This is a genomic window from Eubacterium sp. AM05-23 (assembly GCF_003477535.1).
In the GTDB taxonomy this organism is placed as follows: Bacteria; Bacillota; Clostridia; order Eubacteriales; family Eubacteriaceae; genus Eubacterium; species Eubacterium maltosivorans.
In genome coordinates this window covers 7,811-121,572 of the sequence record NZ_QUDF01000006.1, presented here as the reverse complement: position 1 = coordinate 121,572, position 113,762 = coordinate 7,811, and the positions used below count along the sequence as shown (strand labels likewise).

Below are 113,762 nucleotides of genomic sequence, written 5' to 3'. Positions count from 1 at the left end.
ACTTGTGGACGCCAGAGGAGAAACCAAACCGATTGTAGCTTTTGTTTTTGGCCCGCTGGGGATTCTCGGTATGCTTCGGGGACACGACTATATGTTTATGGATTTGATAATGTACCCCGAAAAAGTACACAAGGCGCTCAGAACCATTACAGATACACTCAAAGAATATTGTAAAGCATTAATCGAAGCCGGAGCAGACGCGATTATGTTTGACACCCTTTTCTCCTCAAAAACCATCATGCGCAAGGAGATGTGGGATGATTTTGAAGGGCCGTATATCGAAGAACTGGCTCAGCTGGTACACGATGCAGGCAAGATGGTAATGATCCACAATTGTGGTGACGGCATTTATTTCGATGTTCAGATCAAGCGGATGCACCCTGAGTTGATCTCCTTCCTGTATTTACCGGATGACTGCGAAAGTATGGAAGAGCTCAAAGAAAAATATGGGCACCAGACTACGCTGCTGGGCCATATTGACCCGGGAGAGCTGATGGTCACCAGCAAGGAAGATCTGATTAAACAATGTAAAGAACAGATTGACGCTTATAAAAAGGACGGGGGCTTTGTATTGGCCACCGGCTGTGAATATCCGGCTCAGATGGATTTTGAGCATGCGAAAACAATGGTTGAAGTTGCAAAGACATATGGTAAATATGAATAAAATTGAAAGCGGGCATTATGCCCGCTTTTTTATTGAAAGTAAAGATATTCAATTAAAGCAACAGAGTGGCATAATGAAAATCAAATTTTTTGAACTTAATATTGAATTTCTCAAAAAAATTGTTTATAATATAAAAAAAACAAGTAAGTAAAATGATTCATAATTCAACAAAGTGGGTTGAAACGAGTGCCTGGTGGAGCAGATGCACTCATTTTGATAGAGAGATTGGATACCCAATGAAAAGCGGCGGCCCAGGGGCAGTCGTTTTTTATTTCCGGGAATGAAATCAAAAAAATTTGTATTTTTGTATTAAATAAAAGTATGATAAATAATAAACGCTTGCAAACGATCCGTTGAGAGTATATAATGATTTATAGGGAAAATTAAAATTAAGGGAGAGAAATCATATGAAAGAACTCAATCCTAAAGAGATTGGCCAACGGATTCGAAAGCAACGTACATTTTTAAATATGTCACGTGATGAGCTGGCCCGTAAAATTGGAATTACGCCAACCTTTTTGGCAGATATTGAACTCGGAACAAAGGGCTTTTCGCTGAAGAGCCTGAACCGGTTCTGCGATGTTTTGAAAATGTCTTCGGATGCTATTTTGTACGGCCCAAAAGAATACAAAGGCGTCAAATATACAGAGCTTCTGGAGCTTTTAGAACGCTGTTCGCCTGAGAAGGCCAAGTTCGCTCAGGAAATTTTAACGATCTATCTTCTGAGCCACGACCCAGTTGAATAAGAACGTGCCGGCGTAACGGATTACGCCGGTTTTTTTATTTTTTTGTTCCAGAAAGAATGTAGAAAGCCGCGGTATCGACAGTTATGTCAACATTGAAAGCAGAAGAAAAAATCTGGCTTTCGGACTGCGCATCTCTGAGGCCGGTCGAAACCTTTCGGACTGCTTGTCCGGAATGCCGGCCGTTGATGGTTTCTTTGCTTTCGCTATGGGCAATCATAAAACGGCCGCCGGATTTTAGACAGGCTGACAGCCGGCCACAAAAAAGTGATTTATTCTCAAAATGCGGATAAGCGCTGTAAGCTATGGCAAAATCAAAGCCGTCAGATTCAAAGCCATAGAAGTCAGCAGCCTGGAAATGGACTCGCGTGTCAGGATATTTTTTACTCGCTACAGAAAGCATCTGCTTTGAAAGATCGATGGCGACGATCTTTTGGGGATTTGTCTCCAGCAGACGGGGGATCAATACGCCTGTTCCAGTGGCGATATCCAGAATCCGGCTGTTTTCAGGCAGCTGGGCAAGGGTAATGATGGCGTCGATTTTTTTCGCGTCATGATGACACATGTTATCCCAGTTTTCCGCGAGATTGTCAAAATAATTTTTTGTTGCTTCGGTATTCATAAAGGCCCTACACTTTCATGAGTCCAGGGCTGGAAATAACCCTGCTTTTTTCCAGTACAATGACCAGAACCGGAACAATAAGAATCTGAAGGATAATTCCCGGAAGCCCTGTGACAAATGCGCCTGTCAGAAAGATCTGGAGACCATAGGCCTTGCCCGCCACACCGTAAAAGATGGCTGAGGCGAGACCAGAGACTACGCGTCCGCCAAGCATGGCGGCAATAAGTGAAAGATAGATATTTTGTCGGAATTTTCGGTACAGAAGGCCAGATAAGGCTCCGTAGGCGGCCAATTCAAAAACCATGGCGGTACCGGTGGGAAAGAGCGGCGGCATGCCAGTCACAACAGAGGAAAGAAGCGGTGTGACAACCCCACAGATCAGGCCAAAAGGCCAGCCGAAGCACAGGCCGCACAGCAGCACAGGAATGTGCATGGGAAGAAAAACAGGACCGGCGCCGATAAGGTGAAAAACCTGGGGAAGGATGAGTCCAAGTGCAATGCAGAGGGCTGTGCCGACAAGATTTTTAGTTTGTGAGTGGTTCATGATATTACCTCCTGAAAAACAAAAAACCGGCAAAATAGAGATTTCCTTCAGGAAATCACCACCTTACCGGTTTGTTGTCCACTTTATTTGATTTGTTTTCATTCTATTATAAAAATGAAAAGAATGCAAGTGAAAAATAAAAAAACACAGCTTGACAATTAACGGACAATCCTGTATGATTTAAGTAAATGGATTACATGTATATACAAGACTGGATGAACCAGTCTGAACATAGCGGAAAGCTCTGTGGAGTTTTCCGTTTTTTGTTTTTTGAAGCAGGCATTCTGGAGAATGATGTGATTCATAAATCTATGGTAGCGTTTGACGCGCGCGTTTATACAGAACCATTAAAACTGGAGGAAAAAATGAATCAAGAATTGTGGAAAAAAGCAGTGGCGTTTCACGGACATGCCTGTCCGGGACTGGCCATTGGCGTTAAAGCGAGTGAGGCAGCTGTTTTAAAGCTTGGGATCGGCCAGTCTGAAGACGAGGAAATTGTCTGTGTAACGGAGAACGACGCCTGCGGCGTCGATGCGGTTCAGGCTATTCTCAGCTGCACGATAGGAAAAGGGAATCTTTTGTACCGCGGAACTGGAAAGCAGGCCTTTTCGTTTTTTAACCGGACAACCGGGGAAAAGGTACGGATGTGTATGAAGCCTAAAAACCATGAAATGGACAGGGAAGCTTACATGTACTATCTTCTGGATGCTCCGGTGGAGAAAATTTTTGAGTTTTCGGTACCGGACTTCGATTTGCCGGAAAAAGCCCGTATTTTCAGCACTATTTACTGTGACATCTGCGGAGAGGGCGCACCAGAGCATAAAATGCATTTGCAGGAAGGCAAAAAAGTCTGTGAGGACTGCTTTAAGCCTTACAACAGAGGCTGGTAGAGAGGGGGAAAGTAATGAAAATGAAAAAGAGACTGGGACAGGCGGTACTTGGTGTACTGCTGGCGGTAATGCTTTTAGCGGGATGCAGCGGCGGAAACGCCGGGACCGGCGACGCGGAGGCCACACGGGAAATTACCGACGCGGCAGGGCGCGTGGTGACCATTCCCTCCGAGGTGAAAAAGGTGGCGCCCCTCGGTGTGGGCGCACTGCGTTATATTTTGTATGACGGCGGCGTGAACCAGCTGGCGGGCGTGGAGCAGAACGATCTGGACGTGCCAGTAACCAAGGCGGCCAGCTACGCTTATCAGGAAGAGCTTAAAAAGCTGCCAGTCATTGGAGACAGCGGAACACCTTACGAGGAAGAGCTCATGAAAGCTGCACCGGATGTGATCATTACCTCCAACGACGGCAAGGCTGCTGACGATCTGCAGAATAAAACCGGAATACCGGTTGTGACCATGCCGATTACCGATAAAGTTTTTGACGACGAGATTTACAATGCTCTGAATTTGGTGGGCGACGTTCTGGGAAAACAGGAGCGCAGCCAGGAGGTTGTGGACTATATGAAATCGGTGGCAGAGGAATTGAAGAGCCGTACAGAAAATATCCCGAAGGATAAAATACCGACAGCCTACTGCGGCGCTGTGTCCTTCAAGGGCGCGCACGGCATTGAGGGGACTGAGGCGGGTTATCCGCCGTTTTCGGCGCTCGGCATTACAAACGTAGCAGATGAAACCGGCAAAAAGGGCGCTTTTGACGTCGACCTTGAGCAGATTCTCAAGTGGAACTCGGATTATCTGTTTTTAGACGCGGGTAATCTTAAGCTGGTTAATGACGATTACGCGGTGAGACCGGATTTTTACAATGAGCTGAAGGCAGTGCAGGACAAAAAGGTGTATTCTCAGGTGGCCTACCGCTTTAACGGAACAAATACCGAGCTGGCTCTGGCCAACGCCTATTATGTGGGAACAGTGGTTTATCCAGAAGCCTTTGCGGATGTGGACATTACGAAAAAAACCGATGAAATCACAGAAAAAATGCTGGGTGTACCCTACAGCCAGAAGCTAAAGGATGCAGGCCTTAACTTCAGGCAAATTACACTGGGAGAATAATTGAAATGACCGGAGCGGAGAAAACAGAGCTTAAGGATTATCAGGCGCTTAAAAAAAAGAATATTATGGTTTTAGTGATTCTGGGCCTTATTCTGGCGCTGGCGATGCTGTTTTCATTGAGAGCGGGCTCCTCGGAGTTAAGCATGGGTGATATTCTAAAAGCCATTGGCGGACAGTCGACAAAGCAGAATAACATGGTTATGTGGAACATCCGTCTGCCGCGTATTATGACAGCCGTGCTTAGTGGAGTAGGCCTCGGTGTAACCGGAGCGGTGCTTCAGGGGATACTTAAGAACCCTCTGGCAGATACCACCACCCTGGGAATTTCCCAGGGCGCGGGTTTTGGGGCGGCCTTCGCCATTATTGTTTTGGGCGCCGGCGTGCAGGGGAGCAGTGCAGCTAACATGAGCTTTAACAATCCCTATCTTATCACTATCTGCGCCTTTGGAGGAAGCATTAGCGCTTCGGTTATGATTCTGGTGCTCTCACGCTTCCGGAGAATTACGCCAGAAGCTATGGTGCTCTGCGGCGTAGCGCTTAGCGCCATGTTTACCGGAGCGACGACACTGCTCCAGTATTTTGCCGACGATGTCCAGCTGGCCTCAGTGGTTTTCTGGACCTTTGGCGATCTGGGGCGCACAGGATGGAAGGAAGTGCGGATTATTGCAGTGGTGGTAGTCATCACACTGGTCTATTTTCTGTTCAACAGATGGCATTACAACGCCATGGAGAGCGGGGAACAGACAGCCGCCAGCCTTGGCGTCAACGTGGCGCGGTCCAGGATTATCAATATGCTGGTCTGTGCCCTGACCGCTGCGGTGATCGTGTCTTTTATCGGGATCATCAATTTTATCGGGCTGGTCGCGCCACATATTATGCGGCGGTTTTTGGGCAATAATTACTGCTGGCTGCTGCCGGCTTCCGCCATGGCCGGGGCAGTGCTGCTGCTTCTGGGCGATGTGCTGGCAAGGGTGATTATCGCGCCGGTCATTTTGCCCATCGGCGCCATCACTTCATTCCTCGGCGCACCGCTGTTTCTGTATCTTTTATTTAAGGGAGGCGCAAAGCGATGATACAGGTCAGGGATCTTGTTTTTGGTTATAATGCCAGCCAAAAAATTATTGATCAAATTTCATTTGATGTTGAGGACGGGCACTGCATTGCTATTCTCGGCAATAACGGAGCGGGAAAGAGCACGATGTTGAAATGTCTGAACCGTATCCTCTCGCCGGGCAAAGGGGTGGTGCATGTTGACGGGATGGAAATCACAGCCATGAAACAAGGGGAGATTGCCAGGCATATGGCCTTTGTAGCGCAGAAGAATGACAATAACCGTATCACTGTTTTTGAGGCAGTGATGCTGGGACGGATTCCCTTCATCAAATGGGGGGTCACCCCAGAGGATGAGGAGATCGTATCCAGTGTGATCAGCCAGATGCACCTTGAAAAATTTGCGGTTCGATATCTGGGTGAACTGAGCGGCGGGGAGCTTCAAAAAGTGATGATTGCCCGGGCGCTGGCCCAGGAGCCTAAAGTTCTGCTCCTCGATGAGCCGACCAGCAGCCTGGATTTAAAAAACCAGCTGGAAGTGCTGGGGCTGGTACGGAAAATCTGCCATTCCAGAAATATTGCGGTCATCATCGTTATTCATGATCTGAACATGGCGCTGAGATACTGTGACCGCTTCCTGTTTTTAAAAGACGGCAATGTCCACGCCTACGGCGGGCAAGAGGTCATGACCTGCGAATGTATCGGTGAGGTCTACCAGATGCCGGTGTGTATCGGTACCATTAACGGCTATAAAATGGTGGTGCCGGAATAAAGCTTGTATCATCCCATATGGGATTTTATATAGAAGCCACCGCGCCGAAACACCAATATTTTCTCCAGAGTCCTCTCAAATCCTTCTAGAAATACGGCGCGGCGGCAATTTAAGAGTACGTTTTCAAAAAACTGGTTTTACCTGTATATACTTGTTGACACCAAGTGCTTTTCATGATATATTAACCGTGCAAATCAATTAATCGAAATAACCGAGCCATGAAGGTTCGTTTTGCGCTGAAAGCGCGGACGAATTTCATGGTTTTTTTGTTGCTTTTTTATAGAGCGGAACGGGGGAGAGCAGGTATTGGAGTACGCTTAAGAAACAATCTAATTTATTTTTTAAAAAAAATGCTGCAGTTTGTGCTGGTAATATTTTTACTGTCATTGATTGTGTTTTACATGGCCCGGTTATCGCCGGGAGATCCGCTTCGGGCATATTATGGCGAGAGTGTTGAGCGCATGAGCGCTGAGCAGCAGGAAAAGGCCAGGGAAAAGCTGGGGTTGAATGAGCCGATCTGGGTTCAGTATGGCATCTGGGTTGGGGAGGCCTTTCACGGAGATTTTGGCATATCCTTCAAGTACAAGCAGGATGTCATGGGCGTCATTGAGGGGGTCTGGGCAAACACGCTGATTTTGGGAGGATTGTCCTATATTCTGACCTTTGCGTTTGCGCTGGTACTGGGCGTTTTCTGTTCCACCCACGAGGACTCGCCCATAGACCGGGTTATCTGCAAAGTTGGGACGATTACCAATTGTATCCCCTCTTTTTGGGTGGCGCTGGTTCTCATCCTGGTATTTAGTATTAATTTGGAGCTTCTGCCCTCCAGCGGGGCTTACGCCATGGGTCAGGCAGACAATGCCGCGAGCCGGGCCGCCCACCTGATTTTACCGTTGGCTGTTATGATCCTGGGGCATCTCTGGTATTACACCTATATGGTGCGAAACCGGATGCTGGAGGAGCTGCGTAAGGATTACGTGCTGCTGTGCAAGACAAAGGGAATGACCTGGCGGCAGATTGTATGGCGGCACTGCCTGCGCAACATCATGCCGACTTTCATCAGTATTATGGCTATCTCAGTACCTCATATTATCGGAGGGACCTACGTGGTCGAAAAGGTCTTTTCCTACCCGGGACTGGGGACGCTGAGCTTTGAAAGCGCGAAATACCACGACTACAACATGCTTATGGTGCTCTGCCTGCTGACCGGCATCGTGGTGGTATTTTCAAATATGGTCGCTCAGATTATTAATGATAAGATTGATCCGCGCATGAAGCACGAAAGGGGTGAGCTTTTGTGAAAAACGAAGCCTTTGAGCTGGTTGGACCAGACTACAGACCCATGGAGAAGACGGACATAACTCTGGCCAGAGGGCGTCTGAAGCGATTGAAGGGTGTTCCCTTTGCGGCGGCGGGCCTGCTGGCTGTCATTGTGCTGGGATGCGTGTTCTGTGAGGCGGTTATGAACCATGATCCGACCTATATGGATCTGGCAAACCGTGCAGCGCCGCCAGACAGCCGGTTTTATTTTGGAACAGATATGATGGGCCGGGATATTTTTTCCATGATCTGGTACGGCGGCCGCATTTCCCTGTTCATTGGCCTGGCGGCGACGGCACTTTCAACGCTGATCGCTGTTGTTTACGGCAGCATCAGCGGCCTTTCAAGTGAGTGGGTCGACGATGGCATGATGCGTCTTACGGAGATTATTCTGAGCATTCCGTCCATCCTGATCGTCATCTTTATCCAGGCTATCATCGGTCAGACAGGCCCTTTGACCATCGCTTTTGTCATTGGCGTAACCAGCTGGATGAACATTTCAAAAATTGTGCGCAGCGAGGTCAGGCAGATCCGCAACGCGGATTATATCCTGGCGGCAAAAACGATGGATGGCGATTTTTTCTACATTCTGAGGCGGCATCTGCTGCCAAATTTTGTATCGTCCATTATGTTTATGGTGGTGACAAACATCGGCGCTGCGATCGGGACAGAAGCAACGCTGAGCTTTTTGGGCATCGGCCTTCCCGTTGAGATTATTTCCTGGGGGAGTATGCTCTCGAACGCCGACCAGGCACTTTTGTCAAACGACTGGTGGATTATTCTGATACCAGGGCTTTTTCTGGTGGTGACACTGGTCTGTATTACGGATATCGGAAATTATATCCGTAAGCGCAATAACCGCGGTATGCGGGAAATTTAGTTTAAAACAGCGAAGGCTGTTATAAAAGTAAAAGGAGAAAGAAATGAAAAAAGTGAAAAAGCTGCTGGCGCTGGGTGTTGCCCTGGTGCTCACAGCAACAGTATTTGCAGGCTGCGGTAATAAGACAGCCGGCAAAGACGCAAAGGATGACAACACACTGGTGTATGGCAGCCAGGATTATACAGCGATCAATCCGGCACTGTATGAGCATGGCGAAATCAATCTGCTTTTGTTCGCTGGGCTGACAGCTCACGATGAAAATGACAAGGTGGTTCCGGGAATGGCAGAGAGCTGGGATTGGAACGCCGCTGATAACACCTACACCTTCCACATCCGGGATGGTATTACCTGGCAGGATGGTGAGAAATTCACTGCCAATGACGTCAAGTTTACACTGGAAGCAATTATGAATCCAGACAACGCGTCAGAAATCGCCTCAAACTATGAGGATATCACGAAAATTGAAGTGCCGGATGACCAGACTGTCAAAATTTCTCTCAAAGCGCCCAATGTTGCGATGCTGGACTATCTGACCATTGGTATTCTGCCGGCACACCTGCTGGAGGGCAAGGACCTGGCCACAGATGATTTTAACCGCAATCCCATTGGCACCGGCCCTTATAAGCTGGTATCCTGGGATGAAGGCCAGAGCATTACTATGGAAAAATTTGATAACTACTATGCAGGCGCGCCCAAAATCGACAAGGTTATCTTCAAAATTGTCGAGGATACCAAGGCCCGCGCCATGCAGCTGAAATCCGGCGAGCTGGATATGGCGCAGGTGCCGCCGAATGACGCCAGGCAGTTTGAGGGCAATGATGAATTTAAAATTTATGATATGAAGACAGCCGACTACCGGGGGATTCTGTATAATTTTAACAATGATCTGTTTAAAAACAACCGCGAGCTGCCAAACGCGCTGAGCTATGCCATTGACCGCCAGTCCACCATTGATTCCGTACTGCTTGGAGAAGGACAGCTGGCTTACTCTCCGCTTCAGGCAGGGCCTTATAACAACCCGGATATCGAGAAATTTGATTATAACCCGGCCAAAGCCCAGGAAATGCTGGAGGCCGCCGGATGGAAAAAAGGCAGCGACGGCGTCTATGAGAAGAACGGTACCCGTCTGGCCTTTAAAATTAATATTGCAGAGGGCGACCAGGTGCGTGTGGATATCGCCAATGTCGCGGCACAAAATCTGAAAGATATCGGGGTGGACGCAACGGTTTCCGTCAATGCTGAAACTGACTGGGCAGGCCAGGAAACTTATCTTATCGGCTGGGGAAGCCCCTTTGACCCGGACGATCACACCTACAAGGTTTTCGGAACAGACAAGGGCTCAAACTACAGTGGATACTCTAATCCCAAGGTGGACGAGCTGCTCCAGAAGGCCCGCGAAACCGATAATGACGCGCAGAGAATGGAATACTACAAGGCTTTCCAGGAAGAGCTGACAAAGGATATGCCTTATACTTTCATCGCCTATGTGGATGCTATCTATGTGGCTAAGGCCAATATTCAGGGGATTACCCCGGATACCATTTTAGGCCATCATGGCGTCGGTATTTTCTGGAATATCGCTGACTGGACTTTAAATTAAGCTGAAATTGGAGAATTGAGGACACTTGAAAAAACCTCAGTTCTCCTTTCTGCATTTTCATTAAGGAGAATACACGATGACAACATTACTGGAGATTAAAAATCTGTCTGTCAATATCGCAACAGATCAGGGCGATGTTCACGCAGTGCGGGACGTGAGCCTGTCACTGAAGCCTGGGGAAACCCTGGCCATTGTGGGAGAATCGGGCTGTGGAAAGTCTGTGTTCTGCAAAAGTATTCTGGGGATTCTGCCGGCAAGAGCAAGGGTAGCCGGCGGTGAAATTCTTTTTAAAGGCAGGGATCTCGCAGGGCTTTCAGAGAAAGAGCTGGAAGCGGTTCGGGGAAAGGAAATCTCCATGATTTTCCAGGATCCTGTATCCTCCTTAAACCCGACCATGTCCATTGGCAGCCAGATTGTGGAGGCGGTAAAAGCGCACCAGAAGGTGGACAGGGCAGAGGCGAGAGCGCTGGCAGTTTCGCTGATGAAGCAGGTGGGCATCGACGCGGCGGAAAAACGCTTTGGCCAGTACCCCCATCATTTTTCCGGCGGCATGCTTCAGAGAAGTGTCATTGCCATGGCACTTGCCTGTGGCCCGGATGTTCTGATTGCCGATGAGCCGACAACCGCGCTGGATGTGACCATCCAGTCTCAGATACTGGAGCTGCTTAAGAAAATTCAAAAACGGACAGGCGTGGCAATCCTGTTTATCACCCATGATCTGGGGGTGGTGGCCAGAATGGCAGACCGGGTAGCCGTGATGTATGCCGGCAAGCTGGCAGAACTGGGAACCACAGATGATATTTTTTATGATCCACGCCATCCGTACACCTGGGGGCTGCTGTCATCGCTGCCCTCCACCGATAGTGATGAGGAAACCCTGAACCCCATTCCCGGTACGCCTCCGGATTTGATCAACCCGCCAAAAGGCGATGCCTTTGCGCCGCGAAACCCCTATGCGCTGGCCATTGACTATGAGGAAGCGCCTCCGATGTTTAAAATATCCGATACACACTATGCGGCAACCTGGCTGCTGGACCCGCGGGCGCCGAGAATCGAACCGCCTGTGCGGGTGGAAAATGGCCGGGTCATCAAGCGACAGGAGGTCTTTTGATGAATGAGAATAAGCTGATTGAAATCCGGGACCTTAAAAAATATTACAGACTGGACAAGCACACTGCCGTTAAGGCAGTGGACGGCGTTTCTTTTGATATTTACAAAGGTGAAATTTTTGGCCTGGTTGGTGAGAGCGGCTCAGGAAAATCGACGACAGGTAAAGCGCTGGTGCACCTTTTTGAACCCACCGGCGGCTCCGTCTGTTTTGATGGATTGGAAATTTCGGATAAATCCGTCTACAGGAAAAACCGCAGGCGTATCACTGGAGAGATGCAGATGATTTTTCAGGACGCGGCGTCAGCCGTCAATACCCGTATGACCATTGGTGAGATCATTGCCGAGCCCTTCAGGATACGCAGCAGAAAGGCAGGAAAAAGAGAGCTTCGGGAAAAAGCGGCTGAACTCATGGCACTCACAGGCCTCAGCAGCAGTGTGATGGACCGCTATCCCTCCGAATTTTCCGGCGGTCAGCTTCAGCGGGCCTGCATCGCCCGGGCGCTGGCCTTAAATCCAAAACTGATCATCGCTGACGAGCCCATCGCCTCTCTCGATGTCTCCATTCAGGCACAGATTGTGAACCTTTTTAAAAAGCTGCAGGAGGAATGCGGCCTGACCTGTCTGTTTATAGCCCATGATCTGGCAATGGTGCGCTACATCAGTGACCGTATCGGCGTAATGCACCGCGGCAGGCTGGTGGAGCTGGCGCCTGGAAAAGAGCTGTTCAGCCATCCGGTACATCCCTATACCCAAAGCCTGATCGAGGCTATTCCAGTTCCGGACCCAAGAGCGACGCAAGCCCACAGTCAAACGAGGTACCAGCCTGAGAGGGGTGAGGGAAAGGCGGTATGGCGTGAGGTGTCGCCAGGACACTTTGTTTTTATGGCCGAGTAAGAGGAATAATAAAACCAGCTGGTCAGACCATTGATTTTTGCAGCGTTTAGGGGTACACTATGGGTAATAATTGATCCAGAAAGAAGGAATTACCATGAATATTGTATTGTTAGAATCCCTGGCAGTTGACGACGAAACGCTGGAAGCGCTGGTAAAGCCCCTGACAGACGCGGGCCACAGCTTTAAGGCCTATGAGCGAAACGACGATCCGCAGATTCTGATCGAGGAGGCAAAGGATGCTGACATTCTGATGCTTGCCAATATGCCGCTGAAGGGAGAGGTGATCGAAGCCTGTGACCATCTTAAATATATCGATGTTGCCTTTACTGGGGTAGACCATGTGGATCTGGAAGCCGCCAGAAAAAAGGGAGTGGCAGTCAGCAACGCATCGGGCTATTCTAATGAGTCGGTGGCTGAGCTGGCCATCGAAATGATGCTTTCCCTGTTACGCAATGTCCCTCAGATGGATGCCCGCGCCCGCGACGGGAAAACTAAGGACGGTCTGGTGGGCAGCGAGCTCAAAGGAAAAACGGTTGGAATTATCGGTACAGGAGCTATTGGAAGCCGCACCGCCGAACTGTGCCGTGCATTCGGCTGCCGGGTTATTGCCTACAATGGTTTTGGCAGCGGCAAAAACAAGCCGGATTACATCACATATATGCCTTTAAAGGAAATGCTTGAGCAGTCTGACATTGTCACGCTGCATTGCCCGCTGACAGATCAGTCGCGGGGGATGATCAACGCTGAGACCATCGCTTACATGAAGCCTACCGCTTATCTGATCAATGCCGCCAGAGGCCCGGTTGTTGATTCACAGGCACTGGCCGATGCGCTGAACAATGATAAAATCGCCGGAGCCGGCATCGACGTTCTGGAAATGGAACCGCCATTCCCGGCAGAGCATCCGCTGCTTAAGGCAAAACACACCATCATTACGCCGCACATCGCCTTTGCCAGCAAGGAGTCCATGAAAATCCGGGCGGATATTGTTTTCAAGAATATTGAAACCTGGATGGCAGGAGAACAGCAGAATATTATACTGTAAGAATAAAAAAACCGAGCCGCTGTTTTGCGGTTCGGTGTTTTTTTATCCGGGCATGAGCTGCTTATGCCGGAATCGCCAGTAGAGGAGCCCGGTAATATCGGCCAGAAACCAACCGATAGGGATGGCCCACCAGATGCCCAGGAGGCCGACGGCGGGAACCGGCGCCAGAAGGTAAGCCAGCGCGACTCGTGTGCCGAGAGAAATCACAGTCAGCACTACGGAAATGCCAGGACGGCCGATACCCCGGTAAAGGCCGTAGAGCAGGAAAAGACAGCCGATACCGCAGTAGCAGGCCCCTTCGACTTTTAAATAGACGGTGCCGATGGCGATGATTTCCGTCTCCTCTGGTCTCACAAAAATCAGCATCAGGGAGCTGCCGAAAAAGAAGACAATAACAGAGATAAGGATGCAGAACACAAGCGCTGTCAATATTGCACAGCGGATTCCCTTCTGAATACGGTCAGCCTTTCCCGCGCCGTAATTCTGGGCGATATAGGTTGAGAAGGCATTGCCGAAGTCCTGCACTGGCATGTAGGCAAAGGAGTCGATCTTTACCGCCGCGGCAAAAGCCGCCATAACAGACACGCCGAAGCTGTTGACCAGCCCCTGAATCATGAGAATGCCAAAGTTCATGATGGACTGCTGGACACAGGTCAGCAGGGAATACTGTACAACGTCCTGTACAATGGCCTGGTTAAACCGGAGATGCGTACGTTTCAGCCGAAGCACCGGGATTTTCAGAAAACTGTAAATACCAATGGAAACGGCCGAGACCCCCTGGGCCGTTATGGTCGCCAGCGCCGCTCCGGAGACCCCCATATTAAAGCGCAGGATCAGAACAAGATCAAGAATAATGTTTAAAATTGCCGAGACAGCCAGAAAGACCAGCGGCACCACGGAGTTGCCAATACCCCTTAGCAGAGAGGCAAAGTAATTATAGATAAAGGTAAAACCAATACCGCCGAAGATAATGAGCAGATAGGACCGGGTGTATTCCAGGATAGAGGCGGGGATCTGCAGTACCCGCAGCAAAGGGTCGATGAAGGCAAAGGCCAGAGTGTTGATAACAAGGGTAACCCCCGCAATGAACACAAAGGCGATAAAAAAACTGGTTTTTAAATCATCCTCGCGTTTTGCGCCGTAGAGCATGGAAAAAACAACGCTGCTGCCCATACACAGTCCTAGGATAATGGAAGTTAAAAACACCATGAGAGTAAAGGAAGAGCCTACGGCCGCCAGTGGCCCCGCGCCGAGAAACTGGCCGACGATGAGGGTATCCGCCACATTATAAAGCTGCTGAAGCAGGTTGCCGAGAATCATGGGGCCGGCGAACAACAGCATTCCTTTTGTGACGCTTCCGGCAGTGAGGTCTCTTTGCATAACAATCTTATCCTTTCGATTCGAAATATAAAACTTACTATTTGTAAATATTATATTTCCTAAACAGCAAAAAGTCAAAGAAAATCTTACGGAAAGAAGGGGTTGCCTTTTGTTATGAAACGCGGTAAGATTAAATAAATATTTTGTGAGGGAGAACCATCATGTTTTTAAGCGGATTAGATGAAACAGATCAGCAGATTGTAAATCTGCTCATTAAGAACGCGCGGATGTCCTATTCGGATATCGGGGAAGCGGTCGGGCTGTCCCGGGTAGCGGTTAAGGCCAGGATCAGCGCCCTTGAAGACAGAGGAATTATAGAAGAGTATACGACCATTATCAACCCGCAGAAGATCAGCGGGGCCATCTCCTGTTATTTTGAACTGGAAATGGAGCCCGCTCGATTTGCAGAGGTGGTGAATATCCTGAATAAAAACGATCTGGTCACTCAGATTTATCAGGTATCGGGAAGGAGTAAGCTCCATGTCCACGCTGTGGCTGCAGGTAATGAGGAGATGGAAGAATTTTTAAACTGCGTGATTTATTCTCTGCCAGGCATCCGGGAGATGAGCTGTAATGTTATTTTATCACGTATTAAAGATATAAAGGGGCTGAGACTGTAGCCAAAGGCAGATACCTGTAACCGGGAATCTGCCTTTTTTTATTGACGGTAATCAGGTATAATTAAAAAAGATTAATGTAAAGGAGAAGCAATATGAAAAAAGGAGTGGTCTTTGTTCTGATGGCCGTGATGATGCTTGGGATACTCACAGCCTGTACGGCAAAAGATAATGGAAAAGCAGACGCGGGAAAGTCAACGCCGAGTGTGACGCCGACGCCTGCCCGCACGCCAGAGCCCATGCCCGGCATGCTGATTGGCAGCGGTGACGGATACAGTAATTTTGCTTCGGAGCTTTACTCTAAAAGCGCCGAAGCGGAGAAGGATAATTTTCTGATCTCTCCGGCATCAGCCTATTTCGCGCTGTCCATGGCGGCAAACGGCTCAGATGCTGAGACGCAGAAGGCTTTTGAGATAGTACTGGGTATGCCGGTAGACCAGATGAACGCTGCCTGTGAGCAGCTGCTCCCGAAGCTCAGGATGCGCTCGGAAGATGGGGGAAGACTGAATATTGCCAACGCTGTCTGGCTCAATGAGACTTTGGAGGTCGGGGATAATTTTATCAATACGGCCAAAGAAATTTATGAAGCGGAAATATTTGAAGCGGCGCTCAGTGAGTCCGCAGACGACGTGAACAGCTGGGTATCTGAGAAAACCAATGGAATGATTCCACAGATGTTGGATGAGGAGCCTGGAAGCGATATCGCCATGCTTTTGCTCAATGCCCTGTATTTTAACGGTGTCTGGGATACACCCTTTGATGAGAGTCTTACAGAGGACCGGATATTTTACAGAGAAGACGGAACAACTGTGGAGCTCCCCTTTATGAACAAGCATGAGGACAGGACGCAGTACATTAAAACAGAGAACGCCGAAGGGGTCAGGCTTTTCTACAATGATTACAGGCAGTCCTTCGTTGCGCTTCGGCCAACAGATGGAAAAAGTATTCATGAGTTTGCCGCGGCTTTTGAGAAGGACACGCTGAAAAATGCTCTGTCCGCGGCAGAAATGCGGGATGTGGATCTGTCCATGCCAAAATTTGAACAGGAGGATGAAATTGACATGAGTGACCTGCTCAGAGATATGGAGCTCGGGATAATTTTTGATCAAAACCAGGCAGATTTTTCTAAAATGGGAACAATGAATGGATATCCGTTATTTGTTTCAAAGGTTATTCAGAAATCTGCTGTCAGGGTAGATGAGCGAGGAACAGAGGCCGCCGTTGCTACAGAGGTGGAAATGGATACGGCAGCCCTGCCGATGGAAAACCAGAAGGGACCAGTAAAGCTGGTCTTGGACTCACCCTACGCCTACTTTATTATGGACAGTGAAAGTGGCATTCCACTTTTTATGGGCGTTATGGATGACCCTTCATGAACCAGGAACGCGCAGCTCTAATTTGGATAGTAGTTAATGACCATAAATTTGAGAAGGGTATCCAGCCGGTTGGTATAGGTATGGCCGATGGATGAATCAAAGACCAGAGAATCGCCCTCCTGCAAAGTGTAATCGCCGTTCTCAGTATCGAGGACAAGCTCGCCCTTGATGATGTAAATATATTCCTGAGCTTTTTCGGAATGTCCGATGGATTTGTTGGAAGCTCCAGGGTCCAGCTCGACATAGAACAGCTCAAAGTTACGCACGGGTGTAGTTTTATAATAGCAGTACACCCGGTAAGCATCGGTTTCGCCGGTCTGGGCCTTTGGCTCAGACCGGCGAACGACCGTTGCCTCTTTCTCGACGCCATCGATCAGTCTTGTGTAGGGAACTTTCAGACCGTTTGCGATTTTCCAGATGGTGTTGATGGTGGGATTGCTGTTCCCTTTTTCAATATCCGAAAGCATGGCCTTGCTGATGCCGGATTCTTTTGAGAGCTGGCCCAGGCTTAAATTCCGTTCATTCCGCAGCTCTCTCAGATTAAATGCAATGATTTTGCCTAATTCCATAAAATTCTCCTTTTTGACTTGACAAATATATCGAACGGTCGTAAAATATACAAAACGATCGGTTGATATATCGAACGAATGTAAGATATGATAATGTTATTGTATTCAATTTTCCGTACAAAATCAAGGATAAATAAAAGGAGGCGTTGGTTAATGAAGATGAAAGCGTTCAAGGCAGCCCTGCCATATACTATACCAATTTGTGTGGGATTTCTTTTTCTGGGAATGTCCTATGGGTTTCTCATGAGGAGCAAGGGCTTTTCCTTTATTTATCCAACCTTGATGAGCCTGTTTATCTTCGCAGGCTCCATGGAATTTGTCACGGTCAATCTGCTGCTGTCGGCCTTTAATCCAGTGTATACTTTTTTTCTGACGCTTATGGTAAATGCCCGGCACCTGTTTTACGGCATATCTATGCTTGAAAAATATAAAAACTGTGGCTGGAAAAAGTTATATCTGGTCTTTGGGATGTGTGATGAATCTTTTTCCATCAACTGCACAGTGGCGCCGCCGCCAGGCATTGACCGCGGGTGGTTTATGTTCTTTGTAACGCTGCTTAACCATATTTACTGGGTATCGGGTGCGCTGCTGGGAAGTCTTTTGGGATATATCATTCACTTTAATACCAAGGGGATTGAGTTTGTCATGACAGCGCTGTTTGTAGTCATGCTCATCAACCAGTGGGAGGAAACCAGCGATCATCGGCCTGTCCTTATCGGAATCGGCTGTTCTCTGGCCTGTCTGTTTTTATTCGGAAGTCAGAATTTTATGCTGCCAGCAATGGGGGCTATTATCCTCTGCTTTTCATTAAACCGGGAGCTCAGGAAAAGAGGGAAGGAGGTTCTTCGATGATGACAACAACACAAAGCATAATCACCATTTTGATCGTGGTGTTTGGCACGATATTAACCCGCGCTGTGCCGTTTTTCGTTTTCCCTGATGGTAAAACGCCGCCGGCTTATATCCGGTATCTCGGGACCGTACTACCCTACGCGGTCATCGGGCTGCTTGTTGTCTACTGTCTAAAGGATTCCTTCAGCGGGAGTTTTCACGGTCTTCCAGAGCTCATCGCGATTCTCTGCATTGCTGTAATTCATAAATGGAAGAAGAATACTCTTCTGAGCATAGGTGCAGGTACGGCGATCTATATGATGCTGGTACAGGTTTTGTTTTAATCTCCCTTCACAGCGTGGAGACGGTAGATTATATGGTTACATCCCTCTAAAATCTCTGCTGTCATACGCGATACAGCGCTTCTGTCTTCTTGGGTGTAAGCGTTTTTAGATTTTGCGGATACCTCCGGGCTAAGATTTTGTTTTTATATTTATGCATTATAGCATCTGCGGGATATTGCACAATGAAATTTGTCTTTTGGGCTTCAGCTTTGTTCCAGCGTTGAAAAGAAAAAGCTTTTATGGGATAATGAACCATAAACTTTGCGAGAGGAAGAGGGCATGAAGGAAACCAAAGAAGCGGATATTATCCGGGGTGGGGACGCGGTTCAGATTGTGAGAAAAACCCTTGGACTGGTGGATGAGCGGCTGGTGAATCATGGAGAGCGGGTCGGCTATATGCTGTATCAGATGCTCAGGGACAGTGAACGCTACAGCGAAGAGGAAGCGCTTGAAATTTTCAATCTCGGTGTTTTTCATGACATCGGCGCGTATAAAACCGATGAAATTGACAAAATGGTCAAGTTTGAGGCAGACAACGTCTGGGAGCACTCAATTTACGGCTACCTGTTTTTAAAATATCTGTCGCCGCTGAAGGAACAAGCAGAGGCGATTCTGTTCCATCATCTGAATTATGACCGCTATGATAAATTGGAAACTGATTTTAAGGATATTGCTCTGATGATCAAGCTGACAGACCGGGTGGATATCAGCATGCAAGGTCGCGGCGGAGTTTTTGATTTAGAGGAAATTACAGATGGGGCAGGCAGCCGGTTTGACTCAGAGCATGTGGATCTGTTTTTAAAGGCTAACGCGAAATATCAGATCATTGAGCACTTAAACAGCGGAGCCTATGAACAGGAAATAGAGGAGATTCAGAAAAAGCTGGTGCTGTCATCGGAAGATATCGATCTTTATCTCCAGATGCTGGCATATTCCATCGACTTCAGAAGTGAGTACACGGTTACCCATACGGTAACCACGGTGGGGATCAGTGTTGAAATTGCCAGTCTTCTGAACTATTCCGCCGAAGACAAGGAAAGAATTTATTACGGCGCACTGCTTCACGATGTGGGTAAAATTGCCATTCCCCTTGAAATACTGGAGTATCCTGGAAAACTGAGTCCACAGGCCATGAAGATTATGAAGACCCATGTGCAGATTTCGGAGGATATCCTGCGGGAAGCTGTAGCTGACGATATCTGTGAGATCGCAATACGACATCATGAAAAGCTGGATGGCTCTGGTTATCACAGAGGGCTGGCTGCAATGGAATTGACGGAAGGCCAGAGGATCGTGGCTATTGCCGATGTGCTCAGCGCTCTTCGGCAGCGCAGGAGCTATAAGGAGGCCTTCCCCAAGGAAAAGATCATCGAGGTATTAAAGGAACAGAGTGAAAAGGGTAAGCTCTGCCCGGCAATCTGCAAGCTGGTGATCGACCATTACGACGCCGTGATGGAAAACGCGGACAGCAGCTGTGAGGCTTTCTTAAGTGTATACGACAATCTGCTGCTTGAATATGAGCGTATCTACAATCTGATTAGTAAGCTATAAAAAACAGGAGGCGGACTTTTTCCGCCACCTGTTTTTTATTATGCCTGCGCCTTGAGCCAACCCTGGATTTCCTGAAGGAAGTCTTCACCGTAGCGCTCAAGCTTGGCCTTGCCTACGCCAGAAACCTCAAGGAATTCGCTGTTGTTTTTTGGCAGACGGCGGCACATATCGGTGAGGGCAGCGTTTGAAAAGACCACATAAGCCGGAACGTTCTGCTCCGCTGCGAGCCTGCCGCGCAGATTGCGCAGCCGGTCGAAAAGCCCGGGATTTTCCAAAGCTTCGGCGGACGCCTTCGTTTTGCCTCCTGTGGATTTTGGCGCAGGTTCTCTTTCCTTTGGCAGCTTCATTTCAATGCGCTCACCGCCGAAGAGCACATCGCGTGCCCGGGGCCCGAAGCGCATGACCGGGTACTCATCATCAGTGATGTGGATGAAGCCCTCCAGGGCCAGATAATGGATTATATCCCGGATGCGCTTTTCGCTGATGTCTGCCATGATATTATAGGTCGAGAGCTTATCAAAGCCAAGACCAAGAATACGCTGGTTTTTACTGCCGCGCAGGGTATCGACCACTACTTTAATGCCAAAGCGCTGTCCGGTGCGTTTGATACAGGACAGAATTTTTTGAGCCTCGATGGTGATGTCCAGAATTTCAAACTGCGTCTGGCAATTTCCGCAGTGGTCACAGCAGACGGGCGCGTCCTCGCCAAAATATTTCAGCATATAGCCTCTCAGGCAGTCGTTGGTATGGCAGTAGAAGGTCATGTCCTTCAGACGCTGGCGGTCACGCTGTTTCAGAAGCGCGTTCGTTTCGGGATCTCCACCTTCCCGGTCAGAGTTCTCAATAAAGAATTGCTGGGTCCGTACATCCTGTCCGCTGTACAGGAGGATACAGTCTGCGGGCTCGCCGTCGCGGCCGGCCCGGCCGGCCTCCTGATAATAGCTCTCCATATCCCCAGGCATATTGTAATGCACCACAAAGGAAACATTGGATTTATCAATACCCATGCCAAAGGCGTTTGTGGCTACCACAATGGGTTTTTTGTCAAAAATGAACAGATCCTGATTTTTTTTTCGCACCGCGTCGGGAAGCCCCGCGTGATAGCAGACTGCAGGGTAACCCGCCGCGCAGATTTTTTCGCAGACCTCCTCGACATTTTTGCGGGTCGCGCAGTAGATAATCCCACTTTTATCAGGGTGGTCAGCCAGAATCGCCAGAAGGGCATCCAGCTTTTTAGGTGGCTTCTGAACCTCAAAGTAGAGATTTTTCCGGTCAAAGCCAGTTACCAGCACCTCAGGCTCATTTAAATCCAGAAGCCCTACGATATCGCGGCGCACCTGCTCGGTTGCTGTCGCCGTAAAAGCTGAGAGGATAGGGCGGCTGTCCAGGCTTTTGACAAAACGGTCGATTTCGAGATAGGAGGGGCGGAAATCCTGCCCCCACTGGGATACGCAGTGAGCCTCGTCAACGGTGACCATTGCGATATCCTGCTCCCGGATAAAGCTTAGAAAGCCTTCAGCCAAAAGGCGTTCCGGGGCAATGTAAAGAATTTTGCACTGACCCTGGCGGATATCAAAGAGCACTTCCCGGTATTCTGCGCTGCTCAGAGAGCTGTTGATAAAGGCAGCCGGGACGCCGGATTGGGTAAGCGCCCCTACCTGATCCTTCATAAGGGAGATCAGTGGAGAGACCACCAGTGTTATACCGTCCATCAGCATGGCAGGCACCTGGAAGCAGATGGATTTTCCCGCGCCTGTGGGCATGACGCCCACCGCGTCCTGTCCAGACAGGATTGTGTCGATGAGAAATTCCTGCCCCTCCCGGAAGGTGTCATAGCCAAAGTATTGTTTTAAAACGGCGTGCTTGCTGCCTTGATCCATAAAGTTACCTCCAAACAAAAGTAATTTTATTATACCACAACCAAAAAATTTATTCCGTAATTTGCTTTTGGGTATATAATGATAAAAAGAAATTTTTATAGCAAGGAGAAAATAATGCTGAAAATTGCCGCTTTTGAAGTGCGAAGGGATGAAATAGAAGATTTTAAGAAAGCCGCAGAAAAATATAATGTTGAGCTGATTTTTACGGGTAAGCCCTTGAGTGTGGAGACCTTTGATTTTGCCAAAGGCTGCGGCGCAGTGACGAGCCTTGGGCATAGCCGCATCGACCGTGTGATCTTAAATCTTATGCGGGATGCGGGTATCCGTTTTTACTGTACCCGCACAGTGGGTTATAACCATATTAATCTTGAATATGCCAGGGAGCTGGGCATTCGAATCTGTAATGTCAGCTATCCGCCGACCGGGGTAGCGGAGTATACTGTTATGTTGATGCTTATGTCTCTGAGAAAGTATAAGCAGGCCATGTTCCGGGGAAACGTTAATGATTATTCGCTGGAAGGGCTGGAGGGCCGTGAACTCAAAAATATGACCGTAGGCGTTGTCGGGACCGGACGTATCGGCCGGACTGTCATTGAGATTCTGCAGGGCTTTGGCTGCCGGATTCTCGCCTATGACGCCTACCCAAACGGCTCCGTGGCCGATATGGCAAAATATGTAAAGCTGGATACCCTCTACGCCGAAAGTGATGTCATAACGCTGCACACGCCATTATTGGAGAGCACCTACCACATGATCAACAGGGAGAGCATTGCGAAAATGAAGGACGGCGTGGTGCTCATCAATTGCGCCAGGGGTTCTCTGATGGATGTAGGCGATGTGATCGACGGCATTGAAAAGCAGAAGTTTGGCGCTCTTGGATTAGATGTTATCGAGCATGAGGATGGTATTTACCATGTCAATCATACGGTGGATATTATCAGCAACCGGGATATGGCTTATATCCGCCAGTTCCCCCATGTCACCATGACCCAGCATATGGCCTTTTATACCGAGGAGGCTGTCCGCAGCATGGTTTACGGCGCGGTAAAAAATCTGAGAGACCTGAGTAAAACAGGAAGCAGCGCTTTTGAACTGTTTTAGCAGCAAGATCGAAGCACCCCGCTATAATGGGGTGCTTTCTTTGTGCCTGTTATTCAAATAAAAAAGCTCAATTATTCAGCGGGTTGTCCGTAAAATGAAGACAACCGCCAATCATTGGAAGATAAATGTAACAAATCGGTTTTAACCTTGTAAAACAGTTGTTTTTTAGGAAAAACTTTATTATAGCACATTGATTTTTAGGTTGGGTGGCGTTATGATGTGTCCATAAAGTAAATACATTTTTTGTAGAGGGGTTAAAATGCAAGAAAGAATCGAACACGATTCGATTGGAGCGCTTCCTGTTCCAGTCGATGCCTATTACGGTGTACAAACCTTAAGGGCAAAACAGAATTTTTACATCACCGGAAAGCAGCTCCACCCGGATCTGATTGTCAGTCTGGTGCAGGTCAAAAAAGCTGCGGCCATGACGAATTATGAAACCGGTGAGTTAAATAAAGAAGTCGCTGACGCGATCATCGCGGCGTGTAATGATGTGATTTCAGGAAAATACCATGATCAGTTCATCGTCGATCCTATTCAGGGAGGCGCGGGAACCTCCTCCAATATGAACGCCAACGAGGTGGTGGCGAATATTGCCATCGAAAAGCTTGGCGGCATAAAGGGCGATTACAGCATTGTCCACCCCAACGACCATGTGAACATGTCACAGTCGACCAATGACGTGTACCCGACTGCGGGTAAGATTACTGCACTTAAGCTTACTCAGAAGCTGCTGTTCCAGATGGAACGCCTGGGCGAGGCATTAAAGCAGAAATCCATTGAGTTCGACAATATTATTAAGGTAGGGCGTACCCAGCTTCAGGATGCGGTACCCATGCGTCTGGGTCAGGCTTTTAATGCTTACCGTTCCGCTATTGACCGGGATACCCTCCGGCTGAAGAAAACTCAGAATGAGCTTTGTATTGTGAACATGGGCGGTACAGCCATCGGTACAGCCATCAACGCCAACCCGGAATATTTGAAGCGGATTCCCGTGAACCTGAAAAAGACCACGAGCTTTAATATGGTGCTGGCTGCGGATTTGATCGACGCGACCCAGAACCTGGACGCCTTTGTGTCGGTTTCCGGCGCGTTAAAGGCAGCGGCAGTTACCCTGTCCAAAATGGCCAATGATTTCCGGCTGCTGTCCAGTGGCCCAAAAACTGGCTTTGCGGAGATTAATCTGCCGCCTAAACAGAACGGTTCATCTATTATGCCGGGTAAGATTAACCCGGTTATCCCAGAGGTTGTCTCTCAGGTGGCCTTCAATGTCATCGGCAATGACCTGACCATCACCATGGCGGCTGAAGCCGGACAGCTTGAGCTCAATGCCTTTGAGCCCGTGCTGTTTTATAATCTGTTTGAATCTATCGAAACCCTGACCAATGGGATTTCTACCTTTATCGATAACTGTATCACAGGGATTACCGCCAATGAAGACCGATGTGAGGAGTTGCTGGAACACAGCATTGTCACAGTTACAGCGCTTTGCCCATATATCGGTTATAAGGAAGCCTCCGACATTGCCAAGGAATCCATTTTGAGCGGCAAGCTGGTTTCTCAGATTGTCAGGGAAAAGGGACTGCTGAGCCAGGAAGAGCTGGAAACCATCCTTGACCCGTCGTTGATGACTGAGCCCATGGAGGAACAGCAGATTTCCTAAAAGAAAGACTCTGGCGCAGTTCGGAATTGCCTCTCTCATATGCAATTGCCAGCCGCGATAAAGCCTGTGCGATTGCATCGAGAGCGCCACTCGATTAAGACGCCGTTAAATGATAAATTTCATGAAGCTGCCTTCAGGCAGCTTTTTTAATTTGTACGTCTAAAGCTATGGTGATATAATAGACCCACACTAAAGCAGATTTTACAGGAGATTTTATGAAGCTTGTACTAGGAATTCTGGCCCATGTAGACGCCGGAAAAACGACCTTTTCAGAACAGCTGCTGTACCACACCCGGGCCATCAGAAAGCTTGGGCGTGTGGATCACCAGGACGCTTTTATGGACCATCACCCCATTGAACGTGAACGGGGCATTACCATTTTTTCGGATCAGGCAGTTTTTGAGATTGGGGGAGACACTTATTATCTGGTGGATACCCCGGGACATGTAGACTTTTCATCAGAAACCGAGCGGGCCATTCAGGTGATGGATGCGGCTGTGATCGTGGTATCCGGTGTAGAAGGAGTTCAGAGCCATACCGAAACGCTGTGGAAACTCTTGCGGCGATACGATGTGCCAACGTTGATTTTTATCAATAAAACAGACCGGGAAGGCGCAGATATTTCACGAGTCATGGAAGCGCTGAAAACAAAATGCAGTCCAGACTGCATTTTGTTTACCGGGCACTATGAGGATGCCCTCATGGACACAACTTTGGCAGAAGCTGTGGCGGAAAGGGATGAAGTCCTGCTCGAGGCCTATCTGGATGGGGGCTATCAATCAGAAATATGGCAGGGCGCTTTGAGCCGGATGTTTAAAAAGACAGAAATTTTTCCGGTTTTTGCAGGTTCGGCCTTAAACGATAAGGGAATTGGCGATTTTATCAAGGCCATGGCCGGTCTTTTCCATGAGGAGGAAAGCCAGGCTGAAAAGCCCTTCAGCGGACATGTTTATAAAATACTCCATGACAGTGCGGGCACCCGGCTAAGCTTTATCAAGGTGACTGCGGGAAAGCTGAAGGTCAAGGATGAGGTGCCGACCGGGAAGGACAGGGAAGGCAGGATGATCCGGCAAAAGATCAACGAAATCCGGATTTACAGCGGCGGGCGGTATACCACAGTGCCGGAAGCAGTGCCCGGGGATCTCTGTGCTGTGACAGGCCTCATTGCTACCCAGCCCGGCGACGGTATCGGGGAAAGGCTGTATCATGCGGGCTACACTACTGTGCCGCTGTTGACGGCCAGCGTCATCTATGATGAAGGCCTGAATGTAAGAACAGTGCTCGAGGCCTTTAAGGAGCTTGAGGACGAAGACCCCATGCTGGAGGTCGTCTGGAATGAAAGCCTTCAGGAGATGCATATCCATATCATGGGTGCGATTCAGCTGGAGGTGCTTGAGGCGATTGTCAGAGAACGCTTTGGTCTGGAAGTCCGCTTCGGAGACTGTGAGATTCTTTATAAGGAAACCATCGCGGCTCCGGTAACTGGCTACGGCCATTTTGAACCCCTGCGGCATTACGCAGAGGTACATCTCAGGCTGGAGCCCGCTGCGCCGGGCACAGGTATTACCTTTGACAGTGCATGCTCTGTGGATATTCTGGATACCAATTATCAGAATCTGATAAAGACCCATGTGTTTGAGCGTGAACACAGGGGTGTGCTGACCGGGTCGCCCATCACAGATATACGTATCGTTCTGGTCAATGGCCGGGCACATCTTAAACATACCGAGGGCGGCGATTTCAGGCAGGCGGTTTACCGGGCGATTCGCCAGGGCCTGGAGCAGGCAGAGTCCATTTTACTCGAGCCGGTCTACCGGTTTGAAATCGAGGTTCCCTCAGAGGCGATGGGGCGTGTCATGTCGGATATCCAGAAAATGGCCGGACGTCTTGAAGCACCCGAGCTCAAGGGCGACCAGACCCTGATTACCGGCTTTTGTCCGGTGGCCACGATGTTGAACTACAGTCAGGAAATTCTGTCCTTTACCAAAGGGCGGGGGATACTCAGAACATCCTTTTTCGGTTATGAGCCCTGTCATAACGCGGAGGAGGTTATCGAGCGCGCCGGTTATGATAAAAAGCATGATGTGGAAAATACCTCGGATTCGGTTTTTTGTTCTCATGGCGCAGGTTTTAACGTTCCCTGGGATCAGGTGGCGGAATATATTCATTGTAAGTAAAGGCGGTATAAAGAATGGAGCAGACGAAAATTTTAGTCGTTGAGGATGACCGGGAGATTAACAGCATGCTGTGTGAAATGCTGGATGAAAACGGCTATGCGGCAGAGGGTGCGTTTACAGGTATGGAGGGGTTGACCAGACTGAGAAACGGAGGATATGATCTGTTAATACTGGATTTGATGCTGCCCTATAAAAGCGGCGACGCAGTGCTGCAGGAGCTCAGGAGCTTTTCCAGCTTACCGGCCATTGTTATTTCAGCCAAGGATACCGTACAGAACAAGCTTGACCTTTTTCACCTGGGCGCGGACGACTATCTGACAAAACCCTTTGATCTGGACGAAGTGCTGGTACGGGTTGAGGCTGTCCTCAGACGATGTGGCAGCAGCGGAGTCCAGAGAGCCCCGGAAATTTTAAAAGCCGGAAATTTGGCTGTGGATACGGAGGCAAAGACAGCCAGCGTCAATGGCCGGGAGTTGGTACTGACGGCCAAGGAATACGGTATCTTAGAGCTTTTGACGCGCTATCCCCACAAGGTTTTTTCAAAGGCCAACCTTTTTGAAAGTATCTGGAACGAGGAATATGCCTGTGAGGATAATACCTTGAACGTGCATATGAGCAACCTCAGGAATAAGCTGAAGGCGGCAGACCCGGAGACAGAGTATATCAAAACGGTCTGGGGTATGGGGTACCGGATGAATTAATTTAAGGTTTTCTTTAGAACTGGGTTAAGAACTTCTTTATTCCTGCGGCGTAAAATGAAAGCATCAAGGAAAAGGAGACACTAAAATGGACGAAGTTGTATTAAAAGCGACGGATTTGTGTAAAAATTATGGGAGCTTTAAAGCCCTTGACCATTTGAGTCTGACCATTGAGAAGGGGAAAACCTATGGCTTGATCGGCAAGAACGGCGCAGGAAAGACAACCTTTATAAGACAGGTGTGCGGACTCTCCTACCCGTCTGGCGGGGAGCTGGCGCTCTTTGGTAAAAGCGACGAGAAAGGAATGCGCGAGGGAAGAAAGCGCATGGGCTGCCTGGTGGAGACGCCGGCGCTGTATCAGGGTATGACAGCAAAGCAAAATATGGAGGCACAGCGGATTCAGAGAGGAATCCCGGATAAGAAAGCCGCAGAGAGAACCCTGGAGCTGGTGGGGCTTACGGATACAGAGCGGAAAACGGTTAAGCATTTTTCTCTTGGGATGAAACAGCGGCTGGGGATTGCCATGGCCCTTATCAGCGATCCGGAATTTCTGATCCTCGACGAGCCCATCAACGGGCTGGACCCGGTGGGGATTGTGGAAATTCGCGAGCTTTTAAAACGGTTAAACACAGAGCGCGGCACCACACTGCTGATTTCAAGCCATATCCTCAGTGAGCTCTATCAGACGGTGGATCATTTTATTATTATCGACAGGGGGCATATCGTTGAATCGCTGACCCAGGAAGAACTGGATGAGCGCTGCCGCCGCCACATCGCCATTGAGGTGGATGATGCGGCCAGAGCTGCCGCGGTCATTGAGGAAGCCCTTCACACCGATAATTACAGGGTTATGCCTGACGGTACCATTAAGCTTTACGACCATCTGGAGGAGATACGCGCTGTATCAGCAGCTTTATCTCAGAGTGGGCTGCTTCTGACAGGCATCAGCGTCCGGGGTGACAGTCTGGAGGACTACTTTCTGCAAAGCATCGGAGGCCGGGAAAATGGGTAATCTGCTTCGGCTGGAATGGTACAAGCTCTGGAGGGATAAAACTTTTTACGCAGTGTTTGGCGTGACTGTGCTTCTGGGAATCTGTATCAGCTTTGACGGTCACAGTGTGACCGGGCTGCAGGTTATGGGAGCGTCGCTTCATACAGCTAATCTGCTGATTCTGCCAGTCTGTGTGTTTCCTGGGCTGTTCATCGGACGCGAGTTTGGCGAAGGCACTATTTATCACGGAATTGAGAGCGGCCACAGCCGGTTTCAGGTATTTCTGGCTAAATCAGTGGTATTTTTTATCGGGTGTGAGGTACTTATGATGGCCTTTCCGACTGCCAATGTGTTTTTTCACAGCCTGGCTTTTGGTTTTGGTAAAACCATGTCTGCTGAGATTGCCCTGTACCTGATAAAGGTGACCGGGATTGTGGTAGTGCTCAACGCAGCTTCAATGGCAACAGGCCTTCTTTTGGGTTTTTTATGCCGGGATGTCGCAAAGACTATTGGTATCAGCCTGTTTGTTTTTGGGATTTTGACTTTTGTTTTAAATCTTTACGGCGCAAAACTGAGTTTTTTGAGTTTCCTGATTCCCATGGCCGCTGAACGTCTGCTCATGACTGAGATTCTCCCAGCAGCGTCGCTGTGGTTAATTTTAGGATCAGGCGCAGTGTGGATTGCAGTGCTGGGGGCAGGAGCATTTTTCTGTTTTGCCAGACGTGCTCTGCAGTAGAGGTGTACCATGATTAACTTGATGAAGATGGAATGGTACAGGCTCAGGCACAGCAGGCTTTTCGGGGGACTGCTGTTGGGTATTTTTATTGCTGGATTGTTCATCAGCGCGTCCGAAACAGAGGGACAGGCTGTAGCAAGCGCTGCCGCCAAAGGAAATGGAGGTGTGCAGCTGATCCAGCAGATGATGTCAGAAGCGGTTCCGATGGGGTTTTTTGCTTCGATTTTTGGCGTTATTTATCTGGGACAGGGATTTGCAGAACGCACACCAAATCTTGCAGTTGAGAGCGGCTCCGGCAGGAATGCTGTTTTTTTGAGTAAAATACTGATTTACCTCATGGTTATTTCGCTGGCTATGATGGTTTACATATTGGCGGGCGTGATGGTCGCAGCTGTTACCCTGAACTTTACTGGGGGGCTTTCAAGATTTAATGGACTTCAAATAGCATTGGCTTTTTTTATGACAGGTTATGCAATGTGTGGAATGGCGCCGCTGTTTCTGGCAATATTCAGAGATGCGGCAAAAACAACACTGTTTTCAATTCTGGCGTTGATGCTGCACATTTTTCTGGCAGTATCCGGCAATGTATTAAAAGGAGTGCAGTGGTGTATGCCTTTAAATCAAATGCAGGCTTCAGAACCGGGGATGGCAGAGTGGCTGACAGCCATAGGGATCGATTTTGCTTTTCTGGTGATTCCTTCTTTCCTGGGCTGTCTGATTTTTTCAAAGCGTGAGTTGAAGTAGAGGAGATGACGAAATGCTTGCTTTAATCAAAATGGAGTTTTACCAGCTTGTCCGTAACAGGCTGTTTTATCTGATGGCTGGAATCAGTATTATTTTCGGGGCCTTGATGAGTTCGGGATATATTGGAGATACAAATCCCTTTGGTATCCCGATGGCAGATGGATTATCTGTATTTGGAGGAATGGTCTATGATTCCACCATGTGGCTCATTGTCATTGGGGCGATGAGCGCTCTGATGCTCGGGCAGAGCGCCTCGGATAAAACGCTGGCGCTGGCTGTATCCGCGGGGCACAGCCGCGCTTCAGTTTATTTTTGCAAGGCGCTTGTGTTTTTGCTGGCTGTCAATATTGTCATGTTTCTTTATCCTTTCGCGGGACTCATTGTCACTGGTGTGGCGCACGGGTTTGACAAAGGCATTATTACAGAGCCTTTTGCCCCGTATCTTCTCAGAGTTACCGGTATGGTTTTTCTGGCAAACTGCGCGGTTTTCAGCGTTTCAATCCTGTTAATGGCCGTTTTTCAGGACGCGGCCAAGACAACGGCCTGCGCAACGCTGGTCATTATTCTGGAGTCCTTTGGGATGATGTTTTTTCTGTCAAGGAGGATGTCGCCGCTTTGGCTTCCGCCTTATATGGCGAGGGCAGCAGTTTTCACACCTTTGAATATATCCCAGGTTATCCTGATTTTGACAGCCTGTCTTGGTTTTACGGCTTTACTCCTGGGCGCTGGATATTTTGTGTTCAGGAAGAGAGAGATAAAATAAAACAAAACAGAAAGCGTGGGGTCAATGTTTGGAATCATCGTGGTTTTAGCTGTGGCTGTGGCGGTATTAGCGGTTCGGACAGCGGTTATGCGGCGGGAGATAAGGCGTATGAGCCGCCAGCTGGAGGACTTATCCGCCGGACGGACTGAGAAGAAGATCAGTCTGACCTTAGTGGATGCCCGGCTAAACGAGCTGGCAGCTCAGATCAATGAGAATATGGAGCTTCAGAAGCAGCTGCGCATTGACACGCGAAAAAGAGAGCAGCGGCTAAAGGATTCCATCGCGGGTGTTTCCCATGATTTGCGGACACCATTGACAGCGATCATCGGTTACGTTCAGATGCTTGAGCGCAGCGGACTGAGCGGGGAGCAGCAGGAAAAAGCTGCAGTGATTTTAAAAAAAGCCGATGCCATGCGGGAGTTGGTTGAAAGCTTTTTTGAACTCTCTGTCATGGAATCGGGTCAGTCGGAGCTCTCAGAAGAACCGGTTAATTTTACCAATATAGTCTCAGAAGCGGTGGTGGATTTTATCCCGCGGTTTGAAGCGGCAGAGCTAAAACCCGATATTGACCTTGGAGGTAAAAGCCTGTATATGGCGGGGGACAGAACTGCTCTGCGACGCATTGTCCAGAACCTTTTGTCTAACGCCCTTAAATACACCGCAGGCAGGGTAAAGGTCATCCTCGAAGAAAGCGCTGGAAAAATAATCCTGACGGTTGTTAACGAGGTAAGGCCTGACACCTCTCCAGATATGGAAAGGCTTTTTGAGCGCTTTTACACAGCGGATGATTCCAGAAACAGCGGAAGTGCCGGACTGGGGCTGTACATTGTGAAATTGTTGGCGGAAAAAATGCAGGGTGCGGTGAGTGCCTCTCTTGAGAATAAAACACTGTCGATTTATGTTGTATTCCAAGAGGAAAAAAATAAACAGGCTTGAAGCGGTTGTCTTCAAGCCTGTTTGTTATATCTGCCCATAATACAGAATCTGGTTTCTGGCATAGTCAAAGTATTCATCCAGCAGCCGGTCGGTGTGGTCGTAGGCCTCATCAGTGATGGACTGGTTGAGCTGATGAATAAAGCCGACGGTGGTCTGTGTTTTCTTCGGGATAGCTGTGGGATGTGTCATTTTGTTGTAAACAGACGTGCTGATTACGCGTTCCCAGGAGGTGTTGTAGACAACGGTCAGCTGACTGTTGCCTGCGCTGGCGATAAAGCAGCTGTTGTACTGATGGGTTTTTTCAATATAGGACGCGTATTGGCGTTCATTCCGCAGGACCTGGGCCTCATCGCCGAGGCGCTCTAAGGCGGCAATATCAAAAATGGCTTCGCCGTTTTTGACTTTTTTGACAGCGCTGTGTTCAAACAGGATCATCATTTCCAGAATATCCACCATTTCACGGCTGGAGGTTTCCCGGATGGAGATGCCCCGGTTTTTATGATAGGTAATAAAACCCTCGTACTCCAGCTGTTTCAGAGCATAGCGCACCGGTGTGCGGCTCATGCCGAGCCCCTGGGACAGGGAGGCCTCGGATAAAATATCCCCTGGGATCAGCTCGCCGACCAGGATTTTTTCCTTGAGCTGTCTGTAGGCGTCTTCTTCTCTGTTTTGAATTTTCATAGTCCTTTTCTCCATTAACCGATTATTAACGTTAAATTAACGGGTTTGTGATATTTCATATCGAATACGAGTAGTATACTACAGGTGTCCGACACGGTAAGTTTGGTATTATCATATAATAATTACGGTAAAAAAACAAGTATTCAAGTCGATAAATATCTGAAAAGGAGAAAATGATGAAGACAATCACTTTCGCACATCTTTCCGATCTGCACATTCTAAAGGACTATGGCAACTCGATGTTTAAGGACATGGTAGGCCATATGGAAAAAAAGCCCTGCGAGGTTCTTGAAGGAATTGCCGGCTGGCTCAGGGATAACGCCGGAAAACTGGATTTTGTTCTTTTGACAGGCGATCTGGTTCATGAGGGTGGCGCAGATGAATACCGTTACCTGAAAATGCTTCTGGAAGAATATTTTGATGGCACGCCGGTCTGTCCGGTTCTTGGAAATCATGACAGGGTGGCAGCTTTCCACGAGGGCTATGAAAACAGAGAGCCAGACACAGAGCCTGTATGCTATGCAAGAGAATTTGACGGGCTCCAGCTCATCGTGCTGGACTCCAGCGTTGGCTGTGATGCCACGCATCATTCCGGGCGCTTTGACGAGGCGCAGTTTGTATTTCTCGAAAAGGCACTGGAAAAGAAGATGCCCCGCGGGCATATCGTCGCTTTTCACCACCCGGCCTTTGACGAGTGGGCAGACGAACGGGTCAGCGCCTTTGGTGTGGAAGGCTCCGAACGGCTTAAAGAGATTATCAGCGGAAAAAATGTCCTGGCGCTGCTGAGCGGACACACGCATGAAAATATCAATACCACCTTTTACGGCGTACCAGCCTATACAGCTGAGAGCACTGCTTTTGGTGTGGCTATCAATGAAAAGGGTATGTACATGACCCCGGCAGCAGGCTTTAATCTCTGCACGGTAACAGACCGTACGCTTCGGGTTGAGACCTTGTCTTATCCGCCGAATGACCAGCCTATTACAGAGCCTATCCCTCTGGAAGCGCTTGGACAGATGATGAAAAACGCGTAAGCGGCATAAAGAAAAGGAGCAATGCAATGAATAAATTTGTTAAGGGCATTTTAGGCGTTATTTTGTCGGCAGCGGTCGCAGGCACAACCCTGGCAGGCTGCAGCAGTACAGGTACTGGAGGAGCCGGAAGCGATTCAGCGGTCAACGCATCATCAGGAAAGCTTGATCCTGACAATCCCACCGAGATTACCTTTTATTCTTACAGCCTGGGATACCCAACCATGAAGTCTGGCATGGAGCATTTGATCAGCAGCTTTAATGAGACAGTCGGTAAGGAAAAGGGTGTTGTCGTTAAGGGCGTTGTGGACAACAACATGAGCCAGAACAGCGCGGATATCGCCGCGGGTATGGAGGTGGATATTGTTCAGCACGCTTTTGGAATGCTGGACGCTTCCCGGCTGAACCTTGGCTTTAAATCTTATGAAGAGCTGTTTCCTGCGGATGAGCTGGCAGAGCATACAGGTCAGATGATTCCAAATGCTCTGGAACTCGGGAAAATTGACGGGCAGATGTACGGGCTGGCCTTTACCTTCAGCACACCGATCCTCTACATCAACAAAGGGCTTTTTGAACAGGCGGGCCTGGATACAACAAATCTGCCAAAAACCTGGGATGACGTCTACAAAGCAGCGGTACAGATCAAGGAAAAAACCGGTAAAGATGGCTTTGGCCTCGCGCCGGATAATGGCTGGATCAGCGAGGGACTGATCTTTTCAAACGGGGGTGAGGTGTTGAACAGCGATAAAACCGAGGCGAAGTTTGACAGCCCGGAAGCTGTTGAGGCTTATGAAATGTGGAATAAGCTCTACAGCAGTGGCGCAGCGGTAAAAGGCAGCGACAAGGATGTCATGGATGCTTTTATGGCTGGCAACGTGGCCATGAATCTCCAGTCCACTTCCCTGCTCAGCGGTTACCAGAGCGCGGCAAAGGCCGGCGGCTGGGAGCTGTTAGGTGCAGAAATGCCGCAGTTTGGTGATAAAGCCTCTGTTCCGGTAAATTCCGGGAGTTGCCTGGCAGTCCGTTCAGATGATCCGACCAAGTCTGCAGCCGAATGGGAGTTTATCAAGTACGCTACCGGAAAGGAAGGATACACCATCATCACTTCTGAAATCGGCTATCTGCCGCTGAGAATGGATATTACCGAAGATCCGGCGTATCTCAAGGATTTTGTGGACGCGAACCCCATTGTCAAAACAAACCTGAAGCAGCTTGAAAGAATCAAACCGGTGACCATCTGGCCAGGAACTGGAGCAAAGGAAGAGTATCAGGTATTCCTTGACGCTACTGTCAAGTCCATCACTGAAGGCAATGTTCAGAATGTTTTATCGGACGCGGCTAAACAGATGAATGACCTTCTAAAGAACAATTAACAATAAGGTGATGAACAGATGAAAAATTTTTTAAAGCTTCCGGCCCAGGTTTATACTCTGGCGCCGGATATTGAAAGGGCAGGGGAACGGATAAAGCCAAGGTCGAAATTTAAGTTTAACTATAAACCCTGGCTGTTTCTGCTGCCCGCTCTTGTGCTCATTGCCTTCTGGCTCTACAGGCCTCTGGCTGAGACTGTCTACTACGCCTTTCATAGCTGGGGCATGGTGCCGGGAACCATGCCGAGGTTTGTAGGTATCTCCAATTTTACAAAGCTGCTGACCAGTAAGGATTTCTTTACCTCCATTAGAAACACCGTCTTTTATATCGTTGGCCTGCTGCCATTCTCGGTGATTATTCCGCTGTTTCTGGCGTCTGCCACCAACGACCTTCCGTCAAAAGCCAAGAATTTTTACCGCGCTCTGTTCTTTATTCCCATGATTATGGCGCCGGTTGCCACAGCCACCATCTGGCGCTGGCTGCTGAACCCCAGCAGCGGACTCATTAATCAGCTCATCGTGGGTCTGGGAATCAGTGATACCAACATCTCCTTTTTCCTGACAGAAGGCGTGGCGCGCATGACGATTCTGCTCATCACAGGCTGGAAAATGATTGGTTTCAGCACCTTGATGTTTTCGGCGGCACTGGCAGGGATTAACCGGGATTACTTTTGTTGAGGTAAGATAACGTAACCTTTTTTGCAGAGGGTGTTATCTTACCTCTTTTTGATGTATGTTAGATAGCATAACTCTTTACGTCGGCTCCAATCTGTCTGAAATAGGAGATACTTTCAGTAGGCTTGTCGCCTGTATCAACTCTGCCGACAAAGCTATAAAAGATTTCGATTTTGCGGGTGTTCGTTTCCTTATCCAGTTCGTGAATAAGAATGCGGTCAATAAATTCATGGACGTTTTCGTAGGTCAGTTCGGTAATGGCGGTGTATTTGCGTACCAGTGCGACAAACCTTTTCACGTCCGCGCTGCGCTCGGTGGCGTTGTCAATTTCCTGTGACAGTTCCGCAATCCTCCGGGTCAGCGTCTTTTTTTCTTCGTCATAGCCGGAAGTCAGAAAAGCAAATTGTTCATCTGAAAGTTTCCCTAAAGCGTTGTCCTCATAGAGCTTGCGGAACAAGATATTCAGCTCGCTAATCCGGCTCTGCGCCTTGTCAAGCTCTTTCCGTTGCTGCGTCAGCGTCTTTTGTACTGCCTTTGCGCTGCACTCGTTGGCGGTTTCGATAAACTCCTGTTCATGCTCTTTCACATAGGACAATACCCTTTGTAAATCGGCAAGGACAAGTTCTTTAAGGACGCTCTTTCGGATATAATGGGTAGTGCAAAGCTCGCCAGTCCTTATCCTGTTTCGATACTTGCCGCAAGTGTAGGCGTGTTTGCGTTCCAGTGTCCCGGCTCCCTGTTGCAGATACATTTTATAGCCGCAGTCCCCGCAAAAGAGAAGCCCCGAAAAAATGTCAATTTCATCAACCTTTGTAGGGCGGTGTTTGGTGGCAATCCGTTTCTGTGCAAGCTCAAAGGTTTCTTCATCAATCAAGGGTTCGTGTGTGTTGGGGAAGAAGTAACGCTTTTCCTCCGGGTTCTTCTTCGTCTTTTTCGATTTGTAAGATACCTTATAGCTCTTGCCTGTAATGGTATGCCCCAAATACTCTTTACGCGCCAGAATGTCATAGAGCGTCTTATCCGGCCAGTTGTAAATACAATTCGGGTGTGGGCGGGGGTGCCTGTGGCTTCCTGTGCGCCTGTACTGCAATTCTGCAACAGTCAATACCTCATGTTCCCGTAGCCAGTTCTGGATTTCGCAGATACGGTCGCCGCGCACATACATAGCGAAAATCTGTTTTACAATGTGCGCCGTTTCCGGGTCGGGCAATAGATGATTGCGGTCGTTGGGGTCAGCTATGTACCCATAAGGCACTTGCCCGTTGACGCGCTCGCCTTTCTGCGCCTTTGCCTGTTTGACAGCCCGGATTTTCTTTGAAGTGTCGCGGGCGTAAAACTCGTTGAACCAGTTCCGCAGAGGGGTAAACTCGTTATCTTCCCTTGCTGTGTCTACACCGTCGTTAATGGCAATGTAGCGCACTTCATATTCGGGAAAAACAATCTCTATCAGCTCCCCGGTTTTCAGATAATTACGTCCCAGACGGGAGAGGTCTTTTGTTATGACGGTCGCCACGTTCCCGGCTTCAACTTCGTGCAGCATGGCTTGAAGCCCCTCACGCTCAAAGCTCACGCCGGAAAATCCGTCGTCTACGAAAAAGCGCGTGTTGAAAAAGTGGTGTTCGTCAGCATACTTTTGTAAAATCATCTTTTGGTTCTGTATGCTCTCGCTTTCCCCGGCCTGCATATCTTCCTGGCTCAATCTGCAATATAAAGCGGTAATCTTGTCTGTCTGTAACATTTTGTCCTCCTTTCCGACGACAGACAAGCATGGCATTTGTACTGTCTATATTATACCACATACCGCTGCCTGTGTCATGTATAAAATGTGAAGAAACGCCCTATTTCCGGGCGTTTGCGGGGTTCAGTTCCATGTCTTTGCGAATGAGTTTTTTTATCTTTTTATCCAGTGTGTCCGTTGCGCGTTCACTTGCGGACGAACATACAAGGTAAGTAACTTTTCCTATTTTATGCTCCGTTGTGGTAACGGGCGTTTGGTTTTGCGTCAAAGAAAATCCCCCTTTCTTTCGCAAACATATAATACAGTCTATGAATAGCAGCAAGTCCACTATTCAATAAAACAAAGGCTTTAATCGGACGGTTATTAGCATAACCTCATGGGAATTTCACCCCGGCATGGTTCTCATGCAGCCCTACCCATTGCCTGCGACGCTCTTAACGCTCGGACTGTGGCTGTAAGGAAGTATCATTGTATATTCTGCGTGTCGTCGCCCGCAAGCCGCTACACTTGCTTTCCGGCGCGGTGTTGGTCGCTCGGCTGTCCGGGCGGGGATAACCTCACCCGGATAGCGTCATGGCGCACCCGCCGTATGGCTCGGCGCAAAAGGAACGTATCCGATTTGCCCTATGCTGCGCCGCCGTTATCTTGCGCCGCTTTCTTTGTCAAGGTTCAGAATGGCTTTGCTGCCGCGTCAGCAGCGGAACGGAAAAGGGGGAGAGAGAAAGCGTCCCGCCGCCGCTGCGGTTTATTCCTCTGCCTTAAAGGTGAGGACAGCCATCATCAGTTTTGCTTGCAGCCGTTCCCGAATGTCGTGGTCTACGCCGAAATAGACATTCCCGCGCTCGTCGTACAGCTTCCGCATGGAGAGGCGGGCTATGTAGCCGCTGAAATGCTGCAAGACAATCTTCATAGCGTCCGGGTCGCCCTTTGTCGCTACCACAATGACAGGATAGGGAACAAGGGCATTTTCCGGGTAGCCGGGTTCGTTACCATTCGTCCCATTCATCAGCATTTTCCTCCAGATATTTTCTTAATCTCTCAAAAGAGCTTGTCCGCCTGTACTGTATCGTGCTTCTCGACGTATTGAACAGTTCCGCAATCTCGGTATCGTTCATTCCCTCGAAGTAATACAGCAGTATGGCTTTGCGCTTTTCTTCCGGCAAAGTACGGATTGCTTCAAGAAGCAGCTTTGGCGTGATTTTCTTCCCGGCTTTCTCAAAGACGGTTTCAACAGTTTCCCGTTTGAAATATTCATCAAACGTATGAAGCTGTCGCGCTTCGTCTAAGGTCATGTCGGAAAAGGTCACTTCCTTTGCCCTGTGTCTGCGAAGCTCTCTATGAGTGTCGCACGCTTCATTGTGAAGTACCGTATTACAAAACTTCTGAAAAGCACACTGTTTGTAAAACTCCCTGCTGTTAGGTTCCACATTCTCACCTCCTTTCTCGTTGGAAAGTTGGTGGTGCTTCCCCCTTTTCGCGGGGCAATACGGCGGTTTTCAAAAACGCCGAAGATTTTTTGAAATTTCTTCAAAAAATTTTTTGAGCAGCAAAATGCGCCTGTCCGAAAAGCCCGGACAGGCGCATTGGTATTGTGAGTAGTATTTAGATGATTAGACAGTTCATATATACAAGCGTAATTTCCCCCGGTGGTGGTCGGGCTTTTTTTGATGTGTCAATGACCGTCGGATTTTGTCGATATGGTATGTGCTTCATGGCGGCTACCTCCTTTAGCCGCCGCTTTTAACAGTGATACCGCGTCATTTCTTGAGAAGATAAAAAGAAACGGCGGCTTTGATTTTTCAAAGCTGCTGCGGAAATCAAAGAACGACAAGCAACAGTTCTGATTTTGCTCCAATATGGTTATTGGGGGCACAAATTAAATCAAAAAAGAGCCGATAACAGCAGTATTTCAAACTGCATATTATCGGCTCTGCGTCTGTGCGTCTGGCTCTTTTAATTAAATTATTTTTGTTGTTTTTTGGCTTTATTATATGTATTAGCTAACTGTCCACAAGCTGCTTTAATCTCTCTACCATGAGAAACTCTCATGGTAACTTCAAGTCCTGTTTGCTCTAATTGATGTTTGAACGCAACCATTTCTTGTTTTTGTGGTGCTCTAATTTTTGAATTACTCGTCGGGTTGTATTGCAGCACGTTAATCATAACATTTTTGCCCTTAAACCATTTTGCAAGTTGCCTTATATCTGAGGAACGGTCATTTATACCTGGTAAAAGCAAATACGCAAATACCACTTTTCGATTATGCCTTTGTGAATAGGACAATGCTTGCTTAACAACATCTTCAATAGCGTACATGTGCATATGAGGAATGATACAGTTTCTCACAGCCTGTGTTGCTGCATGTAAAGATATTGTCAACTGAATTTTTAGATGTTCTTCGCGCAATTTTTTTAATTGATTAACTGGACCAACTGTTGATATGGTAATGCCGTCGGTTGGAAAGTTAAGTCCATTTCTATCTCGAAGAATATGGATTGCTGCAATCAAGTTGTCGTAATTGAATAAAGGTTCTCCCATTCCCATAAAAACGATACGATTTACTTTTTGACGTATCAATATGACCTGCTGCACAATTTCAGACGGTGTTAGATTACGAACGAAACCATTGCGTCCGGACTCACAAAAAATACAGCCAACAGAACAACCAACTTGCGTACTTACGCAAACAGTCCCACCATCTCGCCGTTTAATAAAAACCGTTTCGATATACCTGTTGTCTTTCAATTCATAAACATACTTTTCAGTATCGCTACTTTTATAGACTTTTTTTGTTGATATTGATAGATTTTTTTTGTGAAATGGCTGTTTATACAATTTCGCATATAAGGCTCTTGCTTTATCCTCTCCAATTACTTCCGACATTTCTTTGTAAGTAAATCCGTATGGGTCATTCAATATTTCCGTAGGTGTACTTTTAGGTAAGTGTTTCATTTAATATCCTTCCTTTTCAAAATTAAAAAGTTTGTTTTTCAGAGTTTTTGATTATGATTTCTAATTTTTCAACATCAACGATATGTGTTAATTTACATTTAGGGCAGAAAAGAGGAAAATTTCTTAATACCGTATTATAAAATACTTGAACCCTCGTCTTTCCGTTACAAATTGGACATTTTATCCAATATTTTTCAAGCATAATATTTCTCCTTTTGCGCAAAAAAATACAGGTCAATTCTCAACATGAGCATTGACCTGCATTTATACATATAACACTACAACAAAATTAAGGCATAGTTTTTATACTATGTCTATACATCGTTAGTTTTGTTGTATAGCATACGCAAAATAAGCATGACAAAAAAGCCCATATTGAAAATGGGAAAAATCTTTTTTAATTTCAATGCTTATCGAATACGCATGCTATGTAACATAAACATTTCCCCCCTTTTAATAATACTATACAAAAAAAGCGGCTAGTTGTCAACATATACATATGAATTATTTTAGTCAACTGATAGAACAGTGTAGACATATCCAAGAGGAAAGGTGAACAGTAAAATGTAATAGGGTGAATAATTATGGCAAAAAGACCAGTACCGAAATACGACTTCAAGGCTTTTGGGGCAGCGATAAAGGCGGCGCGGACAGGGCGCAAGGAGAGCCGCAAGAAAGTAAGCGACGAAATGTTTATCTCGCCGCGTTACCTTGCGAACATTGAGAACAAGGGGCAGCACCCAAGTTTACAGATTTTCTTTGAGCTTATGCTCCGCTACAATATATCCGTAGACCAGTTCCTTTTGGAAACGCCGCCGGAGAAGAACACGCAGCGGCGGCAGCTCGACGCGCTTCTTGACGGTATGAGCGATACAGGCATACGGATTGTGACCGCAACGGCAAAAGAGATTTCCGAAGTCGAAAAAGAGGGCGAATAGGAATGTCCGGCTTAAAACTGAACAGGATTTAGAAAGCGTTGCAATCTTTTTTGAATTGCAGCGTTTTTCTTTTGCGGAAGTTTGGCAAAATAGCTTTTTCTCCGTAGTAAGGGATAAGGGCATAAGGGATAAAAACATTCGTAGCAAGCATAGGAAGCGGGTACCCACTTCCGTATTTTCGCCCTCCCGCGCTGCGGCGCGTCGGTTGAAAATGGCTTGTTGGGAAGTGTCCCAAACCCTCGGAACGGAAAGGAAAGGAGCGAAGCAATGGACGGACGGAAAAGGACGGTGCAAATCAAATTCAGAGTGACGGAAGCGGAACGGGATTTAATACTGGAAAAAATGAAGCTCGTACCCACCCGGAACATGGCGGCGTATCTGCGGAAGATTGCCATTGACGGGTATATCATTCAGATAGACCACGCCGATATAAAGGCAATGACCGCAGAGATACAGAAAATCGGTGTCAACGTCAACCAGATAGCCCGCCGCGTGAACGCGGCGGGGAACGCATACCAAGAGGACATAGAGGAAATAAAGGGGGTGCTTGCGGAGATATGGCGGTTACAAAGATTAAGCCTGTTAAAAGCACCCTAAGCAAAGCCCTTGACTATATCGAAAACCCGGACAAGACGGACGGGAAAATGCTCATATCCTCTTTCGGCTGCTCCTATGAAACGGCAGACATTGAGTTCGGCTATACCCTCTCGCAAGCACTGGATAAGGGCAGCAATTTAGCCTTTCACTTGATACAGTCCTTTGCGCCGGGGGAAGTGGACTATGAGAAAGCCCACGAAATCGGGAAGCAGCTTGCCGACGCGGTGACAAAGGGGCAGCATGAATATGTTGTGACGACGCACATTGACAAGGGGCATATCCATAACCACGTCATTTTTTGCGCGGTGAATTTTGTAGACCATCACAAATACAATTCCAACAAAAGGAGCTATTACGGCATACGGAACATGAGCGACAAGCTGTGCCGGGAAAATGGCTTGTCCGTCGTCGTCCCCGGCAAGGGCAGCAAGGGAAAGAGCTATGCGGAGTACCAGGCAGAAAAGACGGGTACAAGTTGGAAAGGCAAGCTAAAGATTGCCGTTGACGCGCTTATCCCCCAAGTTTCCAGTTTTGAGGAATTGCTAACGCGGTTACAGGCGGCGGGCTATGAGATAAAGCCGGGGAAATATGTTTCATGCCGCGCCCCCGGACAGGAACGCTTCACCCGCCTAAAAACCCTCGGCGCAGACTATACAGAGGAAGCCATAAGGGAACGGATAGCGGGCAGACGGGCAAAGGCGGCGAAAGCCCCCAGAGAGCAGCGCGACGTTTCGCTGCTTATCGACATTGAGAACAGTATCAAGGCGGCGCAGAGTAAGGGCTATGAACAGTGGGCGAAAATCCACAATCTGAAACAGGCAGCTAAAACCATGAATTTCTTGACGGAACACAAGATTGAACAGTACGCGGATTTAGTCAGCCGGATTGAGGAAATGTCAGCGGAAAGCGGACAGGCGGCAGACGCATTGAAGAACGCGGAAAAGCGGCTTGCGGACATGGCGGTGCTTATCAAGAATGTTTCCACCTACCAAAAGACAAAGCCCGTCTATGACGCATACCGCAAGGCAAGGAACAGGGAGAAGTACCGCGCCGGACAGGAACAGGCGATTATCCTACATGAAGCCGCCGCAAGGTCGTTGAAAGCGGCGGGCATTGCAAAGCTCCCGAACCTTGCCGCGCTGCAATCGGAGTATGAAGCCCTCCAAGCGCAGAAAGAAGCCCTTTACGCCGACTATGGGAAGCTGAAAAAGAAAGTCCGGGAATATGATATTATCAAGCAGAACATTGACAGCATTTTACAGGCAGACAGGCAGCCGGAACGTGAAAAGGGAACAGAGCGCGGATAAGGATAGCAAAATCCCCGCCGCTGTGCTATGATAAGGCTATCAAATACAGACAGGAGCGTTGAAGCATGGAAAACCAGAAAATGCCGGAATATGAAACCATACGCGCCGCCGTTGCCGGGGAAAAATGGGCGGTGGAGAAAGTCGTGGAGTGCTACAAGGACGAAATCGACAGGCTATCGACGGTAGCGGTCAGACAGCCGGACGGAAGCACGAAACAGGAAATCAACGAAGATATGCGCCAGTCTATCACAAAGAAGCTGATAGAAGCCCTCCCGCAGTTCCCACTTGAAGAAATGGAAAAGGGAAATGTCAGATAGGCAAAAAAAGAACAGGACGCGGAAGCCGGTATATGACTTCCGCGCCCTGTCTTTTTATGGGTGCTGTTTTCGTGAATGTTACGCAGTAGAACGCCATTTTCGGGGATAAAGGTATAAAGTATCGCCTATCCGATTTTCACGCCCGGAAAGCCCTGTAAATCAAGGGATTTTCCGCGCCTACTGCGTAACAGGGGTGCGTCTTTTCCTCATGCGCTCGGCGGCTTGTCTGCGGGTGATACGCTTCCGGCAGACGGGGCAGTATTTGACACTGTTAGAGGTTGACGCAAAGAACGCGCCGCACTCGGTACATTTCTTCTTATCCCCTGTCTGGTAAAGCTCCGCATAGAGCAGCCTGTCGGCGGGAAGCACCGCAACCCGGAACCACTTGCAGAGAAGCGAATAGGAAATGAGCTGCGGACATACGCATTCGTCTCCGTCGTCCAGTAAGATACAGTTCCCGTTATCATAGTTGCAGCACGTCCGGCGCACAAGGGCGTTGACTTTCCGGCTCTGGGGCGGCGTCAGCCGCTTAACCCCGTTCATACTTCATCAGCGGCGTAAATGGGAAGCTCTGCAAATTCCGCTTCGGTCAAAGCGTCCACTTTGGAAAGGGTGCGCTTTGCAAGCTCCCGCATATCCGCGTCCATGTAGGGCAGCGCGGCGTTGACATTCTCAATCAAAGCCCGCTTGCCGCCCTCGTTGTAAATGCTCAAAAGGTTTGTTTCTTCAACAGTCAGTCTAATCATGCTCATACCTCCATATCGTGATTTTTTGTTTTTGCCGCCGCCTTTTTCGGGGCGGTCTTTGCCTTGTCTGCTTTAAGCTGCGCCCGGATAGAGGGGCGGGGCTTCCTTATCTCCCTGTCCCGGTTCTCCCCCTTGTCAATCAGCGCATACGTCCCATGTCTGCCCTCGATTTTGGAAAAGGAAAGAGTCTTATAGGGCAGCATGGAGAAAAGGCGGTCAGTGTCCTTTGTGGCTGCAAGCCGCATGAACGCCGGGGAAAGCTCTGCCATGAAATGGGTCTTGTTCGGGCTATTCGGCTCATAGTGCCGCTTCATTTCCCGCACAATGCGCCGCGCTTCCGTTTCAATCAGCCCGTCCCGCAAGGCTGTGATATGCGCCTTGAAGTCCCCCGGTGGAAGCTGCTCCCGGCTGCGCCGTTCTTCCTGTAAGAGTGATTGCAGCGCGTCCGGGTCGTCGGGTAGGGCTTCAAAGCGTTCAAACTTCCCAAGCTGCGGGTCTGGGTTGCCGTTGAAGAACCGTCCGGCGGGTATCTCCCTTTCCCCTCGCTCATAAATCAGCTTCACCGTATCGGCGGGCAGTTCCTTTTCCTTGACGCGCTCATAATGTTTAGCGTAGTCCAGTTCGTACAGATTGCCCTTAATTTTCCCGCGCTCCTTTCCCGTCAGCTCGATTGCATAGGCAAGGACGCGGTCGCTTGTCTGCTCCATGTAGAAACGCCATGTGTTGTGGGGCGCGGTGTCTTTGAGGAAAACGTCGCGCTCCCGGAAACAGTGCGTCCCGGACGGGCGGCAGAACCACAAAAGGGTCTTGTCCTCCCTGTTGGGGCTTGCCGCCGCCTTTGCGATAATCTCTTTGTCAATGTCTAAGTCGCTCTGGTAAAAGCCTGTGTTCTGCTTCATAATCGCTTCAAGGGAAGCGAACAAATCCACGTTTTCAAATTTACTCTGTTCCGGCATGGGTCAGCTCCTTTCCAAGTCCTGTGACTTCTGCTTTGCGTTTTTCTTCTGCGCCTTTTCCTTGTCGGCTCTAAGCTGCGCCCGGATAGAGGGCTTTTTTTCCGGCTTCGCTCCCTTGCCGCGCTCCTTGTCGGCTTTGACAGCGTTAGCCAGGTCAACAAGGGAAATCTGCTCGCCCGCCTTTACCTTTGCTTCCAGTTCGTCAACGGTGGGGGTGTTGTTGATGATACCGTCAATCATGTTTCCGTTCTGCTCTATGGTCTGCTCGGCGGTTTTCAAGGGATTGTCCCGCTGCGCCTGTTCTGCGGCAACGGCAAACGCCCGCGTCCCATTCCCCATAATCAGATACTTTCCGTCGTCCGACTGGTGGTGAAAGCCATATCCGGCGGCTTCTATCTGCTCCCGGCTCATAGCGGTTACATGGAAAGTCCCTCTCGGTGTTTTGACAGTTTCGCCCGTTTCCAAGTCGTCCGGGGTAAGCTGCTTCTGCTCCTGTAAAAACTCCGGCACTTCCCGGAAACCTACACTGTCAACGAAATGCGCCGCGTCCTGTCCGTCCTGATGAAGCACTACCACGTCCGAAACGGAAAGGCTGTGTCCCTTAAAATCTTTGGGGTGGTCGATATTGAAACGGGTGTAAATATCTTCAAGGGAAGTTTCCGGCGCAAGGGGCGCGGAATAGACAAGCTCATAGTTCGCCCTGTCAACCACATTTCCCGCCGCCTGCAGGCGGTCGTATGGCTCAAAGCGGAAATCCCTTGTTTCGTCCCCGCCTTTTATCTGGTAAATGGAAAAGGTGTCTTTGTCCTGTCCGGCGGTCTGCGCCGTTTCCTGTGCCTTTGCGTAAAGCTGCTTTACGTCGCCCTCGGTCAGCCCGCCGCTTTTGAGCTGCCCCATAAGCTCGCGGCATTTCTCCGGCGTTCCCGTATAAAGCACGTCGCCCATTTTCGCCCGCCCGTTCTCCTGTGTCACATAGGCTTGCAAGAGGTGGCTGTTTTCCGGGCTGTCGCCGTAAGGGTTCCGGCGCATCTTGTAAATCGTTTCCGGGGTAAAGGCTTCTTTCGGGGCTGCGCCCGCCTTTTCCTGTGCGCCGGATTTTCCCGGTGCGGCTGCTTCCGGCTTCTCTTTCCCGGCTGTATCTGCCTTTGCCGGGGCTTCCGGCTGCGGCTGTTCTTTCGGGGCTGCCTTTTCCTCTCTGGTGGGCTGCTCCTGTCCGGCGGTCTGCTCCTTGTCCTGTGCCTTTTGCAGCTCCGCAAGATTTTCGTCTATGGAATTGATAATCTCGGCGGCTGCGCTGCGTATCGTTTCAAGGGAGCTTTTCAGCTCGGACAGCTCCCGCCCGCTGCTCCACCCGGCGACATAGCCGAAAGAGTAGTCCGACGTGTCAAGCCCGTAATGTTGGCAGACAGTATAGGCGACGCTTTCCGCTTCGACTTCGCGGGTGCGGCGGTCAACGTGGGGCTGCTGCTCGTCCTTTGGCGCGTTGAGGTCAATGTCGTGCAGCTTCGCATGGGCGATTTCGTGAATGGCGGTCTTTAAGGTCTGTAATTCGCTCATGCCCTCGTTGATAGCAATGCGCTTGTCCTCCAAGTGGTAGTAGCCATGAGAGCCGCCCTCGATATTCTCAAAGGCGATAGGAACGGGGGAAGTCTTTTCAAGGGCTGCGAAAAAATCCTTGTAGCGGTCAACGTCGCCCGTCAGCTCGTCAACGGCAATATCCGGCAGCTCCTTTCCCTCGGTCTGGGAAACGTCAAAGACGGATACCACCTTGTAGGCGGGTATGGTGACTTCCTTTTCCTCGGTGACGGGCTTTCCATCCTTGCCGATTATGGGCTTCTGTGTGTGCGGGTCGATTTTCTGCATTTCCTGTTTGATTTTATAGGGCGACGGGGCAATGATTTTAATTCCCTTTTGCCCTTTCATCACGTTTCGCTCAAAGTTATTCTTCCAAGCGGAAAAGCCCGCCACAAGGGAAGCGTCCGGCTTCTGCATGGCGATAAGGACGGTGTTTCGGAAGCTGTAATTATGGAATTTTGACATGACTTTCAGATATTCCTTGTAACGCTCGCTGTCAAAGAGTTCCGCAATACCCTGTTCCAGACGGTCGGTAATCTCTTTTAATTTCTCGGCGGGCTTCTCGCTCGTCAGCACGATAGGGATAACCGGGCGCGGCTCCTGTGGCTGCTCTGCGGTCTGCGCGGTTCTCTGCCCCGGCGCGGCTGCGTCAAAATCTGCTTTTTCCGGGTCGGGGCGTGACCGCTGCGGGGGCTGCGGCGTTACCCGGTATTCCTGTGGAACGTCGCGCCCGTCGTACCATTCTGTAAAGGTGTTGCGGTTGTTGTAGATATAGCCCTTTTCGGTAAACATACCGTCGTCGTTAATGGAAGCGTCGCGCCCGTATTCCTCATACATGAAATACTTTTTCGCTTCTTCGGGCAGTTCGGGTTCTTCCAGTTCATCAACCAGATAACGCCCGTATTCTTCTTCATTGTGGACGGACGGATAAATCCAGTAGCAGTCAAGGTTTTGTGCAAGGTTGATGATGTCCTGTAAGCTGTCGGCATGGTCGCCGTATTCAATGGCTGCAATGAATTTCTCCCGGTCGTCGTCAAACTGCATTTCCAAGAGCTTCCCTAAATAGTTCAGCTCGTCGGGGTGGGAATACTCGCTTAAATGTTCCGCCAAGCCGGGGATAGGGGATTGAAATTCTGTGAAATGCCATTCCTCGTAATGCTTGAAGTCAATCCCGATACGGTCAAAGACTTCTTTCAGATGTTCGGCAGTCGTGGGGAACGTCACCCATTCGCCCGCGGGTCTGCCCTCGGTGTACTTCCCAAGATTGGAAAGATAGCCGCTTAAAATCGGTTCTGCCATTTGTTCGCTCCTTTCTTTTTCAATCATGCGGTGCATAAGCTCAAAATCCTCAATGCTCATGCTCCCGTCAAATACATAGGGGTTAAAATCCTCTCCGTCCCGGTAGGGCTTTTCGGAAAAGGGAAGCCCCGCTTCATGGGCGGCTGCCCTCGCTTCCTCGATAACCTCCGGGGGAAGCCTGTCGTCATGCGCCCCGATAAAACCGTCAATGTCGTTCATGCTGTTTTCGTAGTGGTAGCGCACTCCGGCGGTCAGCTCGTCAAGGCTCATGTCCTCGCCTAAATGCCCGCAGTAATAGCCGTTTAGGATAACGGCGGCGGGGTCGGTGCTTTTGATTTCCTCTAACCGGCTCCTGTCCTCCGGGTAGAGGGTGTCGTCCATATCAAGATGAAAATATTCCGCGTTCCATGAACGCCCCTGTTTCCAGAACGCCACCCATGCGATACCGTCCCTAAGCTCGTCTTGATAGTCCTTTACGGTGTCCCGTAAACTTGCCATAGTGAAAAACCTCCTTTCTTTGGGGCAGCGTCACAAGCTGCATTTTTGGGCTGCATGGTCTACTACGGGTACGCCCGCATTTCTGCCAAAGATTTCTCAAAAATTTTTAGAGGGTGAAGCCCTCCGCAAAAGAGGGTTTGGGAAACTTCCCAACAAGCAAAATCCCCGTCCGGCGCGTCAGCGTCGCAACGGGGATTTACGGAAGTGGGTACCCGCTTCCTATGCTTGCTATTCAAGTTTTTAGTTCTTCTGTACTTCGATACGGTAGTTGACGTATTTCCCGCCAGTGTCAGCCAGAACGATAGTTCCGTCATAGGTCTTGCCTGTTTTCGGGGAATAGAGCTTCTTCACATTCACTTTGCCGGATTTAAGGAGCGCGGCGGCAATCTTCGCGGAAAAAGCGGTCTTGCGTTCCTCGAAAAAGCGGTCATTCTTCCACATGACAAAGGCACATTCTTTGTTGCTGCAATAATAGTTTTTCTTCCCCTCATGGACGGGGGAACCGCAACGGGGGCATTTGCCGACAGAGGGCTTTTCCTCCCGGAACAAATCCTTTTTCCCGTCCAGTGCTGCGGCGTGTGTCTGCACAAGCTCCCGCGCCATAGCTTCAATGCCGGACAGAAATTCGCCGGGGTCTGCGGCTCCCTTTGCTATCTGCGTCAGATTGTTTTCCCATTCTGCGGTAAGCTGCGGGGAAGTGAGCATATCCGGCAAGACTGATATAAGGGCGGCTCCGTTCTGCGTGGGGATAAGCTGCTTCCCCTTGCGCTCTGCAAAGCCGCCCTTTACCAGTTTTTCAATGACGGCGGCGCGGGTGGCGGGAGTGCCAAGCCCCCGGCGTTCCGCGTCCGGGTCGGTGTCCCCGTTCCCGGCTCGCTCCATAGCAGAGAGAAGCGACGCTTCGCTGTGGGGCTTCGGCGGCGTTGTGGTATGCTCCGTTACTTTTGCGGCGGGGTTAGGAAAGTTCTGTCCCTCGGAAAGCTCCGGCAGCGTCACGCCCTCATTTTCCCCGTCCTCTGCTTCGGGCTTATCTTTCAGCGTCGCCCGGTATCTGCGTTCAAGCTCTTTCCAACCCTCCGCAAGTACGGTCTTTCCCCTTGCGGTGAAGTCTGTCCCGGCGCATGAGAAAACCGCCGTAACCGCTTCATAAATATGCGGCTCGGCGGTGGCAAAAAGCAGACGCGCCCCCGCAAGGGTAAGGATATTCTTCTCGCTTTCCGGCAGCGCGTCCGGGTCAGCCTTTGCAAGCTCCATAGTGGGAATGATTGCGTGGTGGTCTGATACTTTCTTGCTGTCTAATACCTTTGCAATCTCCGGCGTGAAGTCCGCGCCCGCCATAAAGGGGAGCTTTTCGCAAAGCAGCGCGATAATGTCCGCTGCGGTGCCGCCCATGTCGTCAGTAAGAAAGCTGCTGTCCGTCCTCGGATAAGTAAGGAGCCGCTTTTCATAAAGGGATTGTGCAAGGTCAAGGGTCTGCTTTGCGGTGTAACCGAAAATGCGGTTCGTTTCCCGCTGCAAAGAGGTAAGGTCAAAGAGCTTTGGCGGGGCTGCGGTTTTCTTCTCTCTGGTAAGGGAAACGCATACCGCCTTTCCCGCTTCGCAAGCCCCTTTCAGCGCGTCGGCTTCTGCCTTGTCCGAAATCCTTTCGCTTGCCGCGTCCGCGCCGGATAAATCAAGGCGAACATGATAATATTTTTCTTTCTGGAAATGGGAGATAGCCGCGTCCCGGTCGGTGAGCATTTTTAAGGTCGGGGTCTGGACGCGCCCCACGTTCAAGGTCTTTCCATACAGGCAGGAGAAAAGCCGGGTGGCGTTAATGCCGATAAGCCAGTCAGCCTTTGCGCGGCAGAGGGCGGACGCAAAGAGCGCGCCATAGTCCCGCCCGTCTTTGAGGGAAGCAAAGCCCGCCTTAATCGCCCCGTCCTCCATTGAAGAAATCCACAAGCGGCGCATGGGCTTCTTGCAGCCCGCCACTTCGTAGACAAAGCGGAAAATCAATTCACCCTCGCGCCCCGCGTCACACGCATTTACCACTTCGGAAACGTCGGCGCGGTGCATAAGCTCTTTAATGGTTTTGAATTGCTTCCCCTTGTCCGGGTCAACGGCGTACTGCCATTCCTCCGGCAGAATGGGTAAGCTGTCAAAACTCCATTTTTTATATTGCTCCCCGTAGGCGGCAGCTTCCGCAAGCTGTACCAAATGCCCGACGCACCATGAAATGAGGTAGCCGCCGCCCTCGATATACCCGTCCTGTTTCCCCTTAATGCCAAGCGCGGCGGCGATAGTCTGCGCCATGCTCGGCTTTTCTGCAATCACAAGTCTAAATGCCATGAAAAAATCCTCCTTTCAGCGTTCCGGCGCGGTGTGCTTCTTCTCCTGTGCCTGTTTCAGACAATAGCCGATACAGGGGGATTGCGCCTTATAAGGGCAACGCATACACGCCGGGGATTTTGGAACGGGCGGCGCACTGTCACGCCGCCCGGTGGGTCTTTGTACCATCATTTTTTCTAAAGGGTTTTCGGTGAAAAGCGTCATGCTTCCTCGTCCTCCTGTTCTTCATCAGAAAGCCCGTCCCCCTCGTCCTCGTCGTAATCGTCAAAATCGAAATCTTCAAGGTCGGTGTCGCCCTTGACGTTCTGCTTTGGCTTCATAAACTTAAAATAATAGAACGCGCCCCCGCCGCCAAGAAGTGCCACGACAAGGAAAAGCACAAGCCCGCCTGTATTGCCTTTCTCTTTGGGCTGCTCTGTTGGTTTCTCGGTTTCCGGCTCCGCTTCCTTGCCGCTGCAAGCGGTCATGTTGTCCTTGCAGACAGGGCAGCTCACATTTACCTTTCCGGCTTCGCATTTATCGGTGCAACTGCAAACGGCGGGCGGGGCTGCTTCGGTGCTTCCGTCCTCCATAAGTGCTAAGAGGTCGGCTTCGTCCACTTGATTAAGGAAATGTACGGTGTCCTCGCCCTCGTCGTCCCGGTCAATGAGGATATAAAAGTAATTGCCGTTTTTGGTCGTTACGGTGATAAGCTGCTTGTTGCCGCCGAAATCGTCTACAAGGGTCGCGTTCCCGTCCGGGGTAAGGGGTTCTTCCTTTTGGGGTTCCTCGTAGACAACGCCGCTGTCGTTGGTGTCGTCCTCTCCCTCCGGGGTCTGTGCAAAAGCGGTGACGGAAAAGCCGCCCATAAGTACAAGGGCGGCGCAAAGTGCGGTCAAGGTTCTAAGGATTTTCTTATTCATTCTCGGTGTCCTCCATTTCTTCGGTGTCATGGTCTGCGGGTTCTGCGGGGTAGCCCGGCGCGGCTTCCATACCCGGAATACCGCCCCCGGAAAGCATAGCGGAAAGCTCATGCGGGGAAAGGCGCATGGAGCGCACAAGCTGTACGATTTGCAGGTTTTCCGCTTCGGTTTTCTGCGCTTCAAGCCCCCTTAATCTGTTCTGGTACTCGGTGATTTTCTCGCGGGTCTTTGCAATCTCTTTGTCGATACGTTCAATTTTGTTCATAGCCATCAATAAATTTCTCCTTTCAGATTTTCATTTTTTTGTTGTCAGTTCCAATTCATTAAGCCGTAGCCCTTGATACAGGAGTAATTGACGGGGTAGCTCTTTATCTTGCAGGCGTCGCCGGAATTGCCCTCGACGGTATAGACGCGCTCCCCGTCCGTTCCGATAACAAGCCCCACATGGTCTGCGCTCCCGTCCCCGTCCCAGTCGAAAAAGATAGCGTCGCCGGGGGCGATATTCTCATAGCCCCTCGCGCCCCATTGCCCGCGTGACTGGAACCAGGGTACGCCCTGTGACTGGCACCCGGCAAAGCGCGGCTCGCTCTTTCCGGCTTGATTGTAGCACCATGAAACGAAACAGGCGCACCATTCCACGCGGCTGTTAAATCCGTACCAGCTCCAAAAGGGTCGCCCGCCCACGTTGCCGACTTGCCGCTTCGCAAGGTCTACAACGGCGGTGTTGCCGGGGCGTGTGCCGTTTACAAGCTGTACGCCGCTTAAATCCTCGGACGCGCCCATATCGGGGGAGCCGCCGCCGAAAATCAGCGGTTTGTTTCCGCTTGTTTCCAGATAGACGCGGTACATTTCAAGCTGCTGTGGCGTTAGAAGTTCCTCCGCAATCTCGGAAATGGGCTTGTTCGTCAGCTTCACGTTGAGGATATGGTACTCGTAGGGTACTTCCTCGGTGGTCGTTTCCCCTGTTTCCGGGTCTGTGCTTGTTTCTGTGCGGTAGCGGATTTCCGTTTCTTCTGTCAGCGTCAAAGTGTACTGCATGGCAAAGACGCGATTTAGCTCTGCCTGTGCGCTCTGCGGGGTGTAGGTCTGCAAAAGGGCGGTGAGGTAGGACGCTAACTCATGGGGGTTATGCCCGATACTGTCAAGGTCATAGCGGTATTCGTCATAGCCGGGGTGGGTGCTTTCGATATTGTCAATCTGCTGCTGAAGCTCGTTTTCCTTTGCGGCGTAATTGTTCTCCGTCGCCACAAGGTCGCTGTCCTCCGACGTGTAGGAAGTCCCAAGTATGCCGTTCATCAAGCCGGAGAACATGGAACCGCAAGAGGAAAGCCCCGCCGATACCATGATGAATAAGAGCAGCGCGGCAACGGCGATACATACGCCCGCCGGGTGCCGCCCTACAAAAGCGATTGCCTTTTTTGTTTCCTCGGCGGTCTTTTTTGCCGCCTTGCGGGTGTTCTCTGCGGCTTTCTGCGCCGTTTTTGCGCCGCCTTTCCTTGCCGACTTTGCATACTGCCGCTTGATTTGCTGCTTCTGCATGAAGCGGGAAAGGGGATTGCCCGCAATCTGCGGATTGTCATGCAGGGCTTTATGGTACTGGAAATCCACATTCGCCTTGAACGCCGCTTTCTCTGCCTTTGCCGCCGCCCGGTAGGGTTTGAGCTTGTGGCTGTGGTAGCCCTCCTTGACTTTCCGCGCCCCGTACTTTGCGCCGCGCTCTGCCAGTTCTTCGGATTTGTGCGCCCCCTCAACGCCGGAATTGTCCTTTTCAACGGAATGTATCTTGTTGTGGACGAAAATACCCGCTTCCTGTGCGGGGCGGGATAGCGGGTTATTGTGGGGCTTATTCTTTCCTATGGGCTTTTCCTGTTCCTCAAAATGTAGGCGGGTCTTGCCTTTCCCGGTGGCTTCATCAAAGGTGCGCTCCCGTACAAGTTTCTTTTCTTTGGGGATAGCCGCCTTTGCCGCGTCCAGACGGTCGGCTGCTTTGTCCGATTTTCGGATATACCTTTCAAGCTCCGGCGTTGCCCGTTCCTCGTCGGTAAACTGCAAGCGGGAAGATTTTTCTTTTGCTGTGGCTTCTGCCTGTGCTTTCCTCGCCGCCTTTTTGCTCGCCTTTCTGGTACGCGCCCCGTCGATACGTTCCAAGACGCGCTCGGCTGCTGCGGTGTCCTGTTCCCGTTCTGCCCCCGGCGCATGGGGAAGCGGCGGCGTGTCGGTTAAGGGCGGGGAAGTTGCGCCGCCCGGTAGGGGCTGCGCTGCCTGTTCCGGCTGCGGTGGGGCTTCGGTCTTTGCAAAGTCCGCGTCCCTTATCCGCTTGCTGATACGTTTCTTTTTCCCGGTAGCGGCGTTTACCTCGACAGCCCCCTCGCGGGTCATTTTCTGCGTGACTTTTTCACGCGCCTTATATTGTTTTATGTGTCTGTCCCTCCAATCCGCGCCCTTGCAAGGGCGCAATACTCGGCGTTTATCTCAATGCCTATATAATGCCTGTCAAGCTGCTTTGCGGCTGCCCCCGTCGTGCCGCTGCCGAAAAAGGGGTCAAGCACAACGCCGCCTTTCGGACAGCCCGCCTTGATACAGGTTTCGGCAAGTTTTGGCGGGAACGCGGCGAAATGCCCGCCCTTGTAGGGAACGGTATTGATAAGCCACACGTCCCGCCTGTTCCGCATGGTCGGCATGAGGGCTTCGTCGTAGTAGCTGCCGCTTCGCGCCCGGTTAAGCCCCTGTACGTTCCCCTGTCCGGGTACTTCGTCCGCATATTTCTGTCCCGCGCTGCGCCCGGTGCGGTACCGCGCCGCCGTTGTGGGGGCTAACGGCTCGGCTATGGCGGCTGCGTCATAAAAATACTTCTTTGACTTCGTAAGCAGAAAGATATGTTCATAGCAGCGGGTAGGGCGGTCTTTCACGCTCTCCGGCATGGGGTTTTCTTTCTGCCAGATAATGTCGCTCCTTAAATACCACCCGTCAGCGCGTAGGGCAAAAGCTAAAAGCCAGGGAATACCGATTAAGTCCTTTTGTTTGCAGCCGGAAACGCGGTTGTTTCTTGCAATCTGCTGTCCGTTTCTCCCTTTCGGGTTCTTCGGGTCTGCATGGTAGCCTTTATTTCCTGTGCCGCAGTAGGTGTCCGCGATATTCAGCCAGAGCGTACCGTCAGAACGCAGTACCCGGCGCAGTTCGCGGAAAACCTCGGTCAGCCTGTCAATGTACTGCTCCGGCGTGTCCTCCCGCCCAATCTGCATATCAAGCCCGTAATCCCTAAGCGCATAGTAGGGCGGGCTTGTGACGCAACAGTGTACGCTTTCCTCTGGAAGCTCCCGCAAGGCATAGAGCGCGTCCCGGTTGATAATGGTGTCTGTCCTTAATTTTGTCATGCTTCGCCCACTTCCTCCGGCTTCGTCGTCATTACCCGGTAAAGCTCGGTGTCTTTCGGGAAGCGGTCTACAAAGGGCAGCACCACGTTCCCGTAGAAGATAAGCCCCTCGCCCGCTTCGGTGTGGGTGACATACTTCATCTGCTGCGGGGAGATGTTGAGCTGCTTTGCAAGGATAGCCCGGTCGCCCGCCGCCTGATTGAGCATGAGGACAAAATCAGAGTTTTCAAAGATATTCTCCACTTCGCGGGAAGCAAGCAAATCCTTGACGTTCTGCGTAATGGCTGTGGGTATGCCGCCCCATTTTCTGAAACGCTTCCAGATTTCAACGGAATAGGCGGCGGTCTGTTCCTCTTTCAAGAGAAGATGAAATTCGTCCATAAAATACCGGGTGGATTTCCTTTCTGCCCGGTTGACGGTGACGCGGTTCCATACCTGGTCCTGCACAATGAGCATACCTAACTTTTTGAGCTGCTTCCCAAGCTGCTTGATGTCAAAGCAGACAAGGCGGTTAGAAAGTTCCACGTTGGTACGGTGGTTAAAGACGTTCAAGCTGCCGGAAACGTAAAGCTCCAATGCCGCCGCGATACGCGCCGCTTCCGGCTCCGGCTGCTTCAAAAGCTCGTCGTAGAGGTCGCCCAAGATAGGCATTTTCTCCGGGTCGGGGTCTGCAAGGAAAGGGCGGTACACGTTCCTAACGGCGCGGTCAATGACGGTCTTATCGACGGGCTGCAAGCCCTCCTTGCCGCCGATTACAAGCTCGCAGAGGGAGAGGATAAAGTCGGATTTCAGCGCAAGGGGGCTGTCGTCCTCGGAATAGTTGAGGTTAATATCCATAGGGTTCACATACTGGGGCTTCCCGTCAATGCCCTTGCCCGTAGGCGATAACCGTATCACTTGCCCGTCAAGCCGCTGCACAAGGGAAAAATACTCTGCTTCCGGGTCGCAGATAATTATGTCGTCGTCGGTAATGAGGAAAGCGTTTGTCATTTCCCGTTTGGCGGCAAAGGATTTCCCGCTTCCCGGCGTACCCAAGATTAAGCCGTTGGGGTTCTTTAGCTGCTTGCGGTCGCAGAGTATCATGTTGTTAGACAGGGCGTTTAAGCCGTAGTACAAAGCCGCGCCCGTCTGGAAAAGCTCCTGTGTGATAAAGGGGATAAAGATAGCGGTGCTTGACGTGGTAAGCCCTCTTTGAATGGGGATAAGGTTCTCCCCAAGCGGTACAGAGGACATAAGCCCCGCTTCCTGTTGGTAGTCAAGGCGGGTCAAGGCGCAGTTGTTCTTCTGTGCAATGCCCGCCGCCGCGAATACGTCATTTTCCAGTTTCCGCTTCGTGTCCGCCATGTTCACCACAAGGAACGTCAAGAGGAACATTCTTTCATTCCGGCTCTGCAAGTCCTGTAAGAGGTTCTTCGCTTCGCTGCCGAACGTGGCAAGGTCGGACGGGATTATATCCATGTCGTAGCCGCTGCGTACCGCTTTTTTCTGTTCCTCGATTTTCATTTTGTCAAGGTCGGTGATTTTCCGCTTGATTGTCTTTATGGCTTCGGTCTGGTCGATACTGTGGATATGCAGATTGACGATAACGCCCGTTTCCAAGTCCAGAATATCCGATAAGATACGGTCGTTTAATTCCGGCGCAAGGATTTCAAGGAATGAAACCGCGCCGATTTTGCGCCCCATGCGGAAATAACGCCCCTCGCCAAAACGGAAAGAGGATGGGGCGATAAAGTCCTTTGTGGAAAGCCCGGACGGGGCAAGCCATGAAAAATCAAAGGCAAACTGCCCGCCCTCCGGGTGGAAAATGCCATGCAGCATTTTAAGGCGTTCATAGCCTGTCATGGGGCGGGCAGACACGCCCAAGAGCTTAAAGTTGTTGAGTACGTCCGTTTCGATACGGGCAAGGCGGGATTTCGCCGCGCCCAGACTGTCGGCTTCAATGGCAAAGGTGATATATTTTGCTTTGACAAGCCCGTTGTTTCCCTTTGCAAGCTGGTTTTTCAGCATATTCCGGTATTCTGTGCGGATAGAGTTGAAAGCGTCCTCCTGTGCCGGGATATTGACCGCCTTTTCCGCTTCGCCCCGCTGCGTCCCCTGATTGATGAAAGAGAGCTGCACCGAAACGGAAGCGTCAAAGTAGTTGAGGAAGTCGCACCAGTTCTCAAAAATGGCGGTCTTGTCGTCTGCCTGTGCAAGCTGATAGTTAATATCTTCAAAGGCGACGGTCTTTGAGTATTTCCGTCCCGTAACCTTGCAGATACCGTCCGGGTACATCTGGATATAGGGGATTGTCTGCTGTGCGGTGTGGGCTTTCCCGTCGCCCTTTGCCTGTCTGATGATTTCCGCAATCTGCTTTTTCTCGGCGCGGGTGAGCTTGCGGGGCGGGTTAGGCTTTGCGCTTCCCGCCGCGCTGTTTCTTCGTGTTTCCTTTTGCAATCGCTGATACCTCCTTTTCAAGTTTTCTCTGCCGTTCTAAGACGGAATAAAAGTTGTCTGTCCTGTATGGTCGTTCTTTGGGGGCTATGAATTTCGTCCGTATGATGTTCTTCACCACCACTTCAAGGGGCTGTCCATGCTTTTCATACATGGCGAACAGGAAACAGGGCAGCATGACGGCAATCATAGCCATAGACGCAAGGCTTGTGCCTGTGCTGTCTTTGAGCAGAAAGAAAAGCGGAAGCCCTAACAGGAGAGCTACCGCAAAACATACAATCTGCCGTTTGGTAAGGTTGAAAGCTACTTTTGTCTTGACTTTGGATAAGTCTTTGGGTACGGGTACATACGCCAAGTGGAAACCTCCTTTCTCTGGGTTTTTTGCTGCTGTAAGTTCCCATAGGGGTAATCAAGGCAAAGGTCAATTTCTGCCCTTTGCCCGTCCCTATTCTATGGGGTTTTCCCGCGTCAAGGTCGGGTAGTATTTTCGCCGCTTTGCTCTGAAAATCTCCACCCTACCCTTGACACGCCGCTAATGCGCGGAGAAAATCGACTTCGCCAGTGCGCCGGATTTGAACAGGGAGAAACAGAGGATAACGGTATAGGCTGCAAGGGAAAAAATCGCGCTGTGCAGGTTGTCCGCTATTATCATGTTGTTCACCAAAACCGCGTAAATGCCGACGCATATCATTATGAGGAAGCCTTGAAAGCCAAGCGCGAACAGGGATTTTAGGTAGTTGTTCCCTATCTGTCCCCATTCCCGATTAGTCATTGTTGCGAACGGGATAGGCGATACCGAACAGTAAAGGTAAATTTCTATCATTCTGCCGTAGAGGATAACGGTTATCAGTACGGACATGATTTTCATGCACAAGCTCACAAGGCTTGTTTCCATGACAAGTAAGAGCAGTTCGGGGATTTCCATAGCGTCAAGCCCGCTTTGCATGGAAGCAAGGGCGGCGGCAACATCAATCTCTGTGCTGCCGCCGATTACCCCCGCCGCGCCGGAAACAACGTGCTGCGCCATATCGAACACCGCCATAGTGATGTCAAAGGTGTGCGTCACAAGGTAGACTGCCACAAACGCCTTGAACACCCACTTGAAGAACATGGAAGTGTCAACGTCGTGCATATTGTTCTTTTCCGTTACCATGCTGATAAGCTCATAGCATAGGACGTAGGTAATGACAAGCCCCGCAATGGGTACGATTACATTCTCACTAAGCGTCTGTATCATGGAGAATATATTTGCGTTCCACCCTTGCGGGGTCTGCCCTACCTCTGCGGCGATAGTGCCGACTTTCTCGTTTACGTCCCCGAACATAGTTGACAGATTACCGTTTATGGCTCCTATGAGGATTTCCTTTATCCATTCGTTAATCGCGTCAAGTATGCTCTGCATAAGCCTTTACCCGCGCTTCTTAACCGAACAAGCCGGAAAGCAGCGGTACAAGGGTCATGCCGATAAGGGCAACGCCGCCGCCCGCCATAAGCTGTTTTATCCCCAATTAGGTGTAAAACTCTGCTCGATGGCGGGCGGCGGCGTACAAAAAATCTATATGGTGTTTTTAAGAGAACCGTCCCGGCGGGACAGGTCAGGCAGTGACCTGTTCCACCTCTGGGATGGGTTTGAGATTAAAATGAATTTCGATAGAAATGTGTCTTGTTTTATCTTCGTCAATGCGCTCATGCACGACGATTTCTTTGATTAAGCGGTTGAGGGTGGCTGCGTCCAGCTCTGTGATATTGGCGTATTCCTGAATGGCTTCCACCCATTGTTTTGCGTCATTGGCAAGCTGGACTTCATCGGACAGCCGCTTTCTGCCCTCGGACACTTTTGCTTTAAGCTCCGCTTGCTCGGTCTGTGTCTTTTCCAGCATGGTGTTGAAATTCTGCTCACTGATACGCCCTGCAATCATATCCTCATAAAGCCGCATGACCATTTTATCCAGAACCTCAATCCGTTCCTCGTCCCTTGTAAGGGAGCGTTCCATTGCTTCCCGCTGTTCCCGCTGCTCGGCTTCACAGGTATTAGTCAGGCGGTCGGCAACCGCTTTCCCGTCCATCAGGGCAGCTCTGGCACATTCCCGGATTTTCCGCAGCACATGGCTGTAAAGGGTGTCATAGTCAATCCGGTGCTGGGTGCAGTGGTTCTTTCCAAAGGCATTGTAGGTTTTGCAGGAGTAAATCTGCTGGGGATGTTTTGCGTTTGTGTAGCGTATCGTCAGCGACTTCCCACACTCGCCGCATTTTATCAATCCGGCAAACAGGCTGATTTCATTGGTCTGCCCCGGACGCTGGCGGGATTTCAGCTTGTTCTGCACAATGTCAAAGCTCATGCGGTCAATCAGCGGTTCATGCTGTTCCTCCACTACAATCCAGTCCTCCGGCTTCTTTTCCCCAATCGTGCCGATTTTGAAGCGGTAGTCTTTTTTCTGGGAAGCAATCGCCCCGGTGTAGACGGGATTCATCAAAAGGTCTTTGATAACGGAGAAGTCCCACATATACCGCCCGTTTTCCGGGTCTTTCTTTTCCCATTTGGTGCGGGTATTGCGAAGCCCCCGTTCCCGGTTCCACCATGTGGGGCAGGGGATTTTTTCTTCCTCCAGCCGTCTGCGGATATAGTTCGGACCATGACCGTTCAGGGCATATCCGAAAATCAGCCGCACAATCGGGGCGGTTTCCTCGTCAATGAGCAGATGGTTTCTGTCCTCTGGGTCTTTCCGATACCCAAAAGGGGCAAGACACCCGGTAAACTGTCCTTTCTGCGCTTTCAGAAGATAAGAGGAATGGACTTTCTTGGAAATATCCTTGCTGTACATCTCGTTCAGAATATTCTTGAACGGGGCAATATCGTTGTTATCCCGCAGGGTGTCGATACCGTCATTCATGGCGATATAGCGGACACCGTTTCTTGGGAAAAAGTCCTCAATCAAATGCCCGGTTTGCAGATAGTTACGCCCCAGTCGGCTGAGGTCTTTCGTGATGACAAGGTTGATCTGCCTGCGCTCAATGGCTCTCAACATTCTCTGTAAATCAGGACGCTCCATGTTAAGACCTGTGAAGCCATCATCCTGATAGACTGCCACAACCTCCCATCCCTGCTTTTCGCAGTATTTTTCCAGCATATCACGCTGGTTTGCGATACTGGCACTTTCGCCTTGCAGGTCATCGTCCTTTGACAGCCTGCAATAGACCGCCGCACGATAGCCCCCGGCAAGTGCCTTTCCGATTGTTCTATATTCCATTTCGTTCATCATAGCCATTTACCCACACAATCCAGACGGTATCTGGCTCTTTTGAACCTCATCTTCATTATAGCTCATATCTTTCCTTTTAGCAAGATATTCTTTCGTATTCGTCTTGCCGTATTTCTGGGAAATCAGGCTGACGAACACATCAGTGGCGTCCAGTTCCCCGTCAAATACAGTGGTCACATGAATCTCTGTTTTGTTTTTTGCCATAGGCAGTTATCCTCCATACATGAAAATAGCCAGACAGAGGGTGTCGGCAACGAAGTCCGGCAACGGGCTTCAAAAGACCTTGCAAACAATCTCAATCTGGCGATGGTTACTATTTATACTTTTCTTTTATTTTTCTGTTGTTTTGGTTGTTATAAGGGTGAAAAGCCCGGAAATAAGGGGTTTTCACCGGCAACCGGCTCGGCAACGGGATAGCAACAGGGGGTGCAACGGGCTGTCCTTTTCAGAATGGAAGCTCCATCTGTTCTGTGACCTCCACAAAACCGTCCATCGTTTTTTCAGACGGGTTGCCGGAGTCCGTTGCCGGGTTTTCACGCTCCCAGCCCTTTTGTCTGCCGTATTCGGAAAACATTCTTGGGTTCTGAAAGTACCTCCAGCGGTCAATGCACTGGTTCATTATCTCGTTGATTTCCCGGATTTCCCATTGCTTCGGCTCGTCAAAAGCATGGTTCAAGGCTTCCTTGTAGAGCTGCTTGGAACAGACCATGCTCCCGGTGTACTTATCAAGATACGCCTGTATCATCCCTGCTTTGGTGTCCTCCGGCATAAAATCCCGCTGGTGTTCTTTGAGATACCGCTGCATGGTGGGGCTGAAAGCCAGCTTGAACCTGCCGCTTCGGTAAATCTCCATCGCTTCTGCCCACATCTGCTCGATATAGGCTCTGGAAGCGGCCTCGTCCTCCAAAATGTGAACCTCGGCTTGCTCCGGGTAAACCATGACGGGGATAAAGCGGCGGTTGCCGGAACGGTCAAGGGGCAGGAAGTCAAGGGCATTGGAAGTGCCGCCAAACACGCACTGACGGGGGCGGTCTGCCGGGTGGGTTTCATAAGGTATCTTGTAGACCTCCTTCTGCCGGCTTAAAAACGACTTGATTTCCTCAATGCTCTTGGCGTTGGCGGTTGCCATCATTTCCGACATTTCGATAATCCAGTGACCTTGCAGCTTGCGGTACACATTGTCATCGTCCAACTTCCGCAAATCATCGGAGAACCACTCGTCCCGGACTGCCAGCAGGCGGAAGAAGGTGGACTTGCCAGCCCCCTGACCGCCTACCAGACAGAGCATGATTTCAAATTTGCATCCCGGCTGAAAGGCTCGTGAGATTGCACCCAGCAGGAACAGCTTCAACGCTTCATAGGTGTAATCGTCTGCGTCAGCCCCCAGAAAGTGCCGCAGGCAGAAACGGATTCGTTCTGTCCCGTCCCACACAAGGGTATTGAGATAGTCCCGGATGGGATGGTACTTGTTTTCATTCGCCACAATCCCGATGGCGTTATCAATCTTTTTCTCATTGGTAAGCCCATAGGTTTCTTCCAGATAAAGAAGCAGATACTTCATATCTGTATCGTTCAGGGCGGTGCCTTCCCTGTGAAAACCGATGGGCTTTATGATGTCCTTGCGGTCGGTCAGAATGTTGTATGCAATAGCCCCGGAAAGTAGCGGGTCACGCTGGAATACGGTCAGGCAGTTCCGTATGCTCTGACGGACACCGCCTTTCTCGGTAGTTTCCAGCCCCGCCTTGATTTCCTCAATGCTCTGGGGCGGCTGCATGGCGTTCATGGTGTTTTTTAGTTCTTGCTGCGTCTGCGGCTGCAAGCTCTGCCATTCGCTGTTCAAGCTGTATCACATCCTTTCCGTAGTCCGCAATCAAAGCCGCTTTTTCCTCTGTCTCCCCGAACAGCAATATATCCAGCAGATATTCCACTTGGGCTTGCTTCTGTAAGGCTTCCACGAACCGGGGATGAAAGGCTTCCTCCGGGGAGTGCGGGGCGTAGTCCTTTCTCCATGCCATAAGCAAGTGAAGATAATCGGCAAGAATACGGAAGCAGCGGTTCTTTGCTTCCTGAAACTGTTCCTCCGGGGATTTCTGCCGGGGCTTGGGCTTTTTTGCCTTTCCCGGCGGTTTCCAGTCCTCATAGGAAAGCCCGAAGTCCTGTGCCAGTTGTACGGCAGCTTCTTTCTTTCCCAGCCCATACAGGGCGGCGGTAAAATCAATCACATCCCCATCCGCACCGCAGCCGAAGCAGTGGTAACGCCGATCCAGCTTCATACTTGGGGTTTTATCGTTATGGAACGGGCAGCAAGCCATCCCGTTCCGACCTACATGGATTCCATAATGCTCCGCAGCCTGTCTTGTTGTGACGGACTGCTTCACAGCTTCAAATACATTCAAATCTATCCCTCCTTGAAAATAAGAAAAGCACCTGACATTCTCTGATTGAAAATGCAAGTGCCTGTTAAAGTTCCATATCCTGTTGTCTGTGTTTCGCCTGTGCCGGGGCGGTTCTTTGAGCCTTTTTCTCGTCCGCCTTATCCTGCAAGACTTCCTTGATGGGCTGCTTCTTAGGCGGCTCTTTACTTTCCTCTGTGCCGGGTGTGGCTTTCCGTACCCAGTAGCGGATGTCCCGCAGCTTCTTCAAATCCTCCTGTACCTCGGTCAGCGGTACTTTCAGCTCTGCGATTTCGCTGAGAAGTTTTTCCTGCTCCTCTTGCAGCTCCTTTTGGGTACTGTCCTTATCGTCTGGGTGCTTGGCAAGGTAGGCAGCGGCTTTCTCATACCGGGCAACATCAGGGTGTTCCTGTTTGAATTTCTCCTTTGTTTTCTTGAAAAATATCTTCTGGTACTTCTCATAGAAAGGCTTACATTCCTTGCAGTCTGTCCGGCTGGCAAGAATCCCGTCAATCACTTTGCTTCGGGCTTCCTTTGGCTTCATCTGATTGCGGTAATCTGCGGCTGATTTCCCGGAAGATTCCAGAAATGCTTCTAAGTCCTCCACAGTGGAAAGCCCCTTTTGCTGGAGATAGGACAGGGCTTCGCTGACTGCCTTTAAGTCCTGTGAAGTCCCCCGATTTTGTCCAGACCTCGTCCAGTCCTTCCGTTCTTCCTTTCGTATCTCCATATATTTCATCAGTAGATTGGGAAGAAGTGTCGCTTCCTCCGCCGCCTTTTGTGCAAGCAGTTCTTTCCGTTTTTCTCCCAGCTCGGTAATCCAGCCTTTGAGGTTTTGGATAAGCTGCCGGATGGACTTCATCAGGCGGTTGGCGGCTCTGATTTCCCGGTTCAGGTTGCCGATGTTCGTCTGGATACCCCGCTTTTCCATCTGCCGGACAGCAGCTCCCTCATGGACAGTAGGGATAATATCAAGCCCCTGTCTGGCATAAGAACGCAAGTCCACACGCTCTGGGCGGTCATTGGCTTCCAGATAGCGGTTCTGGATGACCTCCCATTCATGCCGCCAGATTTCGCAATACTTCTGGTCGTTCCAATCCACCGTATCCTCCTTGTGGCTTTTCCATCTGCCGGACGGAAGTTTTATCCGTTCCCCGTTTTCGTCAAGGTCATAAACCTTGCGGCTCTTGGGAAGCCATTTTCCATGTTCGTCCATTGCCCTCATAGTGAGCATGACATGGGCGTGGGGATTGTGTCCCGGCGGATGGGGGGCATGGATTGCAAAATCAGCAATCATGCCTTTGGAAACAAACTGCTGCTCACAAAACTCCCGGACAAGGACAGCATACTGGTCGGGCGGTATCTCTCTGGGGATGGTAAGCACCCACCGCCTTGCAAGCTGGGAGTTCCATTGTTTTTCCACCGCTTCGGCGGCGTTCCACAAAGTATTGCGGTCTGCATATTCCTGTGGGGCATTAGGTGGGAGCAGGATTTCATTGTGGACAATACCACGCTTTTCCGGGTAGTGCTTCACTTGCTGGTCGTATTCACAGAACAGCTTTTCGCCGCTTTGGTAAGCAGCGGCGGCAACCGCAGACTGTCGCTGGCTGCGCTGAACAATCGTGATTTCGTTGTGTGGGCAGGGCATTTCGTGTCCCTCCTTTCGGTAATTGGTGGATGGGGTGGCGTTTTACCACCTCATTTTGGCAGAAAAAAAGCAGGAGACCTTTTTCAGATTTCCTGCTCGGTGTGCCGCTATGTGGGCGGCGGGTATTTAATTGTAAAAGTTCGGGGCAAGTTGACCCGATGTGAAGCTGACAAACTTGAATTGATTTACTTTGTTTGTAAATCTTCCAGAAAGAAAATTCCCTCTGTTAGGTTGATAAACATTTCCTTGTCCTTGATTACATGAATTTTATTGTTCCACCAGACAGTAGTGTTATTAGCGGAGATGGTTTTGCTTGTTCCATCTTTAAGAAAATAAGTAATTGTAATAGCAGGTTCTTCTTCGCTATTCACTTCCCCAAATAAATCATATTTCAGAAATCCCGTTAGCTTTAAGGCTAACTCAATATCCTCACGGCTCGAAATTTCTTTAACATCATCCGTGACACTCGGATACGTGATATTTACAGACTGAATATCATTTATGCGGGGCAATTCCCAAAGATACATACCATTCATAAATATGTTGATTCCAACAATCAAAACTGTCATAACTATCACTTCTATCAAAAATCGAATAAGACATTTGAAAATCTTGTTCACCAATTTATCCTCCAATCTCGATTTCTCCTGCTCCCAAAATCCCGATTTGTTGTCATCTCCATTATACTTCATCGCCTATCGAAAAGATAGCGTATTTTATGAAACTTGTCGGCTGGGAACAGCTTGCACCGCAAGGTGTCCCCAACAGGCAAGTCCACAAAAGGGTAGCTGGCGGCAGCCAGCGCAGGGGAAGTGTAGCGTCCCCTGTATGATTTGGAGCAGACCATGACTGCGGAAAATCACAGCCCTCCGGCGAGGAGCCTTCGGAGAACGCAATGCACCAACCTCTGGGTGGTGTATAATTGCGCCCTTAGTAAACTAAGGGGTTTCCGGCTTCTCCCGTTCCAGCAGTTTTTTCAATAGTTCCTGCGTGTCCTGCCTGTGAAAAATGAGTTTCAACAACAGCATGACATCATCATCTGTCAGGCGTTCCGGCTCTTGCAGAAAACTTTCCAGCATACCGCCACGAGTACAGAGCCGGTGCGTCCGTTCCTTTCGGGTAAGCTGCTTTAACTGGTGCTGCAATGCCTTTTCATCATTGATGGCTTTCCGCAGTTTCTTTTCGCTTTTCTCCAACTCCCGATTGAGTTTTTCCAGCTTTGAGGTATCAGGCAAGGGCAGCGTCCTCCTTTCCCGGTATCAGCACATAAATCCTGTTTGGTTCTCCAACGCCCTGACGCACCCGCATGATAAGTCCGGCGTTTTCCAGTTCATTCAAAGAACGCTTGACCGTCATAGAGCTGCGGGACAGGACTGCGGCAATGGCTGTGACAGGGAAGCAGACAAACAGGATTCCGTTCTCGTCCTCCTGCCCATTGGAGAGCATAGCGTCCAACATCCGGCAGTACATGATCTTTGCGGTGCTGCTGACTGGAAACCCTGTCAACGCTCTTGGAAAAGCCATACAGGGCGGCAATGGTGTGTCTATCGTCATAAATTCAAAAATCATTCGGTGTGTTCCTCCTTTTTCTTTGCTCGTTTGGATAAATAACGGGGGCAGTCAATCACAACCGCCCGGAAGCTCTGCTTGCACCCATGCTGGCATTTCCGGCATAATTCGTTGTAAGTGACACGCCCCCGGTCATTGAGGTAAAAAGAAAGCTCATGCTTCCTCTTTTTGCTCATTCTCGGCATATTGCGCTTCCTCCCGTTTTCGTGTATGGTTTCGGGGCGATTTTCGGCAAAATTACAGCCATAGAGCCGCCTAAAATCTCCCGAAGTATCAGAGATAGGGTAGACTATCCCCCTATCAGATTGTCGTGTTTCGGTATCATTTCGGTGTCAGTTCGCCAGTTCTCCCCGGTGTCGTTCCTCCCCTGAATCTCACAGCGGCGTATCGCTCCCTTTGGTATGCTCGTTTTGGTCAGGGTTCCTCCATATCCCTGCCAAAAGTCATGGCACTACATCGCCGGGGAAGCATATCCCACACAGGCTGGTCATTCGATTGGAATAATCCATCGATGAACTACCTGTATCATAGAACATTTTTGTGCCCTGTGCCGTATGTCCACAAAGTAGGAATTCGGGGTAAAAATCAGAAATTTCCACGATTGCGGAATTGATATGGTATAATCAATTCAACGGTTATAAATGTCGTTAGAAAGGGGGAACTGCTTCAATGAACGGAGCTACTACAATACAGGAACGGCTAAAAGATTTACGATTAAACAAAGGATTAAAACTGGAAGAACTGGCTGAGCAAACGGGTATTTCAAAATCGGCTCTTGGCAGTTATGAAAAAGACGACTATAAGGAAATCAATCATGGCAACCTTATCCTGCTGGCAGATTTTTATGGGGTGTCCCTCGATTATCTCTTTTGCCGGACAGAGAACCGGGCGGAGATCAACACGCCATTAAGGGAGCTGCATTTGAGTGATGAGATGGTAGCACTTCTGAAAAGCGGTCGGATTAACAACCGTCTGCTGTGCGAACTTGCCACCCATAAGGACTTTATCAAGTTTCTTGCGGACATTGAGATTTATGTGGATGGGATTGCCACCATGCAGATTCAAAACCTCAACGCCCTTGTCGATACCGTCCGGCATGAAATCATTGAACGGTATCGCCCCGGCGAAGATGACCCCCATTTGAAAGTGTTGCAAGCCGCCCATATCAGTGATGATGAATATTTCAGTCACATGGTACGGGATGACCTCAACCTGATTATCCGGGATATTCGGGAAGCCCATAAAAAGGACAGCGAGAGTGCACCTCAGACCACCGTTGCCGATGAACTGAAAGAAAATCTGGAAGCGGTTGAAAATTTCAAGGGCAGCCGTGATGAAAAGCTGGTTGTCCTTTACTGTAAGCAGCTTGGTATCAACTATAAAAATCTGTCAGATGAAGAATTTCGCTGGCTGATTCGGATTCTCAAAAAATCAAAGAAAATGGGAACGCCTATCAGCCAGAGGAAAAAACGATAAAGAAAAACCGCTGTTGCATGGTTTGTTGGCTTCCATGTAGCAGCGGTTTTTGCTGGGATTATTCAGTTGAATTTTTAGCACGACAAACTGGAATTTTCAAATTAGTCTTTGCAAATAACCTTTGAATCTTCACCATCAATTACAATTCCCTGACGGTTGTTAATTGGGCATAGATTCAAATCCGAAAACTCAGTCATTATTTTCTCGGTAACTTTCTTAAATGGTGCTGTAAGATAATGCGGAAGAACATAGAAATCAATCAAATCAATCCCTGCATCATCTTCTTGTGAGTAGTCCTCCGGCTTTTCATCCATTTGCTCGATATATTGGATGCTTGGAGCGCATATAATTGCGCCTGCCGACTCGCCGATCATCAATTTTCCATTTGCCAATTCCTTTTTCAGCAGTCCATCAGTTCCCGTTTTACGGAGCTGGTCCATAAGAAAGAAAGAATTTCCGCCGGTAAAATATATCACATCTGCTTCTTCAAAAACAGACTGTATCGTTGAATAAGCCTCCGTTGAAATATCAATTTCAGTTACGATCGCTCCCAACTTTTTGAATAATTTTCCTTTATTATTTTTCATTTTTTTAAACTATTTAATACTAATGTCTTTTATAATAGCTTTTCATATATTATATAATCAATCTTTATAAGTCCTTTTATAAATTTCTTTTCTACCATTTTCGATAAATTCCTGTTTAATATTTTTAATTCCATAAACAATAGTTTCAATAGGATAATATTCTTCAACTATATCTTGATATTCTTTTGCTTTCTCAATATCTATATTTCCATACATTCTTAATATATCTTCTCCAAAATTTGTTCCTATTTCTTCTTCACTATCTTCAAGTAAGTATATAAAATCACAATATTCATCTATAATTCCAGAATCTCCAAAATCAATTATTCCAGTTAATCTATTATTGCCATCTAACAATAGATGATTACAACTAAAATCATTATGGCATAAACACTTTTTACCCTCAAAAACTGTTGTTGCATTTAGTCTTTCCATAAAACTTTCTATATAATCTTTTTCTATATCAGTTAAATCATTATAAATAGTTTCACGCAACAATATATACTCTTCTAATACATTTTGTTTATTATCAATAGTACATTCACTAATATCTGTATAATCTAAACCGTGCATTTGTCTTAAAAAACTGGCAATATCTCGTTTTAACAAATTTTGTTCTTCTTCTGACATAGTAGAATAAATTTCTGGTGTTAAAAAAGTTCCTTTAATTTCTTTATAACCTAGTATAGATAATTCATCACTAATATACGAATATTCAATATTAGGAATTTTTACATTAGTTTCTAAATTTGTATTTAAAAAATTATATATTGCTTTTTCTTTTGCATAACCTTTTTTCTTATTAGTACTAAATTTTGTTTTAAAAATGTATTCATTATTAACTAAATATGCCACACTATCATAACCACTACCGATTATTTCAATACTATCTACTTTGAAATTATCAAAGTAATGCTCAATTAAATATTTCATTGCCTTAACATTTGTGGCATTATCATCATATCTATATTCCATTAAATAACAATCTTCTTTTTTGCCCTCGTGTAATTCATGTTCTGGCAAATCTTCAATAATTCTAAAACCAGATTTTTGGTATGCCCTTATTGCTCTTGGATTATTTTTATGAGGGTCTAAAATAACTGCATTAGCATTTCTTTCTTTTTTCAAAAATTCAAAAATCAATTTAATATATCTTGTACCAATTCCTTTACTCCAATAATTTGGCTCTCCTATAAATTGATCCATACCATAGACTATCTCATCAGTTTTTGGATAATGATAATCAGTATATAACTCATCATACATTTTATATATTTGTCCATATCCAATAGGAACATTGTTATATTCAATAATTACTCTAAAAACTTCATCTTCCCAAGGCTCTGTATAATGTTTTTTTAATGATTCTAATGTATATTTTTTATCTCTACCACCATAAAATTCTAATACTCTTTCATCAGTTAACCATTTTAACATCAAAGGAAAATCATCATCTATTAAAGTTCTTATACATATTTCATTTTCAACTATATTCATTTATTTATCACCTTTTTCATAATCATATACATATACTATTTCATCTTTATAATCATTTTTACCACCTAATTTTTCATATACATGGCAAGCTCTAGGATTACCTTTATCAGTTATTAAAAACATTTCAGAACAACCAATCTCTTTAGAATATTCCTTAATAAAAGATAATAATTTTGAACCATAACCTTTGTCTTGATAGTTAGGTAACATTCCTATTGAGTGTAAATAAAACATTGTTTTTCCATCAGGTCTTAAAAGTGTATAGCAATATGCAAATCCTATAATTTTATTATTTTCTTTAGCTATAAACCCAAATGAACTGGTATCATTAAGAAATCCTTTTAAATTATCAATATCAAAAACCATATTATCATCAATTAAAACTTCTTCCATAATTTTCGAGCCGAGCCGACATAACCGGTGTAGCCTTCACGCAGTGAAGCTGTTGGAATAAATGCGACTTTCTTATTTTCAATTTCTTCCTTTATCAGACTTCCTACACTTGAAAAGTGCGAACATAAAAATAATTTCATCAATATTCTCCTTTATAAATTTCGATTTGTCATAATCATTCTACCATACCGTTATGAATAAATCATCTCTTGCAAAATAATTTCTTCTGCCCGGTTGTGAATGTTATTGCAACGCTGCACCCATTCCATTTGATGGGTACGCTTCAATTCCTCGGTCACACCATCGGCAGCCTTCATCTGCTCCATGATGGTGTCTAACCGTTCCTGTGCCTGTTCGTTCAGGTCTGCAAGATATGTCCATAACTCCCCGGTCAGTGTCAATGTGTTCAATCTGGCTGGATGGGCTTCTCTTAAATATTCCCGGTGCATCCGTCCGTACTTTCCGATAGGGCGGTGTTCCTCCGGCAGCTTCAAATCTGGGATATAGTAATCTCCGACAAGGATATAATCAATTCCGTTTTCCGTTATTCTTGGTTTCAATTCGCTCATGTTCCTTACCTCCTGTGGAAGCAGGCTCGTCTGGTACTAACTCAATCACATCGGTAATCTCACAATTCAGCGTTTCGCAGATACGGGCTAATGTATCCATGCTGATGTGCTTTCCCTCTTTGCTCATGTTGGCAATCATATTCGTTGTCATACCGGCGGCAAGCCTTAAATCTTCTTTTCTCATATCACGCTCTAACAGTGTATGCCAGAGTGGTTTATAGCTGATGTGCATATTGTTTTCCTGCCTTTCTATCCATACCACCGGGGCGGCTGCCCCGGCAGGAACTTTTCTCTTATTATAACACCAATCTTGTGTAATCACAATTTATTCTTGTATCCTGCCGCTGATACCGTCTGGATTGTGCTTTTCCTTTCTTTTTGTTCCCTTTAATTAGCCATAAACTGCTTCATGCCCTGGCTTTTCGCGCCCGGATTGTCGTTGCCGTAGCCTTCCATGAGGTTAATCACGCCCCAGATACCAAGCCCGGCTCCAAGTGCTACAACAAGGGTCTGCAAAACGTCTACTGCGCTATTGAAAAATGCCATAAATATATCCTTTCTGCCGCGTCTGCGGCTGTCCGGCAAGCGGACAAAAGGCGGTCAGCGTATGGTCGCCGCCGCATAAAAAAACCGCCCTCTGGTAAAGGCGGCTGTCCCCGCGCTGCGTAAGTCCTGCGGCGCGGCGGTATTCAGTTGTAAGGGGTGCGGCTCCTGCCGCTGTGTACTGCGCCGGAAAGTGGGGGCGCGTATCATGTAGCCGGTATGGATAGATGTGATTGCTTCAATCGCTCCTTTCTGTGTCCCGCTGTGCTGCCGGACGTTTTTTTCAGACTTGCGGGAAGTGAATAGCTTGCGTAGCAAGGTGTTCGCTTCCCGCAAGTTCACAAAGGGGTAGCTGCCGCAAGGCAGCGTAGGGGAAGTGTAGCTTCCCCTGTCCCCCGGCGGTCTGCCATGCTGTCACTGTTGCGGGATAAGCCCCCGGCGCGTGACATACTCCGTTGCAAAACGGCGGTGTTCCGCTTCCTTTTCCCGCCAATACTCCCATAATGCAGCGTCGGCGGCTTCCGCAACATTCATTAAAAACCGTTCAAGCTGCTTTTGTTTTTCCTCTGCGCTACGTTTCCTCATGGTCTGCGTCCTCCTGTAAGTCTGCTGCGTCAATCTCGTAATAGTCAAAAACCTCGTCGGGCTTGACAATGGCGGGGCGGCGTTTAAGGTGCTTTTCCATGTCAAAGGCGTTCTTCGGGTCTGCGTCGGATAGGTACTTGTATTTCGGGTGTTTCGTTATGTCGAATTTGTCCGAAAAGAACGGGCGCACCCCGCGTAGCTGCAAGATACATTTCCCTCCGTCCATGACTGCGATTTCATCTTCCGTCATAAGCTGCTTTCCCAATTTCTGATAGTTCAGCCCATGCGAAAGCTCCCGCCCTCTGGTTTCGGAAGTGTTGAAGCTGTCTATCGTTTCCTTGCCTAAAATCTCCGATATTTCTTTGAGGGTGGTTTTCTCCTTGCCGCCCAAGAAAAGCGTGGTGTCGCAGTTGCCGACTATGGTATCGGCGTTGTCCTTGTAGATTGCCTTTAGCTGTGACTGGCTCTGCAAGATGATTGACGCGGAGATTTCCCGGCTCCGTATCGTTGCAATGAGCTTTTCAAACTTTGGTATCTGCCCGATATTCGCAAATTCATCAAGTAAGCACCTAACATGGACGGGAAGCCGCCCGCCATATTCATCATCTGCTTTGTCGCATAAAAGGTTGAATAACTGTGTGTAGAGAATACTCACGACAAAGTTAAAGGTGTCGTCGGTGTCGCTGATAATCACGAAAAGGGCTGTCTTTCTGTCGCCTATGGTGTCAAGCTCCATTTCGTCGGTTTCCATAAGCTCCCGCAGCTCCTTAATGTCGAATGGGGCTAACCTCGCGCCGCATGAGATAAGTATGCTTTTTGCGGTCTTGCCCGCCGCAAGTTTGTATTTTTTGTACTGCTTGACTGCAAAATGCTCCGGGTCTTTTTCTTCCAGACGTTCAAACATGAGGTCAACCGGGTTCTGGAAGTCCTCGTCGTCCTCGCGGGCTTCCGACGCATTTATCATTTCAAGCAGCGTCGTGAAGTTCTTCTCGTCCTCCGGGGCTTCATACCAGATATAGCCGATTAGCGCGGTGTAGTAGAGCTTTTCCGCTTTCACCCAGAAATCCTCGCCGGATTTTTCCCCGTCGCCTTTGGTGTTGGCGATAATGGTATTGACTAACTTCAAAATGTCCTTTTCGCTCCGCAGATAGGCAAAGGGATTGTATTTCATGGATTTTTTGAAGTTAATCGTATTTAGCACTTTGATACGGTATTTGTACCGCTGTAACATTTTCCCGGTTTCCAAAATCAGTGTTCCTTTCGGGTCAGTGACGATATACGACGTTGGAAAATCCTTTGACGTACATTGCATGAGCGACGGTTTCACAAAGAACCGGGTCTTGCCGCTGCCGGAACCGCCGATTACAAGGATATTTTTGTTTCTTGCGTATTTCGGCTGCTTCGGGCGGCTGTTCATGGTAAGCCGTTCCGTCTGCGTTAGGGGGATATTGTTCTCAAATACCGGGTCGGTGTACGGCTTTATGTCGTCAGCCCCGCCCCAACGCGCCGAACCGTATTCTGTCCCGCGGCGGTATTTCTTCGCGTTCTTGCCTTTGGTGTAGATAATCAGCCGGACAATGACCGCCCCCGCAATGCCTAAAGCTAAGTCTGCCGGGTGGAAGCTCGGCGCGATACTGGAAAAGGCGGCGGTAAAACCGTCCCCAAGATGTAGCAGCTTTGCGCTCGCGTCCGCGCCGGGGGAGAGCCGGACAGCCGCGCCCACTTTATCAAAGAGCCAGACAAAGAGCAGATACGGGAGATTTAAGATAAGCAGCTTCTTGATTTCCGGCTTCATAGCGATACCTCCCTGTCTTTGTTCTTGACCTTTGCCCGTTCCGCGTTCTTGCCCTGTGCAGCTTCTTTGAGGGTAGAGAGCAGCTTTCGGATTGAGGGCTTTTTCTCCTGTGTCAGCTTTTTTGCGGAAAATTCCTTAAAGGCGGCGGTCAGCACGTCCGCGTCCCGCCCCTTGAAGAAAACCAGATAGCGGGGCGGGCTTTCCGTCGCGTCCTTTTTCAGCGCAAAGTCGATACCGTACTTTTTCGCCGTACTCTCAAAGGCTTTGATATTGCCCTCGGTAATCTCAATGTTGGAAACGCCCGCGTTCTGCTTCATAAGCTGCTTTAAGCTCTGCTTGCCCTGTGGCGGTTTTGCAAGCTGCTTTTTGCCCTTTGACAGTATGGCTTTCATTGCCTTTTGGAGCGTCTGCGCGGTCAGCTTCCCGGTCTTGATGTAAAGGGCTATGGTCTTTTCGTTTACTTCGTCCTGCAATTTGTCGCGTCCTCCTTTCGCGTTTCTTTATGGGGCGGCGGTCAGATACGCACCCGCAGCCCGTTCAAGTCCTCGGCTCTGATACCCACAAGATACCAGTTGTCGCCGTACTCAATCCGGGTCGGCTTCCACTTGCCCCGCACGAATACGTCAAAGCACTCGCCGCAATGCAAGCCCCCGTAGTAGCTGTTTAAGTCAAAGCGGATGTCGTAACGGTCGGTGCGCTCGTCAAATACCAATGCTCCTGTCATTTTCTGTGCCATAATAAAATCCTCCTTTTGTGGTTGTGGGTGGTTACAGGCTTTCGCCCTCGTTGCATGAATAATAGTCCGGGTCGCCGTACTGCGGCTTTTTCGGTGACAGTGCGCCGCTTGCCATGTCATGGGCGACAAGGGAAGTGTAATAATTGCCGATAGTGGACGGGGCGTTGAAAAGGGCTGCTTTCAGATATTGCTTGATGTTGCGGATTTTCGTTGTGTTCTCCCGCATACAGTCAAGCACAAAGCGGATATGCTCGCCGTCCAGTTTCATAAACTTAGATTTCACAAGCTCTGCCGGGTAGTCGTCCCCCGCAATCCGTACCCGCTTTCTGGCGGTGCATACGGTTTCAAGCATGAGGTCTACAATCTCGTCAAGCCTGTCACTGTCAAACTTCATGTCCTGTTTGAGAATGTCGTAGTCGATATTGTCCTTGATGATTTCCCGGTATATATCAACTGCGCTCTGTGCTGTCGCTTCCGTTCCTTTCCGTTCCGGCGGCGTAGCCGCTTCTCTGCAAGGAGAGGGGTTAGGGGAAAGGATAGGAATGGAATGGGTACTTTGTTCATCAGTAATTATTTTTTCTTTTTTTGGTAAGTCAGTTCTTTGTATATCTTTATTTAATTGCGTTGGATTTTCCAACGTAGGTTTTTCCAATGTTGGTTTTTCCTGTGTTGGATTATCCAATGTTGGATTTTCCAATGTTGGTAAATCCGGCGTAGGCGGCTGCGGCTGCTCGAATATCACATAGTCCGCGCCCCGCAAGCGTCCTTTCTCGTCGCGCTCCCTTGAACGGACGATATACCCGGCGCGTTCAAGCTCCTTAATGGCTTCGCGGATAGCGTCTATCTTCTCCCGGTTGATAAGGGATAAGCCTTTCAAGGTGTAGTCCCAATCTTCGGGGAGTGACAGCATTTGCGACAACAGCCCCTTTGCCTTTAGGGAAAGCTCCTTGTTGCGTAGGTGGTGGTTGCTCATTACGGTGTAGCCCTTGTTCCGTTCCACTCTGAAAACTGCCATAGTTCATAGCTCCTTTGCTTTGGATTTGTTACGCAGTAGAAGCGCGGTTTCGGGGAATAAGGTATAAATCCCTTGCCGCGCCAGATACACACCCGCAAAACCGCTTGTAGCAAGGCTTTTTCTGCCCCTACTGCGTAACAAAGGGCATGAAAAAAGCGGCGTTCCTGTTCTCCCATGTAGAGAGTAAGAAACGCCGCTTCTGCGTCGTATTCAGTTTTTAGTACAATACCCTGCTTGTCCGTCGCTCGAAAAACCTTGATTTTCCAGTGTTTTCAAAAGTATCGTTATCTAACGTCAGCTTTGAGGCGGCCCGTCTTGACGGAGCCTCCAGGCTGCGCCAGTTTACGACTATTACCCTGCCGCTGATCTCGCCCACTGTCATTTTTATGCTAATGATGAGCATTCTCTTTGCCAGCCAATGGACCTTCGCCTACATTGATCTGCTGACGCAGGGAGGCCCATACGGTACCACCACCAATATTTATTATGAGATGTACAAGTATGGCTTTTCATCCCTGAACGTGGGCATGAGCTCAGCCTCAGCGGTAATCTTTTTCATTATTTTCGGGATCATCGCCCTGCTGTTAAACCGGCTTTCGGCCAGGTTTGTATTTTATGATAATTAGGAGGCCTCTATGAAAGCAACAACCATAAAAGCCAGCCGCAAGGCCTCGGCCGGAGTAAAGCACGCGCTGCTGATCCTGCTCAGCTTTATCGCGGTGTTTCCCCTGTACTGGATGATTGTCTCCTCCTTTAAAAATGAAGCGGAGATTTTTGGCTCGGCACTGCTGCCCGCAGCGCCGACCTTCAACAATTATATCTACGCCTTTCAGAGCATGCCCATCTGGCGGATGCTTGGCAATTCCATTGTCATGTCGGTCTTGATGACGACGCTGCAGCTGTGCACCAGCCTGCTGGCGGCCTATGCGCTGACACGTTGGGACTTCAAAGGTAAAAAGCTGATCTACGGGCTGCTGAGCCTATGCTGGCTCATACCTGTTCAGGCCATCATGATTCCCAACTATGTGACCATTGTCAATATGGGGCTGAAAGAAAACCTGCTGGGAATTGTGCTGCCGACGGCGGCCACAGCCTTTGCGATTCTGAATCTCTTTCAGGTTTTTGAGGCCTTTCCCAAAGCGCTCATCGACGCGGCCCGCATGGACGGCGACAGCGAGTGGGGAATCCTGACCCGCGTTATCCTGCCAAATATTAAGGCTTCCGTGGCCTCCCTGGGAATTTTACTGTTCATCAATTCCTGGAACGATTATATGTGGCCTATGCTCATTACATCAAAGCTGGAGAATGCCCCAATACAGATTGGCCTGCGGACTTTTGTCAGCTCAGACACCAATATGTGGGGGGCTTTGATGGCAGCCACTACAATTTCATGTATTCCCATTCTGCTGCTCTATCTTTTTATGCAGCGGCAGATTGTTGACTCTTTTGTGAAATGGGGGATTAAGTAAAAAATGCTTGACTATAAAGAATACCAGATCGAATTGGATGGATGTCATAATTTTCGAGATCTCGGCGGTTTTCCAGGGACAGACGGCGCTACCTGTTATGAGGTAGCCTACCGGGCGGACGCTCTGGGTGAGCTGTCTGAGCGGGATGTTACCTGCATGAAGGATTTGGGAATATCCACAGTCATTGACCTGAGAACACCAGAGGAGCGGAGTGCAGTGCCGGACGTGATAGCTTCAGATGCGGATTTTGACTATATTACACTGTCCCTTATGAACCAGAGCGCGGCTGATTTAGAGGATATCACACAACTGTCAACACTGACGGAATTATACATTGACCTGCTGGAAAACCAGCCCGCCGGATTTAAAAAAATTGGTCAGATTATTTTAAATGCGCCCGGCGGCGTGGTGTTCCACTGCACTGCGGGCAAAGACCGAACCGGAGTGACCGCAGCGCTGCTGCTGGGACTTGCGGGCGTAGACCGGCGGCTCATAGTGGACAGCTACGCTAAAAGTGCGGAACTCATGCGTGAAAAATTCCGGCGGATGCAGCCTCCGGGGCTTCCGAAAAGTGAGGCGATGGACCTGGTGGCAGCGCGGCTTTTGGGGTCAGAACCCGAATATATGGAAAAAACGCTGGACTATCTGGAACGGTATTTCAAAAGCGCCAGGCAGTATTTTCTGGAAGCCGGCCTTTCTGCCGGAGAGACAGAAGACCTGAAGGAAAGGCTTGTGAGAGGAGTATAAAACATGGGAAAAATAGCGATAGAGCATCTCGTGAAGGATTTTAACAAAACCAAGGTATTAAAGGATATCTCTCTGGAAATAGAGGATGGCTCCTTTACAATTCTGCTGGGGCCATCGGGCTGCGGAAAATCAACGCTGCTCCGGATTATCGCAGGTCTTGAGACGCCTACCTCCGGCGGGCTTTTCATCGACGATAAAGATGTGACCGACAGCGAGCCGAAGGACCGGGAGATTGCCATGGTCTTTCAGAATTATGCCCTTTATCCCCATATGAGCGTTTTTAAAAATGTTGAGTATGGTCTGAAGATTAAGAAAATTCCAAAGGAGGAACGCCGAAAAATGGTGGACGACGTCTTGAAGATGGTTGATCTGTCGGACCAGGCAGAAAAACTGCCTGCCCAGATGTCCGGCGGACAGCGGCAGCGTGTGGCGCTGGCCCGGGCCATTGTCAAAGATCCCCGGGTTTTTCTCATGGATGAGCCTTTGTCCAATCTGGACGCTAAGCTCAGAACTCAGATGCGCTTTGAGCTCGTCGAAATGTATAAAAAGGTCAAGAACACCTTTTTATACGTCACCCACGACCAGGTTGAGGCAATGTCCATGGGAACTTATATCGTGGTCATGAACCAGGGGGAGATTATGCAGAAGGGAACCCCGAAGGAGATATACACCAACCCTGCCAATCTCTTTGTGGCGCAGTTTATCGGCGCGCCGCCCACCAATATCATTGATATGAATCACTTTTATCTTGGAGTACGTCCGGAAAATATTAAAATCAGAAGTGCCGGAAGGGAGGATGCCTTCCGGCTGCCAGCCTCTGTTCTGTCAAAGGAAGAGCTGGGCGGAGAGTCTATCTATCATCTTGAGACGCGCTTTGGCAAGGTTAATGTCAAGACGCCGACTTGCTGGAATACCCTGCCGCCACAGGTCGATCTGGCCTTTGATCGCAGTGACGCCATGCTGTTCGGCAAAGACGGTAGCCGCATGGGCGTGACGGGTGACGAGGTACAGGCGCTTGAGAATATGCTGGTGTCTTAGTAAAAAAGCTTAACATACATTTCTTTTCCTTATTTCAAGAGGTAGTCCCGGTGAACCGGTGGCGGCCTCTTATTTTTGTATTAAATTTTTTAAGAAAAACCATTTGTAGAAGGCGTAAAAAGTCCTCAATATTTGTATATTTTTTCAAATTATGGTAAACTTATAAAGATTTCTAAGGAAATTTAAAGGTGAGAGAAGTGTTTAAGCCTGTTGAGAACAGCACAGAAAATTTAATAGCCCACACGCGTAATATGAAATACCTCCTGGCAATGGAGGGGATATTTGTCGGTATGATCGCAGGCGGTATCGCGATTATCTATCGGCTGGCTCTGAACTTTTCAGAGAAGAACATGAGCTTTATTTTATCCTACGCGGGTGAACACCACTGGGCCATTGCGGCATGGTTTGCCGCCCTTATCGTGATGGCGGTAATTGTCGGGAGGATGGTCAAGTGGGAGCCGATGATCTCTGGAAGCGGGATTCCCCAGGTAGAAGGGGAGCTTCAGGGATATTTTGAAGAGCCTTGGCTCAAGGTTATCATCGGAAAATTAGTAGGGGGGATTCTCTGCATTATCGGGGGGTTGTCCCTGGGGCGTGAAGGCCCGTCTGTACAGCTTGGCGCCATGGGCGGCAAGGGCTTTTCGAGGATTTTTAAACGCCTTAACATTGAAGAACGCTATCTGATGACCTGCGGGGCAAGCGCGGGGCTGGCAGCGGCATTTAACGCGCCGCTGGCAGGCATTATGTTTGCTCTGGAGGAGGTTCATAAAAATTTCTCTGCAACTGTGCTTTTTTCCGCTATGACGGCTTCCGTCACTGCGGACTTTGTTTCAAAATATGTTTTTGGCTTGGGTTCGGTATTTCAGTTTCGGGTAGACTCCTCGATTCCGCTTAAATATTATGGCTTTATCATCCTTTTGGGAATTATTCTGGGAGCAGGCGGCGCTTTTTACAATAAGGTGCTGGCAGGTACCCAGGATTTATATGCCAGGATGACCTTTTTAAAAGCTGAATTCCGTCCGGTTATCCCCTTTTTAATGGCTGGAATTCTGGGCTTTACGCTGCCCCAGGTATTGGGCGGCGGACATATGATGATCGAGCTTCTGGCGCCGGGTAATCTGCCCCTGACCATGATCCTGCTGCTGCTGGTGGTGAAGTTTATCTTTTCCATGTTCAGCTTTGGTTCCGGTGCGCCGGGCGGCATCTTTTTTCCGCTTTTAGTTTTGGGCGCGTACATCGGTGGATTTTACGGGATGGTCGTTGTCCGCGGAATGGGGATGGATCCGCAGCTCATCAATAACTTTATCATTCTGGCAATGGCCGGCTATTTTACCGCCATTGTCCGTGCGCCTATTACAGGAATCGTCCTGATTTCTGAGATGACGGGCTCCTTTACGCATCTGCTGTCTTTATCGGTTGTTGCCATCACTGCGGAGATCACTGCGGCGGCACTTAAATCTGAGCCGGTCTATGAAATGCTGCTTGACCGCATTGTCGCGAGACGCGGGGAAGAACCTTTGCCTGAAACCAGCAACAAAACGCTGATCGCCGTCTCTGTGCATCACAGCTGCGGTCTGGTCGGTAAGCGTATCTGGGAAATTCAGTGGCCGGAGAACTGCCTGCTGGTGGCTATCCGAAGGGGAGAAAAAGAACTGATCCCCAAGGGTGATACTAAAATAAGGCCAAGCGATACCATTGTGGCTCTGGCAAATGAGACCGACCTGAACAGGATAAATACAGAGCTGCACACTCTTTGTGAGGAAGCGTCTGCCGCCGGCAACAGCTGATTTTTCAGGCGGGCGTTATATATAAAGTCTAACATTGATATCAATACTATCTGAAGTGATTGAGGAGGTAAACTATGAACAAATCAGCAAAGGTTCTCGCAGTGGCTGCGGGCCTGGCGCTTGTGCTTATCATTATGGTCAGCGTGGCTCTGGCGTATGCCGGAAGAGACATTACGCTGCTGCAGGACAGAATTGTTCACATCAGCGTGAACGGCTATGCGGTGGAAATTCCGCTGAACGAGGATGGAGCAACCTATGATATCCCCAGCCTTACAACGGAACATGAGAACGAGTTTATTCTGATGAATGATGCCGGAGCGTCCATTGAGGTCAATGAGGCAAAGCTTCAGACCAATAAAAAGGCAAAGGTAACGGTCAAGAAAATCGACAGTAATGAAGTGCTGGAGATGGTCGTAACCAATGGTAAAGATACCCGCACGATTTATTTGAGAACTCTTTCCAAGCAGCTCCCGGAAATGCTGGCGACTGGACAAAGCCCTTACGAAGGTGATTTTTATGTGACAGATACCGAGAAGGCCGCCATGTACAAGCTGGACCAGAACGGGAATGTTACCTGGTATGTTGCTCTGACACCGGAACAGGCTGACGGCAAAATCTTTACAGATTTCAGACAGCATAAGCTGGAGAACGGTGATATCCGCTACAGCTACCAGATTGTTGACCCGGACGTCAGCACAATGGGCCTGACAGACTATCTGCCGGGAACGCGTGTGGTTCTTGATGAAAAATACAAGGAAGTCAAACGTGACGGCGCCCGCATCTCTTTGCTGGACCCTAATGAAACCAATCATGATAAAAAGGTCATGGGTGATCCGGTCGATGGGCATGACTTTGTTCTTCTTGGGGATAAAAACTGGATTACGGAATCCTATGTGGCAGAAACGGTGGATAATATTCCAGCGGAATTAAATCCCAATCCTCTCGGATCAAAAGTAGTAGCCGCGGTTATTCAGGAAGTGAAGGATGGAAAACCGGTCTTCACATGGAAATCCACTGACCATCCGGAGCTGTACGCGCTCAGCGAAAAAGGCAATGATTTTGCGAACAGCAATATGAAACCTCAGGACTATTTGCATATCAACGCTATGATACTCGATCCGTCAGACAATAATCTGATTGTATCCTTTAAAAACGCCAACACCATTGTGAAGATTGACCGCAGCACCGGGGACATTCTCTGGAAGCTCTCCGGAAAGGGTGATGAATTTGGCTTGGCCGATCATCAGAAAACCTCTGGTCAGAGCAGCCTATCCTTAACGGATGATGGCTACCTGGTCGTCTTTGACAATGGCCAGGGCACTGGAAAAACCCGTGTGCTGAAATACAAGCTTGATGAAACCAACAAAAAAGTCATTGATTTTAAAGAATACAGCATGGACGGTTACACTTCCTCCGAATTTGGAAGTGCCCAGAAGGTTGACAACGAGAAAGACGCCTATATCATTGGATGGGGTGTCAACGGAGCGAACCAGCCCGTACTCACTGAAATGAATTTTACCGACAATAAAAAGCTTTTGGAAGTCGTGTTCCCAAACGGTGAGCATACCTTTAAGGTTCAGAAGTTTGACAAAGTAAAAAACTGATAAAAAGCAGGCGTCAGCCTGCTTTTTTAATGGCAGTTTTTTCTGCCATGCCTTATTCTGAAAAGGTTTGATGTAAACTGGCAACGGTTTTCAGATGCTTTTTAAGGAAAATCGGCTTCTTATTATCATGGAAAAGTGATAGAATCATGATGGAATAAAAATCAAGGAGAACAAAGCGATGGGAATTAAATTAGTAGCATTGGATATGGATGGCACCACGCTTCAGAGTGACATCACTCTGGCGCGCGAGACAATCGTGACCATTGAAAAAGCCGTCAGCCAGGGAATCATTGTCGTGCCGACGACTGGGCGTGTGTTTGGAGAGCTGCCCGAAGAAATTACAGACATCGATGGAGTCTCCTACGCCATTACATCAAACGGCGCACAGGTAACCGACCTGAGCCGCAAAATAACGCTTTACGAAAATCCCCTGACAAAACAGGATCTAGATACAGTTCTGAAGGTGCTCAGGCAATATGATTTGATGATCGAAGCCTATGTGGAAGGAAAAACCATTGTGATCGAGGACTGCATGAAGGACTTGAGCAGGTTTCATGTACCCCGGGCTTACTGGGATTTCTTCAGGGAAACCCGACACACCATAGCCGACCCGGAAGACTATTTTGACTTTTTGTACACACATTCTGTTGAAAAGTTTAATATCTTTTTCAGCCAGATGGAAAACCGGAGCGAGCTTAAAGCTGTTCTCGAGAATACTACGGATCTGACCATCACGTCCGCGGTGGAAAACAATCTGGAGATCAACAACCCGACAGCCAATAAATGGGACGGGTTAAAGCATTTGTGCCGTCATCTAAATATTCAAAGCACAGAGGTCATGGCCATGGGCGATAGCAACAATGACTATGAAATGCTCAAGCACGCCGGGTTGGCCGTAGCCATGGAAAACGGCATTGACCGTGTTAAGGAAATTTCGGATTTTATTACAAAAACCAATGATGAGCACGGCGTAGCCTATGCGCTGGAAAAGTTTATTCTTAACCCAAAAGCAGATAAACGCCAGGAACTGGCCAGCTGAAGTTGACAAAACACCGAATTGGGAGTATAATCAATACCGTTCGATTTTAGCGAAGGGAATTTTTATCATGACACTTACAATTGCAAAGGCTCCGAATAAATGGATAACGATGAGACATTGTGCGGAGCTTAATCCGGAGGCGTAGCCTCCATCAGTTCATCGGTCAAAAGTGTTTGCAGGCGGCCTCAGGCGGCTTTGTTTCGTACGCGCTTTTTACCGGAGGACAGCAATTTGGGATAACAGGCTGTGGATGATGTTTTCATCCGCAGCCTTTTTGTTTGGAGCGGGAGAACCCTCCTCAGGCAGAGAGCGCTGTGCGCTCTCTTTTTTATTGGAATTTTTAGATTTGAAAGGAATGATAACAATGAGTTTACTGGAAGTAAAAGATCTGTCTCACAGCTATGGAGACAAGGTATTATATCATGACGCCTCCTTTGAGCTGTACAATGGGGAGCATATGGGGCTGGTCGGACAAAATGGTGCGGGAAAGAGTACCCTGATCAAAACCCTGATTGGGGAAGTCATCCCGGATGACGGCCTGATCAAATGGTTTCCAAAGGCATCTGTAGGGCATCTGGACCAGTATGCCCAGGTGGATGCGGGCATCACTGTCTTTGAGTATCTGAAGCAGGCTTACGCCGATTTATACAGGATGGAGGAGCGGCTGAACGGGCTGTATGAAAAAATGGCAGAGGATACCAGCGAAAAGCTGATCAATCAGGCCGCCAATTTGCAGGAAACCCTGGAGGACCGGGATTTTTATAGCATCGAGAGCCATATTTACCGTGTGGCCGCCGGCCTTGGCATTACAGCCATCGGCATGGACAAGGTTCTTGAAAAGCTGAGCGGCGGACAGCGCGCAAAGGTGATCCTGGCAAAGCTTCTCCTCGAAAAGCCAGAAGTGCTGCTGCTGGATGAGCCCACCAACTTTTTGGACAAAGAACATGTAGAGTGGCTGTCGAAATATCTTACAGGCTTTGAGGGTGCCTTTATTCTTGTATCCCATGATTTTGATTTTCTGGATCAGGTAACGACCTGTATTGGGGATATTGAGTTTGGCACCATTACCAAGTATCATGGTAATTACAGCGCCTTTCTAAAACAGAAGGGACAGAAACGGGAAGAATATATCAGGCAGTATGAAAGTCAGAAAAAATTCATCGAACGGACTGAAGAATATATTGCGAAGAATAAAGTGCGCGCCTCCACCGCGGCCATGGCCAAAAGCCGCCAGAAAAAATTGGATAAAATCGAACGTATGGCGCCGCCGACTGGTCTTACAAAGCCGATGATCCGCTTTAAATCCACTGGAATCACCGCGCAGAGGGTTCTCGAGGTTAAGGATTTGGAAGTGGGGTATTACTATCCCTTACTGCCAAAACTGCACTTTGTGCTGGAGCAGAACCAGCGGGTGGTCATTACCGGCTTTAATGGTATCGGCAAATCGACGCTGCTGAAAACCCTGATTGGTGAAATTTTGCCCATCTCTGGAAGTTTTGAGTTCGCCAGAAATGTGGTCATTGGCTATTATGAACAGGATTTGAAATGGGAGAGAGAAGGACAGACACCACTGGAAATTATTACGGAAGCTTTTCCGAAGCTATCACAGAAGCAGACGCGCTCAGCTCTGTCACGATGCGGTGTTAAAGCTGAGCATGTGCTGCAGCCCATCACAACCCTGAGTGGCGGTGAGCAGTCCAGAGTAAAGCTGTGCAAGCTTACACTGTCACCCTGCAATCTGTTGATTCTCGACGAACCTACCAACCATTTGGATTATCTGGCAAAGGAAAGCCTTCAGGAAGCATTGCAGGATTTTGATGGCACCGTTATTCTGGTATCTCACGAAGCCGCCTTTTATCGGGATTGGGCCGATAAGGTGCTGGAGATTGAGAAGATGGGTTTTTAAGAAACTTGACAAATTCTAAATTGCGCGTATAATTGAAAGTAGTAATTTACTAAATTTAGTGAATTACTAAATAAAATTTAAGGACAAACAAAATGAAGATACCAACACATTTAAAACATAAGCCTGTTATTGAGGTTGAAAACTATGAGGAAATTGATGGAAGAAAGGCCTACGACAGTGATGCCAAGGGGCTTTCGCTGGGGCTGGCCCAGTGGAATGACCGTGGGCGCGTGGACGCTTCGGCCAAGGTATGGCGTTACACGGGCGAAAAGTGGTCGCGTCAGTCCGAGGAGCTGCCTCTGCACCGGGTTATCGACCTGGCCATATTGATTTGCCGGGCAGAGCAGTATTTCAGAGAAGATTCCTACCGCCACGATAAGCTTTATGACCCGGAAAATCCGGTGATCGACCGGGTGGGGCTCCAGGGAGACGCCATGACCATCGCGGTCGATACAGACAATGAAATGATTGATGAGGACATTAAACTTTTTGCGCAGGCACTGGCGGAAGACGGTGAGCTTTTAGGCGAGCGGATGGCCGCTCTGTCACGCATTTTAAAGGAAATGGGGTATTAATAATGGATATGGACCGTAAAAAGGAATTAAAAGAAGCATACAAAAATTACCGTCCGGAAATGGGAATATTTGTTATCCGCCATATTGAGACGGGAAAGACATTTTTAGAAGCGACAAACAATATTAAGGGAAAGATCAACAGTGATGTTTTTCAGCTGAATATGGAAACCTTTATGCGTAACCGTGACCTGAATAAGGACTGGAAACGCCTTGGGAAAGACGCCTTTGAGGTAGTAATCCTGGAAAAGCTGGAATACGACGAGGATGATCAGGGCAGTAAAGACTACGGCGACGAGCTGGAAATGCTTTATGGCGAGTGGCAGCGCAAGCTTCGCTCAGAGGGAACGGAGCTATACTGAAATGATTCGCAAAATGACCGAAGCAGACCTTGGACGGGTCATGGAAATCTGGCTGAATGCCAGCGTTAGGGGGCAGTCCTTTATTTCGGAAGATTATTGGAGAGGCCATGCCGAAGTAGTAAAAAAGGAATATATTCCCCAATCCGAAGTCTATGTAAATGAACAGGATCGTAAGATCAACGGTTTTATCGCCGTGGTAGGGGGCCGTCATATCGGCGCTCTGTTCGTTGATCCAGACTGCTGGCATCAGGGCATTGGCCGCGGTCTGATGGAGTATGCGCTTAACCGCTATAAAGGAATGATTACGCTGGCCGCCTATGTGGAAAATATCCGCGCCGTAAATTTTTACAAACGGTTGGGATTTGAAGTCAAAGAAGAAGAAACGGAAGCCGAAAGCGGACACCGTGAGTATATTATGCAAGGAGAAAGTAAATGAAACCAATTTTTTTATGTTACCCTAAATGCTCGACCTGTCAGAAAGCTAAACGCTTTTTAGAAGATAACAATGTGGACTATGAGCTGCGGGATATTGTGAAGGAAAACCCTAAAAAAGAAGAATTGTTAAAGTGGATGGAGCTATACGGCGGAGAGCCCAGAAAATTCTTTAATGTGAGTGGTATGGCTTACCGAGAGCTGGGGCTGAAGGATAAGGTAAAAACTATGACCCGGGAAGAAATGGCGGAGGTACTGTCCACCAATGGTATGCTTGTCAAGAGGCCGGAGTTAATCTTTGAGGATAAAGTGCTTGTAGGATTTAAAGAAGAAGAATGGTCTGCTGCGCTGGAGCTTTAAGATGAAGTTTGAAGAACGCTACAGCTGCCTGCCTGAGGACGCCCTGCCCCAGGAGATCGTTCTGCTTATGGGCCGGGGGTGCTTCTGGAAAAAGTGCAGCTTCTGCGATTACCATATGGACAGTGGCCCAGATTCGGTATCCGTTTCATTGAACAACAAGGTTTTGAAACAGGTGACAGGTGAGTTTGGCCGCCTTGTGGTACTTAATTCAGGCTCATACTTTGAATTGCCAGAGGAAACGAAAAAACAGGTTCTTGAGATTTGCCGTCAAAGGAATATCTGCCATCTGCATATGGAGAGCCACTGGCTTCTTCGCGAAAAAACCCGGGTCTTAAAAGAGAAAATGGCCAAAGAGGGGATATGTCTTCATTCGCGCATTGGTATCGAGACCTTTGACGAGCAATACCGGGAAGAGATCATGCTCAAGGGGATGGGCTATAACCAGGCACCTTCCGCCATCGCCGAAATTTATGATGAGTGCTGCCTGCTTTTCGGCATGACCGGCCAGTCGCCGGAACAGTTTGAGAAAGATATGAGCACAGCCCTAAAGTATTTCTCGCGTGTCTATGTCAATATTTTCAATGATAACAGCACCGCTGTAAAGGCCGACCCGGAGCTGATCCGCTGGTTCACCGTACACAGCCTGCCAAAACTACAAAATGACCCCAGAATCTGTGTTCTGATGAACAACACCGATCTTGGGGTGGGTGATTAAATTATTCCTGAATCAGCTCAACAGGTGCCACAAAAGTCATCAACATCCGTTTAAAAACGGCGTCGTCTTCCGGCGTCCGTTTTTTTATTTTGGCAGCGTGTCCTGCCTGGCGCTGCTTTTGATTTAAAAAGCGCTGGTAGAGCAGCTCGTCAATATTAGCGGTGCTGTAGACAAAGCCCGAGGGGCTGAGAACCGCTGTGACCTTTTCCAGGACAAGGGCAGCCAAGCCATAGTCATGGGTTATGATAATGTCCTGAGGCTCAGCCATGCCGACGATTTTATAATCGCTGGCGTCCCGGCCCTGGTCCACTCGGATAATCTCGCAGTCGTCGTCGCCCTCAAGATCATGGGAGGTGTCGGCGACCATCAGCAGTGGGATTTTATAAGAAGCGGCGGTCTCCTCACAGATCGTCCGTACACCCTTAGGGCAGGCATCTCCGTCAATAATTATGCGCATATTTCATTCCTCCTTTTTCTTAAACGCAGACAGCTCTACAGATAAATCCGATGGGGCGCGCGTCTTGAAGTTCCAGATATTCATATTGAAGTAATAGTAATTAATGTATTCGGCGATTGAGAAAAATAACAGGATCAGCCCAAAAAGGTTAAAGGGAACAAACAGTGCGCCCCGGTCTGCGAACAGCAGTACCAATAAAAACAGAGGATAAAGCCCAATCACAAAGGGCGTGACCTTCTTGAGAAGGGAAAAAATCCGAAGAACAGCCGTCTGATTGACCGCTTTTCCAGAGGCGGCCTGGTCACGGTACAGCCAGTAGCCACAGCCCTGAAGCAGGGTGAAAATTAAAACCCCCCCCGGCAGAATGAGACGTATATCAAGGCCGCCCTCTAACGTAGTGGAAAGAAGGTATACCAGATAGCCGCAGACCACCATGGTTGCCAGTTCGCTGAGAAACAGCCGGTGACATTGCTTGGCATCTTTATTGTCCATATTTAAGAATGATCTCCCTTTTGTTTTTTACTGTTCTCCAGATAGGTCTCCATCCGTTTTTTGTTAAAAATCAACACGCCGGCAAAAATGCCATACAGTCCAAGGACAATAATCAGACGGACAGGGTTATCCTGCATGATGCCTGCGCCCATGAGCGTTGTCATCAAAAAGCCCGGAGTGCGCCCCAGAAGGGCAATGAGTATAAAGGTTTTAAAGTTCATCCTGGTAAGCCCGGCCAGATAACAGAAAATATCATCAGGAAAGCCGGGAAACAGAAAGATTAAAAATAAAACCATGTTCAGCCGGGATTCGCGTATATTATCCAGCTTATCTGTCCATTTTGAAGGAACCCATTTAAAAATAACCGGACGCCCCAGTTTTTTCGCAATACCAAAGGCGGCGGCAGTTCCGATCATAATGCCTGCTTCACTGAGCAGAAAGCCCTTTATCCAGCCGAAAAGCGCACCACCCACCAGAGTGGTCGTACCGCCAGGGATCGGCGCAATAATGACCTGGAGAATCTGAAATAAAAAATAAATAAACGGTGTCCAGCCGCCAAAGCTGAGAAGCCACTGCTTGACAGCATCCACCGAATCTAAATATTCAAGCATTTCACTATCCTTTAATTGTATTTTACCATAATTATCCGTCTGCTGTCTTTATTTAATCTAAATTTGTCAGCGGCAAAGCATTTTTGAAAAAATTAGCGAAATAAGGATTGACAAATACATGCTTTGCCATTATAATTATTAAATGTGCTTACAATAAAATAGCGTCTCAAAGAGAGAGCAGCTGCATCTGCGGACAGGTGTCTGAGCTGGTTGAAGGAGCACGCCTGGAAAGCGTGTGTACGTGAATAGCGTACCGAGGGTTCGAATCCCTCCCTGTCCGCCATAATTTGAAAATAAGAGCGAAAGCTCTTTTTTTATTTTTTGTAGAGATAATCAGACTCGTTTAACAGATGAGGATAGGTTTTAAATAATTGTTTTGTGGCTTTATCCGATTTGTGGATCAAGGTATCAACCATATCCGATTTATCTGGAAGATGCAGGGCGAACAGCAGAATTTCAATCATATACCGAAAATACTCGTCATAGCTAAGTTCCATGCTTTCATTGATTAATCGCTGGATCGTACGTTGTGTGCCGTACACCGTTGCCAAAACCAGCTTTAGCTGGGTTTCTGGATTTTCTGAAGTAGAGCTGTTTTTTTTCAAAAGTTTTAAATATTCTTCTTTTTGGTTAACAAAAGCGAACTCCTCAAGTAAATCCTCCTGCATAACATCAGAAATAAAACGTCTGGCTTTTGGGTCGTGCTTTCGAATTTGAAAGGTGACATTCATAAAGGTGACAATATACATCAAAGGATCATCTTCAGGTGTCATAAAATACTTTAAATAGCCAGAAAGAATATAGTAGTCTTCTGTTAATACAGCAAGGGCTATATTTTTTTTGCTTTTAAAATAATAGGTGATCAGTCCCTGGTTAATGCCGGATTCCTCCGAGAGGCGTTTGTTGGAAATATTAAAATAGCCATGCTCAATGTAGAGCCGTTTTGCGGTTTCATAAATCTTTTGTTTAGTATTGCCGTTTTCTTTGTGTTTCACTGTACTTTACCTCCGACTAATTAAATATTAAAACATAATTTTGAACATGTTGCAAATTAATATTGACAACTTTCTAAAAATTTGATATATTTACTCACAGGTAATTACTTGCAAGTAAATACAAACAATAAGGGGAAAAATATGAATAATCAAAAAAGAACAGCAGAAAAAAATCAACTGTTCGAAGATGTCTTTAATGGAAAAACACCAAAAAGAGTTCCAATTCTTAGTTCAGGAGATAATTCTTTTTGTCTTGGCTATGTTGGATTTGATTTAAGAAGAGAACAATACAGCATTGAAAAGAATTTAGAGGCCATTGAAAAAACGACGAAAGATTTTGACACAGACTCAATTTTTGCAACAATGGTGCGTATCCCGCAGATGTATAAAATACTGGGAGCAAAAAATTTTGTCATGGGGGGAGATGGATTTTTACAACATCCAGAGGTGACCAGTCTAAATGAAAATGACTATGAGGACTTAGTTGCAGATCCGTTCAAGGCCATTTGTGACAAAGCATTGCCGCAAATTTATAGTGAGTTTGGTAAAGAAGGTTTTGAGGGAAAGTCTGCTTTTGCGAAGGGGATGTTTACCTTTTATTCAGTAATGGAACAGCTTGATAAGGGATACTTGAAAATTGCGGAAAAACACGGAAAGGCCGTCTATAATATGGCTTGTACGGCCGCCTGTACACCTTTTGATGTCTTGTCTGACCAGCTTCGTTCTTTTACTGGTATCAGCAAAGATATGAGACGCTGTCCAGATAAGGTGGAAGCGGCCTGTGAAGCGCTGCTGCCTTGTATGGTGAAAGCAGGAATCAAGCCAAATTCTAATCGATATCAGAGAACATTTATACCTTTGCATATGGCGCCATATATGCGTACAAAGGATTTTGAGCGCTTTTATTGGCCGACCTTTAAAAGATACGTAGAGGCACTGGATGAAGCAGGAGTGGGCGCGACGATCTTTGTTGAACAGGACTGGTCCCGTTATTATGATTATCTCTTTGAATTGCCAGAAAATACAATGATGATTTTTGAGGAGGGGAATCCATCAGAAGTCAAAGAAAAACTTGGAAAAAAACATATTTTGGCTGGCTTTTATCCTATGGGCGTGTTAAAAACAGGAACAGAGCAGGAATGTCTGGATAAAGCTAAGGAAATCGTAGATATTCTGGCTCCTGGTGGGAAGTATATTTTTACACTGGACAAAAATTTATTAACGATTCGGGATATTAATCCGGAGAATTTAAAAACAGTGCTCCGATTTGTCAAGGAATACGCTGTTTATGCATAGGGGGAAAAGATGAAATCAGAATACTATAGAAATCCGTCAGAAACGCTTGAAAAATATGAAATAACAGAAGCAGATGCGGGTTATGCTATGGACAGTCTTCAGGGAATGGAAGAGCTTGTTTACAGCTATGTGTTTTTTTTAATCAGCTAAGGGGAGAAATAATGAATGAAAATACCAGCTATTTGTTGAAAATGAGTTTAGTATCTGGAGTGCTGGCCGGACTGGTCCTTGGAATTTATCAAATTGGGCCTTTTGGAAATCTTATGTGGCCTATTTTTATCGGATTAGGAGTTACATTTGCATCTGGAGCAGAGCTTAAAAAAACGCCGAATTATTTATGCTGTATGGTATGCGGGGTTATATGGGCATTAATTTATCTGCAAATGGATAATTTTTTAAGAAGTACTGGCATAAACATTGGTGTGGTGACAGGTGTGTGCACTCTGGTTATCACTTTTGTGGTTTGTGCTGTGCACATGATCCCCCTGGCAAAGACCTGGTTCAACGTAGTTCCGCTTGTCTTTGCTGGTTTGACAGTAACGTTCTCCCAGGGAGGGCAGAACCTAGTTGGTGTAATTTTGGGATTGTCCTGCGGTATCTTGGTTGCTGTAGCCATTGAGCCGGTCACGGAGATGTTCATGAAAAAAGAAAATGCAGAAAAAAAGAGACAAAAATCTCTATTAGAAGAAAAAATGTAAAAAAAGCCCCGGTTTCCGGGGCTTTTTTAGGTGAAGGTAACTTTTGATTTGACCATGCCGACAGGAAAATACAGGGCAATTCTTGTTTCTGCTTAAAGCCCTTGACAGTAAAGAGGTTGTTCTGTATAATATGAAATATTGTAGATTCACTGCGTATTCGCAGTAAACATACTTAATCACACTAGGCGGGGAACTAGCGGTGCCCTGTAACCTGCAATCCGCTACAGCAGGGCTGAATTCCCCAAAGAGGTGCCAGAATTTGGAGTCTGCCGCGGATAAGTGGTGTTGACGGTTGGACCCTTCGCAATATGAACTTATGAACCCTGTCAGGTCCGGAAGGAAGCAGCAGTAAGTAAGATCTCGTATGTGCCGGAGGACTCTCTGACAAGAGCTGGCTGTCCGCGTAACGTTTGGAGACTGGTTATCAATGCGGGGTGTGTGATTAAGTATGTTTTAATTTTTTGATAAAAGCTGAAAAAAGAGGCCAGACGGCCTCTTTTTATTAATCCAGCTCAAACTGTCCGGTATAAAGCTGGTAATATTTTCCCTTTTGTTTTAATAGTTCTTCGTGGTCGCCGCGCTCGATAATCCGGCCGTGTTCCAGTACCATGATGGCGTCGGCGTTTCGGACGGTGGACAGGCGGTGGGCGATGACAAAAACAGTACGGCCTTCCATGAGCTGATCCATACCGCGCTCAATAAGGGCCTCGGTACGGGTGTCGATGGAGCTGGTGGCTTCATCGAGGATAAGTACCGGCGGATTGGCGACAGCGGCCCGGGCGATGGCCAGTAGCTGGCGCTGCCCCTGGCTCAGGTTGGCTCCGTCGGAGGTCAGCATGGTGTCATAGCCCTGAGGAAGATGGCGGATAAAGAAGTCGGCGTTGGCCAGCTCAGCGGCAGCGTGGACTTCCTCATCGGTGGCATTGAGACGGCCGTAACGGATATTATCGGCTACAGTACCAGTGAACAGGTGGGTATCCTGAAGGACCATCGCGAGAGAGTGCCGTAAATCAACTTTCCGGATTTTTTTAATGTTGATGCCGTCGTAGGTGATCTTGCCTTCCTGAACCTCATAAAATCGGTTGATAAGATTGGTGATCGTGGTTTTGCCTGCGCCGGTTGAGCCTACAAAGGCAATCTTCTGGCCGGGCTTGGCAAAAAGAGAAACATTGTGCAGCACCATTTTGTCATCGCTGTAGCCAAAGGTAACATCATGGAAACGCACATCCCCCCTGAGCTTTTCATAGGTCAGGGTGCCATCGTGATGCGGATGTTTCCAGGCCCAGGTATTAGTAACTTCCTTACATTCGGCCAGAGTGCCGTCTGCGGATTCGCAGACATTGACGAGGGTTACATAACCATCGTCTTTTTCAGGCTCAGCGTCAATGACTTCAAAGATTCGTTCAGCCCCGGCAAGAGCGGTCAGCAGCGCGTTAAACTGTTGGGAAATCTGGGTGATGGGCTGTGAGAAGGAGCGTGTGTACTGTAAAAAGGAAGCGATGGAGCCTAAGTCCATGCTGCCAAAAATAACAAGTACTGCACCGAAAGCGGCTGTCAAGGCGTACTGCACATAGGAGAGGTTTCCCATGATAGGCATGAGCACATTGGCGTAGGTATGGGCTTGAGTAGAAGCGCTTCTCAGCTTGTCGTTGAGCTCGGCAAAATCATTTTTGACAATGTCCTCATGGCAGAAAACCTTGATAACTTTTTGTCCCTCGATCATTTCCTCGATATAGCCGTTAGTTTCACCGAGCGCCTTCTGCTGCGCTTTAAAGCCCCGGGCACTTCGGCTTCCCACAGTTTTTATCACAAAGTACATGATCACAAGCATGCCGATGACGATCAAAGTCAGCAGCGGGCTTAAGATCAGCATCATGATAAAGGTTCCCACCACCGTGACGGTGGCGGTCAGCATTTGCGGAAGGCTCATGGCAATGGCTTCGCGCAGAGTATCAACATCGTTGGTATAGCGGCTCATGAGTTCGCCGTGTGTATGGGTGTCAAAATATTTGATGGGGAGATCCTCCATGCTGTTAAAAAGGTCTCGCCGCACGGCGTTGAGGGTTCCGTTGGAGATGACGATCATCATCCGGTTATAGGCATAAGCACAGGCCGCCCCGGCCAGATAGATTCCCCCCATTAGCAGCAGCATCTGGATAAAGGGCATGAGCGCGCCGGGGGTGAGGGGTTTTCCGATAAGAGGCACGATGCCCTGGTTGATGATGGGCTTTAGGAAATATGTGCCGGCCACGGTGGCGCCGGAGCTGATAAAGACAAAGAGTATGACAAGTATAAGTAGCAATCTGCGTTTCGCCATGTAGCCAAAAATACGAAGCAGTGTCTTTTTGATATTTTTGGGCTTTTGAACGCTTTTTTTCTTTGGCATTATTCCTCAACTCCTTTCTGCTGTGAATGAAAGACCTCACGGTAAATCGCATTGTTTTCCAGGAGATTTTCATGGGTATCGATAGCGTCGATACGGCCCTCGTCCAGCACGATGATCTTGTCCGCATCGCTGACCGAAGAAATACGCTGGGCGATAATGATGGCGGTAGTATCTTTTAGATTCTGACGGAAGCCTTCGCGAATGGCCGCGTCGGTAGCGGTATCCACCGCGCTGGTGCTGTCATCCAGAATGATGATTTTGGGCTTTTTCAGGAGTGCTCTGGCAATGCAGAGACGCTGCTTCTGGCCGCCGGATACGTTGACGCCGCCCTGGCCAAGATAGGTGTCATAGCCCTCTGGGAAAGACATGATAAAATCATGGGCACAGGCTGCTTTGGCGGCGGCGATAACTTCTTCGTCTGTGGCGTTTTCATCGCCCCATTTCAGATTGTCTTTGATTGTGCCTGAGAATAGGACGTTTTTCTGAAGGACCATGGCGACAACCGATCGCAGGTGGTCCAGGGTATAGTCCCGAACATCATGGCCGCCGACCAGCACCTGCCCGTCTGTTACATCATAAAGCCTTGGAATAAGCTGAACCAGCGTAGTTTTTGCCGAGCCAGTTCCTCCGATGATGCCGACGGTTTCGCCGGAGGCGATGGAGAAATCAATGCCGGTCAGGATATTTTCGGCTGCGTCCTCCTGGTATTTGAAGGAAACGTTCCGGTATTCGATGCTGCCGTCGTCAGCTGTGAGGGATGGAGCGGCCGTCTCATCAGTAATGCTGATGGGTTCTTCCAGCACCTCGATAATACGTGATACAGAGGAACGAGAGAGAACAATCATAATAAAAACCTGGGCGATCATCATCAGAGACATAAGAATCTGCGTCACATAGGAAATAAAACTGATGAGTTCTCCTGTCAGTAGTGTGCCGCCGATGATCATGTTGCCCCCAAACCATAAGATGGCGATAATGGTGGCATACATGGTTAGCATCATGATGGGCATGCCGAGGATAATGATTTTTTCAGCGGCAAGAGATGCCTGCATGAGGCTATCGTTGGCTTCGGCAAATTTTTTCTTCTCGTAACGTGCCCGTACAAAGGCTTTGACAACGCGGATGGCGATGAGGTTTTCCTGAACCTGCGCGTTGAGCCCGTCGTATTTTTTCAGCATGGCGTTAAAACGCGGAAAGGCCAGGGTGGACATGGTGGCCAGGGCAATGGCCAGTATGGGAATGACAATGAGAAAAACGCGGACAAGGTCGCCGTTGATGGCGGCCGCCATGATGGTGGCGCTGACCAGCATAACGGGTGCGCGTACCAGTACGCGGATGACCATCATGTAGGCCATTTGAGTATTGGTAATATCCGTGGTCAGACGTGTGACCAGTGACGGAGTGCTGAAACGGTCGATGTTCGCAAAAGAAAATTCCTGGATTTTGTCGAAAACGGCTTTGCGGAGCTCACTGCCAAAGCCCATGGCACCCTTGGCGGCAAAACGACCGGAAAGAACGCCGAAAAGCAATGAACAGAGGGCCACCAGCACCATGATGGCGCCAATTTGAAAAACGTAGTTCAGGTCACGCGTTGTGATACCCTGATCCACGATTTTAGCCATTAAAAAAGGAATCTGGATTTCCAGAAGAACCTCGACGATAACCGTGAGTGGCGCCAGTATCGACGGAAGGCGGTATTTCGCGAGGTAGGGCTTTAGCTGTTTAATCATGGGATGCTCCTTCTTAATCAGTAGTATTTATGCATGATACATACCCTTATTTTCTGTTTTTCTAAATAAGAAATAGGGGTAATCCCAGTGTATCGGAACGGAAAATTAATGTCAAGTAAAACCAAAATGCTTTTCAAGATAAAAACTTAAAGAAAAAGCTTTGTTAAACTTTTGTCGGACAGATACATACTGGTTCATTTACAACAAAATTTTGCGATTGCCTTTCCGCTCATCAAAAAACTTGATATAATACAAATTGACGAATTATGTAAACTATTGAGCGAATATACTAAGGAGGGTAATATGAGCAAATTGAATGATATACGGTTTTTTCAGGTAAAACCGGCCATTTACTATGGCATTGGCGCCATAGAACAGGTTGGAAACCACGACTTTAAGCAGGTCTGCATTGTAACGGACGAAGGGATGGTCAAATTTGGCCTGCTGAAAATGCTGACAGACGTGTTGGATAAACATAACATCAAATACCATGTTTTTTCTGACGTTGAACCAGACCCGTCCACAGAAATTGTTGAAAAGGGACTGACACATATCCTGATGGAAAAACCAGATGCTTTAATTGCCCTTGGCGGCGGATCAGCCATCGATTCAGCAAAGGCCATTATCTATTACTGCTACAATTTCAAAAAAATGTTCTTTGAGGAAGACTACATTAAAAAACCATACTTTATCGCTATGCCGACAACCGCCGGCACAGGTTCTGAAGTAACGGAATACGCGGTTATTACCGATAAGAAAAACAATACTAAGATTCCGCTTACCGACATTCTTATGATGCCGGACGCCGCGATTCTTGAACCAAAATTGATTGAGAGCGTTCCGCCAGCAGCGACGGCGGCCACAGGAATGGACGTTTTAACTCATGCGGTAGAAGCCTATGTTTCCACCAATAATAACCCGTTTTCACGCTGCTATGCGGCAAAGGCCGCGGAGCTGGTTTTTAAGAGCCTGTATGAATGCTATGTGAATGGTGGTAATCTGGAAGCTAAGGCCAGTATGCAGATTGCATCCTGTATGGCCGGGATAGCATTTAACAGCGCAGGTCTGGGCATCACTCACAGTATTGCCCATGCAGTTGGCGCACAGTGGCATTTGCCCCACGGTTTAGCCAACGCTATCGGTCTGCCATATGTTGTACGCTTTAATGGGCAGTGCGGCAGAGCTCAGCATTTATATAACCGTCTCCTGAGTGCCATTGGTATTCCAAATGTCAGCGGAGATGCCGCAGAAATGCTGTACAACAGCATCATTACCCTTTGTAAGGAAATCAATATTCCAACATCCCTTAAAGAACAGGGCATTGATGAGGCAGATTTTAAGGCCAGCAAGGACATTATTATTGGAAAAGCTATGAAAGATGTCTGCACTCAGACCAATCCGCTGTCACCGACCAAAGAACAGTTCAGCGAGCTTCTGGATCAGATTTATTACGGCGCATAAGCCGTCAGAATAGACCTTTAGAGCACTCCTCCGGGGTGCTCTTTTTTAGTACACAAAATACGCTTGCACTTTTAGATTTAAAAGATTAAAATAAAGAAGATGGTGCATTTGTTGAAAAAATTAAAAGTAAAAATGACTTAAATGGAGAATATGCCACCATTTTGTTTTAAAAATACCATTTAGTGTATATAAATAAGTAGATTATAATAATTATAAAAGGAGGAAAAGAAATGGCAAAGAAACCCGCTACGCCGCTGGCTTACTTGATGGATATGCTTTATATTCAGGGTTCGCAGCTGGCAAGAACTGTTCATGTTGACCGAACCATTATCAGCCGGTGGAGAAATGGACGTGTTGAGCTGGGGCCTAAATCACCTTATTTTGAAGAAATTATTCGTGCCATCGTAAAAGTTAACAGAGAACAGGGATTGAATACATTGGAACGGTTCTTTTCCTCGCTGGAACCGGGGATCGCTGTAGACACAGAACAGGATTTGGAAAGCTGTGTATCCCGGTGGCTGGTCGATAAAGAATTTGAAGCAAAATATGCAGATAAGGAAAGAGGGAATAGTCTCTATACCGCAACCTATAAAATTTATAAGGGCATCACTGGTAAAATGGATGCTCTGGACGATATGTTTGACACACTGGCGTCACTGCCAAAGGGAGAAATCTTCTGGGGCTATGATGCAGATTCAAGAATCTTTAAACAAAGCAATAACGATACACGAAAAATACAAAAGCGCTTTCTGGAGGCGGAAAAAAATAAGACTAAGCTCATGACCATGTTCTATTTAAACCGCTCACAGGAAGAGATTTATAACATGTTTGAATACTGGCTGCCCATACTGCTTTCCACAAATGCTGAAGCTTACTATACCTATGATGTGGAGCGTCCCTTCTATGATTATATTTTCAGCATTAAGGGAAAACAGACATTGGTGGGAATAAACGGGACAAATGGCGATACTTATTCCGCCATTTACACCGACCCTATGAGCCAGCGACAGTTTGATAATTTTCTAAAAAGGCATCTGGAGAATTTTCAGCCGCTGACTAGAAATTTAGGAAGCCGCGTGGTCTGCAGCGATTTCACCCGGGAAAATATGGAAGGCTTTAACCGCAATGACACCGATCAGTATGTTATTGCCACATCTATGTCTTTTCTCTCTTCAGGAAGAAGTATTATTGAAGGGATTTTAATGGATCTGTGTCTGAGCAGTGAGGAAGAGCATAGCCTCATCGACTATTACGACAATTGCCGGGTAGGCCTTGGACAGTTTTTATCTGAGGAGAAATATACCCGGATTATTTTGAGTCTCGATTATATCAAAAGTCTTGCACAGCGCCCCGTGATTGAGGTGCCGGTTTTTTCCGCGTTGCTGAAGCGTAAGGTGGAGGTTGCGGGGAAGCATATTATAAAAGAGCTGGTCTCTTTTCTGAAATTTGTGAAAAGTGATCCTAAGGTTCAGATTGCTTTGAGGCCATCGGCATCACCAGAGTTAATTGAAAATCTGAATATCTGGGTAAAGGAGGGTGCTGCCGCCTACTTCCATTTTGACAATGATCTTTCTACCCGTATAGTGACTGAGGAGTTCGCGGCGGTCAATACCTTTTATACGATGGTTGATAAATACTGGGAGCAGCTCCCTTATGACAGCAAAGACAAGGAATGGGTTTATGACCAGATCAGTAAAATCAGCGGGGAAAAGCTTTGAGTGTCACATATGTGTCAACTTAGTAACGTGAATGTTTTTCCGATGGGTTTAAAAACCAGAGCAAAAGCGCTATAATAAAGAAGCCGAATGTATCAATGAGCTCTCCAAAGAACTACACAAAAAAGTAGTACCACTGGATACCGAGCGCCACGGTGCCAGTGACAATGTTCTCATTAATGCAAAAAAAGATGTGCTGAAAAGCACATCTTTTTTTGTTCTACTGAATATTCATTTCCATAGTGTGCAGGAGATTACGGCAGAGAGCGAGAATGATCAGAGCGACTAGTACATTGACAGCGCAGTCTGCAAACAGTCCGGCAGCCAGGCTTCCGGCGATGAGGCCGACCGCTACACCGGCGATAACGCCTGGGATCAGCAGGATAACAAGGATCAGATAATAGAGCATTACGACCAGAACCTTGCTCTGCATATTGCCGAGAATACGTTCGATTAAAATATTACCGGCAGATAAAAGGGTGGCCAGTCCTGCACGGGCGGCGATGACCGCAATGATCTCAGCGGCTGGAGCGCCCAGAATCAAGCCACAGGGGATAAAAATAATCAAACCACTGACAAAGCTGTCCACCACAGATTCCAGACTGGCAAAAACCAGCTTTTTAAACGGGTTCTGGGGAATCATGTAAATGTAGGGTAGAGTCAGTTCTTTGACCCACCGTCCCATGGCCCCTGTTAACACCTGAAGGTAGCACAGCATGCCGAAGATCAGCACCAGACTGATATGCTCCTTTGCCAGCAGACTGGCAAGAATAGCCACCACGGTGCAGATAAGGGTAAACTGGTTTAAGAACAGGTAACCCGAGCGGCGGTTTTCCAGCAGATGCTTGAAAAAGAAAACTGAGGCTCCATGGCCGTGGCCGATACCGGTTTTTTTACGGCTGATTTTGGAGGCGTCCTTGGTATCGCTGATGCGTCCGTCCTTGGCGGCGGCTTTGGTGGTATAGGTTTTTTCAGCGGATTGAAGCACATCTTCGTAATAATCGGATTCGCTCCGGCAGATATACAGGATGATCAGGCCGATCAGAGCGATGAGCAGCACCAGAAAGACAAGTGCCTTCAGGAAATTTCCCGCAATCAAACCCATGGTGAAGGCTTTTGTCCAGCCAAGGACAGGGATGTATTCCATCAGATTGGAATCTGCCGTGCTGAGCAGTGCCTCATAAAAATTCTGGGTTTTAAAAAGTGTCGTCAAAAAGAGGGCGGCCATCAGGAAGCCAAAACAATAAAGCACTGCCCTTACCACGCGGCGGCGCTTGTCCTCTCCTCTGGTGTAAGAATAAATGGCAAGCGCAAGGATTTCGCCGACCACCAGAAACAAACAGTAGCCCGCGAACAGGGCAATGAGTCCAGGAGTGCCGACACCAAAGAATGACCGGAGAGTCGTTCCCTGAAACAAAATGAAGAAACCCAGTAGCAGTGACATGCCTACTTGTTTAGCCAAGCCATAGGCCAGGATCTTTCTCGGGGAAACCGGCGCCAGAAAAAGCAGATTGACATCTGCCATGGTAAAAAAGCTGCCTCCGGAGGAAAGGCCCTTTTGAATCTGGGTGACCAGAAGGAACAGAAAAAGGCCGATGAGGATTGCGCCCAGCAGTGGCAGATTCTGGCCTTGCGACAGAGGCATATCCTCTCCTGGTGTAAAAACTGTTGTCACAAGGGCAAAGCCGAAAAACAGAACCATAAGAATGGTCACAACCAGATGGCTGGGATGGTTCTTCAGGTCAAGAAGCCGGTTTTTGAAGGTGGTTTTCCAAAGATAGAAAATACTGGACATCTTAAGCCTCCCCCTCGGTAATGCTGAAGAAAAGCGCCTCCAGGGATTCGTCAGTTTCGGTGAGCTCTTCTGGCCGCCTGGTTGCCCGGATCTCGCCGTCCATCATAATATGGGCCACATCCCAATAATCCTCCACCGAGTCGATCATATGGGTGCTGATGAGGAGAGAAACACCCTGATCTCTGAGCTCAGAAAAAATCAGCTTCAGCTCTTTGATGGCATGGGGGTCAAGGCCTACCATGGGCTCGTCAAAGATGATGACCTTTGGCTCAAACAGCAGGGCACAGCAGATGCTGACTTTTTGCTGCATTCCCTTAGACAGCTCCTTACCGAGCTTTTTGCGCTTGTCGTCAAGCTCGAAGCGTTCGATGAGGGCGTCCGCTTTTGCTTCCCAGTCCGCAAGGCCATAGGCACGGGCGATAAACTCCAGATGCTCCTCGATCGTCAGCATATCGTAAAGGGCAGGAAGCTCAGGGATATAGCCAAGCTGGCGTTTAGCCTCAAGAGAACGGCAGGGTGCGCCGTTAATTTCAATGGCGCCTTCAAACCGGAGCAGCCCACAGATACATTTGATAATGGTCGATTTTCCAGCGCCGTTTGGTCCAAGAAGTATGGCGATTTCGCCATCTCCGACGGTAAAAGTGAGGTCGTTGTTGGCTTTTGTTTTTCCGTACTTTTTCGTGACGTTGTTTATTGTGATCATGGTTATTTCCTTTCGGTTCCGGTTTGTCAGCGATTTGGATATCGGGTATAATAGAGAAACCAGAGAATTAATTTGACAAGAATTCTTGTCAAAAAGTATATCATTGACAAGGAAAGTTGTCAAGTCGAGAAATTTAAAGTCGTAAGAAGGAAAGAATATGAAGCATAAGAAGTTAAAACAAGCTTTTGCCGGCGTTGGGCTGGCACTGCTGCTTTTATTACCAGCGGGAGGAATTGCGGTCAACTGTATGACTTATCAGCCGGAAGCGGCAGCGCAGCAGGCCTTAAGAGGGGACAGACAGGTGGTGGTAAAGGATGGAGGAACCATTGCCTTTGAACCGGAAAACCAAAAGGGAGAGACTGGCGTCATTTTTTATCCCGGCGCTTTTGTATCGCCTGAAGCCTATGCCCCTCTGGCTCTGGAAATTGCGGAGCAGGGATATCCTGTTTATATTGTCAGAATGCCCATGAATCTGGCAGTACTCTCGCCAGAACGGGGAAGTGAGATAATGGCGCTGCACCCGGAAATTGAAAACTGGGCGGTTGGTGGACACTCCCTGGGCGGAGCTATGGCGCCGGAGCTGGCAAAGACTCATAACAAAGTAAAAGGAATCTTTTTTCTGGCCGCCTATCCGGCGGATGACGGCATAAAGGATGCGGAGGTTCAGGTGGTTTCGCTCTGGGGAAGTGATGACGGCGTCGCTGATTTAGATAAAGTGAGGACAGCGGAAGCTCTTTATCCAGAAACAGCGGTCATGACAGAGATTGAAGGTGGAAATCATGCAGGCTTTGCCGATTATGGTGCACAGAAGGGGGATAATCAGGCGGTCATTTTAAATACGGAACAAATGCATCAGGCAGCAGAGGGAATTCTTGGACTGCTTGAGAAAATCAGCTAGCAATGGAAAATCTGGACGCCTTTATGAAAAAGTACCGATTGCAGCTAAATGCCCAGCAGCGTGAGGCTGTTGGCAGGATTTCCGGAGCTACGCTGCTCCTGGCTGTGCCAGGCAGTGGAAAAACAACGGTGGTCATTTGCCGTATTGCCTATATGATCCGAGTAAAAAAAATATCTCCCGAGTCTATTTTAACGCTGACCTTCAGCAAAGCCGGCGCCCGTGACCTGAGCCGGCGTTATCTGAAAATTTTTGGCGAAAAGGGAGCAGAAGGCCTGCGCTTCAGCACGATTCACAGTTTTGCCCTGTCGGTTATCCGAAATTATGAACGTTTATATCACCGCCGTGCTTTTCAGATTGTTGAGAGTAGCGGAAGTATTATCAGAGAGCTGTTTCGGGAACTTTTTAAGAGCTATCCGGCAGAAAATGACATTGTGGATATTGTATCGGCTATTACCTACTGTAAAAATATGCTGCTTTCTGAGGAAGAAATCGAAGAAATGAAAGTGGGTGATGTGGAGTTTCCTAAACTGTTCAAGGCCTATGAAGCGTACAAACGCAGACATCATCTGATGGATTTTGATGATATGCTCAAATATGCCTGGCTGCTCTTAAAGAAGAACCCTGAGCTGCTGAAGATTTTTACCGGCCAGTACAAGTATATCAATATTGATGAAGCCCAGGATACTTCGAAAATCCAATATGAAATTATCCGGCTTCTGGCGGGAGAGGACGGCAATGTCTTTATGGTGGGTGACGAGGACCAGAGCATCTATGGGTTTCGAGGAGCTTATCCAGATGGGCTGTTGAGCTTTAAGGAAACTTATCCCCGCGGTGAGGTGCTGCTCATGGAGACGAACCACCGCAGCACACAGCAGATTGTGAACGCAGCCAACCGTTTTATCCGGCTTAACAAGGAGCGCTATGTTAAAAATATGCGGACAGATAACGAAAAAGGGGTGCCAGCAGTTCATGAATATGTAAAATCTGTGGAGGATCAGTACTGGTTTATCCTTAAATCCGTTAAAAACGAGGGCAAGGAAACCGCTGTGCTCTACCGCAACAACGAGTCGGTTATCCCGCTGGTAGATCTTTTTGAGCGGGAGGGTGTGCCTTATGCGGTTAAAGAACATAATCCTCTCTTCTTTACACATTTTATCGTGCAGGATATCAGAAGTTTTGTGACTCTGGCCGCAGATCTGTCGGATTTTGAAACCTTTGAGAAAATATATTATAAAATGAACTGCAACATTTCCAGAAAAAATGTATTGGAGGCAGGAAAGTTAAGACAGCCTGGGCAGGATGTTTTCGAGGCTTTGCTGTCCCTTGATGAAATTCCTGAATGGCTTGTAGAAAAGGTGGAAAATATCCGGACGGCATTTAAGCGGCTGTCGGCCATGAGCGCTCAGGAGGGACTCGACTTTATCGTCTGGAATATGGGCTATCGGGAACATCTGGATTATCGGATTTCCTGCGGCTATCGGGAAGAGCAGCTGAATCAGAAGCTAGATATTCTAAAAACGCTGGCGGGAAGGGAGAGTACCATGGACGCCTTCCTGAAACGTCTAGACACACTGCAGGAGGCCCTGCGGGGGTCAGCTTTGCCTCGGAAGGCAGACGTGACCTTTTCGACAATCCATTCCAGCAAGGGGCTAGAGTTTGAAAAGGTCTTTATCATTGACGCGGTGGAGGGGGAATTCCCATCAATGACAGCTCTTGATGACAGCGAGGAGGGCCGGCGGCTTTTCTGCGAGGAGGTTCGCCTTTTTTACGTAGGTGTGACACGCGCGAAGCGGGAGCTGGAGTTTATTTCGGTGGGAAAAAAGAACAGCCGGCATAACAGACGGCCAGTATCACAGTTTGTCCGCATTTTTCTGGGGGAAAAGCCTCCGGAGGCGGCGCGCAGAAAAAGCACAGGCAGCGTGATTGCAGGAGGGTCCTTGGCCCAGGGAAAGGGCTTCGGCATTTTTGATGTATCCATTGTCAGAAAGGCAGAGCTGAAAGACGTGGACTGTTCTGCGTATGTTCCTGGGGCGGCAGTGCTGCATCAGGGCTTTGGTGAAGGTGTTATTCTGGAGATTAAGAAGGATATGGCCACCATTGATTTTGAGGGCTGCGGTCGTAAAAAGCTGAATATAAAGGTCTGTGTCACCAATAAAATTATCCGATTGCAGGATTAAACTTGACAAGAAACAGGCCGAACGGTATACTGTAAACAAATGTAAAACCGTTGAAGATGGAGTAAAGCGTGTGACGTATTAACAGAGAGCCGGGGAGCTGGAAGCCGGTAATAAACGAGCATGGCATAATGGGCATCTGAGGGTGTGATGAAAGAGTAATCGAGTATTTCACAACGTTTCGAGGGCGTTAACCGGAGAAGGTGTGTTGGCATCTTGGACAAAGTGCGCAGCAATGCGAAAAAAGGTGGTACCGTGGGTTATAACAGACTCATCCTTTATAAGATAAGGATGGGTCTTTTTTATTTGTAGAACGAGCAAGGAGATAAAGATGATCAGAGAACCCTTAGAAGAATTAAAAAGTTTAGTCAGCCGGCTGGAAGCATCCAGTCCCTTTTACCAGAGAAAATTTAAGGAATGCGGCGTAGAGGCCGGAGATATCAAAACCATGGAAGATTTCAGAAAGCTGCCCTTCAGCGATAAAGATGAGCTCAGAAAGGCGTATCCCCTGGGAATTCAGGCTGTACCGGATGAAGAGGTAGTCCGTATCCATTCATCTTCCGGCACCACTGGACAGCCGGTCATTATCCCTTATACCAGAAAGGATGTGGAGGACTGGGCCATTATGTTTGAGCGCTGCTACCGCTACGCGGGTATGGACAACAAAGATCGTATCCAGATAACGCCGGGCTATGGTCTTTGGACAGCGGGGATTGGTTTCCAGGCAGGGGCGGAGCGCCTTGGAGCAATGGTTATCCCTATGGGGCCGGGGAATACACAGAAGCAGCTGAAAATGTTAGTGGATATGCAGACCACTGTTCTGGCCAGTACTTCCTCATATGCTCTGGTGTTGGCAGAGGAAGTGGCTAAACAGGGATTGCAGGATAAAATTAACCTGAAGCGGGGAATTATTGGCTCAGAACGCTGGGGTGATAAAATGCGTAAGCGTATTGTGGATGAGCTGGGAATTGAGATCTTTGACATTTACGGCCTGACCGAAATTTACGGGCCGGGTATCTCCATTGACTGTCATCATCACTGTGGTATGCATTATTGGGATGATTACCTGTTTATGGAAATCATCGACCCCGATACGCTAAAGCCGGTGGAGGAGGGTGCCTATGGAGAAATGGTGCTCACGACCCTGCACAAGGAAGGCGGGCCGCTGCTGCGTTATCGCACCCATGACATTACCCGTTTTATCCCGGGGCCATGCCCGTGTGGCTCAGACCATCCAAGACACGACCGTATTGTGGGAAGAACTGACGATATGGTCAAAGTGAAGGCGGTTAATATTTATCCGGGGCAGATCGATGAGCTGCTAAAGGAAATCGACGGCGTCAGTTCAGAATATCAGGCCATCGTGGCAAATGAAAACGGCAAGGATGTTGTGCATCTGCGGTTTGAGGTGGAGAACGGTGTCGATAAGGAGGAAATCCAGAAGGAAGTCAATTATCAGTTTAAGTCTAAAATTGGCATTACAGTTATCCCCGAAGCAGGATTTATCGGTTCACTGCCGCGTTCAGAAAAGAAATCCGTGAGAATCATCGATAACCGGTTTGAATAGGCGCTGCAGGTTTAAGTTTCGCTTAAGCACCTGTGAATAACCGGTAAAATTTCAGAAAAATCTCGAAAAAGAAGAGAGACTCTGATATAATATTAAAAAATGTAAGGAGTGTGCAAAAAACTCAAGATGAAAAATAAAAAGAATAAGTCAAACCGTTTTAAGGTTATTTTACATGAAGTATCCGACGATGGCGCGGGAACGAAGATCATAGAAGATACAGAGACTGGTATTACTTATCTTTACTGTTATGGTGAAGGCGGCGCAGGGTTAACCGTTCTGCTGGACGAAGAGGGAGAGCCGGCTGTGGCCCCCGAGAGATAACAGGACTATTTTAAATAGACGATCCTCCTGTATGGGCAGGAGGATTTTTTTGGCGAAAAAGTTAGCCAAAAATAACAAAATTAATGATAATCAAAGAAAAAGTGGGTATAATTAAAGATAGCGAAATAGGAAACCAATACAGGAGGAAAAAGAATGAGTACATATATTGAAGATATTATGGCACGTGAGGTGCTGGATTCAAGAGGAAATCCGACCATCGAGGTGGATGTTTACCTGGAAGATGGTTCCATGGGCAGAAGCATGGTACCTTCCGGCGCATCGACCGGTGCCTTTGAAGCGGTAGAGTTGCGCGACGGTGATGACAGCCGCTACATGGGAAAGGGCGTTTTAAAAGCAGTTGAGAATGTTAATTATATGGCGGAACATCTGGTAGGGATGGATGCTTTAGATCAGGTTGCGCTGGATGAAGCCATGATCGCCATTGACGGGACCCCCAATAAGGGGAAAATGGGGGCAAATGCCATTTTGGGAATCTCCATGGCCAATGCGTATGCGGCTGCGGAATCTTTGGGACTGCCATTGTTCAGATATTTAGGTGGTGTCAATGGCAAGACACTGCCAACCCCGATGATGAACATCTTAAACGGCGGCGAACACGCCGACAACAATGTGGATATTCAGGAGTTTATGATTATGCCCATAGGCGCAAAAAGCTTTTCCGAAGCACTGCGCATGGGTTCAGAAATCTTTCATAACCTGAAAAAGGTACTCCAGAAAAAAGGACTGGTAACTAGCGTTGGCGATGAAGGCGGATTTGCGCCAAATCTTGAATCCAACGAGGAAGCTCTTGAAGCCATCATCGAAGGTATCCAGGCAGCCGGCTACCGTCCAGGCGACGATGTGCGTCTGGCAATGGACGTTGCGGCCTCTGAAATGTATAATAAGGAAAGCGGAAAATATATATTAAAGGGTGAGGGTAAAGAGCTGACAACGGAAGAAATGATTGACTTTTACGAACGCCTGATTACCAAATATCCTATTATTTCCATCGAAGACGGCCTGGACGAAGAAGACTGGGAAGGATGGAAGATTATGACAGAGCGCCTTGGAAAAAGAATCCAGCTGGTTGGCGATGACCTCTTTGTCACAAATACAGAGCGCCTGAAGAAAGGGATTGACCTTGGTGTTGCAAACTCTATTCTCATTAAGGTAAACCAGATTGGGACTTTGACCGAAACACTGGACGCCATTGAAATGGCAAAACGCGCTGGATACACTGCCATCGTTTCACACCGTTCCGGTGAAACCGAGGATGTGACCATTGCAGACCTGGTAGTGGCCATGAACGCCGGCCAGATTAAAACCGGTGCGCCGTCCCGGACAGACCGTGTGGCAAAATATAACCAGCTGCTTCGTATTGAAGAATATTTGGGACAGACAGCCATTTACGGCGGGATCAATTCCTTCTATAATTTGAAAAATGTTTAAGTTAGAATTAAGGGCGGGGGCGTATCATTAGCATTGTAAGAGAATCCCCCTCTCTTTTACAAGAACAATCGAATAGCGACAGAACAAGGCCGGGAATTACAGCAGTGTAATTCCCGGCCTTTTGTGGTCTGACGATGATTTACCCACATTTTATCCACAATATCTTCTATGTTTGTGGATAAGATGTGTAATATTACTTTTTTAGTTATGCACAGATTGTGCATAACTAAGGTTAAAGCTGTGGGTGCTTTTCAAAAATGACATCAAAATGTGTCATTTCCAAATTGGAACCACATGGAAGAGCCCGGTCATAGCATTTGTTTCCGTACATTTCGTGAACCTCGGAAACTGTGACTTTGTCGTTAATGAGGAAGTTATCCATCATGTTGATTTTGCGCACGGTGTCATCGACGGCCTGTTTGAAAAGCTGTGGATAACTGTCAGTGAAGGTTTCCCCAGTGCATGGGTGCTGCCAGGGTTCTTCTGCTATGTTAAGCACAAGATATTCATTTGTATACAGTGGGTAAAAGACTCGTGTTACCAGCCGTTCTTCTTGGATCAGTTTTTCGATGGGCTGAAGGAAATGCTTTTTCCGGTTTTTGGGGTCAGAGAAGAGTCTGGCCAGCTGGGCAGTATCTGCTACTGTGTCTTTTATGCAGTCTCGGGGCGTGGTTTCGCCATAAATATATTTCATAATAAAAGTGAAAAACTGTTCCAGTGCGTTGAGCGTTCTTGGGCTGAGTGTAAAAAGCTTTTCGAGAGAAAAGAAGCAGCCGAGCTTCTGATATTCATATTGGTAATGGGCAACATCCAGGAGAACCTCAAAGTATTTATGGTAATAAGAATAGATTCGGCTTCCGGGAACCGTGCTGTCGCAATGACCGGTTTTATAAAAGATATATGGATGGGTGGCTACGTCCAGGGAGTGATGACAGCTGAAGCCGGCAAGATAGCTCAGAATAATATCCCGGTCCCGCTCATTGGTAAAGGCGTACTTAAAGCCATAGTAAAAAAAGGCGTCGACCCTTTTCTTGTGGATAAGATTACCATAGCGGTGCAAAGGCCTTGTGCCTTTCCAGGGCATAGGATGGTGGTAATAAAAGAAGTCCGGGCCCTGAGTACCCAGACGATATGCGTCGTAATGGTTAAGGATAATGGCGTTCATGGCGCTGTGTTCCGGAAGCGTGTTCAGTGCTTCACGTCCGCAGCAGTAATGGTTCAACATGTCTGACATAAAAGGTTTAACCTCCTTGTTGGTCATTTTAATAAAGTTATTTTACCATAAACAGCATTAAAATTCCTTGATAAAAATAAAGAGTTGTGAGGAAGTGGCGGGTTGGTTATAATGTTTTTATAAATAAAGAAAATTCATAAAATGATATAGAAGGAGAAGTATTATATGTATTTAAAAGGAATCGGAATCGCGTCACATCCGCCGGTGATTATACCTGAGATTGGCGGCGGCAGAGAACTGATGGCAGAAAAGACTATACGCGGAATGCGTGATCTGGCGTTAAAGATAGCAGAAATCAAACCAAAAGTGATTATTTGTATTACACCTCATGGAAATGTGTTTCAGGATGGTGTCAGTGTCATTTATGAAACCAAGCTTGAAGGAGATATGGCAGCGTACGGCGCACCGGAAATCCGACTGGAAAAACGATGTGATATGGGGCTTCTGGAGGAAATGAACCGCCGATTTGCTCAGTCAGACTGTCAGAGCATTTTTTTAAACCAGAAAACAGCTGAAGAATTCGACATTGAGCGGAAACTGGATCATGGTTGTATGGTTCCGCTTTATTATATCGAAAAGTATTATCAGGATTACAAGCTGGTTCACCTTACCATTGGAGAACTCAGTCTCATTGAGCTTTTCAGAACCGGACGCGTTCTGCGTGAAGCCATCGAAGCCTACGGGAAGGATACGCTGATCCTGGCCAGCGCGGACTTGTCCCATTGCCTTAAAGATGAAGGACCTTACCATTTTAATGCCATGGGCCCGGTGTTTGACGAAAGGGTCACCCAGGGGATAGAGCGGAAGGATTACTATTCCATCTTAACCTTGTCGCCTAAAATTTATGAGCCTGCCAGTCAATGTGGACTCCGTCCGATCGTTATGGCTCTTGGGGCAACCGACAGCATAAAAACCCACTCGAGACTCTTTTCTTATGAAGGGCCTTTTGGCGTCGGCTACCTGAGCGCCTTCATCGATTTTGCTTTAGAGGAAAAAGACCCGATTAACGAAAGCCTTATTACCCGATACGAGCAGGACATGGTCAGACAGCATGAGAAAAGACTAAAGGCAGAGGACGCTTATCTGGCGCTGGCGCGTCTGACCATTGATACCTGGGTAGAGGAAGGACGCAAATTTGACTGGAAACAATATCTGGATGAGGTGAAAGATCAGAAAGCAAAGACAGCCCTTGAAAATCAGCAGGGCGGTGTTTTTGTCTCTATCTATAAAGCCGGTGAGCTGCGGGGCTGTATGGGAACATCCCAGGCCGTAACAGAAAATATCGCGGAAGAAATTGTGCGCAATGCCATCGAAGCCTGTGCCTATGACCCGCGTTTTCTGCCCGTTGAGCCCCAGGAGCTTTATCAACTGGAAATCTCTGTGGATATTTTGGGAATACCGGAATATATTGAGGCTTTAAACGAGCTGGACCCGTATCGTTACGGTATTATCGTGGAAAAGGGGGTGAACCGCGCTTTGCTGCTGCCGAATCTGCCAGGTATTGAAACAGTTGAGCAGCAGGTAGAGATCGCCAAAGAAAAAGCAGGCATCATTGATATGCAGGATGATTTCGAGCGGGTGGTCATAGAGCGGTTTGAAGTAGAACGCCACCAAACCGATATTGCATTCTAAAAATTAAGGAGGCAGAGCATGGGGCTGAGAGACTGGTCCATACGAAAAAAGCTGATTCTCTCCAATATAATGATGATTGTCATTCCGGTTGTTTTAATTCTGATCATTATCGGCGGTACAGTGTTTGGTCTTCTGATGATCATGCTTCCGGAAAACCAGGCCAATATGCTGTTTAAGGTAGACGGCACTGTGTCGACCTATCAGTTACAGCTGGCCTTTGATTCCATGTGTGAGAAAATTTCAGGAAAGGATAAAGAGGATGGGAACGATCTGACCGCTTTGACGAATGCTTTGGAAAAGCTTGGAGCATCAATCGCTGTAACCGGGGGAGAGCTGCCTTATCTCACCGATGGTGTCACCGTCGATGAAATCGAGACGGAGGCCAGGGAAATCGCAGGGGCTACAGATCTCGAAAATCAGCCGTTGTTTCTTCGGAATGACCGGGGACTCGTGTACCTCATGCCAGTTACCAACCAGACTGGTGAGAAAATACGTCTGCTCGTTGTCAGCAGTGAGATGGATTTTGAAGAAAGCTCCTCATACGCGATCTGGGATAACTGGGATAATATCAAGCTCATCATTAAAATCAGCGCGGCAGTGGTCGCGGGTATTGCGGTGGTCATCGTAGTGCTGACTGGACTGGTATTGGCGGGGAAGCTTTACAAAACCATGATCTATTCCATTAAGAGTATCCGAGACGGCGCCCGGGAGATTCGAGACGGCGTACTGGACCATCCGGTAGAGGTCTACAGTAAAGATGAGCTTGGCGAAGTGTGTGATGATTTTGAAGAAATGCGGATTCGCCTTAAGGAGTCCGTTGAGCTGCAGCAGCGTTATGAGAGCTCCAGAAAAGAATTGATTGCAGGAATATCCCACGACCTGTCAACGCCGCTTACCTCCATTAAAGGGTATGCCGGAGGTCTTTTGGACGGTGTAGCCAACACCCCGGAAAAGCAAAAGCATTATCTGCGAACCATTTACGATACTGCCTGTGATATGGAGGGGCTTGTAGATAATCTCTTTCTGTTTTCTAAGCTGGATATGGGTAAAATGGATTTTCAAATGGAAAGTATCCCGATAAAAGCGTATCTTACAGATTTTTGTGCGGAGGCAGATTTAAAGATACAGGGACGTTCAGTGGAGATTCGATTGGATAATCAGCTAAAAAACAAAAAGTTTGTGAGTATTGACCAGACACAGTTTGGGCGGGTGCTCTGGAATTTACTTGAAAACAGTCTCAAATACGCCGAAGAAAAAAATGTGAAAATAACAATAACCCTGGCCGAAGAAGCAGAAAAAGTGGTGCTGCGCTTTGAAGATAACGGACCAGGCGTGGAGCAGGAAGCGCTCGAAAAAATTTTTGACAGCTTTTATCGGACAGATCCTGCCAGAAGCAGCTTGAAAAAAGGCAGCGGGTTAGGGCTTTCTGTTGCCCGTGAGATTATTGAGGGCTTTAGCGGGAGGATCTATGCAGAGGCTTCAAAACTGGGTGGGCTGGCGGTAGTTATAGTGCTGCCGATAGCGGAGGATTAAAATGAAAAAAATTCTGATTATAGAAGACGATCTGAAAATCGCAGAGCTGGAACGAGACTACCTGGAAATTAACGGTTTCCAGGTAGAGCTTGCGGCCGATGGCGGCATCGGACTTTCATCTGCTGTGAGTGATGACTTTGATTTGATTGTATTGGATTTAATGCTGCCTGGTATAGACGGCTTTACAATTTGCAGGAGCATCCGTGAAGAAAAGGAAACTCCGATTATAATGGTTTCAGCCAAAAGAGATGATGTCGATAAAGTAAGAGGACTCGGTTTAGGCGCTGATGACTATATGGTCAAACCTTTCAGCCCTGCGGAGCTGGTAGCCCGTGTTAAGGCGCATATTGCCAGGTTTGAGCGGCTGACCAGCCAGGAAAAAAGAGAGCGGCACCATATAATAGAAATAAACCGCCTTCAAATTGATAAGGACGCCAGAAGGGTTTATCTTAGAGAAAAGGAAGTAACCCTGACTAACAGGGAATTTGATCTTCTTTTGTTTATGGCAGAAAATCCCAACATTGTTTTTAATAAAGAAACTTTGTTTGAAAGAGTGTGGGGACTGGATGCAGTGGGAGATACCACGACAGTCACCGTTCATGTGAACCGGCTTCGCGAAAAAATTGAAATAGACAACCGTGAGCCGCATTATATCGAGACCGTTTGGGGAGCAGGTTATCGTTTTAAAATATAAATTGAAAAAATAAAAAAAGTGCTTGACAAAAGCGTATTGTAAAACTATAATAATAAAAGTCTCGTGATGATGGCAAAGGGGAAACACCTGTTTACATACCGAACACAGAAGTAAAGCCCTTTAGCGCTGAAAGTACTTGGCGGGCAACTGCCTGGGAGGATAGGACATCGCGGGGCTTTTTTATGCCTTTTATTTTCAATGAAAATAAAAGATGTAAAAAAGATTAAAAAAGTGCTTGACAGTAAGAGCGACGAGCGCTATAATAATTAAGCTGTCTTGAGAGAGCAGCAGCCACAACGCTTTTAAAGTTTCGACAAAATGAAATTTAAAAATAAATTTCAGAAAATGCTTGACAGACGAAGGTGCTTGATGGTATACTATAAAAGTTCTCTCGCGAGAAAAGTACTTGCGGGAAAACATATAATTTTCCGAAAAGAAATATATTTTGGAAAAAGGGTCATAGAAAAGAGAATAGTACCATAAAACCTGAAATTCCAGCTGA

At 48.2% G+C, this 113,762-nt stretch carries 116 protein-coding genes, 1 tRNA gene, 1 rRNA gene, 1 other RNA gene and 3 pseudogenes (1 of these 122 cut by a window edge); 65 read left to right on the top strand and 57 right to left on the bottom strand.

What is annotated here, in order from left to right; all coding sequences use genetic code 11:
• The 3 genes from DW091_RS09860 to DW091_RS09855 form a co-directional block, all read left to right on the top strand.
• Positions 1-664 carry the 3' portion of a uroporphyrinogen decarboxylase family protein gene (locus DW091_RS09860; RefSeq protein WP_118518058.1) on the top strand. 377 nt of this gene lie to the left of the window's left edge, so 664 of the gene's 1,041 nt are visible here — the last part of the coding sequence; its start codon lies beyond the left edge, outside the window; the stop codon is at positions 662-664.
• Positions 657-815, top strand: a complete 159-nt coding sequence (locus DW091_RS20130) for a hypothetical protein (RefSeq protein ID WP_158577865.1) — start codon at positions 657-659, stop codon at positions 813-815. Before DW091_RS09860 ends, DW091_RS20130 begins: the two co-directional genes overlap by 8 nt.
• Positions 816-1,071: 256 nt before the next feature.
• Positions 1,072-1,410 carry a helix-turn-helix transcriptional regulator gene (locus DW091_RS09855; protein ID WP_074616462.1) on the top strand — a complete coding sequence of 113 codons (339 nt, stop codon included), beginning with the start codon at positions 1,072-1,074 and terminating at the stop codon, positions 1,408-1,410.
• Between the two features lie 34 nt (positions 1,411-1,444).
• Here DW091_RS09855 and DW091_RS09850 read toward each other — a convergent pair whose 3' ends face one another.
• Positions 1,445-2,029 carry a class I SAM-dependent methyltransferase gene (locus DW091_RS09850; RefSeq protein WP_096918749.1) on the bottom strand — a complete coding sequence of 195 codons (585 nt, stop codon included), beginning with the start codon at positions 2,027-2,029 and terminating at the stop codon, positions 1,445-1,447.
• Positions 2,030-2,036: 7 nt separating this feature from the next.
• Positions 2,037-2,573 (bottom strand): ECF transporter S component, encoded by a 537-nt coding sequence (locus tag DW091_RS09845; protein WP_118518057.1) that lies wholly within the window; start codon positions 2,571-2,573, stop codon positions 2,037-2,039.
• Between the two features lie 365 nt (positions 2,574-2,938).
• Here DW091_RS09845 and DW091_RS09840 point away from each other — a divergent pair, with 365 nt between their 5' ends.
• The 10 genes from DW091_RS09840 to DW091_RS09795 all read left to right on the top strand — a co-directional run bounded on the left by DW091_RS09840 (position 2,939) and on the right by DW091_RS09795 (position 13,246).
• A complete protein-coding gene (locus tag DW091_RS09840) occupies positions 2,939-3,463 on the top strand; it encodes an FmdE family protein (RefSeq protein WP_074616516.1) in 525 nt (174 codons plus the stop codon).
• A gap of 14 nt (positions 3,464-3,477) precedes the next feature.
• Positions 3,478-4,575: an iron ABC transporter substrate-binding protein gene (locus DW091_RS09835; RefSeq protein WP_118518056.1), complete on the top strand. Its 1,098-nt coding sequence runs from the start codon at positions 3,478-3,480 to the stop codon at positions 4,573-4,575.
• A gap of 5 nt (positions 4,576-4,580) precedes the next feature.
• Positions 4,581-5,648, top strand: coding sequence for an iron ABC transporter permease (locus DW091_RS09830; RefSeq protein ID WP_058696209.1), 1,068 nt, complete (start codon positions 4,581-4,583; stop codon positions 5,646-5,648).
• Positions 5,645-6,397 (top strand): ABC transporter ATP-binding protein, encoded by a 753-nt coding sequence (locus DW091_RS09825; protein WP_118518055.1) that lies wholly within the window; start codon positions 5,645-5,647, stop codon positions 6,395-6,397. The genes DW091_RS09830 and DW091_RS09825 overlap by 4 nt, the downstream gene beginning before the upstream one ends.
• Before the next feature lie 218 nt (positions 6,398-6,615).
• A complete protein-coding gene (locus DW091_RS09820; protein WP_118518054.1) occupies positions 6,616-7,698 on the top strand; it encodes an ABC transporter permease in 1,083 nt (360 codons plus the stop codon).
• Entirely contained in the window at positions 7,695-8,597 is a 903-nt protein-coding gene (locus tag DW091_RS09815) for an ABC transporter permease (protein ID WP_083337019.1), read from the top strand. The genes DW091_RS09820 and DW091_RS09815 overlap by 4 nt, the downstream gene beginning before the upstream one ends.
• Positions 8,598-8,640: 43 nt before the next feature.
• Positions 8,641-10,197: an ABC transporter substrate-binding protein gene (locus DW091_RS09810; RefSeq protein ID WP_118518053.1), complete on the top strand. Its 1,557-nt coding sequence runs from the start codon at positions 8,641-8,643 to the stop codon at positions 10,195-10,197.
• A gap of 76 nt (positions 10,198-10,273) precedes the next feature.
• A complete protein-coding gene (locus DW091_RS09805; protein ID WP_118518052.1) occupies positions 10,274-11,308 on the top strand; it encodes an ABC transporter ATP-binding protein in 1,035 nt (344 codons plus the stop codon).
• Complete coding sequence (locus DW091_RS09800; protein ID WP_058696205.1) at positions 11,308-12,201, top strand: ATP-binding cassette domain-containing protein; 894 nt, start codon at positions 11,308-11,310, stop codon at positions 12,199-12,201. Before DW091_RS09805 ends, DW091_RS09800 begins: the two co-directional genes overlap by 1 nt.
• Before the next feature lie 94 nt (positions 12,202-12,295).
• Positions 12,296-13,246: a 2-hydroxyacid dehydrogenase gene (locus DW091_RS09795; RefSeq protein WP_058696204.1), complete on the top strand. Its 951-nt coding sequence runs from the start codon at positions 12,296-12,298 to the stop codon at positions 13,244-13,246.
• Positions 13,247-13,288: 42 nt separating this feature from the next.
• Here the strand turns inward: DW091_RS09795 and DW091_RS09790 are convergent, their stop codons facing one another.
• Positions 13,289-14,626, bottom strand: coding sequence for an MATE family efflux transporter (locus DW091_RS09790; protein WP_118518051.1), 1,338 nt, complete (start codon positions 14,624-14,626; stop codon positions 13,289-13,291).
• A gap of 161 nt (positions 14,627-14,787) precedes the next feature.
• On the opposite strand from DW091_RS09790, the gene DW091_RS09785 reads away from it, so the two are divergent.
• Positions 14,788-15,246: an Lrp/AsnC family transcriptional regulator gene (locus DW091_RS09785; RefSeq protein ID WP_058696202.1), complete on the top strand. Its 459-nt coding sequence runs from the start codon at positions 14,788-14,790 to the stop codon at positions 15,244-15,246.
• A 92-nt stretch (positions 15,247-15,338) separates the two neighbouring features.
• On the top strand, positions 15,339-16,619 hold the full coding sequence (locus tag DW091_RS09780; RefSeq protein ID WP_118518050.1) for a serpin family protein: 1,281 nt from the start codon (positions 15,339-15,341) through the stop codon (positions 16,617-16,619).
• A 17-nt stretch (positions 16,620-16,636) separates the two neighbouring features.
• Here DW091_RS09780 and DW091_RS09775 read toward each other — a convergent pair whose 3' ends face one another.
• Positions 16,637-17,188: an XRE family transcriptional regulator gene (locus DW091_RS09775; protein WP_058696200.1), complete on the bottom strand. Its 552-nt coding sequence runs from the start codon at positions 17,186-17,188 to the stop codon at positions 16,637-16,639.
• 153 nt (positions 17,189-17,341) lie between these two features.
• On the opposite strand from DW091_RS09775, the gene DW091_RS09770 reads away from it, so the two are divergent.
• The 3 genes from DW091_RS09770 (at position 17,342) to DW091_RS09760 (ending at position 19,914) form a co-directional block, all read left to right on the top strand.
• Positions 17,342-18,040, top strand: a complete 699-nt coding sequence (locus DW091_RS09770; protein WP_347561013.1) for an AzlC family ABC transporter permease — start codon at positions 17,342-17,344, stop codon at positions 18,038-18,040.
• Positions 18,037-18,363, top strand: a complete 327-nt coding sequence (locus tag DW091_RS09765) for an AzlD domain-containing protein (protein ID WP_341473475.1) — start codon at positions 18,037-18,039, stop codon at positions 18,361-18,363. Before DW091_RS09770 ends, DW091_RS09765 begins: the two co-directional genes overlap by 4 nt.
• A 279-nt stretch (positions 18,364-18,642) precedes the next feature.
• Entirely contained in the window at positions 18,643-19,914 is a 1,272-nt protein-coding gene (locus DW091_RS09760; protein ID WP_118518049.1) for an HD domain-containing phosphohydrolase, read from the top strand.
• Between the two features lie 38 nt (positions 19,915-19,952).
• On the opposite strand, the gene recQ is transcribed toward DW091_RS09760, so the two are convergent.
• Complete coding sequence (gene recQ / locus DW091_RS09755; RefSeq protein WP_118518048.1) at positions 19,953-21,794, bottom strand: DNA helicase RecQ; 1,842 nt, start codon at positions 21,792-21,794, stop codon at positions 19,953-19,955.
• A gap of 114 nt (positions 21,795-21,908) precedes the next feature.
• Between recQ and DW091_RS09750 the strand changes: the two genes are divergently transcribed.
• The 9 genes from DW091_RS09750 (at position 21,909) to DW091_RS09710 (ending at position 31,603) form a co-directional block, all read left to right on the top strand.
• Complete coding sequence (locus DW091_RS09750; RefSeq protein WP_118518047.1) at positions 21,909-22,895, top strand: D-isomer specific 2-hydroxyacid dehydrogenase family protein; 987 nt, start codon at positions 21,909-21,911, stop codon at positions 22,893-22,895.
• 259 nt (positions 22,896-23,154) lie between these two features.
• Positions 23,155-24,558, top strand: a complete 1,404-nt coding sequence (locus tag DW091_RS09745) for an aspartate ammonia-lyase (RefSeq protein WP_058696197.1) — start codon at positions 23,155-23,157, stop codon at positions 24,556-24,558.
• Between the two features lie 215 nt (positions 24,559-24,773).
• Positions 24,774-26,735, top strand: a complete 1,962-nt coding sequence (locus DW091_RS09740) for a TetM/TetW/TetO/TetS family tetracycline resistance ribosomal protection protein (protein WP_118518046.1) — start codon at positions 24,774-24,776, stop codon at positions 26,733-26,735.
• A gap of 14 nt (positions 26,736-26,749) precedes the next feature.
• Positions 26,750-27,436, top strand: a complete 687-nt coding sequence (locus DW091_RS09735; RefSeq protein ID WP_118518045.1) for a response regulator transcription factor — start codon at positions 26,750-26,752, stop codon at positions 27,434-27,436.
• 85 nt (positions 27,437-27,521) lie between these two features.
• Positions 27,522-28,445: an ABC transporter ATP-binding protein gene (locus DW091_RS09730; protein WP_118518044.1), complete on the top strand. Its 924-nt coding sequence runs from the start codon at positions 27,522-27,524 to the stop codon at positions 28,443-28,445.
• Entirely contained in the window at positions 28,438-29,160 is a 723-nt protein-coding gene (locus DW091_RS09725; RefSeq protein ID WP_074616475.1) for an ABC transporter permease, read from the top strand. Before DW091_RS09730 ends, DW091_RS09725 begins: the two co-directional genes overlap by 8 nt.
• A 9-nt stretch (positions 29,161-29,169) precedes the next feature.
• Positions 29,170-29,904 (top strand): hypothetical protein, encoded by a 735-nt coding sequence (locus DW091_RS09720; RefSeq protein WP_118518043.1) that lies wholly within the window; start codon positions 29,170-29,172, stop codon positions 29,902-29,904.
• A gap of 13 nt (positions 29,905-29,917) precedes the next feature.
• Positions 29,918-30,667: an ABC transporter permease gene (locus DW091_RS09715; protein WP_118518042.1), complete on the top strand. Its 750-nt coding sequence runs from the start codon at positions 29,918-29,920 to the stop codon at positions 30,665-30,667.
• A gap of 24 nt (positions 30,668-30,691) precedes the next feature.
• A complete protein-coding gene (locus DW091_RS09710) occupies positions 30,692-31,603 on the top strand; it encodes a HAMP domain-containing sensor histidine kinase (protein WP_118518041.1) in 912 nt (303 codons plus the stop codon).
• 24 nt (positions 31,604-31,627) lie between these two features.
• On the opposite strand, the gene DW091_RS09705 is transcribed toward DW091_RS09710, so the two are convergent.
• Positions 31,628-32,284, bottom strand: a complete 657-nt coding sequence (locus DW091_RS09705; RefSeq protein ID WP_158577864.1) for a GntR family transcriptional regulator — start codon at positions 32,282-32,284, stop codon at positions 31,628-31,630.
• A 173-nt stretch (positions 32,285-32,457) separates the two neighbouring features.
• On the opposite strand from DW091_RS09705, the gene DW091_RS09700 reads away from it, so the two are divergent.
• Genes DW091_RS09700 through DW091_RS09690 form a run of 3 tightly spaced genes read left to right on the top strand, consistent with a single transcriptional unit; the run spans position 32,458 to position 35,363 of the window.
• The gene (locus DW091_RS09700; protein ID WP_118518039.1) at positions 32,458-33,318 is read left to right on the top strand and encodes a metallophosphoesterase; all 861 of its coding nucleotides are present in this window, start codon (positions 32,458-32,460) and stop codon (positions 33,316-33,318) included.
• A gap of 26 nt (positions 33,319-33,344) precedes the next feature.
• Complete coding sequence (locus DW091_RS09695) at positions 33,345-34,688, top strand: ABC transporter substrate-binding protein (RefSeq protein ID WP_058696187.1); 1,344 nt, start codon at positions 33,345-33,347, stop codon at positions 34,686-34,688.
• 18 nt (positions 34,689-34,706) lie between these two features.
• Positions 34,707-35,363, top strand: coding sequence for a sugar ABC transporter permease (locus DW091_RS09690; protein ID WP_187368464.1), 657 nt, complete (start codon positions 34,707-34,709; stop codon positions 35,361-35,363).
• A 58-nt stretch (positions 35,364-35,421) separates the two neighbouring features.
• Here DW091_RS09690 and DW091_RS09685 read toward each other — a convergent pair whose 3' ends face one another.
• The 6 genes from DW091_RS09685 to DW091_RS09650 all read right to left on the bottom strand — a co-directional run bounded on the left by DW091_RS09685 (position 35,422) and on the right by DW091_RS09650 (position 40,252).
• A complete protein-coding gene (locus DW091_RS09685; protein ID WP_019727566.1) occupies positions 35,422-37,098 on the bottom strand; it encodes a recombinase family protein in 1,677 nt (558 codons plus the stop codon).
• Positions 37,099-37,198: 100 nt separating this feature from the next.
• Positions 37,199-37,426, bottom strand: a complete 228-nt coding sequence (locus DW091_RS09680) for a transposon-encoded TnpW family protein (RefSeq protein ID WP_004607973.1) — start codon at positions 37,424-37,426, stop codon at positions 37,199-37,201.
• 417 nt (positions 37,427-37,843) lie between these two features.
• On the bottom strand, positions 37,844-38,104 hold the full coding sequence (locus DW091_RS09665) for a helix-turn-helix domain-containing protein (RefSeq protein ID WP_019727567.1): 261 nt from the start codon (positions 38,102-38,104) through the stop codon (positions 37,844-37,846).
• Positions 38,085-38,525, bottom strand: coding sequence for a sigma-70 family RNA polymerase sigma factor (locus DW091_RS09660; RefSeq protein ID WP_008978027.1), 441 nt, complete (start codon positions 38,523-38,525; stop codon positions 38,085-38,087). Before DW091_RS09660 ends, DW091_RS09665 begins: the two co-directional genes overlap by 20 nt.
• Positions 38,526-39,060: 535 nt before the next feature.
• Entirely contained in the window at positions 39,061-40,050 is a 990-nt protein-coding gene (rlmN, locus tag DW091_RS09655; protein ID WP_008978028.1) for a 23S rRNA (adenine(2503)-C(2))-methyltransferase RlmN, read from the bottom strand.
• Between the two features lie 22 nt (positions 40,051-40,072).
• The gene (locus DW091_RS09650; RefSeq protein ID WP_002588768.1) at positions 40,073-40,252 is read right to left on the bottom strand and encodes a cysteine-rich KTR domain-containing protein; all 180 of its coding nucleotides are present in this window, start codon (positions 40,250-40,252) and stop codon (positions 40,073-40,075) included.
• Between the two features lie 382 nt (positions 40,253-40,634).
• Here DW091_RS09650 and DW091_RS09645 point away from each other — a divergent pair, with 382 nt between their 5' ends.
• The 4 genes from DW091_RS09645 to DW091_RS09630 all read left to right on the top strand — a co-directional run bounded on the left by DW091_RS09645 (position 40,635) and on the right by DW091_RS09630 (position 43,209).
• Positions 40,635-40,988, top strand: coding sequence for a helix-turn-helix transcriptional regulator (locus DW091_RS09645; RefSeq protein WP_008978029.1), 354 nt, complete (start codon positions 40,635-40,637; stop codon positions 40,986-40,988).
• Between the two features lie 267 nt (positions 40,989-41,255).
• A complete protein-coding gene (gene mobC, locus DW091_RS09640; protein WP_008978030.1) occupies positions 41,256-41,585 on the top strand; it encodes a plasmid mobilization relaxosome protein MobC in 330 nt (109 codons plus the stop codon).
• Positions 41,546-42,892 carry a relaxase/mobilization nuclease domain-containing protein gene (locus DW091_RS09635; protein WP_008978031.1) on the top strand — a complete coding sequence of 449 codons (1,347 nt, stop codon included), beginning with the start codon at positions 41,546-41,548 and terminating at the stop codon, positions 42,890-42,892. Before mobC ends, DW091_RS09635 begins: the two co-directional genes overlap by 40 nt.
• 65 nt (positions 42,893-42,957) lie before the next feature.
• On the top strand, positions 42,958-43,209 hold the full coding sequence (locus tag DW091_RS09630) for a helix-turn-helix domain-containing protein (protein ID WP_002585088.1): 252 nt from the start codon (positions 42,958-42,960) through the stop codon (positions 43,207-43,209).
• A 177-nt stretch (positions 43,210-43,386) separates the two neighbouring features.
• On the opposite strand, the gene DW091_RS09625 is transcribed toward DW091_RS09630, so the two are convergent.
• From DW091_RS09625 to DW091_RS09550, 16 genes and pseudogenes are all read right to left on the bottom strand, one after another.
• Positions 43,387-43,752 carry a cysteine-rich VLP domain-containing protein gene (locus tag DW091_RS09625; RefSeq protein WP_067539660.1) on the bottom strand — a complete coding sequence of 122 codons (366 nt, stop codon included), beginning with the start codon at positions 43,750-43,752 and terminating at the stop codon, positions 43,387-43,389.
• Entirely contained in the window at positions 43,749-43,955 is a 207-nt protein-coding gene (locus tag DW091_RS09620; RefSeq protein ID WP_002569181.1) for a transposon-transfer assisting family protein, read from the bottom strand. Before DW091_RS09620 ends, DW091_RS09625 begins: the two co-directional genes overlap by 4 nt.
• Before the next feature lie 2 nt (positions 43,956-43,957).
• Positions 43,958-44,911: a hypothetical protein gene (locus DW091_RS09615; protein ID WP_008978032.1), complete on the bottom strand. Its 954-nt coding sequence runs from the start codon at positions 44,909-44,911 to the stop codon at positions 43,958-43,960.
• Between the two features lie 3 nt (positions 44,912-44,914).
• On the bottom strand, positions 44,915-48,283 hold the full coding sequence (locus DW091_RS09610) for an antirestriction protein ArdA (protein WP_008978033.1): 3,369 nt from the start codon (positions 48,281-48,283) through the stop codon (positions 44,915-44,917).
• 240 nt (positions 48,284-48,523) lie between these two features.
• Positions 48,524-50,614, bottom strand: coding sequence for a DNA topoisomerase 3 (locus DW091_RS09605; protein ID WP_008978034.1), 2,091 nt, complete (start codon positions 50,612-50,614; stop codon positions 48,524-48,526).
• 15 nt (positions 50,615-50,629) lie between these two features.
• Complete coding sequence (locus DW091_RS09600; protein ID WP_002569177.1) at positions 50,630-50,818, bottom strand: hypothetical protein; 189 nt, start codon at positions 50,816-50,818, stop codon at positions 50,630-50,632.
• Complete coding sequence (locus tag DW091_RS09595; RefSeq protein ID WP_002585094.1) at positions 50,815-51,516, bottom strand: DUF4366 domain-containing protein; 702 nt, start codon at positions 51,514-51,516, stop codon at positions 50,815-50,817. Before DW091_RS09595 ends, DW091_RS09600 begins: the two co-directional genes overlap by 4 nt.
• Positions 51,509-51,787: a DUF4315 family protein gene (locus DW091_RS09590; RefSeq protein WP_002569175.1), complete on the bottom strand. Its 279-nt coding sequence runs from the start codon at positions 51,785-51,787 to the stop codon at positions 51,509-51,511. Before DW091_RS09590 ends, DW091_RS09595 begins: the two co-directional genes overlap by 8 nt.
• A 38-nt stretch (positions 51,788-51,825) precedes the next feature.
• Positions 51,826-53,895 carry a CHAP domain-containing protein gene (locus tag DW091_RS09585; protein WP_002569174.1) on the bottom strand — a complete coding sequence of 690 codons (2,070 nt, stop codon included), beginning with the start codon at positions 53,893-53,895 and terminating at the stop codon, positions 51,826-51,828.
• 35 nt (positions 53,896-53,930) lie between these two features.
• Complete coding sequence (locus tag DW091_RS09580) at positions 53,931-54,890, bottom strand: site-specific DNA-methyltransferase (RefSeq protein WP_008978036.1); 960 nt, start codon at positions 54,888-54,890, stop codon at positions 53,931-53,933.
• On the bottom strand, positions 54,887-57,325 hold the full coding sequence (locus tag DW091_RS09575) for a VirB4-like conjugal transfer ATPase, CD1110 family (RefSeq protein WP_067539662.1): 2,439 nt from the start codon (positions 57,323-57,325) through the stop codon (positions 54,887-54,889). Before DW091_RS09575 ends, DW091_RS09580 begins: the two co-directional genes overlap by 4 nt.
• Positions 57,276-57,677 (bottom strand): PrgI family protein, encoded by a 402-nt coding sequence (locus tag DW091_RS09570; RefSeq protein ID WP_067539664.1) that lies wholly within the window; start codon positions 57,675-57,677, stop codon positions 57,276-57,278. The genes DW091_RS09575 and DW091_RS09570 overlap by 50 nt, the downstream gene beginning before the upstream one ends.
• Positions 57,678-57,854: 177 nt before the next feature.
• A complete protein-coding gene (locus tag DW091_RS09565; RefSeq protein ID WP_016289915.1) occupies positions 57,855-58,724 on the bottom strand; it encodes a VirB6/TrbL-like conjugal transfer protein, CD1112 family in 870 nt (289 codons plus the stop codon).
• A 19-nt stretch (positions 58,725-58,743) separates the two neighbouring features.
• Positions 58,744-58,827, bottom strand: a pseudogene (locus DW091_RS09560) (Maff2 family protein); the annotation flags it as partial.
• A 90-nt stretch (positions 58,828-58,917) separates the two neighbouring features.
• Positions 58,918-60,588 (bottom strand): recombinase family protein, encoded by a 1,671-nt coding sequence (locus DW091_RS09555; protein WP_118518038.1) that lies wholly within the window; start codon positions 60,586-60,588, stop codon positions 58,918-58,920.
• A complete protein-coding gene (locus DW091_RS09550; protein ID WP_003020324.1) occupies positions 60,589-60,786 on the bottom strand; it encodes a hypothetical protein in 198 nt (65 codons plus the stop codon).
• Here DW091_RS09550 and DW091_RS20825 point away from each other — a divergent pair.
• Positions 60,760-60,999, top strand: a complete 240-nt coding sequence (locus DW091_RS20825) for a hypothetical protein (protein ID WP_021682886.1) — start codon at positions 60,760-60,762, stop codon at positions 60,997-60,999. The genes DW091_RS09550 and DW091_RS20825 overlap by 27 nt on opposite strands.
• Positions 61,000-61,027: 28 nt before the next feature.
• Here DW091_RS20825 and DW091_RS09540 read toward each other — a convergent pair whose 3' ends face one another.
• The 7 genes from DW091_RS09540 to DW091_RS09510 form a co-directional block, all read right to left on the bottom strand.
• Positions 61,028-62,365, bottom strand: a complete 1,338-nt coding sequence (locus DW091_RS09540; protein WP_117546827.1) for a virulence-associated E family protein — start codon at positions 62,363-62,365, stop codon at positions 61,028-61,030.
• Positions 62,334-62,978 carry a CHC2 zinc finger domain-containing protein gene (locus tag DW091_RS09535; RefSeq protein WP_117546828.1) on the bottom strand — a complete coding sequence of 215 codons (645 nt, stop codon included), beginning with the start codon at positions 62,976-62,978 and terminating at the stop codon, positions 62,334-62,336. The genes DW091_RS09540 and DW091_RS09535 overlap by 32 nt, the downstream gene beginning before the upstream one ends.
• A 64-nt stretch (positions 62,979-63,042) precedes the next feature.
• On the bottom strand, positions 63,043-64,623 hold the full coding sequence (gene mobQ / locus DW091_RS09530) for a MobQ family relaxase (protein WP_117546829.1): 1,581 nt from the start codon (positions 64,621-64,623) through the stop codon (positions 63,043-63,045).
• A 185-nt stretch (positions 64,624-64,808) separates the two neighbouring features.
• A complete protein-coding gene (locus tag DW091_RS09525) occupies positions 64,809-65,258 on the bottom strand; it encodes a hypothetical protein (protein ID WP_117546830.1) in 450 nt (149 codons plus the stop codon).
• A 303-nt stretch (positions 65,259-65,561) separates the two neighbouring features.
• Positions 65,562-65,858: a DUF3847 domain-containing protein gene (locus DW091_RS09520; protein WP_002594808.1), complete on the bottom strand. Its 297-nt coding sequence runs from the start codon at positions 65,856-65,858 to the stop codon at positions 65,562-65,564.
• Entirely contained in the window at positions 65,851-66,192 is a 342-nt protein-coding gene (locus DW091_RS09515) for a DeoR family transcriptional regulator (RefSeq protein WP_015524256.1), read from the bottom strand. Before DW091_RS09515 ends, DW091_RS09520 begins: the two co-directional genes overlap by 8 nt.
• A complete protein-coding gene (locus DW091_RS09510) occupies positions 66,189-66,377 on the bottom strand; it encodes a hypothetical protein (RefSeq protein ID WP_002304353.1) in 189 nt (62 codons plus the stop codon). Before DW091_RS09510 ends, DW091_RS09515 begins: the two co-directional genes overlap by 4 nt.
• 484 nt (positions 66,378-66,861) lie before the next feature.
• Here DW091_RS09510 and DW091_RS09505 point away from each other — a divergent pair, with 484 nt between their 5' ends.
• Positions 66,862-67,668: a helix-turn-helix transcriptional regulator gene (locus DW091_RS09505; RefSeq protein WP_006573790.1), complete on the top strand. Its 807-nt coding sequence runs from the start codon at positions 66,862-66,864 to the stop codon at positions 67,666-67,668.
• Positions 67,669-67,769: 101 nt separating this feature from the next.
• Here the strand turns inward: DW091_RS09505 and DW091_RS09500 are convergent.
• The 13 genes and pseudogenes from DW091_RS09500 to DW091_RS09450 form a co-directional block, all read right to left on the bottom strand.
• Positions 67,770-68,237 (bottom strand): annotated as a pseudogene (locus DW091_RS09500) (Type 1 glutamine amidotransferase-like domain-containing protein); the annotation flags it as partial.
• 75 nt (positions 68,238-68,312) lie between these two features.
• Positions 68,313-69,752 (bottom strand): aminoglycoside O-phosphotransferase APH(2'')-Ia, encoded by a 1,440-nt coding sequence (gene aph(2'')-Ia, locus DW091_RS09495; RefSeq protein WP_001028144.1) that lies wholly within the window; start codon positions 69,750-69,752, stop codon positions 68,313-68,315.
• Positions 69,753-70,145: a GNAT family N-acetyltransferase gene (locus DW091_RS09490; protein ID WP_000393259.1), complete on the bottom strand. Its 393-nt coding sequence runs from the start codon at positions 70,143-70,145 to the stop codon at positions 69,753-69,755.
• Positions 70,136-70,285 (bottom strand): annotated as a pseudogene (locus DW091_RS09485) (peptidase S51); the annotation flags it as partial. The gene DW091_RS09490 and the pseudogene DW091_RS09485, both read right to left, overlap by 10 nt.
• Positions 70,286-70,336: 51 nt before the next feature.
• Positions 70,337-70,714, bottom strand: a complete 378-nt coding sequence (locus DW091_RS09480; protein ID WP_003533403.1) for a TnpV protein — start codon at positions 70,712-70,714, stop codon at positions 70,337-70,339.
• Positions 70,674-71,036, bottom strand: coding sequence for a helix-turn-helix domain-containing protein (locus DW091_RS09475; protein ID WP_003533405.1), 363 nt, complete (start codon positions 71,034-71,036; stop codon positions 70,674-70,676). Before DW091_RS09475 ends, DW091_RS09480 begins: the two co-directional genes overlap by 41 nt.
• A 65-nt stretch (positions 71,037-71,101) precedes the next feature.
• Positions 71,102-71,260, bottom strand: a complete 159-nt coding sequence (locus DW091_RS09470; RefSeq protein WP_009243792.1) for a Maff2 family mobile element protein — start codon at positions 71,258-71,260, stop codon at positions 71,102-71,104.
• Between the two features lie 54 nt (positions 71,261-71,314).
• Entirely contained in the window at positions 71,315-71,575 is a 261-nt protein-coding gene (locus DW091_RS20320) for a hypothetical protein (protein ID WP_169897321.1), read from the bottom strand.
• Positions 71,576-71,671: 96 nt separating this feature from the next.
• Complete coding sequence (locus DW091_RS20315; RefSeq protein ID WP_002569167.1) at positions 71,672-71,842, bottom strand: hypothetical protein; 171 nt, start codon at positions 71,840-71,842, stop codon at positions 71,672-71,674.
• Positions 71,829-73,637: a VirD4-like conjugal transfer protein, CD1115 family gene (locus tag DW091_RS09465; RefSeq protein WP_016289916.1), complete on the bottom strand. Its 1,809-nt coding sequence runs from the start codon at positions 73,635-73,637 to the stop codon at positions 71,829-71,831. Before DW091_RS09465 ends, DW091_RS20315 begins: the two co-directional genes overlap by 14 nt.
• Complete coding sequence (locus tag DW091_RS09460; RefSeq protein WP_002569165.1) at positions 73,634-74,110, bottom strand: PcfB family protein; 477 nt, start codon at positions 74,108-74,110, stop codon at positions 73,634-73,636. The genes DW091_RS09465 and DW091_RS09460 overlap by 4 nt, the downstream gene beginning before the upstream one ends.
• Positions 74,111-74,151: 41 nt before the next feature.
• Positions 74,152-74,373, bottom strand: a complete 222-nt coding sequence (locus DW091_RS09455) for a DUF5348 domain-containing protein (protein WP_002569164.1) — start codon at positions 74,371-74,373, stop codon at positions 74,152-74,154.
• Between the two features lie 31 nt (positions 74,374-74,404).
• Complete coding sequence (locus DW091_RS09450; protein WP_008978068.1) at positions 74,405-75,388, bottom strand: DUF6017 domain-containing protein; 984 nt, start codon at positions 75,386-75,388, stop codon at positions 74,405-74,407.
• Positions 75,389-75,654: 266 nt separating this feature from the next.
• Between DW091_RS09450 and DW091_RS09445 the strand changes: the two genes are divergently transcribed.
• From DW091_RS09445 to DW091_RS09385, 13 genes are all read left to right on the top strand, one after another.
• Entirely contained in the window at positions 75,655-76,014 is a 360-nt protein-coding gene (locus DW091_RS09445) for an ABC transporter permease subunit (RefSeq protein ID WP_224168772.1), read from the top strand.
• 9 nt (positions 76,015-76,023) lie between these two features.
• Entirely contained in the window at positions 76,024-76,857 is an 834-nt protein-coding gene (locus DW091_RS09440) for a carbohydrate ABC transporter permease (RefSeq protein ID WP_058696185.1), read from the top strand.
• 3 nt (positions 76,858-76,860) lie between these two features.
• Entirely contained in the window at positions 76,861-77,604 is a 744-nt protein-coding gene (locus DW091_RS09435) for a tyrosine-protein phosphatase (protein WP_096918730.1), read from the top strand.
• Positions 77,605-77,607: 3 nt separating this feature from the next.
• Entirely contained in the window at positions 77,608-78,642 is a 1,035-nt protein-coding gene (locus DW091_RS09430) for an ABC transporter ATP-binding protein (RefSeq protein WP_074616484.1), read from the top strand.
• Positions 78,643-78,893: 251 nt separating this feature from the next.
• Entirely contained in the window at positions 78,894-80,429 is a 1,536-nt protein-coding gene (locus DW091_RS09425) for a ClC family H(+)/Cl(-) exchange transporter (protein WP_074616523.1), read from the top strand.
• A 74-nt stretch (positions 80,430-80,503) separates the two neighbouring features.
• The gene (locus tag DW091_RS09420; RefSeq protein ID WP_118518037.1) at positions 80,504-82,033 is read left to right on the top strand and encodes an aryl-sulfate sulfotransferase; all 1,530 of its coding nucleotides are present in this window, start codon (positions 80,504-80,506) and stop codon (positions 82,031-82,033) included.
• A gap of 178 nt (positions 82,034-82,211) precedes the next feature.
• Positions 82,212-83,072: a Cof-type HAD-IIB family hydrolase gene (locus DW091_RS09415; protein WP_074616485.1), complete on the top strand. Its 861-nt coding sequence runs from the start codon at positions 82,212-82,214 to the stop codon at positions 83,070-83,072.
• A 364-nt stretch (positions 83,073-83,436) separates the two neighbouring features.
• Complete coding sequence (locus tag DW091_RS09410) at positions 83,437-84,978, top strand: ABC-F family ATP-binding cassette domain-containing protein (RefSeq protein ID WP_187368463.1); 1,542 nt, start codon at positions 83,437-83,439, stop codon at positions 84,976-84,978.
• 92 nt (positions 84,979-85,070) lie between these two features.
• Positions 85,071-85,553, top strand: a complete 483-nt coding sequence (locus tag DW091_RS09405) for a DUF6530 family protein (protein WP_118518035.1) — start codon at positions 85,071-85,073, stop codon at positions 85,551-85,553.
• 8 nt (positions 85,554-85,561) lie between these two features.
• The gene (locus DW091_RS09400; protein WP_074616525.1) at positions 85,562-85,912 is read left to right on the top strand and encodes a GIY-YIG nuclease family protein; all 351 of its coding nucleotides are present in this window, start codon (positions 85,562-85,564) and stop codon (positions 85,910-85,912) included.
• Between the two features lies 1 nt (position 85,913).
• Positions 85,914-86,348, top strand: coding sequence for an N-acetyltransferase (locus tag DW091_RS09395; protein ID WP_058696178.1), 435 nt, complete (start codon positions 85,914-85,916; stop codon positions 86,346-86,348).
• Entirely contained in the window at positions 86,345-86,704 is a 360-nt protein-coding gene (locus tag DW091_RS09390; RefSeq protein WP_074616487.1) for an arsenate reductase family protein, read from the top strand. Before DW091_RS09395 ends, DW091_RS09390 begins: the two co-directional genes overlap by 4 nt.
• 1 nt (position 86,705) lies before the next feature.
• Positions 86,706-87,419 carry a radical SAM protein gene (locus DW091_RS09385; protein WP_118518034.1) on the top strand — a complete coding sequence of 238 codons (714 nt, stop codon included), beginning with the start codon at positions 86,706-86,708 and terminating at the stop codon, positions 87,417-87,419.
• A 1-nt stretch (position 87,420) separates the two neighbouring features.
• Here the strand turns inward: DW091_RS09385 and DW091_RS09380 are convergent, their stop codons facing one another.
• Genes DW091_RS09380 through DW091_RS09370 form a run of 3 tightly spaced genes read right to left on the bottom strand, consistent with a single transcriptional unit; the run spans position 87,421 to position 88,979 of the window.
• Complete coding sequence (locus tag DW091_RS09380) at positions 87,421-87,876, bottom strand: DUF188 domain-containing protein (protein ID WP_074616489.1); 456 nt, start codon at positions 87,874-87,876, stop codon at positions 87,421-87,423.
• Between the two features lie 3 nt (positions 87,877-87,879).
• Positions 87,880-88,368, bottom strand: coding sequence for a hypothetical protein (locus DW091_RS09375; protein ID WP_058696174.1), 489 nt, complete (start codon positions 88,366-88,368; stop codon positions 87,880-87,882).
• Positions 88,369-88,370: 2 nt separating this feature from the next.
• Positions 88,371-88,979, bottom strand: coding sequence for a TVP38/TMEM64 family protein (locus DW091_RS09370; RefSeq protein WP_058696173.1), 609 nt, complete (start codon positions 88,977-88,979; stop codon positions 88,371-88,373).
• A gap of 191 nt (positions 88,980-89,170) precedes the next feature.
• On the opposite strand from DW091_RS09370, the gene DW091_RS09365 reads away from it, so the two are divergent.
• Positions 89,171-89,262: transfer RNA gene (locus DW091_RS09365), tRNA-Ser, on the top strand.
• Positions 89,263-89,293: 31 nt separating this feature from the next.
• Here DW091_RS09365 and DW091_RS09360 read toward each other — a convergent pair.
• Positions 89,294-89,974, bottom strand: coding sequence for a TetR/AcrR family transcriptional regulator (locus tag DW091_RS09360; RefSeq protein WP_118518033.1), 681 nt, complete (start codon positions 89,972-89,974; stop codon positions 89,294-89,296).
• Positions 89,975-90,115: 141 nt separating this feature from the next.
• Here DW091_RS09360 and DW091_RS09355 point away from each other — a divergent pair, with 141 nt between their 5' ends.
• The 4 genes from DW091_RS09355 (at position 90,116) to ffs (ending at position 92,410) form a co-directional block, all read left to right on the top strand.
• Entirely contained in the window at positions 90,116-91,270 is a 1,155-nt protein-coding gene (locus DW091_RS09355) for a uroporphyrinogen decarboxylase family protein (RefSeq protein WP_118518032.1), read from the top strand.
• A 9-nt stretch (positions 91,271-91,279) separates the two neighbouring features.
• Positions 91,280-91,420, top strand: a complete 141-nt coding sequence (locus DW091_RS20310) for a hypothetical protein (RefSeq protein ID WP_175557172.1) — start codon at positions 91,280-91,282, stop codon at positions 91,418-91,420.
• An 11-nt stretch (positions 91,421-91,431) separates the two neighbouring features.
• The gene (locus tag DW091_RS09350) at positions 91,432-91,968 is read left to right on the top strand and encodes a DUF1097 domain-containing protein (protein WP_096918724.1); all 537 of its coding nucleotides are present in this window, start codon (positions 91,432-91,434) and stop codon (positions 91,966-91,968) included.
• Positions 91,969-92,144: 176 nt separating this feature from the next.
• Positions 92,145-92,410: signal recognition particle sRNA large type (gene ffs / locus DW091_RS09345), an RNA gene on the top strand.
• Positions 92,411-92,470: 60 nt separating this feature from the next.
• Here the strand turns inward: ffs and DW091_RS09340 are convergent.
• Positions 92,471-94,354, bottom strand: coding sequence for an ABC transporter ATP-binding protein (locus DW091_RS09340; protein WP_118518031.1), 1,884 nt, complete (start codon positions 94,352-94,354; stop codon positions 92,471-92,473).
• Complete coding sequence (locus DW091_RS09335) at positions 94,354-96,084, bottom strand: ABC transporter ATP-binding protein (protein ID WP_096918723.1); 1,731 nt, start codon at positions 96,082-96,084, stop codon at positions 94,354-94,356. Before DW091_RS09335 ends, DW091_RS09340 begins: the two co-directional genes overlap by 1 nt.
• Positions 96,085-96,387: 303 nt before the next feature.
• Between DW091_RS09335 and DW091_RS09330 the strand changes: the two genes are divergently transcribed.
• A complete protein-coding gene (locus tag DW091_RS09330) occupies positions 96,388-97,545 on the top strand; it encodes a 1-propanol dehydrogenase PduQ (RefSeq protein WP_058696167.1) in 1,158 nt (385 codons plus the stop codon).
• A 230-nt stretch (positions 97,546-97,775) separates the two neighbouring features.
• Positions 97,776-99,263, top strand: coding sequence for a hypothetical protein (locus DW091_RS09325; protein WP_058696166.1), 1,488 nt, complete (start codon positions 97,776-97,778; stop codon positions 99,261-99,263).
• 217 nt (positions 99,264-99,480) lie between these two features.
• Here DW091_RS09325 and DW091_RS09320 read toward each other — a convergent pair whose 3' ends face one another.
• Complete coding sequence (locus DW091_RS09320; RefSeq protein ID WP_118518030.1) at positions 99,481-101,055, bottom strand: putative ABC exporter domain-containing protein; 1,575 nt, start codon at positions 101,053-101,055, stop codon at positions 99,481-99,483.
• Position 101,056: 1 nt separating this feature from the next.
• The gene (locus DW091_RS09315) at positions 101,057-101,758 is read right to left on the bottom strand and encodes an ABC transporter ATP-binding protein (protein WP_058696164.1); all 702 of its coding nucleotides are present in this window, start codon (positions 101,756-101,758) and stop codon (positions 101,057-101,059) included.
• A gap of 157 nt (positions 101,759-101,915) precedes the next feature.
• On the opposite strand from DW091_RS09315, the gene DW091_RS09310 reads away from it, so the two are divergent.
• From DW091_RS09310 to eno, 5 genes are all read left to right on the top strand, one after another.
• A complete protein-coding gene (locus tag DW091_RS09310) occupies positions 101,916-102,656 on the top strand; it encodes an alpha/beta hydrolase (protein ID WP_118518029.1) in 741 nt (246 codons plus the stop codon).
• A 2-nt stretch (positions 102,657-102,658) separates the two neighbouring features.
• Positions 102,659-104,833 (top strand): ATP-dependent helicase, encoded by a 2,175-nt coding sequence (locus tag DW091_RS09305; RefSeq protein ID WP_118518028.1) that lies wholly within the window; start codon positions 102,659-102,661, stop codon positions 104,831-104,833.
• 328 nt (positions 104,834-105,161) lie between these two features.
• Positions 105,162-106,397: a phenylacetate--CoA ligase gene (locus DW091_RS09300; RefSeq protein WP_096918718.1), complete on the top strand. Its 1,236-nt coding sequence runs from the start codon at positions 105,162-105,164 to the stop codon at positions 106,395-106,397.
• Between the two features lie 126 nt (positions 106,398-106,523).
• Positions 106,524-106,718 carry a DUF6440 family protein gene (locus DW091_RS09295; RefSeq protein ID WP_013382635.1) on the top strand — a complete coding sequence of 65 codons (195 nt, stop codon included), beginning with the start codon at positions 106,524-106,526 and terminating at the stop codon, positions 106,716-106,718.
• Positions 106,719-106,871: 153 nt separating this feature from the next.
• Positions 106,872-108,167 (top strand): phosphopyruvate hydratase, encoded by a 1,296-nt coding sequence (eno, locus tag DW091_RS09290; RefSeq protein ID WP_118518027.1) that lies wholly within the window; start codon positions 106,872-106,874, stop codon positions 108,165-108,167.
• 232 nt (positions 108,168-108,399) lie between these two features.
• On the opposite strand, the gene DW091_RS09285 is transcribed toward eno, so the two are convergent.
• Positions 108,400-109,401 carry a hypothetical protein gene (locus DW091_RS09285; protein ID WP_074616501.1) on the bottom strand — a complete coding sequence of 334 codons (1,002 nt, stop codon included), beginning with the start codon at positions 109,399-109,401 and terminating at the stop codon, positions 108,400-108,402.
• Positions 109,402-109,566: 165 nt separating this feature from the next.
• On the opposite strand from DW091_RS09285, the gene amrA reads away from it, so the two are divergent.
• The 4 genes from amrA (at position 109,567) to rrf (ending at position 113,436) form a co-directional block, all read left to right on the top strand.
• Positions 109,567-111,033, top strand: coding sequence for an AmmeMemoRadiSam system protein A (gene amrA / locus DW091_RS09280; RefSeq protein WP_118518026.1), 1,467 nt, complete (start codon positions 109,567-109,569; stop codon positions 111,031-111,033).
• Between the two features lie 18 nt (positions 111,034-111,051).
• On the top strand, positions 111,052-112,566 hold the full coding sequence (locus DW091_RS09275) for a HAMP domain-containing sensor histidine kinase (RefSeq protein ID WP_118518025.1): 1,515 nt from the start codon (positions 111,052-111,054) through the stop codon (positions 112,564-112,566).
• Between the two features lies 1 nt (position 112,567).
• Positions 112,568-113,260, top strand: a complete 693-nt coding sequence (locus DW091_RS09270; RefSeq protein ID WP_118518024.1) for a response regulator transcription factor — start codon at positions 112,568-112,570, stop codon at positions 113,258-113,260.
• Positions 113,261-113,319: 59 nt separating this feature from the next.
• A 5S ribosomal RNA gene (gene rrf / locus DW091_RS09265) occupies positions 113,320-113,436 on the top strand.
• Positions 113,437-113,762: the final 326 nt, after the last annotated feature.

Coding starts and splice junctions, on each gene's coding strand:
- DW091_RS20130 (WP_158577865.1), top strand. CDS start 657: ATGAATAAAATTGAAAGCGGGCATTATGCCCGCTTTTTTATTGAAAGT.
- DW091_RS09855 (WP_074616462.1), top strand. CDS start 1,072: ATGAAAGAACTCAATCCTAAAGAGATTGGCCAACGGATTCGAAAGCAA.
- DW091_RS09850 (WP_096918749.1), bottom strand. CDS start 2,029: ATGAATACCGAAGCAACAAAAAATTATTTTGACAATCTCGCGGAAAAC.
- DW091_RS09845 (WP_118518057.1), bottom strand. CDS start 2,573: ATGAACCACTCACAAACTAAAAATCTTGTCGGCACAGCCCTCTGCATT.
- DW091_RS09840 (WP_074616516.1), top strand. CDS start 2,939: ATGAATCAAGAATTGTGGAAAAAAGCAGTGGCGTTTCACGGACATGCC.
- DW091_RS09835 (WP_118518056.1), top strand. CDS start 3,478: ATGAAAATGAAAAAGAGACTGGGACAGGCGGTACTTGGTGTACTGCTG.
- DW091_RS09830 (WP_058696209.1), top strand. CDS start 4,581: ATGACCGGAGCGGAGAAAACAGAGCTTAAGGATTATCAGGCGCTTAAA.
- DW091_RS09825 (WP_118518055.1), top strand. CDS start 5,645: ATGATACAGGTCAGGGATCTTGTTTTTGGTTATAATGCCAGCCAAAAA.
- DW091_RS09820 (WP_118518054.1), top strand. CDS start 6,616: ATGAAGGTTCGTTTTGCGCTGAAAGCGCGGACGAATTTCATGGTTTTT.
- DW091_RS09810 (WP_118518053.1), top strand. CDS start 8,641: ATGAAAAAAGTGAAAAAGCTGCTGGCGCTGGGTGTTGCCCTGGTGCTC.
- DW091_RS09805 (WP_118518052.1), top strand. CDS start 10,274: ATGACAACATTACTGGAGATTAAAAATCTGTCTGTCAATATCGCAACA.
- DW091_RS09800 (WP_058696205.1), top strand. CDS start 11,308: ATGAATGAGAATAAGCTGATTGAAATCCGGGACCTTAAAAAATATTAC.
- DW091_RS09795 (WP_058696204.1), top strand. CDS start 12,296: ATGAATATTGTATTGTTAGAATCCCTGGCAGTTGACGACGAAACGCTG.
- DW091_RS09790 (WP_118518051.1), bottom strand. CDS start 14,626: ATGCAAAGAGACCTCACTGCCGGAAGCGTCACAAAAGGAATGCTGTTG.
- DW091_RS09785 (WP_058696202.1), top strand. CDS start 14,788: ATGTTTTTAAGCGGATTAGATGAAACAGATCAGCAGATTGTAAATCTG.
- DW091_RS09780 (WP_118518050.1), top strand. CDS start 15,339: ATGAAAAAAGGAGTGGTCTTTGTTCTGATGGCCGTGATGATGCTTGGG.
- DW091_RS09775 (WP_058696200.1), bottom strand. CDS start 17,188: ATGGAATTAGGCAAAATCATTGCATTTAATCTGAGAGAGCTGCGGAAT.
- DW091_RS09770 (WP_347561013.1), top strand. CDS start 17,342: ATGAAGATGAAAGCGTTCAAGGCAGCCCTGCCATATACTATACCAATT.
- DW091_RS09765 (WP_341473475.1), top strand. CDS start 18,037: ATGATGACAACAACACAAAGCATAATCACCATTTTGATCGTGGTGTTT.
- DW091_RS09760 (WP_118518049.1), top strand. CDS start 18,643: ATGAAGGAAACCAAAGAAGCGGATATTATCCGGGGTGGGGACGCGGTT.
- recQ (WP_118518048.1), bottom strand. CDS start 21,794: ATGGATCAAGGCAGCAAGCACGCCGTTTTAAAACAATACTTTGGCTAT.
- DW091_RS09750 (WP_118518047.1), top strand. CDS start 21,909: ATGCTGAAAATTGCCGCTTTTGAAGTGCGAAGGGATGAAATAGAAGAT.
- DW091_RS09745 (WP_058696197.1), top strand. CDS start 23,155: ATGCAAGAAAGAATCGAACACGATTCGATTGGAGCGCTTCCTGTTCCA.
- DW091_RS09740 (WP_118518046.1), top strand. CDS start 24,774: ATGAAGCTTGTACTAGGAATTCTGGCCCATGTAGACGCCGGAAAAACG.
- DW091_RS09735 (WP_118518045.1), top strand. CDS start 26,750: ATGGAGCAGACGAAAATTTTAGTCGTTGAGGATGACCGGGAGATTAAC.
- DW091_RS09730 (WP_118518044.1), top strand. CDS start 27,522: ATGGACGAAGTTGTATTAAAAGCGACGGATTTGTGTAAAAATTATGGG.
- DW091_RS09725 (WP_074616475.1), top strand. CDS start 28,438: ATGGGTAATCTGCTTCGGCTGGAATGGTACAAGCTCTGGAGGGATAAA.
- DW091_RS09720 (WP_118518043.1), top strand. CDS start 29,170: ATGATTAACTTGATGAAGATGGAATGGTACAGGCTCAGGCACAGCAGG.
- DW091_RS09715 (WP_118518042.1), top strand. CDS start 29,918: ATGCTTGCTTTAATCAAAATGGAGTTTTACCAGCTTGTCCGTAACAGG.
- DW091_RS09710 (WP_118518041.1), top strand. CDS start 30,692: ATGTTTGGAATCATCGTGGTTTTAGCTGTGGCTGTGGCGGTATTAGCG.
- DW091_RS09705 (WP_158577864.1), bottom strand. CDS start 32,284: ATGAAAATTCAAAACAGAGAAGAAGACGCCTACAGACAGCTCAAGGAA.
- DW091_RS09700 (WP_118518039.1), top strand. CDS start 32,458: ATGATGAAGACAATCACTTTCGCACATCTTTCCGATCTGCACATTCTA.
- DW091_RS09695 (WP_058696187.1), top strand. CDS start 33,345: ATGAATAAATTTGTTAAGGGCATTTTAGGCGTTATTTTGTCGGCAGCG.
- DW091_RS09690 (WP_187368464.1), top strand. CDS start 34,707: ATGAAAAATTTTTTAAAGCTTCCGGCCCAGGTTTATACTCTGGCGCCG.
- DW091_RS09685 (WP_019727566.1), bottom strand. CDS start 37,098: ATGTTACAGACAGACAAGATTACCGCTTTATATTGCAGATTGAGCCAG.
- DW091_RS09665 (WP_019727567.1), bottom strand. CDS start 38,104: ATGAATGGGACGAATGGTAACGAACCCGGCTACCCGGAAAATGCCCTT.
- rlmN (WP_008978028.1), bottom strand. CDS start 40,050: ATGAAACACTTACCTAAAAGTACACCTACGGAAATATTGAATGACCCA.
- DW091_RS09650 (WP_002588768.1), bottom strand. CDS start 40,252: ATGCTTGAAAAATATTGGATAAAATGTCCAATTTGTAACGGAAAGACG.
- DW091_RS09645 (WP_008978029.1), top strand. CDS start 40,635: ATGGCAAAAAGACCAGTACCGAAATACGACTTCAAGGCTTTTGGGGCA.
- mobC (WP_008978030.1), top strand. CDS start 41,256: ATGGACGGACGGAAAAGGACGGTGCAAATCAAATTCAGAGTGACGGAA.
- DW091_RS09635 (WP_008978031.1), top strand. CDS start 41,546: ATGGCGGTTACAAAGATTAAGCCTGTTAAAAGCACCCTAAGCAAAGCC.
- DW091_RS09630 (WP_002585088.1), top strand. CDS start 42,958: ATGGAAAACCAGAAAATGCCGGAATATGAAACCATACGCGCCGCCGTT.
- DW091_RS09625 (WP_067539660.1), bottom strand. CDS start 43,752: ATGAACGGGGTTAAGCGGCTGACGCCGCCCCAGAGCCGGAAAGTCAAC.
- DW091_RS09620 (WP_002569181.1), bottom strand. CDS start 43,955: ATGATTAGACTGACTGTTGAAGAAACAAACCTTTTGAGCATTTACAAC.
- DW091_RS09615 (WP_008978032.1), bottom strand. CDS start 44,911: ATGCCGGAACAGAGTAAATTTGAAAACGTGGATTTGTTCGCTTCCCTT.
- DW091_RS09610 (WP_008978033.1), bottom strand. CDS start 48,283: ATGGCAAGTTTACGGGACACCGTAAAGGACTATCAAGACGAGCTTAGG.
- DW091_RS09605 (WP_008978034.1), bottom strand. CDS start 50,614: ATGGCATTTAGACTTGTGATTGCAGAAAAGCCGAGCATGGCGCAGACT.
- DW091_RS09600 (WP_002569177.1), bottom strand. CDS start 50,818: ATGACGCTTTTCACCGAAAACCCTTTAGAAAAAATGATGGTACAAAGA.
- DW091_RS09595 (WP_002585094.1), bottom strand. CDS start 51,516: ATGAATAAGAAAATCCTTAGAACCTTGACCGCACTTTGCGCCGCCCTT.
- DW091_RS09590 (WP_002569175.1), bottom strand. CDS start 51,787: ATGGCTATGAACAAAATTGAACGTATCGACAAAGAGATTGCAAAGACC.
- DW091_RS09585 (WP_002569174.1), bottom strand. CDS start 53,895: ATGACCCGCGAGGGGGCTGTCGAGGTAAACGCCGCTACCGGGAAAAAG.
- DW091_RS09580 (WP_008978036.1), bottom strand. CDS start 54,890: ATGACAAAATTAAGGACAGACACCATTATCAACCGGGACGCGCTCTAT.
- DW091_RS09565 (WP_016289915.1), bottom strand. CDS start 58,724: ATGCAGAGCATACTTGACGCGATTAACGAATGGATAAAGGAAATCCTC.
- DW091_RS09555 (WP_118518038.1), bottom strand. CDS start 60,588: ATGGCTATGATGAACGAAATGGAATATAGAACAATCGGAAAGGCACTT.
- DW091_RS20825 (WP_021682886.1), top strand. CDS start 60,760: ATGAATCTCTGTTTTGTTTTTTGCCATAGGCAGTTATCCTCCATACAT.
- DW091_RS09550 (WP_003020324.1), bottom strand. CDS start 60,786: ATGGCAAAAAACAAAACAGAGATTCATGTGACCACTGTATTTGACGGG.
- DW091_RS09540 (WP_117546827.1), bottom strand. CDS start 62,365: ATGAACGCCATGCAGCCGCCCCAGAGCATTGAGGAAATCAAGGCGGGG.
- mobQ (WP_117546829.1), bottom strand. CDS start 64,623: ATGCCCTGCCCACACAACGAAATCACGATTGTTCAGCGCAGCCAGCGA.
- DW091_RS09515 (WP_015524256.1), bottom strand. CDS start 66,192: ATGATTTTTGAATTTATGACGATAGACACACCATTGCCGCCCTGTATG.
- DW091_RS09510 (WP_002304353.1), bottom strand. CDS start 66,377: ATGCCGAGAATGAGCAAAAAGAGGAAGCATGAGCTTTCTTTTTACCTC.
- DW091_RS09505 (WP_006573790.1), top strand. CDS start 66,862: ATGAACGGAGCTACTACAATACAGGAACGGCTAAAAGATTTACGATTA.
- DW091_RS09490 (WP_000393259.1), bottom strand. CDS start 70,145: ATGGAAGAAGTTTTAATTGATGATAATATGGTTTTTGATATTGATAAT.
- DW091_RS09480 (WP_003533403.1), bottom strand. CDS start 70,714: ATGAGCGAATTGAAACCAAGAATAACGGAAAACGGAATTGATTATATC.
- DW091_RS09470 (WP_009243792.1), bottom strand. CDS start 71,260: ATGGCATTTTTCAATAGCGCAGTAGACGTTTTGCAGACCCTTGTTGTA.
- DW091_RS20315 (WP_002569167.1), bottom strand. CDS start 71,842: ATGAGGAAACGTAGCGCAGAGGAAAAACAAAAGCAGCTTGAACGGTTT.
- DW091_RS09465 (WP_016289916.1), bottom strand. CDS start 73,637: ATGAAGCCGGAAATCAAGAAGCTGCTTATCTTAAATCTCCCGTATCTG.
- DW091_RS09455 (WP_002569164.1), bottom strand. CDS start 74,373: ATGGCACAGAAAATGACAGGAGCATTGGTATTTGACGAGCGCACCGAC.
- DW091_RS09450 (WP_008978068.1), bottom strand. CDS start 75,388: ATGGCAGTTTTCAGAGTGGAACGGAACAAGGGCTACACCGTAATGAGC.
- DW091_RS09440 (WP_058696185.1), top strand. CDS start 76,024: ATGAAAGCAACAACCATAAAAGCCAGCCGCAAGGCCTCGGCCGGAGTA.
- DW091_RS09435 (WP_096918730.1), top strand. CDS start 76,861: ATGCTTGACTATAAAGAATACCAGATCGAATTGGATGGATGTCATAAT.
- DW091_RS09430 (WP_074616484.1), top strand. CDS start 77,608: ATGGGAAAAATAGCGATAGAGCATCTCGTGAAGGATTTTAACAAAACC.
- DW091_RS09425 (WP_074616523.1), top strand. CDS start 78,894: ATGAAATACCTCCTGGCAATGGAGGGGATATTTGTCGGTATGATCGCA.
- DW091_RS09420 (WP_118518037.1), top strand. CDS start 80,504: ATGAACAAATCAGCAAAGGTTCTCGCAGTGGCTGCGGGCCTGGCGCTT.
- DW091_RS09415 (WP_074616485.1), top strand. CDS start 82,212: ATGGGAATTAAATTAGTAGCATTGGATATGGATGGCACCACGCTTCAG.
- DW091_RS09410 (WP_187368463.1), top strand. CDS start 83,437: ATGAGTTTACTGGAAGTAAAAGATCTGTCTCACAGCTATGGAGACAAG.
- DW091_RS09405 (WP_118518035.1), top strand. CDS start 85,071: ATGAAGATACCAACACATTTAAAACATAAGCCTGTTATTGAGGTTGAA.
- DW091_RS09400 (WP_074616525.1), top strand. CDS start 85,562: ATGGACCGTAAAAAGGAATTAAAAGAAGCATACAAAAATTACCGTCCG.
- DW091_RS09395 (WP_058696178.1), top strand. CDS start 85,914: ATGATTCGCAAAATGACCGAAGCAGACCTTGGACGGGTCATGGAAATC.
- DW091_RS09390 (WP_074616487.1), top strand. CDS start 86,345: ATGAAACCAATTTTTTTATGTTACCCTAAATGCTCGACCTGTCAGAAA.
- DW091_RS09385 (WP_118518034.1), top strand. CDS start 86,706: ATGAAGTTTGAAGAACGCTACAGCTGCCTGCCTGAGGACGCCCTGCCC.
- DW091_RS09380 (WP_074616489.1), bottom strand. CDS start 87,876: ATGCGCATAATTATTGACGGAGATGCCTGCCCTAAGGGTGTACGGACG.
- DW091_RS09375 (WP_058696174.1), bottom strand. CDS start 88,368: ATGGACAATAAAGATGCCAAGCAATGTCACCGGCTGTTTCTCAGCGAA.
- DW091_RS09370 (WP_058696173.1), bottom strand. CDS start 88,979: ATGCTTGAATATTTAGATTCGGTGGATGCTGTCAAGCAGTGGCTTCTC.
- DW091_RS09355 (WP_118518032.1), top strand. CDS start 90,116: ATGAATAATCAAAAAAGAACAGCAGAAAAAAATCAACTGTTCGAAGAT.
- DW091_RS20310 (WP_175557172.1), top strand. CDS start 91,280: ATGAAATCAGAATACTATAGAAATCCGTCAGAAACGCTTGAAAAATAT.
- DW091_RS09350 (WP_096918724.1), top strand. CDS start 91,432: ATGAATGAAAATACCAGCTATTTGTTGAAAATGAGTTTAGTATCTGGA.
- DW091_RS09340 (WP_118518031.1), bottom strand. CDS start 94,354: ATGCCAAAGAAAAAAAGCGTTCAAAAGCCCAAAAATATCAAAAAGACA.
- DW091_RS09335 (WP_096918723.1), bottom strand. CDS start 96,084: ATGATTAAACAGCTAAAGCCCTACCTCGCGAAATACCGCCTTCCGTCG.
- DW091_RS09330 (WP_058696167.1), top strand. CDS start 96,388: ATGAGCAAATTGAATGATATACGGTTTTTTCAGGTAAAACCGGCCATT.
- DW091_RS09325 (WP_058696166.1), top strand. CDS start 97,776: ATGGCAAAGAAACCCGCTACGCCGCTGGCTTACTTGATGGATATGCTT.
- DW091_RS09320 (WP_118518030.1), bottom strand. CDS start 101,055: ATGTCCAGTATTTTCTATCTTTGGAAAACCACCTTCAAAAACCGGCTT.
- DW091_RS09315 (WP_058696164.1), bottom strand. CDS start 101,758: ATGATCACAATAAACAACGTCACGAAAAAGTACGGAAAAACAAAAGCC.
- DW091_RS09310 (WP_118518029.1), top strand. CDS start 101,916: ATGAAGCATAAGAAGTTAAAACAAGCTTTTGCCGGCGTTGGGCTGGCA.
- DW091_RS09305 (WP_118518028.1), top strand. CDS start 102,659: ATGGAAAATCTGGACGCCTTTATGAAAAAGTACCGATTGCAGCTAAAT.
- DW091_RS09300 (WP_096918718.1), top strand. CDS start 105,162: ATGATCAGAGAACCCTTAGAAGAATTAAAAAGTTTAGTCAGCCGGCTG.
- DW091_RS09295 (WP_013382635.1), top strand. CDS start 106,524: ATGAAAAATAAAAAGAATAAGTCAAACCGTTTTAAGGTTATTTTACAT.
- eno (WP_118518027.1), top strand. CDS start 106,872: ATGAGTACATATATTGAAGATATTATGGCACGTGAGGTGCTGGATTCA.
- DW091_RS09285 (WP_074616501.1), bottom strand. CDS start 109,401: ATGTCAGACATGTTGAACCATTACTGCTGCGGACGTGAAGCACTGAAC.
- amrA (WP_118518026.1), top strand. CDS start 109,567: ATGTATTTAAAAGGAATCGGAATCGCGTCACATCCGCCGGTGATTATA.
- DW091_RS09275 (WP_118518025.1), top strand. CDS start 111,052: ATGGGGCTGAGAGACTGGTCCATACGAAAAAAGCTGATTCTCTCCAAT.
- DW091_RS09270 (WP_118518024.1), top strand. CDS start 112,568: ATGAAAAAAATTCTGATTATAGAAGACGATCTGAAAATCGCAGAGCTG.